At 56.7% G+C, this 115,343-nt stretch carries 91 protein-coding genes, 4 tRNA genes and 2 pseudogenes (1 of these 97 running past the window's edge); 34 read left to right on the forward strand and 63 right to left on the reverse strand.

Features of this window, described 5'->3' with window-relative positions; genetic code table 11:
- The first annotated feature begins 143 nt into the window (after nt 1–143).
- The 8 genes and pseudogenes from AC0B60_RS05510 (at nt 144) to AC0B60_RS05545 (ending at nt 2,998) form a co-directional block, all read left to right on the forward strand.
- Entirely contained in the window at nt 144–371 is a 228-nt protein-coding gene (locus AC0B60_RS05510; protein ID WP_465084711.1) for a hypothetical protein, read from the forward strand.
- Between the two features lie 89 nt (nt 372–460).
- Nucleotides 461–832, forward strand: a pseudogene (locus tag AC0B60_RS05515) (cupin domain-containing protein).
- An 82-nt stretch (nt 833–914) separates the two neighbouring features.
- Complete coding sequence (locus tag AC0B60_RS05520; RefSeq protein WP_465084713.1) at nt 915–1,307, forward strand: hypothetical protein; 393 nt, start codon at nt 915–917, stop codon at nt 1,305–1,307.
- 161 nt (nt 1,308–1,468) lie between these two features.
- Nucleotides 1,469–1,741 (forward strand): CopG family ribbon-helix-helix protein, encoded by a 273-nt coding sequence (locus tag AC0B60_RS05525; protein WP_465084715.1) that lies wholly within the window; start codon nt 1,469–1,471, stop codon nt 1,739–1,741.
- A complete protein-coding gene (locus tag AC0B60_RS05530) occupies nt 1,738–2,019 on the forward strand; it encodes a type II toxin-antitoxin system RelE/ParE family toxin (protein WP_465084717.1) in 282 nt (93 codons plus the stop codon). The genes AC0B60_RS05525 and AC0B60_RS05530 overlap by 4 nt, the downstream gene beginning before the upstream one ends.
- A gap of 126 nt (nt 2,020–2,145) precedes the next feature.
- Entirely contained in the window at nt 2,146–2,415 is a 270-nt protein-coding gene (locus AC0B60_RS05535; RefSeq protein WP_465084718.1) for a type II toxin-antitoxin system Phd/YefM family antitoxin, read from the forward strand.
- Complete coding sequence (locus tag AC0B60_RS05540) at nt 2,416–2,715, forward strand: type II toxin-antitoxin system RelE/ParE family toxin (protein WP_465084719.1); 300 nt, start codon at nt 2,416–2,418, stop codon at nt 2,713–2,715.
- A gap of 34 nt (nt 2,716–2,749) precedes the next feature.
- Nucleotides 2,750–2,998 (forward strand): GFA family protein, encoded by a 249-nt coding sequence (locus AC0B60_RS05545; protein ID WP_465085168.1) that lies wholly within the window; start codon nt 2,750–2,752, stop codon nt 2,996–2,998.
- 60 nt (nt 2,999–3,058) lie between these two features.
- On the opposite strand, the gene AC0B60_RS05550 is transcribed toward AC0B60_RS05545, so the two are convergent.
- From AC0B60_RS05550 to AC0B60_RS05620, 15 genes are all read right to left on the reverse strand, one after another.
- The gene (locus AC0B60_RS05550; protein WP_465084721.1) at nt 3,059–4,054 is read right to left on the reverse strand and encodes an AgmX/PglI C-terminal domain-containing protein; all 996 of its coding nucleotides are present in this window, start codon (nt 4,052–4,054) and stop codon (nt 3,059–3,061) included.
- Between the two features lie 2 nt (nt 4,055–4,056).
- Entirely contained in the window at nt 4,057–4,557 is a 501-nt protein-coding gene (locus AC0B60_RS05555) for an ExbD/TolR family protein (RefSeq protein ID WP_465084723.1), read from the reverse strand.
- Entirely contained in the window at nt 4,554–5,051 is a 498-nt protein-coding gene (locus AC0B60_RS05560) for an ExbD/TolR family protein (protein WP_085680171.1), read from the reverse strand. Before AC0B60_RS05560 ends, AC0B60_RS05555 begins: the two co-directional genes overlap by 4 nt.
- A 24-nt stretch (nt 5,052–5,075) precedes the next feature.
- Entirely contained in the window at nt 5,076–5,789 is a 714-nt protein-coding gene (locus tag AC0B60_RS05565) for a MotA/TolQ/ExbB proton channel family protein (protein WP_465084725.1), read from the reverse strand.
- Nucleotides 5,790–5,924: 135 nt separating this feature from the next.
- Nucleotides 5,925–6,239 (reverse strand): hypothetical protein, encoded by a 315-nt coding sequence (locus AC0B60_RS05570; protein WP_465084726.1) that lies wholly within the window; start codon nt 6,237–6,239, stop codon nt 5,925–5,927.
- A complete protein-coding gene (locus tag AC0B60_RS05575) occupies nt 6,236–6,835 on the reverse strand; it encodes a tetratricopeptide repeat protein (RefSeq protein ID WP_465084728.1) in 600 nt (199 codons plus the stop codon). The genes AC0B60_RS05570 and AC0B60_RS05575 overlap by 4 nt, the downstream gene beginning before the upstream one ends.
- Nucleotides 6,822–9,701, reverse strand: coding sequence for a tetratricopeptide repeat protein (locus AC0B60_RS05580; RefSeq protein ID WP_465084729.1), 2,880 nt, complete (start codon nt 9,699–9,701; stop codon nt 6,822–6,824). The genes AC0B60_RS05575 and AC0B60_RS05580 overlap by 14 nt, the downstream gene beginning before the upstream one ends.
- Nucleotides 9,694–11,733 (reverse strand): hypothetical protein, encoded by a 2,040-nt coding sequence (locus tag AC0B60_RS05585; protein WP_465084731.1) that lies wholly within the window; start codon nt 11,731–11,733, stop codon nt 9,694–9,696. The genes AC0B60_RS05580 and AC0B60_RS05585 overlap by 8 nt, the downstream gene beginning before the upstream one ends.
- Before the next feature lie 8 nt (nt 11,734–11,741).
- Nucleotides 11,742–12,293 carry an AraC family transcriptional regulator gene (locus AC0B60_RS05590; RefSeq protein ID WP_465084733.1) on the reverse strand — a complete coding sequence of 184 codons (552 nt, stop codon included), beginning with the start codon at nt 12,291–12,293 and terminating at the stop codon, nt 11,742–11,744.
- A gap of 19 nt (nt 12,294–12,312) precedes the next feature.
- A complete protein-coding gene (locus tag AC0B60_RS05595) occupies nt 12,313–13,476 on the reverse strand; it encodes a DUF3570 domain-containing protein (RefSeq protein WP_465084734.1) in 1,164 nt (387 codons plus the stop codon).
- A complete protein-coding gene (locus tag AC0B60_RS05600; RefSeq protein WP_465084735.1) occupies nt 13,463–13,702 on the reverse strand; it encodes a DUF4266 domain-containing protein in 240 nt (79 codons plus the stop codon). The genes AC0B60_RS05595 and AC0B60_RS05600 overlap by 14 nt, the downstream gene beginning before the upstream one ends.
- A gap of 18 nt (nt 13,703–13,720) precedes the next feature.
- Nucleotides 13,721–14,218, reverse strand: a complete 498-nt coding sequence (locus AC0B60_RS05605) for a TlpA family protein disulfide reductase (protein WP_449288066.1) — start codon at nt 14,216–14,218, stop codon at nt 13,721–13,723.
- A gap of 15 nt (nt 14,219–14,233) precedes the next feature.
- The gene (locus AC0B60_RS05610; RefSeq protein ID WP_465084737.1) at nt 14,234–14,881 is read right to left on the reverse strand and encodes an outer membrane beta-barrel domain-containing protein; all 648 of its coding nucleotides are present in this window, start codon (nt 14,879–14,881) and stop codon (nt 14,234–14,236) included.
- Nucleotides 14,851–15,603, reverse strand: a complete 753-nt coding sequence (locus AC0B60_RS05615) for an SH3 domain-containing protein (protein WP_465084738.1) — start codon at nt 15,601–15,603, stop codon at nt 14,851–14,853. Before AC0B60_RS05615 ends, AC0B60_RS05610 begins: the two co-directional genes overlap by 31 nt.
- A 20-nt stretch (nt 15,604–15,623) precedes the next feature.
- A complete protein-coding gene (locus tag AC0B60_RS05620) occupies nt 15,624–18,269 on the reverse strand; it encodes an HzsA-related protein (protein WP_465084740.1) in 2,646 nt (881 codons plus the stop codon).
- 397 nt (nt 18,270–18,666) lie between these two features.
- On the opposite strand from AC0B60_RS05620, the gene AC0B60_RS05625 reads away from it, so the two are divergent.
- Genes AC0B60_RS05625 through AC0B60_RS05635 form a run of 3 tightly spaced genes read left to right on the forward strand, consistent with a single transcriptional unit; the run spans nt 18,667 to nt 23,859 of the window.
- Nucleotides 18,667–19,746 (forward strand): hypothetical protein, encoded by a 1,080-nt coding sequence (locus AC0B60_RS05625; RefSeq protein WP_465084741.1) that lies wholly within the window; start codon nt 18,667–18,669, stop codon nt 19,744–19,746.
- Nucleotides 19,747–19,752: 6 nt separating this feature from the next.
- Nucleotides 19,753–22,287 carry a LamG domain-containing protein gene (locus AC0B60_RS05630; RefSeq protein ID WP_465084742.1) on the forward strand — a complete coding sequence of 845 codons (2,535 nt, stop codon included), beginning with the start codon at nt 19,753–19,755 and terminating at the stop codon, nt 22,285–22,287.
- A gap of 12 nt (nt 22,288–22,299) precedes the next feature.
- Nucleotides 22,300–23,859 carry a hypothetical protein gene (locus tag AC0B60_RS05635; protein WP_465084743.1) on the forward strand — a complete coding sequence of 520 codons (1,560 nt, stop codon included), beginning with the start codon at nt 22,300–22,302 and terminating at the stop codon, nt 23,857–23,859.
- A gap of 46 nt (nt 23,860–23,905) precedes the next feature.
- On the opposite strand, the gene AC0B60_RS05640 is transcribed toward AC0B60_RS05635, so the two are convergent.
- Complete coding sequence (locus tag AC0B60_RS05640; RefSeq protein WP_465084745.1) at nt 23,906–24,865, reverse strand: FAD:protein FMN transferase; 960 nt, start codon at nt 24,863–24,865, stop codon at nt 23,906–23,908.
- A gap of 278 nt (nt 24,866–25,143) precedes the next feature.
- On the opposite strand from AC0B60_RS05640, the gene AC0B60_RS05645 reads away from it, so the two are divergent.
- Entirely contained in the window at nt 25,144–26,757 is a 1,614-nt protein-coding gene (locus AC0B60_RS05645) for an alpha-glucosidase family protein (protein ID WP_465084746.1), read from the forward strand.
- A 36-nt stretch (nt 26,758–26,793) separates the two neighbouring features.
- A complete protein-coding gene (gene malK, locus AC0B60_RS05650; RefSeq protein ID WP_465084747.1) occupies nt 26,794–27,909 on the forward strand; it encodes a maltose/maltodextrin ABC transporter ATP-binding protein MalK in 1,116 nt (371 codons plus the stop codon).
- A 315-nt stretch (nt 27,910–28,224) separates the two neighbouring features.
- Here the strand turns inward: malK and malG are convergent, their stop codons facing one another.
- From malG to malE, 3 genes are all read right to left on the reverse strand, one after another.
- Entirely contained in the window at nt 28,225–29,115 is an 891-nt protein-coding gene (gene malG / locus AC0B60_RS05655; protein ID WP_041335489.1) for a maltose ABC transporter permease MalG, read from the reverse strand.
- Nucleotides 29,116–29,125: 10 nt separating this feature from the next.
- Nucleotides 29,126–30,619, reverse strand: coding sequence for a maltose ABC transporter permease MalF (gene malF, locus AC0B60_RS05660; RefSeq protein ID WP_465084749.1), 1,494 nt, complete (start codon nt 30,617–30,619; stop codon nt 29,126–29,128).
- A 110-nt stretch (nt 30,620–30,729) separates the two neighbouring features.
- Nucleotides 30,730–31,944 carry a maltose/maltodextrin ABC transporter substrate-binding protein MalE gene (malE, locus tag AC0B60_RS05665; protein WP_465084750.1) on the reverse strand — a complete coding sequence of 405 codons (1,215 nt, stop codon included), beginning with the start codon at nt 31,942–31,944 and terminating at the stop codon, nt 30,730–30,732.
- A gap of 262 nt (nt 31,945–32,206) precedes the next feature.
- On the opposite strand from malE, the gene AC0B60_RS05670 reads away from it, so the two are divergent.
- The 3 genes from AC0B60_RS05670 to AC0B60_RS05680 all read left to right on the forward strand — a co-directional run bounded on the left by AC0B60_RS05670 (nt 32,207) and on the right by AC0B60_RS05680 (nt 36,337).
- Nucleotides 32,207–34,030, forward strand: a complete 1,824-nt coding sequence (locus AC0B60_RS05670) for an alpha-amylase (RefSeq protein WP_465084752.1) — start codon at nt 32,207–32,209, stop codon at nt 34,028–34,030.
- Between the two features lie 2 nt (nt 34,031–34,032).
- On the forward strand, nt 34,033–34,920 hold the full coding sequence (locus AC0B60_RS05675; protein ID WP_465084754.1) for an aldo/keto reductase: 888 nt from the start codon (nt 34,033–34,035) through the stop codon (nt 34,918–34,920).
- 166 nt (nt 34,921–35,086) lie between these two features.
- Nucleotides 35,087–36,337: an ABC transporter substrate-binding protein gene (locus AC0B60_RS05680; RefSeq protein WP_465084756.1), complete on the forward strand. Its 1,251-nt coding sequence runs from the start codon at nt 35,087–35,089 to the stop codon at nt 36,335–36,337.
- Here the strand turns inward: AC0B60_RS05680 and tpiA are convergent, their stop codons facing one another.
- The 10 genes from tpiA to AC0B60_RS05730 form a co-directional block, all read right to left on the reverse strand.
- Nucleotides 36,338–37,126, reverse strand: a complete 789-nt coding sequence (gene tpiA, locus AC0B60_RS05685; RefSeq protein WP_465084757.1) for a triose-phosphate isomerase — start codon at nt 37,124–37,126, stop codon at nt 36,338–36,340.
- 32 nt (nt 37,127–37,158) lie between these two features.
- Nucleotides 37,159–38,460 (reverse strand): phosphopyruvate hydratase, encoded by a 1,302-nt coding sequence (eno, locus tag AC0B60_RS05690; RefSeq protein ID WP_465084758.1) that lies wholly within the window; start codon nt 38,458–38,460, stop codon nt 37,159–37,161.
- 173 nt (nt 38,461–38,633) lie between these two features.
- Complete coding sequence (locus tag AC0B60_RS05695; protein ID WP_465084760.1) at nt 38,634–39,827, reverse strand: methyl-accepting chemotaxis protein; 1,194 nt, start codon at nt 39,825–39,827, stop codon at nt 38,634–38,636.
- 138 nt (nt 39,828–39,965) lie between these two features.
- Nucleotides 39,966–40,640, reverse strand: coding sequence for a hypothetical protein (locus AC0B60_RS05700; RefSeq protein WP_465084762.1), 675 nt, complete (start codon nt 40,638–40,640; stop codon nt 39,966–39,968).
- A 269-nt stretch (nt 40,641–40,909) separates the two neighbouring features.
- Nucleotides 40,910–42,658, reverse strand: a complete 1,749-nt coding sequence (locus tag AC0B60_RS05705; protein WP_085680143.1) for an ABC transporter substrate-binding protein — start codon at nt 42,656–42,658, stop codon at nt 40,910–40,912.
- 258 nt (nt 42,659–42,916) lie between these two features.
- Complete coding sequence (locus AC0B60_RS05710; protein ID WP_007155504.1) at nt 42,917–43,192, reverse strand: DUF2160 domain-containing protein; 276 nt, start codon at nt 43,190–43,192, stop codon at nt 42,917–42,919.
- Between the two features lie 11 nt (nt 43,193–43,203).
- Nucleotides 43,204–44,010: a carbohydrate ABC transporter permease gene (locus tag AC0B60_RS05715; RefSeq protein WP_007155503.1), complete on the reverse strand. Its 807-nt coding sequence runs from the start codon at nt 44,008–44,010 to the stop codon at nt 43,204–43,206.
- Between the two features lie 10 nt (nt 44,011–44,020).
- On the reverse strand, nt 44,021–44,887 hold the full coding sequence (locus AC0B60_RS05720) for a carbohydrate ABC transporter permease (RefSeq protein WP_465084764.1): 867 nt from the start codon (nt 44,885–44,887) through the stop codon (nt 44,021–44,023).
- Complete coding sequence (locus AC0B60_RS05725) at nt 44,884–45,987, reverse strand: ABC transporter ATP-binding protein (RefSeq protein ID WP_465084766.1); 1,104 nt, start codon at nt 45,985–45,987, stop codon at nt 44,884–44,886. The genes AC0B60_RS05720 and AC0B60_RS05725 overlap by 4 nt, the downstream gene beginning before the upstream one ends.
- Nucleotides 45,987–47,081, reverse strand: coding sequence for an ABC transporter ATP-binding protein (locus AC0B60_RS05730; protein WP_465084767.1), 1,095 nt, complete (start codon nt 47,079–47,081; stop codon nt 45,987–45,989). Before AC0B60_RS05730 ends, AC0B60_RS05725 begins: the two co-directional genes overlap by 1 nt.
- A 340-nt stretch (nt 47,082–47,421) precedes the next feature.
- Here AC0B60_RS05730 and AC0B60_RS05735 point away from each other — a divergent pair, with 340 nt between their 5' ends.
- Nucleotides 47,422–49,320 (forward strand): sigma-54-dependent Fis family transcriptional regulator, encoded by a 1,899-nt coding sequence (locus AC0B60_RS05735; RefSeq protein ID WP_465084768.1) that lies wholly within the window; start codon nt 47,422–47,424, stop codon nt 49,318–49,320.
- Here the strand turns inward: AC0B60_RS05735 and glpK are convergent, their stop codons facing one another.
- Nucleotides 49,321–50,793 carry a glycerol kinase GlpK gene (gene glpK / locus AC0B60_RS05740; protein ID WP_465084769.1) on the reverse strand — a complete coding sequence of 491 codons (1,473 nt, stop codon included), beginning with the start codon at nt 50,791–50,793 and terminating at the stop codon, nt 49,321–49,323.
- A gap of 217 nt (nt 50,794–51,010) precedes the next feature.
- Between glpK and AC0B60_RS05745 the strand changes: the two genes are divergently transcribed.
- Together AC0B60_RS05745 and glpD are read left to right on the forward strand one after the other, a co-directional pair.
- On the forward strand, nt 51,011–51,769 hold the full coding sequence (locus AC0B60_RS05745; protein ID WP_465084770.1) for a DeoR/GlpR family transcriptional regulator: 759 nt from the start codon (nt 51,011–51,013) through the stop codon (nt 51,767–51,769).
- A 199-nt stretch (nt 51,770–51,968) separates the two neighbouring features.
- Entirely contained in the window at nt 51,969–53,498 is a 1,530-nt protein-coding gene (gene glpD / locus AC0B60_RS05750) for a glycerol-3-phosphate dehydrogenase (RefSeq protein WP_465084771.1), read from the forward strand.
- A gap of 178 nt (nt 53,499–53,676) precedes the next feature.
- On the opposite strand, the gene AC0B60_RS05755 is transcribed toward glpD, so the two are convergent.
- Complete coding sequence (locus tag AC0B60_RS05755) at nt 53,677–54,795, reverse strand: porin (RefSeq protein ID WP_465084772.1); 1,119 nt, start codon at nt 54,793–54,795, stop codon at nt 53,677–53,679.
- Between the two features lie 407 nt (nt 54,796–55,202).
- Between AC0B60_RS05755 and AC0B60_RS05760 the strand changes: the two are divergent.
- Nucleotides 55,203–56,952 (forward strand): annotated as a pseudogene (locus tag AC0B60_RS05760) (ABC transporter substrate-binding protein).
- Nucleotides 56,953–56,974: 22 nt separating this feature from the next.
- Here AC0B60_RS05760 and AC0B60_RS05765 read toward each other — a convergent pair.
- From AC0B60_RS05765 to edd, 3 genes are read right to left on the reverse strand one after another with little or no spacing between them, the layout of a single operon-like run.
- On the reverse strand, nt 56,975–57,574 hold the full coding sequence (locus AC0B60_RS05765) for a uracil-DNA glycosylase family protein (RefSeq protein WP_465084774.1): 600 nt from the start codon (nt 57,572–57,574) through the stop codon (nt 56,975–56,977).
- 10 nt (nt 57,575–57,584) lie between these two features.
- Nucleotides 57,585–58,550 (reverse strand): glucokinase, encoded by a 966-nt coding sequence (locus AC0B60_RS05770; protein ID WP_286810255.1) that lies wholly within the window; start codon nt 58,548–58,550, stop codon nt 57,585–57,587.
- A complete protein-coding gene (gene edd, locus AC0B60_RS05775; protein ID WP_465084776.1) occupies nt 58,547–60,367 on the reverse strand; it encodes a phosphogluconate dehydratase in 1,821 nt (606 codons plus the stop codon). The genes AC0B60_RS05770 and edd overlap by 4 nt, the downstream gene beginning before the upstream one ends.
- Before the next feature lie 168 nt (nt 60,368–60,535).
- Between edd and gap the strand changes: the two genes are divergently transcribed.
- Together gap and pyk are read left to right on the forward strand one after the other, a co-directional pair.
- Nucleotides 60,536–61,543 (forward strand): type I glyceraldehyde-3-phosphate dehydrogenase, encoded by a 1,008-nt coding sequence (gene gap, locus AC0B60_RS05780; RefSeq protein WP_465084779.1) that lies wholly within the window; start codon nt 60,536–60,538, stop codon nt 61,541–61,543.
- Nucleotides 61,544–61,613: 70 nt separating this feature from the next.
- Nucleotides 61,614–63,062: a pyruvate kinase gene (pyk, locus tag AC0B60_RS05785; protein WP_465084780.1), complete on the forward strand. Its 1,449-nt coding sequence runs from the start codon at nt 61,614–61,616 to the stop codon at nt 63,060–63,062.
- Between the two features lie 475 nt (nt 63,063–63,537).
- On the opposite strand, the gene AC0B60_RS05790 is transcribed toward pyk, so the two are convergent.
- From AC0B60_RS05790 to zwf, 3 genes are read right to left on the reverse strand one after another with little or no spacing between them, the layout of a single operon-like run.
- Nucleotides 63,538–64,185, reverse strand: a complete 648-nt coding sequence (locus AC0B60_RS05790; RefSeq protein ID WP_465084782.1) for a bifunctional 4-hydroxy-2-oxoglutarate aldolase/2-dehydro-3-deoxy-phosphogluconate aldolase — start codon at nt 64,183–64,185, stop codon at nt 63,538–63,540.
- A 37-nt stretch (nt 64,186–64,222) separates the two neighbouring features.
- Entirely contained in the window at nt 64,223–64,936 is a 714-nt protein-coding gene (pgl, locus tag AC0B60_RS05795) for a 6-phosphogluconolactonase (RefSeq protein WP_465085169.1), read from the reverse strand.
- The gene (gene zwf / locus AC0B60_RS05800) at nt 64,929–66,404 is read right to left on the reverse strand and encodes a glucose-6-phosphate dehydrogenase (protein ID WP_465084784.1); all 1,476 of its coding nucleotides are present in this window, start codon (nt 66,402–66,404) and stop codon (nt 64,929–64,931) included. The genes pgl and zwf overlap by 8 nt, the downstream gene beginning before the upstream one ends.
- A gap of 214 nt (nt 66,405–66,618) precedes the next feature.
- Here zwf and AC0B60_RS05805 point away from each other — a divergent pair, with 214 nt between their 5' ends.
- The 3 genes from AC0B60_RS05805 to pulA all read left to right on the forward strand — a co-directional run bounded on the left by AC0B60_RS05805 (nt 66,619) and on the right by pulA (nt 72,498).
- Nucleotides 66,619–67,491 carry a MurR/RpiR family transcriptional regulator gene (locus AC0B60_RS05805; RefSeq protein ID WP_465084785.1) on the forward strand — a complete coding sequence of 291 codons (873 nt, stop codon included), beginning with the start codon at nt 66,619–66,621 and terminating at the stop codon, nt 67,489–67,491.
- A 277-nt stretch (nt 67,492–67,768) separates the two neighbouring features.
- A complete protein-coding gene (locus AC0B60_RS05810) occupies nt 67,769–69,094 on the forward strand; it encodes a carbohydrate porin (RefSeq protein WP_465084787.1) in 1,326 nt (441 codons plus the stop codon).
- Between the two features lie 248 nt (nt 69,095–69,342).
- A complete protein-coding gene (gene pulA, locus AC0B60_RS05815; protein ID WP_465084789.1) occupies nt 69,343–72,498 on the forward strand; it encodes a pullulanase-type alpha-1,6-glucosidase in 3,156 nt (1,051 codons plus the stop codon).
- 574 nt (nt 72,499–73,072) lie between these two features.
- On the opposite strand, the gene AC0B60_RS05820 is transcribed toward pulA, so the two are convergent.
- The 10 genes from AC0B60_RS05820 to AC0B60_RS05865 form a co-directional block, all read right to left on the reverse strand.
- A complete protein-coding gene (locus AC0B60_RS05820) occupies nt 73,073–74,926 on the reverse strand; it encodes a SurA N-terminal domain-containing protein (protein WP_465084790.1) in 1,854 nt (617 codons plus the stop codon).
- A 173-nt stretch (nt 74,927–75,099) separates the two neighbouring features.
- Complete coding sequence (locus AC0B60_RS05825; protein WP_036205867.1) at nt 75,100–75,372, reverse strand: HU family DNA-binding protein; 273 nt, start codon at nt 75,370–75,372, stop codon at nt 75,100–75,102.
- Between the two features lie 238 nt (nt 75,373–75,610).
- Nucleotides 75,611–78,028: an endopeptidase La gene (gene lon / locus AC0B60_RS05830; protein WP_465084792.1), complete on the reverse strand. Its 2,418-nt coding sequence runs from the start codon at nt 78,026–78,028 to the stop codon at nt 75,611–75,613.
- Between the two features lie 160 nt (nt 78,029–78,188).
- Nucleotides 78,189–79,472 (reverse strand): ATP-dependent Clp protease ATP-binding subunit ClpX, encoded by a 1,284-nt coding sequence (clpX, locus tag AC0B60_RS05835; protein ID WP_465084793.1) that lies wholly within the window; start codon nt 79,470–79,472, stop codon nt 78,189–78,191.
- A 77-nt stretch (nt 79,473–79,549) separates the two neighbouring features.
- Nucleotides 79,550–80,185 carry an ATP-dependent Clp endopeptidase proteolytic subunit ClpP gene (gene clpP / locus AC0B60_RS05840; RefSeq protein ID WP_036205091.1) on the reverse strand — a complete coding sequence of 212 codons (636 nt, stop codon included), beginning with the start codon at nt 80,183–80,185 and terminating at the stop codon, nt 79,550–79,552.
- A 195-nt stretch (nt 80,186–80,380) separates the two neighbouring features.
- On the reverse strand, nt 80,381–81,685 hold the full coding sequence (tig, locus tag AC0B60_RS05845) for a trigger factor (RefSeq protein WP_465084795.1): 1,305 nt from the start codon (nt 81,683–81,685) through the stop codon (nt 80,381–80,383).
- Between the two features lie 314 nt (nt 81,686–81,999).
- Nucleotides 82,000–82,084, reverse strand: a tRNA-Leu gene (locus AC0B60_RS05850).
- Nucleotides 82,085–82,139: 55 nt separating this feature from the next.
- A tRNA-His gene (locus AC0B60_RS05855) sits at nt 82,140–82,215 on the reverse strand.
- 96 nt (nt 82,216–82,311) lie between these two features.
- Nucleotides 82,312–82,388 (reverse strand) — tRNA-Arg (locus tag AC0B60_RS05860).
- A 50-nt stretch (nt 82,389–82,438) separates the two neighbouring features.
- Nucleotides 82,439–82,515, reverse strand: a tRNA-Pro gene (locus tag AC0B60_RS05865).
- Between the two features lie 164 nt (nt 82,516–82,679).
- Between AC0B60_RS05865 and folD the strand changes: the two genes are divergently transcribed.
- Nucleotides 82,680–83,537, forward strand: a complete 858-nt coding sequence (folD, locus tag AC0B60_RS05870; protein WP_465084797.1) for a bifunctional methylenetetrahydrofolate dehydrogenase/methenyltetrahydrofolate cyclohydrolase FolD — start codon at nt 82,680–82,682, stop codon at nt 83,535–83,537.
- Between the two features lie 54 nt (nt 83,538–83,591).
- Here folD and AC0B60_RS05875 read toward each other — a convergent pair whose 3' ends face one another.
- The 3 genes from AC0B60_RS05875 to AC0B60_RS05885 form a co-directional block, all read right to left on the reverse strand.
- Nucleotides 83,592–85,772, reverse strand: coding sequence for a malate synthase G (locus AC0B60_RS05875; RefSeq protein WP_465084799.1), 2,181 nt, complete (start codon nt 85,770–85,772; stop codon nt 83,592–83,594).
- Between the two features lie 143 nt (nt 85,773–85,915).
- Nucleotides 85,916–87,298 (reverse strand): cysteine--tRNA ligase, encoded by a 1,383-nt coding sequence (cysS, locus tag AC0B60_RS05880; protein ID WP_465084801.1) that lies wholly within the window; start codon nt 87,296–87,298, stop codon nt 85,916–85,918.
- A 40-nt stretch (nt 87,299–87,338) separates the two neighbouring features.
- Nucleotides 87,339–89,015, reverse strand: a complete 1,677-nt coding sequence (locus AC0B60_RS05885) for a glutamine--tRNA ligase/YqeY domain fusion protein (RefSeq protein ID WP_465084803.1) — start codon at nt 89,013–89,015, stop codon at nt 87,339–87,341.
- 138 nt (nt 89,016–89,153) lie between these two features.
- On the opposite strand from AC0B60_RS05885, the gene AC0B60_RS05890 reads away from it, so the two are divergent.
- Both AC0B60_RS05890 and AC0B60_RS05895 read left to right on the forward strand, forming a co-directional pair.
- Nucleotides 89,154–89,663, forward strand: coding sequence for a peptidylprolyl isomerase (locus AC0B60_RS05890; RefSeq protein ID WP_465084804.1), 510 nt, complete (start codon nt 89,154–89,156; stop codon nt 89,661–89,663).
- Complete coding sequence (locus AC0B60_RS05895; RefSeq protein ID WP_465084806.1) at nt 89,660–90,385, forward strand: UDP-2,3-diacylglucosamine diphosphatase; 726 nt, start codon at nt 89,660–89,662, stop codon at nt 90,383–90,385. The genes AC0B60_RS05890 and AC0B60_RS05895 overlap by 4 nt, the downstream gene beginning before the upstream one ends.
- A gap of 29 nt (nt 90,386–90,414) precedes the next feature.
- On the opposite strand, the gene AC0B60_RS05900 is transcribed toward AC0B60_RS05895, so the two are convergent.
- The 5 genes from AC0B60_RS05900 to AC0B60_RS05920 form a co-directional block, all read right to left on the reverse strand.
- Nucleotides 90,415–91,125 (reverse strand): amino acid ABC transporter ATP-binding protein, encoded by a 711-nt coding sequence (locus tag AC0B60_RS05900; protein WP_199447520.1) that lies wholly within the window; start codon nt 91,123–91,125, stop codon nt 90,415–90,417.
- Between the two features lie 95 nt (nt 91,126–91,220).
- Nucleotides 91,221–92,306 (reverse strand): amino acid ABC transporter permease, encoded by a 1,086-nt coding sequence (locus AC0B60_RS05905; RefSeq protein WP_465084807.1) that lies wholly within the window; start codon nt 92,304–92,306, stop codon nt 91,221–91,223.
- Nucleotides 92,306–93,493, reverse strand: a complete 1,188-nt coding sequence (locus AC0B60_RS05910; protein WP_465084808.1) for an amino acid ABC transporter permease — start codon at nt 93,491–93,493, stop codon at nt 92,306–92,308. The genes AC0B60_RS05905 and AC0B60_RS05910 overlap by 1 nt, the downstream gene beginning before the upstream one ends.
- Before the next feature lie 93 nt (nt 93,494–93,586).
- On the reverse strand, nt 93,587–94,612 hold the full coding sequence (locus AC0B60_RS05915; RefSeq protein ID WP_465084810.1) for an amino acid ABC transporter substrate-binding protein: 1,026 nt from the start codon (nt 94,610–94,612) through the stop codon (nt 93,587–93,589).
- Between the two features lie 260 nt (nt 94,613–94,872).
- On the reverse strand, nt 94,873–95,754 hold the full coding sequence (locus AC0B60_RS05920) for a hypothetical protein (protein WP_465084812.1): 882 nt from the start codon (nt 95,752–95,754) through the stop codon (nt 94,873–94,875).
- Between the two features lie 99 nt (nt 95,755–95,853).
- Here AC0B60_RS05920 and AC0B60_RS05925 point away from each other — a divergent pair, with 99 nt between their 5' ends.
- Together AC0B60_RS05925 and AC0B60_RS05930 are read left to right on the forward strand one after the other, a co-directional pair.
- Nucleotides 95,854–97,719 (forward strand): LTA synthase family protein, encoded by a 1,866-nt coding sequence (locus AC0B60_RS05925; RefSeq protein WP_465084814.1) that lies wholly within the window; start codon nt 95,854–95,856, stop codon nt 97,717–97,719.
- 33 nt (nt 97,720–97,752) lie between these two features.
- Nucleotides 97,753–99,549 carry a glycerophosphodiester phosphodiesterase family protein gene (locus AC0B60_RS05930; RefSeq protein WP_465084816.1) on the forward strand — a complete coding sequence of 599 codons (1,797 nt, stop codon included), beginning with the start codon at nt 97,753–97,755 and terminating at the stop codon, nt 99,547–99,549.
- On the opposite strand, the gene AC0B60_RS05935 is transcribed toward AC0B60_RS05930, so the two are convergent.
- Nucleotides 99,524–101,497, reverse strand: coding sequence for a winged helix-turn-helix domain-containing protein (locus AC0B60_RS05935; RefSeq protein ID WP_465084817.1), 1,974 nt, complete (start codon nt 101,495–101,497; stop codon nt 99,524–99,526). The genes AC0B60_RS05930 and AC0B60_RS05935 overlap by 26 nt on opposite strands.
- 128 nt (nt 101,498–101,625) lie before the next feature.
- Between AC0B60_RS05935 and AC0B60_RS05940 the strand changes: the two genes are divergently transcribed.
- Both AC0B60_RS05940 and AC0B60_RS05945 read left to right on the forward strand, forming a co-directional pair.
- Entirely contained in the window at nt 101,626–102,231 is a 606-nt protein-coding gene (locus AC0B60_RS05940) for a DUF1326 domain-containing protein (RefSeq protein WP_465084818.1), read from the forward strand.
- A gap of 29 nt (nt 102,232–102,260) precedes the next feature.
- Entirely contained in the window at nt 102,261–102,983 is a 723-nt protein-coding gene (locus AC0B60_RS05945) for a DUF2182 domain-containing protein (RefSeq protein ID WP_465084819.1), read from the forward strand.
- On the opposite strand, the gene AC0B60_RS05950 is transcribed toward AC0B60_RS05945, so the two are convergent.
- The 3 genes from AC0B60_RS05950 to AC0B60_RS05960 form a co-directional block, all read right to left on the reverse strand.
- Nucleotides 102,977–104,086 (reverse strand): hypothetical protein, encoded by a 1,110-nt coding sequence (locus AC0B60_RS05950; protein WP_465084821.1) that lies wholly within the window; start codon nt 104,084–104,086, stop codon nt 102,977–102,979. The two genes, AC0B60_RS05945 and AC0B60_RS05950, sit on opposite strands and share 7 nt — an antisense overlap.
- A gap of 24 nt (nt 104,087–104,110) precedes the next feature.
- Nucleotides 104,111–104,440 (reverse strand): DMT family transporter, encoded by a 330-nt coding sequence (locus tag AC0B60_RS05955; protein ID WP_465084822.1) that lies wholly within the window; start codon nt 104,438–104,440, stop codon nt 104,111–104,113.
- 101 nt (nt 104,441–104,541) lie between these two features.
- A complete protein-coding gene (locus AC0B60_RS05960; protein WP_465084824.1) occupies nt 104,542–105,312 on the reverse strand; it encodes a ferredoxin--NADP reductase in 771 nt (256 codons plus the stop codon).
- A 119-nt stretch (nt 105,313–105,431) separates the two neighbouring features.
- Between AC0B60_RS05960 and AC0B60_RS05965 the strand changes: the two genes are divergently transcribed.
- The gene (locus AC0B60_RS05965) at nt 105,432–106,367 is read left to right on the forward strand and encodes a LysR family transcriptional regulator (protein WP_465084826.1); all 936 of its coding nucleotides are present in this window, start codon (nt 105,432–105,434) and stop codon (nt 106,365–106,367) included.
- A gap of 13 nt (nt 106,368–106,380) precedes the next feature.
- On the opposite strand, the gene AC0B60_RS05970 is transcribed toward AC0B60_RS05965, so the two are convergent.
- On the reverse strand, nt 106,381–106,983 hold the full coding sequence (locus AC0B60_RS05970) for a MiaE family protein (RefSeq protein WP_465084827.1): 603 nt from the start codon (nt 106,981–106,983) through the stop codon (nt 106,381–106,383).
- 194 nt (nt 106,984–107,177) lie between these two features.
- On the opposite strand from AC0B60_RS05970, the gene acnB reads away from it, so the two are divergent.
- Nucleotides 107,178–109,772 (forward strand): bifunctional aconitate hydratase 2/2-methylisocitrate dehydratase, encoded by a 2,595-nt coding sequence (gene acnB / locus AC0B60_RS05975; protein ID WP_465085170.1) that lies wholly within the window; start codon nt 107,178–107,180, stop codon nt 109,770–109,772.
- Between the two features lie 190 nt (nt 109,773–109,962).
- Here the strand turns inward: acnB and putP are convergent, their stop codons facing one another.
- The 3 genes from putP to AC0B60_RS05990 form a co-directional block, all read right to left on the reverse strand.
- Nucleotides 109,963–111,453 (reverse strand): sodium/proline symporter PutP, encoded by a 1,491-nt coding sequence (putP, locus tag AC0B60_RS05980; protein ID WP_465084829.1) that lies wholly within the window; start codon nt 111,451–111,453, stop codon nt 109,963–109,965.
- Nucleotides 111,454–111,666: 213 nt separating this feature from the next.
- The gene (gene putA, locus AC0B60_RS05985; RefSeq protein ID WP_465084831.1) at nt 111,667–114,846 is read right to left on the reverse strand and encodes a bifunctional proline dehydrogenase/L-glutamate gamma-semialdehyde dehydrogenase PutA; all 3,180 of its coding nucleotides are present in this window, start codon (nt 114,844–114,846) and stop codon (nt 111,667–111,669) included.
- A gap of 200 nt (nt 114,847–115,046) precedes the next feature.
- A protein-coding gene (locus AC0B60_RS05990; protein WP_465084833.1) for an AraC family transcriptional regulator crosses the window boundary here: on the reverse strand, nt 115,047–115,343 show its end. The gene runs 483 nt beyond the window's last position; the window shows 297 of its 780 coding nt (coding positions 484–780); its start codon lies beyond the right edge, outside the window; the stop codon is at nt 115,047–115,049.

Here is a 115,343-nt window from a genome sequence, read left to right on the forward strand (position 1 = left end):
TCAAAGGGCCGAAACTGATGGCTGAACACCGGAATCGTGCTAATCGGCCAGTTGGTGGCCGCGACAAAATTTACAGGAATCAGGCGGTGGGAACAGCTCGAAATCGGGTTTTTCTACAGCCTCGTTATGTGTAAATAAATACTATGGAAAAGCTTACTGAATTGGATGTGGTAGAAGTTGTGGAGCTCAACCCAAATATTCCTAGTGCTTGCATTGGGGATAAAGGTGCTGTGCTTTTAGTCTTTGGCGATCCGAAAGATCCAGAAGCTTATGAAGTAGAGTGTGTTTTAGATGATGGCTCAAATAAATGGGAAGGTACGTTTTCGCCTTTCCAGCTTAAACTTGTGACTAAATATGTTAAAAGCACATAACAAAAAGTTGGTGGTTCAGCCCCTGCGGGGCTTGGACGCTTTCAGCGCCCCACAACAAAAGCGTTATATGCGGCCAAAAAGGAGTTCTAATGAGCTATCAGGCGGTCAATTTCAAAGAAAAGCTCGGCCTATTTGATGAGCAATAGTCACCGAAGGTCATCGCCGAGATGAACGACTATCAATTCAAGGTAGTCAAAATACAGGGTGACTTTGTGTGGCACGACCACAAGGATACGGATGAAACGTTCATAGTGCTTGAGAGCTGTCTCCGAATCGACTTTAGAGATGGACATGTGAATCTTTCTGAGGGCGAGATGTACGTGATTCCCAAGGGCATTGAACACAAACCCTTTGCGGAAAAAGAAGCAAAGATTTTGATCATAGAGCCAAGGGGAGTCGTGAATACCGGCGACGAAGCTGGTAGTCGGACAGCGGAAGATGCTTGGATCTATAGCAGTTAACAATACGCGTCACACGGATGTCCTTTACGCCGCTCCGCTCTGTAAAGACCACGTCCCTGCCGCTAGGCGTTACGTGTAAATAATGAAATATCTAATAAAGGCGAAAACTGAAATTATCGGAAGCACTGATTTAGAGTATTCTGATGAATGCATGGGGATTCGACATGGGCTTTTTGTTCCGAGTGGTGCGTATAGTGATTTTCAACGCGTGTTCACTGAACTCTTTTCTGCAGAAATGAAATTAAGCGGAAACCCAGGAGAACAACGGATTCCTGAGCTTCATACTTTGTCTACAAAAATTGGAGATATGGAACTTAAACTGACTACTGAAACAGGTAATGAAATACCTGTTGAGAATATCCATATTGAAGACGGCTCTGCCATTGATGACTTGAAAGGCGAGCCCTTACATGTAACGGCTATAGTAAAAAATAGTGAAACCTATGCCCAGTACTTTAGTGGCAATAACACGTAACAAGGCAATGAACTTCGTGCGTAAACACCGCTACGCGGTACGCACTGGACTCAATCACGCTGGCGCGCAATTTCGCCAGTTATTTTGGCGTTAAATTTTTTGCCACACCCTCGCAGACTATGCTGTAATACGTTGTATTCGACAAGTCCGAGGGTATAGTCATGAGCGTCACTACAGTTCGCCTTCAAGCAGAAATTGAACAGCACCTGGAAGCAATCGCCAGCAGGCTGCACCGGAGCAAAGGCTGGGTAATCAACCAGGCTTTGTCGGAATACATAGAAAAGCAGCAGCTTGAGCAAGAGCGGTGGAAACAAACGTTAGAGGCGATGGAGTCCGCTGCCCAAGGCAAGGTTGTTGATGCCAGCGAGGTTCACAGTTGGCTTAATAGCTGGGGAACCGAAAACGAGCAGGATGCGCCGAGATCAGGTAAGTGAAACTGGTTTACACGGATGAAGCCATTGAAGATTTGAAGCGCCTCAGGGAGTTCATTGCGGTGCAAAACCCGACGGCGGCAGCCAGGATTGCCTCCGAGCTGGTTGGCAAAATCGAATTACTTCCAAACTTCCCTAAAATGGGCGCACCAGTTGAAATGGCACCGGTGCCTGACTCTGTTCGAGATATGGTTTTCGGAAAATACGTTGTTCGATATTCAGTCCATGCCAGTGCCATCATTATTCTCCGGGTTTGGCATGGCCTTGAGGGTGAGCGATAGCAATTTAACCAAGCGCGGCACTCGAACGCCCTAGTCGGGCGCCGTTTTTGCACAGCGCTATGCATCTTGACCGCACCTGTTAACTGGTGCTATTAATAGGACCAACTATTTGGCCGGGCAATCATCATGCAAGTAAAATTTTCCGAAGATGTCATTCCTCTTTCAGACCTGAAGATCAATCCCGGAAAGGTGGTTGGCCAGGCGCAGGATACGCATCGCCCGATCCTGCTTACCAGTCGCGGCCGAGGCATAGCGGTGGTTCAGGGGCTCGAGGATTATGAGAGAACTGCAGAGGAATTGCGGTTTGTAAAGGCGGTGGCGCAGGGACTTATGGATGTTCGCGAGGGCAACACCGTATCGTTGGAGGACGCCAAGAAAACGTTGGGCATCAAGTAAATGGAATTACGCATCGCACAGTCCGCTCTTGAGGACTTGCAGGCTATTCAGACGTATTACAGAGAGCAGGATGTGTCACATATCGGTGATGATCTCGTGTCTGCTATCCTGAAGCATTGCGGAATGCTTCAAACCCACCCCGATGCTGGCCGAGTTGTTCCTGAATTCAGTCTGGATCACATTCGCGAATTGATTCACGCGCCATTTCGGGTTGTCTACCTCAGGCAGGCTAAAGAGCTTGTGCTCATACGAGTCTGGCGGAGTGAGAGGCAACTCGACTTACCTGAAAGCAGAACATAGCCAGGCATGCCAAAACCTTCGCTGTGGCGCTGTGGTGACCTCGGTTCCTCTATCCGCTTTCAGGATTCTGCAGGGTGCAGAGAATTTGACGCTCTATCAATTCAATACCAAAACCGCTGAACACTACTTCTGCTCTACCTGCGGGATCTATACTCACCATAGACGGCGCTCAAACCCGAATCAATTTGGGGTGAACGTGGCATGCATCGAGGGGGTAAATCCCTTTGAGTTGGGCGATATTCCTACCACGGATGGCATCAACCACTCGTCCGATCGTCGCTAATGGCTGATTGTAGGTTAGTCCCGACCTGACGGCCGGGACTCTTTAGCCAATAACGTCCGCTCAACCAGACAGCAGTTCGATCGGATAGCGAATAGTTGTCCTGTCGACACCCGGGCGGGAACCGAAATCCACTAACCGCAGGCGATTACAGATTTTCTTTTCAAGCGCCGGCTCATTCAGGGTGGATTCCACCACCGAACAACTTGAGACCGCCCCACTCTCTTCAATCACCAGTTCCGGCGTTACGCTGCCCTGCAGTGAGGGTTTGCGGCGCAGTTCGCGGTTGTAGATGCTGTAGATGGCCGATTTGTTGGCGTCCATGGTGCGACGGAGCTCTTCGCGGCTGCGCTTGCTGGCAGCCGCTTTTTGTTCACGCTCGACGGCTTTCGCCTGGGCGACCACTTCTTCCGCTTCCTCTACCTGAGCCCGTTGCCGTTCCGCCAGCGCAACCTCACGGGTTTCGCGGGTCAGGCCGGATTCATCCACGCCAGAACTACGGCCGGTGTTGGCCTTCTGTGCCAGGGTATCGCCGGTCTTGCGGGCGATCGGCTCGGCGGTTGTGACCGTGGCCGGTGTATCCAGTTTGACGGATTTACCCAGGGCACTCAGCTTGGAGAGCTCATCGCCCATGGCGAGGATACCGGTGTTCTTTGCCTTTTCCCGGGCTTTTTCGACATCCTGCTGCGTAGGCTCCGGCTTTTCGGCTACTTGCGGCTCCGGCTCGGGTTCTGGCTCAGGTTCCGGCGCAGGTGGCTGGACCTGGGGCTCGGGCTCGGCGACGGGCTGCTCTTCCTGTTCCGGCTTTTCGGGTTCAGGCTCGGGTTCCGGCGTTTTCAGTTCCGGAGGTGGTGGCGGTTCCTGTTTCTCAACAATCAGCTTAGCCAGTTGCGGCGGCAGGGCTTCACGCTCTTTGCGGTCCTGTTCCGGCAACTCAACCCAGGTGATGTACGCGGCCGCCACAAGGAACAGCGGGACCACGAGGGTGGCAACCGCAAACAAGCGCTTGCGTTCTCCGGCCTCCTGATTCCAGGGTAATCCCTGACGATGCTCTGCCACGACTAGGCTCCCTGCTCTGTTTTCTGGTTTACAGCCAGTGAAATGCTGGCGTAGCCCGCATCCACGCAGGTGGACATGATTTTCTTCAACAGCTCATAGGGCAGTTCGCGGTCGGCAAGAATGGTGATGGGGCGCCCTGCATCCGGTGCTGGAGCACTGGATCGGCTGGCCTGGTAGTCCAGCTCTTCCTTCAACGCTGGCTCCACTTGGCCGCTAAATACTTGCAGCACTTCCCGCTTCATCACAACACGGCCGTTCACCAGGATATCGTTGTCCGTTACCGTCAGCGCGAGTACATCGCCCGGAGGTTGCTGGGCACTGGAATCCGGCAGTTTGATGGCATTGTCCTGGTTCAGCACCTGAACATCCGAAGACGAGTTCACCATCAGGAAGAACACCAGGATGGTGAAGATGTCCATCAACGACACCAGGTTCAGCTTGCTCTGTTGTTTGCCGCGCCGATGATGGCGCTTCAGGCGTTTGGCTTTCGCAGACTCTTTCATGACTGTTCAGCCCTCTTCGGTGCGTCGCCCAGCGAGATCTCGGGGAACAGCTCGGCCTCAACAACATCACCTGCAACAACCGCCTCGTAGGAGCGAACCTTGTCCATGACCGATACCAGGGTCTGATAGGAGGTGTCACTGGACGGCATAATGATGATATTGCGCTTGTCCGGCAGCCTGCCCTTGAGCTCCTTCATGACCTTACCGAGCATCTCGAAGTCGTGGGCCGCCTCGCGGTTGGCGATGGTCTTGATCACACCGCCCTGGTTGTCGGACACCACAAGCTGGTCTTCGAAAATGACGACCTGTAACTGGAGTTCTTTCTGTTCTTCAACGGAACTGCTATCCACATCCGGAAAATTCAGTTCCAGCACGCTGGTGTGTGCAAACACCATATTCAGCAGCAGGACCGGAACCAACACGATCATCAGGTTCATGAACGGTGTGATGTCCAGGTCCGCTTCGCTGCGAAGCCGACGATGCTTACGCCTCATGGCTTTAGCTCCCTGATTGAACCGTTACGCCACTGACCCGGCGGGGTTGGCCGCACGGGAAGCAGGCTCTGCTGGACGGGCAGCGGTGGAGGCCGGTGCCTGCGGCCGTGCGCCTGTTCCGTCAGTGATCAGGTTCAGCACCTTGATGCCTGCCATCTCGAAGCTGTCGATGATTTCGTTGGTCTTGGTCTGGAGTACGGAGTGGATCAGCAGCAGCGGGATCGCAGACATCAGGCCGAAGGCCGTTGTGTTCATCGCTACGGAGATACTCTGGGACAGCAAACTCGCCTTCTGCGAGGGGTCCGCTGAAGCCACCGCGGTAAAGGCGGCGATCAGGCCGATGATGGTGCCGAGCAGGCCCATCAGCGTGGAAATGTTGGCCAGGGTGGACAGATACTGGGTACGCTTCTCGAGGCGGGGCATGACTTCCAGAAGGCCCTCTTCCATAGCGTATTCGATTTCTTCCCGGGACTGGCGACGAGCCAGGCGCTGCAGGCCGAAACCGATCATGGAGGCCATGGCACTGCCGGATTCGGAGGCGTAGTTCAATGCGCCCTTGAGATCCTTACCACCAATCATGTGGTGCAACCGGTTGAAATCCCTGCGATTGGTGATCTTTTGGGTAGAGAGGTAGATATAACGTTCGGCGGCAACGATGAGTCCGATAATCAGCACGATGGCGATCGGATACATGAAAAAGCCACCTTCCTGGAAGAAGCGAACGGCAGTTTCAATCATTTTCAGGGCACTCCATAGTCCGTGTTTGCAGGCTAGTGTATGCGGCAACCGCCCCGGCGGGGGTAAGTTCACGCAAGTCTTTGTAGCGGTTTGTTTTTACATGCGTATGTGCACAGACAGTATGTGACACAAGTCTCATTCCGATGTTGGGTCGGAACGTCCGGAATCCGTCAAATCCGCCGTGGAGGCGCGGAAATACTGATGATAGGACACCAGTCGCTGGAATTCCTGGCGTTCAAGAGGCGCGAAGGGGCGCTGGAGCATTAACTGCTCGTCTGGCCGTTCCAGTGACTGCACGGCCGGGGCTTGCCAGGGCACCAGATAGAGTACCGTGGGCACTTCCTGGTCGCCCCGGATACGCGTGCCTTCGATGGTCACAACACCGTCCTGGGCGACGCAGGGGAATGCGATGATCAACAACAAGCTGAGTATTTGTTTTCTAGCGGTCATAAGCGGTTCCTGACATCGAAGATCCAGTCTTTAAGACGTGGGTTCGGCTCTTCTGCCAACGACTGATACTGTTCGTAGAGAGGCAGCGCCTCCTCCAACCGACCCAGGTAGATATCCAGCAGGATGGCCAGATTCAGCATGGCCGGAAGATGATCAGGGTCTGCCTCCAGAGCTTGTCGATAAAGCGTTTCAGCCTGATCGAACTCGCCCTGCTCCCGGGCCATAACCCCGAGATGTGTCAACGCTGCGCTGTGTTCCAGGTCGCGCTCTATCACCTGCCTGAAATACGCTTCAGCTTCTGCGGCATTGCCCTCTTGCAGAGCAATAATGCCGAGATTCGCCAGGGGGCCGGTTCGCTCGGGGTCGGACTGATGGATCTGTTCTAACAGATCCCGCGCGTTGTCGGCATCCCCTCCCCTGAGCAAGGCAACTGCCTCGCTGAACTCCTGCTTTAGCTCGGCCTCTTTCGCCAGGCGCTCTTCCTCCGCAACGTCTGCCGGGTCGGTTTTGGGAGAGGACGCACAACCAGCTATCAGCGACACCGCCATCAGCAGTGCCACTCGCCTCCAACCCTGGAATAACTTAGCCCAGCTCATCGACAACCTCTACGGTGATTTCAGGTTTGTTGTAGCGGCCCGGAAGCAGGGTCTTCAGGGCTTCGTAACTGCGCTGAACCCAATCGTCGAAAATGCCATTGCGAGCGCGGCTGGCGTTCTGTTCATGAATATCGATGGCGTTGTCCTCAAACGGGTAGGCCTGCTCTTCCAGCAGCAGCTCGTACTGGGACAGTTCCAACTCCGACAACCCTTCGGGCCGCTCGGAGTCCATCAGGTCGCGGCCGAGGCGCGCGTAGATGTGCGCAATCTGGTAGCCGGCTTCAGTGGAAAAGGACGACACGCCATAACTCGCGGTTTTCTGGTAGGCGGTGACAGCCTCTTCCAACGCCTTGGTTTTGGCTGCCATGCTCTGGTTAAGAGGCAAGGTCAGGCGAATGCTGTCGTAGTACGCCAGCGACTCTCGGGCCAGGATCGCCGAGGCTTCGGCCGCCAGGTAACGCATGCGGTCATCCGCCTCATCGGGATTGTTGTCCACGGTGTTCATCTGCTTCCGTAGCCAGAAACGGCGGCTGCTGTCGTCCCCGATCCCATGATAGAGGCCAGCCAGGCTGTTGGCAGCCTCCATGTAGACGTCCTGTGGTTCCGGATAGGTATTGGCGTACCGCCGCCAGGTGTCGATGGCCTTGCCAGTTTTGCCCGCGCGTTCGTACAGGTCCGCGGCGATAAGCAGGTTCTCGCGCTTCTCTTCGTCCGTGGTTGCCATGGCAATCAGGTTGTTCAGCTCGTCCCCGGCTTTCTCCCACTGTTCGGTTTCGCGGTAGGCCAGGGCCAGCCGTGCTGGCAGGGTGTCGATCTGTTCGTGTTCGGGATAGCGGGACCGGAACGCCACCATCACGTCGATGGCATCCTGCCAATGACTGAGTTCAATCAGTAGTGTCGCCGCGTCGTATTCAGCATTGGCTCGCAACGCCGAGGTGGGAGCGACCTCACCCACACGCAGGAACTCACTGACCGCGCCTGCGGTATCACCGGCATCCGCCAGCGCTTCCGCCTGACGGAAAACGGACGCCGCCAGGCTTTCAATAACATCCGGCCGCCGTTCGTCGGTCTCCGCCATGACTCTCAGGGTCTGTTGATAGGTGGTTTCCGCCTCGGCGTAGCGGCCCAGTTCAAACAGGCTGTGGGCTTTCAGCAACCCGGTTTCGGTCAGTATCTCCGCCCCGGGGGCGGGAACGCGGGCGATCATGCGGTTCGCCATTTCCACCACCTGCCCGTAACGGCCCCGCTCAAATTCATGTTGCATGGCGATGTAGAGCACTTCTTCCGAGCGTGGGTCGTCGGGATACGCATTCACGAATCGCTGACGATTCAACTGTTGGAATTCGGCGTAGTCGTTGTAGGTTTCGACGGGCTCCCGGGGCCAGGTCTTCTCATACTCCCGGAATGCCAGTACCGATGCATAGCCTGCCTCGGCCGCGCGTTCGGGTGGCTCTCCCTCCCAGGGGAAGTCATAGGCCACTCGTTCGAAGGCCTCAATGGCGTCCGGCCATTGGGCCAGCTCCACGTGTGTTTCGCCCAGCAGGAACAGCATCTCCGGCGTGCGGGGATGGGTCGGGAAGGTATCCGCAAAGGCCTCGTAGTAGACCGCCGCTTGGCGATAGTGCTCTTCCGATTCCAGGCCTTCGTTCTCGCCAGCCAGTACGTAGTGTCGATTGGCCAACTCCGGAATCAGCTCTTCCAGCTGTTGCCCAATATAGAAAGCTGTCTCGTCATCAGCCTGTTGCAGGTAGGCGCTGTGAATGCCGTAATCCCGAACAAAGGCTGCCTTACGGTCCGGTATATCGGCAGTGAAGCCGGCCTGCGCCAGGGTGTCGATGATGCGCATGTGGTAGCGGGGCGCCCACGGGCTCTGTGGCCGAGCATCAATGTAGCGCTCGAACACGTCGATAGCGTCGGTGTATTGCTCCCGTTCCAGCAATAGGTCGCTGTAGCGGTCATACACCAGGATTTCGTAGGACTTTTCGCCGGTCTCACGGAAGATCGCCTGCAGGGTGTCCGCGCCGTCCAGGTAGGAGAGAGACAGACCGAATACCCGGAACAGGTCTTCCATCATGGTGCGGTATTCCTGCCCGACGGATTCCACGTCCTGCTCTTCGGGCATTACCAGGTCCAGTACATCGATATAGCTGAACAGGGCTTCCTGGTAGTCGCCCTGCTTGAACTGGCTCCAGCCCAGCATGTAGTGAGCGTTGACCAGGAACGAGGCGTCGTCCCTTCTTGCCGGGTCAGCGTCGATCACCGTGCGGAAGGCGTGCTCCGCTTCGGCGTAACGGCGATTACTGAATAGCAGGTCACCGCGCCGGAACTGGGCCTCGACCCAGAATTGCGAATCGGGATGCTCGTTCACTAGCGTCGTCAGCGTGGCGAGGTGCTCTTCGTTCATGCCGCGCAAATCGTAGGCGCGGGCCAACTGGTAAAGTACCTGATCGTTACCGGGTCGCTCCGGGTACTCCGCCAGCAGTTGCTCGTAGGCCTCAATGGCCCCTGCCATCTCATCCTCGGCGGTTTCAACCATCTTGTTCTCCGCACGCTGGAATTCCAGGTCCGCCAGCCGGTGACGCACGGCAACCTGTTTGGCGGGGTCTTCCAACAGGGGCAACAAGGCTCGGTAACTGTCCATCACCTCACCCAGAGATACTTCACTGGTGCCGCCCCGGGTATCCGATGCTGGCTCGATGGTTTCCTCAATGGATTGAAGAGTCGCCAGAGTCCCCGGCTGGGGCCGTCTGTCATCACCTCCGCCAAACACGTCAGGCATTGAAAGCGATTGGCAACCCCCAAGGAGGCCGGCAAAAAGCACGGGAAGCAGCGCATCCAGGCGCCTGCGAACGACCGACTCAGTCACGGTCACCTCCCGCTTCGGTGGCCGGATTCGCCGCCGCGCCATTGCGACCAAGGAACAGCGTGTCCGCCAATCTTGCCGCTGCATGACGGGTTGCCCTGAGGTATCCCTGCACTTCCTGGCTCTGTTGCTGAAGTTCATTATCCACCAGCGTGAGCAGTTCCATGCGAGCTGCGGAGAGCGCCTTATTCACCTCGCCCTGCAATCGTTGCAGGTCGGCCTGGCGGGCCTCTATCCTGACTGCCAGGGCCTGGTTTTCGCCACCCGATGCCATTTCCTGCTCAATCAATGCCCGCTGATCGACAAACACGTCCATGGCCCGGTCCAGCTCTCGCAACTGCTTTTCAGCGGCCCAGCGATTGACCGCGTAATCATCGGCAATTCGCCAGTTGAAGTAAGCCTCCATCCGCTGGAATACCTCACGCTGTTCGCGGGTGGATTCGTCATCCGGTAGCTTCGACAGGGTCTGCTCCACTTGTGCCAGCCGGTCCGCCAGTTCGTGCTGTTCCTGTGTCATGAAGAACCGAAGGTCCTCCCTGGCCAATGCGGCTTCGATGGCGTTGCGATACTCGGCCTGGCGTGCCAGCCATTGATTCGCGTTGAGCGCCTCAAGCGCGTCGCGGGTCTCGCGGATACGTTGTTCACGCTGTTGGGCACGGGTTGCCAACATGATATCGAAGGATTCCAATTGCTTTTGCCATTGGCCAAGGGAATCCTGCAAACGGTAGAGTTCATGCAGATCACGCAGGGAAAGCTGAAAGCGCTCGGTTGCCAACAAACCAGCCAGGCTGAAATCCTTGGGCCTGACCTTCACACGCCCGTATGCATCGGTCAGTACGGTTGGTTCTCCCGGTTCGGGGCGCACCAGCGCCGGGTCCATCGAACCGGCCTGTCCCGAGCTATCACTCTCACGCACGAAGCGAAGGGCCTCGATCAATCGCCGTTCGGTTAGCTGCTCCCGCTCATTCGACAGGCGGGTGTTCAGCGACTGGTAATGGCTGGCAGCCTCGCGGTAGGCCTGCAGCGCCTGCTGTTGGCGGTCCATCTGCTCGAACAGGAAGCCGCGGGCATAGGGCACCTGCTGCAGCCAGGGGGTAAACAGGGGGCGTTGCTGGAGGGTATTCAACGCTTGCAACGCCAAACCGGCTTTGCCCTCTCGGGAGGCAGCGACCGCGTAGTCAAACAGCGCCTCGTCGGAAAACACGCCATCCAGTGCAATCTGCTTGAGGCTGTCCATCGCGCCCGCAAAGTCACCTCTACTGAGGTGTAGCCGCCCTATGGAGAGCTTTACCCGTTCGCGGAGCGCGGACATTTCATTGGCCAACGTTGGCTCGAGCTCAGGCAGCTCGTCGGTCAGTTCGTCAAGCAGATCATCAAGGCTGGCCAGATCGGCCATCGCTGCTTCCGTCTGGCCTTCCGCCAGCTGGCCAACCGCCTGGTTGTAATGCAGGTAGGCGCGCCAGGGTGAGCTCTCGGGCAGCGCTTCGATCAGCTCGTCAACGGTTTCCCCATTGGTCGCCGCTGTTCCGGCCAAGGCCAGTTGGCCACGAAGGTACAGCCACTCGTGGTAAAGCGCTTCGTTTTCGTCTTCCAGGATCTCGTCATCCACCCGCTCTAAGGCGTCTCGCGCCGCGACAGGGTCCTGCTCCAGGTAGAACACTTTGCCCAGATAGAACCAGGCCTGGTTGCGGGTGCCCGGCGCCACCGCTGCGTCTTGGTCCAGTAACTCCCGGAACAGGGCCCCGGCTTCGTGGGTCATGCCGTAGGACAGCATCAGGCCGCCTTCCACGAGGGCAGGATGGTCGCCGTGGCCATCGATACCACCTTCCGCTGCGGCCACGTTGAGGCGGGTCAGCGCCTCGAACGCGTTGCCCTGGTAATACTCATACAGAGCCACACCATAGGCGGGGTCGGCCGCGCGCTGTGGCAGCTCATCGCCCACAGCCACCGGGCTGTGGAGCAGCGCTGCAAGCGCACCGGCAAGCGCGAGTCCACCCGGGGTACCTGCCGTCGTTCGGTTCAGCCACTCAATCACGGGCCGCGTTACTCCCACTCGACAATAGCCACGTCGGGCTGGTAATCAGAGGAGCGGTCACGGATGCGGACCTCCAGGGCAACGGTATCCGTATCCTTCTGCAACTGATAGGTCGCGGCCTGCTTATAGGCTCGGTTATCCGGGCCAATACCCTCAACAAACACAGTCACCTCGTGTTCGCCCGTCTTGAGGTTGCCAATGTGCAGGCGCTGCATTCCACCACGTTGCAGGGCTTTGGCCTGGCGCTCGGTATACAGGTGCGCTGCAACGGTTTCGTCATTGATCTTGAGTTTCACCGAATCCAGCTTGAGGAATTCTCCGGTGTCGAGGCTGAGAAACACCGCAAACTGCGTGCTGGCGGGATACAGCAGATCCTCTTCCAGAATGAACAGGTCCCGGTTCAGCCGGATTACCTGCTTCTTCAGCTCGCCAACGCTCAGTGCGACAGCACCGTCGTCGGTCTCGGATTCGCCGTTGTCCTGGGCTGAGGCCGCTGGCAGCCAGAGTATCAGCACCAGGCTGGCAACGTGCAATGCAAATGGTTTCTTCAGGGTCATCATGATGAATCGTCCCGACCTGTCAGTATTCAAGAATCAGCGATGCCCGGGTTACAAAGGCATCGAACGAATAAAGGGGTTCCTGCCCAGGCAGGAAGTCACCGGACGCAGTGACATCCCGGAAGTTGTCATAGCTGAAATCAAGCCAGTCCACGAGCAGACTGGCCTGCAGGCGCTGGATGCCCGGTAGAGAGGTCTGTTTCCACTCGTAAACCACGCCGCCGCCGAAGGTGGTGCCGGAAAACGCACTCATTTCCTTGTCTCGCGCCAGGTGAGTCTGGGAATTTTCGAAGGCATAGAGGTCGCTGTAGAAATCCGCCTCGTCCTGGACGTAGTATCGGGCACGCCCCTCCAGCGTCCAGCGGGGATTCAGGGCGTGAACGTAAGCGAGCTCGAAGGTCTGGGCATCAATGCCCCAGCTGTCACTGAAATAGCGGAACTCACCGCGAATCGAGGCCCGGTAAGGCAGGTAATACAGCGCCCGGGTGGCCACGGAGAAGCTGGTGCGGGTTTCCGGGTAACGCTCGGGCTGGTACAGAAAATCCGTCGGGTCATTGGGGTCGATATAGCGATTCTGGCGGTACGGATTCTGTAGAAAACCCTCATCCGTCACCACTTCAAGATCCAGCCCCACAAGACTGTTACGGGTGACAACCTGGCTGAGCCCCAGTTGGTAGTTCTGACGGTCTGCCTCTTCACTGAACGAATCGTTCCCCGCCACACCGACCTCGTCCCAGCCTTGGGCGTAACCGAGGGTAACGGTCGACATACCGCCAAAAAATTCCTGGCTGGTGGAGAGGTAGATCGTGTTGGCCTCGTAGTCGTTCTCTGAACTGTTGGTGTAGCCGAGGCTGAGGATCGAGTCCTCGTGCAGGTAGTCCACCCCGAGGCTGTATTCAGTACGCTCTTCGGTATATTCACTGGCCGTGGCAAGAACATCCACCGATGCGGCAGACACCATGTCCACGTAATATTGGCCCGACACGGACACCTGTGGGCCCACGCTCTTGCGCACCAAAACAGACGGACCATCAATGACCATGCCGCCGCCTTCATAGCGGTGATACAGGACGTCCACGTTATCCAGCGGCAGGGTGGCCGCCGTGGCGAGTTGGCCGAGTAACAGCCAACACACCAGGCCCGTTGCCAGGGCGGAGAAAAACCCAGAGCGATCAGTTACAGCCACAACCACCTCCGGAGCCGCCTTCCGACCCCCTCGCTGATTCACGGGCCTGGTAGACGTGGTGCATATAGACGTCGGCCTTACCATGCCGACTCAGGCTCATCACCGGGTCCGCAAGCTTGTCCCGCTCATAGGGCTTCACCCAGGGCTTGATATCGCTGCAACCGGCAGCACCCAACGTCATGAAGATCACGGTTGCCGACGCCATCACTGCTTTGAAAGAGTTCATACACTCACCTGCCTCAGGCTATTCCCGCACCAGTTGCCGGATCTGCGCTTCGTATTCGTCTTCGTAGCCAGGCTGGTAGCCATGGTGGAGAAAACGGGCATTGCCGTCCCGGTCAATCATGACTGTGGTCGGCATGGCCTGAACTTCGTATTGTTCGCTGACGTCACTTTCCGGGTCATAGAGGATCGGATAGCTGACCGGCACTTTGTCCAGGAAGCGGTGCGCTTCGTCGCGGTTCTCATCCACGTTGACCGCCAGAATGGTGAACCCGAGGTCCTTATACTGGGCGTAAAGATCGTCCATCAATGGCATTTCCTGACGACAGGGGCCGCACCAGGACGCCCAGAAGTTGAGCATCACCACTTCCCCACGGAAATCCTGTAGCCGCAGGTTCTCGCCCTGACGGCTTTCCAGTGTAAAGTCCGGCGCCGGGATGTTCATTTCTTCCGCCTGAACGGACGAAACGCCTACCAGCGTGGCCAGGGTCAGGGCCAATCCCAAAAACCGTGTTGTCATCATTGACTCCTGTTATCAGAAAAAGACAGTGAGGCCACCACTGACCTCGGTGTTCATGGACGTTTTTTCTTCGCCCAGCACATCAATCCGGTAGAAGTGTTCACGAACCCTCAGATGAATCGACACGCTGTCCGTCAGCAATACCTGGTAACCAGCACCTACATTGACGGTAAACCGGGTGTCGCCGGCAAAGTCCGTGGCGCCGGCCCCACCGATCAGGTAGAAGTTGGTATTGAAGGCGTAGTTCTCGGTCAGAAAGGCCTCACCGGGCAGTACATTTACGCCGATATTGACGTTGTAGTAGCTGTAATCCCGATCCTCGTCTGACAGCACCTGGACATCGCCAGCCAGCTTTTCGAAACTGGTTTCACCACCCTTAGCAAAGCCCACGTTGGCTTCGAAGAAGAAGGTTTCACTGAGGTGGTAGGTCAGCTTTCCGCCCCAAAGGAACGACGATTCGAAATCCTCGATGTTGATGATGCCGGCAAAGACACCGATCTCGAAATTTTCCGTATCGATCAACGCCTCGTCGACCTTCTGGGGCCGCACATCAGGCTCGATCAATGGCCGGTCGTCGTCCTGGGCACTGACGGCAGGTGGTATCAGCATCAGGCCCGCAAACGGCAGGACGGTCAGAAGAATATGCTTAATCCGATTTTCCATTCTGTTGCTTCTTCGTTGGTTGCCCGGTTGGTGAAAATCTTGTAGTCCTTGACCTCGGCACGGACAAAATAGTTGTCCGTGACGTAGGCGCGCACGCCCAGACCGGCGTGCCCAATGCTGTTGTCCCGGTCACCGGGATCCGCCAGGGTGGCCTTGGGCTCGATGAAAATATGCCCCACGCCCAATGTAAAGAAGGGCGAAATACGCCAATGGGGAAACGGCTGGTGCACGATGTTGGCGTTCACCATACGAATCTCCGAGGCGCTTCCCAGCACCTGCGAGCCCCACAACTCTGCCGACAGATTGCGAGTCAGAAGATAGCCGCCGTAAACAGCGGTCACCGACGCCCCCTCGAACTCGCCCATCATCAGCCCGGCTTCCCAGTTGCGGCTGCTGAAATCGTCAAAACGCGGATTGCTGAGTGAGACCTGCTCACCCTCACCATCCAGTGTCAGTTGCACGTCATCCACATGCACCCAGCCTTCCCGCCCCTTACGGTCGGTGACTTTCAGCCAGGACGTCTTGCGCATGCGCAGCGTTAGCCACTCGCCCTTTTCACTGGTATGGAACACCGGATAGCCCACGGCCGGCCCGGTGCGCCATTCCACAAACGGCTCCGCCACCTGAACCTGGGGCATCGGCTCGTCGGCACCGCCCCACAGCCAGTCGGCGGTAGCGGACAGGGGCGCGGTTAAAAACAGCAGTATCAGGGCCAGTCTCATGGTTAACAGTTCAGGTCCTATCAGTCCGCCGGAGCATCAAAGGGGTTGTTGTAATACTGGCCACCAACATCAAGCCATTCGGCAAGGAGGCGCAGCTCGGCAGGGCTCATGAAGTCTTGGTGACTGCCACCGGCATGGAATCGATTGAAGAAGTTGCCGCTGGCACGGGCTCCATTAACGGACATAGTGGGAGGCACATTGACGTTTACAAAGACGGGAATCTGATTGCCGTCGTCGTCCAGAATAAATTCACCGTCTTCGTCCTGAAGGAATCCGTCCTGTACCTGAACATCATTGAGCTGGTCGCCAACCAGCTCCTGTTCATTGTCGTTAAACAGGAGCTCTCGGTAGGACTTGAAATGATCCGGCTCGTCTGTCGAGGGGCCATCGCTCAGGTCGAGTTGTGCGACCGGCAGTTGCGTCGCTTCGGCTGCGTCGGTGTCGGAATGGCAGCCGGTGCAAGTGAAATCCTCGATGTTGCCGTTCCCGTCATCAATGAGTCTCTCCAGCCCCCACAGCGGATGGATATGTTGCTCGTAATTGATGACAGTTCGACAGGCGGCGCGCCAGTCATCGGCGCATTCGGGACGAATCGGGGCAGGCGTTTCAAGGTCCGCGTAACTCAGAGAAAACGCAGTGCCTGGTGTAAGACTGGCATCATCGGGATCTGTCCACTGATCGACATAGACAGCGTCCGGCCCGAGGCGACGGATGTCGTTAACCCGGGCCCAGGTTTCCGCCATGGTTTCACCCATGTCTGCGAAGAGTGCGGGGTCGGTATTCGGGAATTCGATGCCGGTGGTCGGCGCACCTGCGTACACCGGAGCTGGCCCCGCATCCGGGCGACCATGGGGTACGGCACTTCCAGGATTATGGCAACCGTTGCATGCCAGGGTTTCTCCGGGCCTGACATTCAACCAGTTCTGGTGACGGGGGCCAATCCGTCGTCCTTCATCGTCCACCACGCTGATGGCAAACGCGACGTTGGCGGGCACAGCCACTCGAACCGATCCATCGGGCTCGACCGGCACGTAGCCGAGAATCTCCCGCATCGACTGCGCCTGGCTGCGGCCAAACGCGGTATTGTCGAAGTCCCTGACCTCTTCATCGGGAATTGAAACCGGCTTTTCGAGTCGGAGGAAGCGCCTGGGAAGGTTGTCCGGAGAAACAATCGCCGGATCGGCTGTCTGCCGAATACCCGCCGGAGAAGTATCAACGCCATCAATGTCGTAGACACTCTGGATCTGCAGTATGCCAAGACCATCCTCTGCAAGGGCCCCCGCATCGCCTGAGAACTGCGATTCGGGAATAAACGTTGGCAGGGACCTTTCGGTCATCAGTACCGCCTCGTCGAACTGCTGACCTTCCTCGGGCGATTGAATCGGGCGCTGAGTGCCGGAGGCCATATCAAGCAACCACAACCCGTAAACAGGGGCGGCGACCCGATAGGCGCCCGAGGCAATCCGCTCCTGAGTGCAGTTGAGGATGTCGCCGTTGCCACTGGCAAGCCTCAGCCGGCATGGGCTCCAGCTAACGAGGTAGCGGCGGGTGCCATCCAGAAACGGGGACACCGAACTGTAGTTTCCACGCAACGAAATCTCATCGCCAAGAGACAACCCGCTGACCAGCGGCGTCTGCGCCGAGCCGGAATCGCCGTTAACGCGAATGTTTGCCTCGACATAATTGTCGATATCTATCTCAACCGGAACAGCACCAAAATTGTCGGTTTCAGTGGGCCGAAGCTGCGCCAGCAGCCGACTGGAATCGGTGGCTTGCGGGCGCAGATATTCAATGTTTGCGTCATCGCTGACTGAGTCGTGGGAGTGGCGACCGTATAGATAACTCAGTCCGGTGCCGTCCGGATTGACCTTGTAAAGGTTAAACCCGTTGCCCTGGGTTTGGCCGGCGTTGTCCCAACGGCTAAACACGATGGTGCCTTCGTCCGTTACTAAGGGGTCCAAATCGTGGCTCTGGTTGAACGTGATCTGCTCGATGTTGTCGCCATCGGCATCCATAACGTGCAGGACGAAGGCGGGAACCTCACGCTCCTCGTCAAGCGCCGGATACTGAGGTTTGCCCTCGTCCAGCAGAATCGCGCGGGACACCCGTTGCCGCGTGGAGGAAAAGACAATACGGTCATCAGGCAGATAGACAGGGGCGATGTCCTGTCCCGCCTCAGCGGTGACGTCCGATTCGACAATACGTCGAAGATCACCGAAGGCTACGTCGTACTCCCAGATGTTCCACGTTGGCTGCTCGTCGTCATCGGCATCCTCAATCTCCGGTGCCCTCATGGCAAAGAGAACCCGGGTGCCATCGTAGGACACGGTGAGATCCTTGACGTCGTAACCAAGCGACCCCTGGAAAGCCGATGAGGTGATATCCCGCGACGGAGCGTCAGGAGATGCGCGATCCTTCAGGAACAAACGCGCGCCGGGGCGAAACTCTGCAGGCTCAGCCAGGTTGTCACCGATAAGCACCCCGTTGTTCTCGTCGAACAGCAAGGGGCGTTTTACAAAGGCGACGGGATTTTCAACAACCACAGGATCGCTGGACTGACTGTCTCCGCTCTGGAGGCACCCTGCAGCCAACGCGACGGGCCCAAGGGCCAATACCCGGCCGATCACAGCAAAATACGACCGTAACTCGCTGATGCAAAAGCACATTTTATTTTCGCAATGTTTAGTCACCACCAACGAACCCTGTTTGGCCTGAAAATCCATTTACATACGCTAAGTCGGGACAGGGCCTATGCTCCAAGGCTTTTACGTAACGCTATGTAATAACGTGGAGCAGCCCTCAAAACCGCCGTTAATAGCTCGCCTAGACTTTGAACAATTGTAAAATGGTACTAATGTGCGAATGCTAACGAAATCGAGGGAATCGATCATGACAGTCTTTTGTGCGACCCGGCAACTTATAAAGAGGACATTTTTATTCACTGTCCTGCTGGCTTTGGTCGGAACGCAGGCTACCATCGCAAACGCTGGTCCCCGGGACCAGGCGAAACGTATCCATGAACGCATCGCCGGTGTCCCTCCCTCACCAGAGGTGCTGGATCAGATGGCCGCGGATATAATCAACAACGGTCCGTCAGGCGCCGTCTCCGCAGCCTACACGGCCATGGAAGATCCAGCGTTTTACGATGTTACCCTCAAAAATTTCGTTGCACCATGGACAAATGAGGCGATGTCGCCCTTCGTTCCGCTGAACGATTACACGGCGACCGTCATCGGTATTGTGCGGGATAATCATGATTTCCGGCGCATACTATATGACGACATACTTTATGTCGGTAACTCGAGCTTGAATGGTATCTCGGCTTACTCAACGTCGAACAACGACAACTATGAAGATCTTGAACGCTCCGGCTTTACCCTCAGTGACGACAACGTGCTGGAACAAACCACGCAGTCCAGCCTTAACTCTGAACTGCCGACAGGCGCCACGGCCGGTGTAATCACCTCCCGCGCCGCAGCCAGGGCGTTTTTCAGCGCCGGAACCAACCGCGCCATGTTTCGCTTCACCCTGCTCAACCACATGTGCAACGACCTGGAACAGGTAGCGGATGTTTCGCTGCCACCGGATCGCATCCGCCAGGACGTGTCGCGCAGTCCGGGTGGCGACAGCCGGGTGTTCCTCAGCAACTGCGTTGGCTGTCACACCGGCATGGACCCGATGACCCAGGCCTTTGCGTACTACGACTACCAGTACAACGCCGATACGGACCCTGATGGCGAGCTTGGCAGGCTGATCTACAACTCTGTTAGCGATGTGGACCCGGAAACGGGTACCCGCGTTGTCGCCAAATACCACATCAATTCAACCACCTTTGAGCAGGGGTACGTGACGCCGGACGATGGCTGGGACAACTACTGGCGGTCCGGCACCAACCGGCGCCTGGGCTGGGATGGTGCCCTGCCCGGCTCCGGTAACGGCGCCAAGAGCCTGGGGCGGGAGTTCGCCAATTCCGACGCCTTTGCCCAGTGCCAGGTGAAAAAAGTATTCCGCAATGTCTGCCTTCGAGAGCCTTCAAACGATAGCGATCGCTCAAAGATTAGCGAAATCGTTACGAGTTTTCGCAGCGAGCACAACCTCAAAACTGCCTTTGCGGAATCTGCCGCGTATTGCCGGGGGGAGTAGGACACTATGAAAACTGTAATCAGGCAAGGAATCCGAACCCCCGTTGCGATGTTCTGCGTTTTTGCTGCCCTGCTCTTTCTTGCGGGCTGTAACAGTGGCGAGTCTACCGAATCGCTTCCAAACACCGGCGGCGGCTCCAATACCGTTAACTATAGCGGCCCGGCACCGGCTACCGACGATGTACTGAATTTCAAGCGCAGCGTCTGGGATGAACTTTCAGGCCAGAACAAGTGCGGTGCCTGCCACAACGCTGGCGGCCAATCCCCTCAGTTCGTGCATGAGGGCGACATCAATATTGCCTACGCCCAGGCCAACACCATCGTTAACCTGTCCGACCCGTCCCAATCTCAGATGGTCACCAAGGTTGCCGGTGGGCACAACTGCTGGACTACGTCCATTACCGCCTGTACCGATTTGCTGACGGTCTATATTTCAAACTGGGCGGGTGGATCGGAGGGATCGGTTAAAACGGTCGAACTTCGAGCTCCGAACATCCAGGACGTGAACAACACGCTCACCTTTCCGTCGGACGCCGACGATTTTGCAAACACCATCTACCCTGTATTGACCCAATACTGCAGCGACTGCCACACCAGCAACGGCCAGACACCGTACATCGCGAGCTCCGACGTCGACATTGCGTACGAACAGGCCAAAAGCCGCATTGACCTGAACGACGGGAAAGACCCGGTCACCGAGGAATGGATACTTCCTGACGAGGCCTCTTCAAGACTCGTAGAACGGCTGAGAGACGACCGTCATAACTGTTGGGATGCCGACTGCCTCGACTCTGCCACAGAGATGCTGGCTGCAATCCAGGCCTTTATTGGTCGCCTTGGGGACCCAGAACCAATTCCCTCCAACCTGGTGACCAGCAAGGCACTGAACCTAGCCAACGACGGTCTGCTGGCCAATGCCGGCGGCCGCTACGAAGACAACGTCATTGCGCTTTACGAATTCAAAGCAGGCGACGGCCCAACGGCCTTTGATACCAGCGGCATTTCCCCTCCCCTGGACCTGACGCTCAGCGGTAACGTCGGCTGGGTCGGTGGCTGGGGTATTGATATTGGCCCGGCCTTCGAAACCGAAGAAGGCGCGATGATCCGTGCCGGTAAGGCCCAGGGCTCGACTGCCGACAGCCGAAAACTGCACACCCTACTGACAGCCTCCGGCGAATACGCCATCGAAGCATGGGTTGTGCCCGGCAATATCACCCAGGAAGACTCTCGCATCGTGACCTACTCCGGCTCCTCAATAGCGCGAAACTTCACCCTGGGCCAGGACATGCAGAGCTACGAATTCCTGCACCGGAGCACTACGACAGAGCAGAACGATCCGCTGCTCACCGAAGCCAACCCCATGCTATTGCAGGCGACCCTGCAACACGTGGTAGTGAACTTCACACCTGACGGTGGCCGCGAGATCTTCGTCAACGGTGAACCCTCCGGTGATGTCGACCCTGATTCCGCCGGGCTGCTGACGGACTGGGACAACAGCTTTGCGCTGGTGCTAGGCAACGAGACAGACGGTGAATCCCCCTGGGAGGGCGCCGTAAGAATGCTCGCTATCCACAATCGGGCCCTCACTGCAGAGCAGGTTGCCGCCAACTACGACGTGGGCGTCGGACAGAAGTTCTTCCTGCTGTTCAGCGTGTCCCATCTGGTGGATATGCCGGAAAGCTTTATCGTGTTTGAGGCCAGCCAGTTCGACAACTACGGCTATTTGTTCTCAAATCCGTTCTTCATCAGTCTCGACGAAACCCAGACTCCATCGGGCATACCATTGAAGGGAATGCGAATAGGCATCAACGGCCGCGAAGTGGTGGTGGGCCAGTCGTTCGCCAATCTGGATATCACACTGAATGCCAGTGATTACGTGGCAGGTTCCGGCCAGCCGCTATCGAGGCTCGGCACGGTTCTCGCGCTGGAGGAAGGTCCTGAGAACGACCAGTTCTTCCTGACCTTTGAACAACTCGGCAGCAACACAGATGTTCGGGTGGAAGGCCCTGCCCCGACACAGCCACCGGAAACCGGCAGCACGGAATTCTCCGCCATAGGCCTGAAGACATTTGACGAAGTGAATGCCTCCATGTCGAAGGTGACGGGTATTCCGACCACCCAGCCGGGCGTCGCCGAAACATTCACAACGGTCAAGCAACAGCTGCCAACAGTAGAGGACCTTGAGGGTTTCCTGTCATCCCATCAGATGGCAATTACCCAGATGGCGATCCAGTACTGTGATGTGCTGGTGTCGGATACCACACGCCGCAACGCCTTCTTCCCGGGCTTTGACTTCGGTGAAGATGCCGGCACTGCGTTTGACGATGCTGGCCGGGCGCTCATCAAAACGCCGTTGATGGAAAACTTCGTCGGCACAAGCCTGAGCACGCAACCCTCCGATGCGGACATTGAAACTGAGCTGGATGCCCTGATGGGGCGCCTCACCACCTGTGGTGGTAGTTGCGAAGCCGGCCGTACCGAAACCGTTGTCAAAGCAAGCTGCGCCGCCGTACTGGGCAGCGCCGTGACACTGATCCAGTAGAGGACGTTGACCATGTATATCAAACCTTCTCGCAAACGTGCACTGGCGACGGATCAACCTCTCCTGCACAGTGATCACGCAAGACCGAAAACCCGGCGTGAGTTCATCGCCCAGGGTTTTATGACCGGTGCAGCCACGCTCTGCGGTGGATCGGTGTTCAGCCTGTTCGCCAATCCACGGCAGGCGTCCGCGGCGTTGTCGGATGACCTCGAGGACTGGAAGCAATCCTGCGGCATCGCCTCGGCGGGCGCGGGCAAGATTCCCTTCATCTGCTTCGATCTGGCCGGCGGCGCCAACATTGCCGGTTCGAACGTGTTGATGGGCAAATCCGGTGGCCAGTTCGACTTCCTGAGCACCGCCGGCTACAACAAGCTGGGCTTGCCGGGCACCATGCTGCCGAACGACCCTGCTTTCGTGAACCAGGAATTTGGCCTGGCATTCCATTCTGACAGTGGCTTTTTGAGGGGTATGCAGGACAGTACATCCGTTGCGGCCCGGGCCTTCATCAATGGCGCCATCATTGCCGCCCGCTCCGAGAACGACACCGGCAATAACCCTCATAACCCGATGTATGGTATCAGCAAGGCGGGCGCTGACGGCGAACTGCTCACGCTTGTGGGTTCACAGAGCTCAGAAAGTGGCGGCAACTCCATGGCGCCCATGAGCCTGATCAATCCCCAGGTACGCCCCACCAAGATTGACCGCCCCAGTGACGTCTCTGGCCTGGTAGACGTGGGTGATCTGACGGCCATTCTGGATCAGGACGATGCCGTCGCCGTGATGGAGTCCATCCAGCGCATCAGCCGCAAGAAACTGGACAACGTCGATACAAAAATGACGATCACGAGGGATGATGTGGTGAAAGACCTCGTCAACTGCGGCTATGTTAAAAGCGCAGATCTGACCGAGCGCTTTGCCGATCCGTCTTCTATCGATCCATCTCAGGATACGGACATCGTGGGTGGCATTTTCACCGAAGCCCAGTTCAACGAAAACTCGCGACTGGGCCGGGAAATCCGCAAGACCGCTGCGGTTATGAAGCTGGTCCAGAACGGTTACGCCGGCGCCGGTACCGTCACCCTGGGTGGTTACGACTACCACACAGGTGAACGCGGAACTGGCGAGGATCGGGATTACCTGGCAGGCCGCTGCATGGGTGCGTGCCTTGAATACGCACATCGCACGCAAACCCGGCTGATGCTGTACGTGTTCAGCGACGGTTCCGTGTCGAGTAATGGTCGGCTGGACGAATCCATGGCGGGACGCGGCAAAGGCGAGTGGACGGGTGACAACCAGCAAACGGCAGCGTCCTTCTTCCTGGTTTACAGCCCGGCGGGCAAACCCACTGCCCTCACCAACCAGATCGGCTTTATGCGCTCGGACGCCTCGGTGGAGACCGCCTCAAGCCCTGCAGCTAACAACGTAAACCAGTTGGTGCAAACGGTATTGCTCAACTACATGGCGCTGCACGGGGAACAAGGCATGTTTGAGAACTCGGACCGGTTCCCCAATCATGGCCTAGGAAATCAAAACAGCCGTGATCGGCTCATCGCCCTCGAACCGATTGTGTGACCCGGCGTGACCGGGCTTACGGGCCCGGTCGCACACCCTTTTTGCATCATTCCCTTTCCGGTGGCATCAGCCCGTCCGAATAATGCACCTGACGCTGTTCATCAATGATGACGGCGTCGATGCCCTTCAACCGATTGACCATTTCAAGGCCCCTGGCCGCCCCAAGCACGAAGACCGCCGTGGACAGGCCATCGGTTGTGATGCTGTCGTCGCCGAGGATGGTCACACTCTGCACGCCTTTTACCGGTTTGCCGGTCGCCGGCGAGAGGATGTGATGGATACGTTCATTGTTGTCGTCGAAAAAAAAGCGTTCGTAATCGCCAGACGTCGATACCGCCACGTTGGTCAGTGGCAGAACCATAGCGTTGCGTGATTCAGACCGGGGGTCCCGGATACCCACTATCCAGGGCTTGCCGCGCTTGTCACCTAACAGCCTCAGATCTCCCCCTGCACTCAAACGCGCGTTGCGAATGCCAAACGATTTAAGGATGTCGATACCACGGTCGACGGCATACCCCTTGGCAATGCCCCCCAGATCCAGCCGCACCCCTTCATTAAGAAACCGAACGGTACTGGTACTCGGATCCAGCACTACGGATCGGTAATTGACCTTTGCCAGGCTCTCCGCCAGCTCTTCGTCGGAGGGCTGTTGTCTGGCGCGGAAATCGTACAGGTAGCCGACGGAGCCGAAGCTGATGTCAAATGCACCGTTGCTCAACTCGGAGACACGCAACGCCTGCTGAAGAACCGTAAACAGGCTGTCGCTGACTTCCACCGGCCCATTGGCCGCCTCGCGATTGACCCGGGAAAGCTCAGAGTTCTCACGGTAGCGACTCATCTGGTGATCAATTCGATCGAATAATGCCAGTACCGCGTCGCCCGCCTGTTCCGCCACGGAGGGATCCTCAGACCAGAACTCCATTGCGATGGCAGTCGTCATCGCCGTACCGTTCACACGCACCCATTCGGCCTTCGCTGGCGTGGCCACCATCAACAGTATTGCCATACACCACGACAAACCCTGCACGACTTGCCGCTTATTCAACCATCCGTTGCTCACTGCCCGCCCTCGTCTCGATAACCTTGATTTAATCGCTGTCTTTAATACCACCCCGACTCATCCCCTCTACGCCCCCCTCATCCCCCCGGCTACGCCAATAAAAAGTGCGTCAGGAGGATGAATGGCCGGCACCGTCGTCGCACTATGCATGAAAGCTATTCCAGCGGATGCTCTCCGCTCTCACAATAACAATCTTTCACCGCCAGGGTGTTAAGCGAGGCAAGATGATGAAAAACCCGGACTGGTGGCGTGGCGCCGTCATTTATCAAGTTTATCCACGCAGCTTCTACGATTCCAATGGCGATGGCATTGGTGACCTGCCTGGCGTAACCGCCAAGCTCGATTACATCGCCAGCCTGAACGTGGATGCCATCTGGCTGTCGCCCTTCTTTACCTCGCCAATGAAAGACTTCGGCTACGATGTTTCTGACTATCGCGGAGTGGATCCGATTTTCGGCACCATCGAGGATTTCGATGAACTCATTGCCGCGGCCCATAAACGCGACCTAAAGATCATGATCGACCAGGTGTTGAGCCATTCTTCCGACCAGCATCGCTGGTTCGTTGAAAGCCGCGCCAGCCGTGACAACCCGAAAGCAGACTGGTACGTGTGGGCAGATCCAAAGGCCGATGGCACCCCACCCAACAACTGGCTGTCGGTGTTTGGCGGCTCCGCATGGGCCTGGGATACCCGCCGCAAGCAGTACTACCTGCACAATTTCCTGACCAGCCAACCGGACCTGAATTTCCACTGTCCGGACGTAGTTGAACAGGTGCTGTCGGACGTGAAATTCTGGCTTGACCGGGGTGTTGACGGTTTCCGTCTGGACGCCATCAATTTCTGCTTCCACGATCCCGAACTGCGGGACAACCCTCCCAGCGAAGCTGTTGCTGAGGGTTCCATTGGCGTACGCAAGGAGAACCCTTACGCCTACCAGTTCCACAAATACGACAAGACGCGCCCGGAAAACCTGGCCTTCCTGCAGCGCCTGCGTGCCCTGCTCGACCAATACCCCGGAACCACCACCGTCGGGGAAATCGGCGACGACAACTCGCTGCAAACAATGGCGGAATACACCAGTGGCGGTGACAAACTGCACATGGCTTACTCCTTCGATCTGCTGACGGAACAGCACGGGGCAGACTTCTTCCAGAAGACCGTCGACTCCATCGAGAAAAAACTGACCGACGGCTGGCCCTGCTGGGCCATCGGCAACCATGATGTTTCACGGGTTGCTACTCGCTGGCAGGCGCGCTCACCCCAGCAGTTGAAAGCCTACATGGCCATGCTGCTGACCCTCCGTGGCAGCGTCTGTATCTATCAGGGTGAAGAGCTAGGCCTGACCGAGGCAGAGCTGGAATACAAAGACCTGGTGGACCCTTACGGCATTAACTTCTGGCCCGAATACAAAGGCCGGGACGGTTGCCGTACCCCCATGGTGTGGCACAACAAAGAGGCCAATGGCGGCTTCTCCGATGCACGCCCTTGGCTGCCGGTTTATGATGAACACTACAACGCAGCGGTCGCCATCCAGCACGAACAGGAAAATTCCATCCTGCAGGCATACCGGGCATTCCTTGGCTGGCGCGCACAACAACCGGTGCTACTCAAGGGCGACATCGACTTTCTGGACAGCCCCGAAAACAGTCTGGTTTACACCCGGACCTATGAAGGCACCACCCTTCTGGTCGCTCTGAACCTGACGGATCAACCAGTTCGAATCACAGCTCCGGCCACGGGCCAGAGAGTCAGCGGTGCGCCTGATTTCGTCGGCGCCTCCTGGAATGACAACGAGCTCGAACTACAGCCCTGGGGTGTGGAGATTGCATCACTCTGACCCCGCTTTCACAGATCAAACAAGAAGACATACGTTATGGCCAGCGTCACACTACGAAATATCTGCAAGAGTTATGACGAAACCCAGGTCACCCGCAATGTGAACCTGGATATCGACGATGGGGAATTTGTGGTGTTTGTCGGCCCCTCCGGGTGCGGCAAATCCACCCTGTTGCGAATGATCGCCGGGCTGGAGGACATCACCTCCGGCGAGCTTTACATCGGCAACGACAAGGTCAACAACCTGCCCCCCAAGGAACGGGAAGTGGGCATGGTGTTCCAGTCCTACGCACTCTACCCTCACATGAACGTGGCGGAAAACATGGCCTTCGGGCTCAAACTCGCCAAAACCGACAAAGCCGAGATTGACCGGCGCGTTAACGACGCCGCCAAACTGCTGCAACTGAACAACCTACTGGAACGCAAACCCAAGGATCTGTCCGGTGGTCAGCGCCAGCGTGTTGCGATTGGCCGCACCATCGTGCGGGAGCCAACGGTTTTTCTGTTCGACGAGCCCCTGTCCAATCTCGACGCTTCCCTGCGGGTGCAGATGCGCATCGAGATTTCCCGGCTGCACAAGCGCCTGGACGCCACCATGGTGTATGTCACCCACGATCAGGTGGAAGCCATGACCATGGCTGACAAGATCGTCGCCCTGGACAGCGGCGCGATCGCCCAGGTTGGCAAGCCCATGGAGCTATACCACTACCCTGCCACGCGTTTTGTAGCCGGGTTTATCGGCTCACCGAAGATGAACTTCATCGACGGCACTGTGGAGTCCGCCAGCAGCCAGTCCGTGACCGTTACCATGCCCGGCAAACACTCCCTGGAACTGCCGATCAACGGCCACGAGCTCACTGCTGGTGAGTCGGTCACCGTGGGCATCCGTCCGGAGCACCTGAGCAACGACGACGAAGCAGATATGTATCTGGACGGCGAAGTGACCGTGGTGGAACGGCTGGGCTATCAGACTCTGGTGCATATGGACGTGAACGGCGTGGATGGTGTTATCACCATGCGCACCGACGGCAGCGATCCGGTCCAGGAAGGCTCGAAGGTCACCCTGGGCATCAAGGCCATCAAGTGCCACTTGTTCCGCGAAGACGGCGACGCCTGCCCCCGGCTTTACCGGGAACCCTGCATTGATTTTTGATCTGCTCTGACACCTTTTCAGGGGCCGGTTCCGTCAGGTACCGGCCCCTTTTTTTGTCCTGTTCCTGTCCGCCCGCCGATCAGGCTGGGGGATACTCCTGAAACACGCTGTGAATACATCCCTGTACGCTCGGCTCCGCCATCCATGGCTCCGCACGGTTTCGGGAGTACCTACCAGCCTGTTCAGCTATCAAGGTGGTAGCCGGATAACGGCCGAGAAAATAAAAAAAGCCCGGTCAGCAGGGGGGGATTAGCCTGACCGGGTCGCGAAGTGCGGAAAAAGGAAGACGCATTTCTCGCGGAAGGGGTGGTGGCATCAGCCTTTGACGCCACCAGCGGTTAACCCGCCAACAATCCATTTCTGGCAGTACAGGAAGATCAGTGTGATGGGCAGCCCGGATAACACCGCTGCGGCGGCGAAGTCACCCCACAGGTAGTTCTGCTCGTAAAGGTATTGCTGCGCGCCGACCGCCAGGGTCAGTTTGTCAGTATCCACCAGCAGCACTGAGGCCATCGGGTATTCCATGATGGTCATGATGAAGGCCAGGATGAACACCACCACCAGAATTGGAACTGACAGCGGCAGCAGGATGTAGCGGAACGCCTGCCAGGTGGTCGCGCCATCCACGATGGCGGCCTCTTCCAGGGAGCGGTCGATGGAATCGAAGTAGCCCTTGATGGTCCAGATATGCAAGGCCATGCCACCAAGGGACGCCACAATCACCGCACCGTGGGTGTTCAGCCCCAGCCAGCTCACATGGTTGCCTATCTGGTCAAACAGGGCATACAGCGCCACCAGGGACAGCACCGGCGGGAACATCTGGAAGATCAGCATCGACTTGAGCACAAAGCCTTTGCCTGCAAAACGCATGCGGGCGAAGGCGTAGGCACTGGTGGTCGAGAGGGCCAGGATCATCACCGAGGAGATCACTGCGATCTTGATGGAGTTCCACAGCCACAACAGCACCGGGAACGGCGGCTGGGTGACCGTGCCGTCCTCCCCGGTGTAGGGAATGCCCAGCGCCAGGTACCAGTGTTCCAGCGAAGGGTTCTCCGGCAGCAGGCTGCCGGCTGCAAAGTTGCCGCTGCGGAAGGAGATGGAGATGACCATCAGCAGCGGGAACAGGATGATCACGATAAAGCCCAGCATCCCGAGATGCGACGCCAGAACGCGATACTTGGTGGAGCGGGGTTGAACCATCGCCATGGGTAGCTCCTTATACTTTTATTTTGGACAGTTTCAGGTTGATCAGCGACAGGGCACCAACCACCAGGAAGATGGCGGTGGCTATAGCAGCCGCCAGGCCAAAGTTCTGTCCGGAGTCCTGGAACGCAATGCGGTAGGTGTAGCTCACCAGCAGGTCGGTAGTGCCCGCAGGTGTGCTTGCGCCGATAATATCGGGCGCACCGCCAGTCAACAGAGCAATCAGAACGAAGTTATTGAAGTTGAACGCAAAGCTGGCAATCAACAGCGGCATTAACGGCTTGATGATCAGCGGCAGGGTGACATTGAACAGGTTGTTCACCGGCCCTGCCCCGTCCATGGCGGAGGCCTCGTAGAGATCCCGAGGTATCGCCTGCAATAAGCCCATGCAGAGCAACATCATGTAGGGGTAGCCCAGCCAGGTATTGACGATCAGTATCATGGTTCGTGCCAGGGCCGGATCACTAAACCAATCAGGGCGCAGCCCGAACAGGCCTTCCAGCACCAGGTTGATCTCACCGAAATTCTGGTTGAACAGACCTTTGAACACCAGGATCGAAATAAACGCTGGCACCGCGTAGGGCAGGATTAGCATGGTGCGGTAGAAGCCCTTTCCGCGAATCTGGTCCCACTGCAGGAGGTTCGCAAGCAACAGCCCAAGTGCCAGGGTGAACACCACGGTTGCCACGGCAAAAGACAGCGTCCATACAAATATTTCGAAGAACGGCCCACGAATGCTTGGGTCGGACACCACCTTCAGATAGTTGTCCCATCCTATGTTTACGGTCCACCCCGGCGACAGCGTCTGGCCATCCGCACTTCGGTAGAAGCCGGTGTCGTGGTCCGGGAAGTAAGTCACGTCCGTCTGATTATTAGTGATGCTGCCGTTGTCGTGCACTGTGAACTGGGCGTTGATGGCCGCAAAGGCACGCAGGCTGGCCATGCTCAGTTCGCGGCCGTCTTCGGTCAACAGGTCCAGCTGCGACAGTTCGGATCGCAACTGGATGATGTCGCGAATGGCCAGCGGCTCGCCAGCTGGCTTACCCGAAGCAGGTAAGACCGGCGCGCTGGTGTCAGAGCCGTCCAACGCCAATGGGGCCGATACCAGGTCCTGGTGTTTGCCCTCTAGATAGATCACATAACCGGCATCGGTGTTGAAAAGCTCATAGTTATAGCGAATGGAATCGGACTGGTAGGTCCGGTCCATCAGATTGTCCTTAACCTGCTCAAAACTCAGTAGATTGCTGGCACTGTAGTTGGTAAAGCCAATACCAACCGTGTACATCAGCGGAAAAATAACAAACACTCCCATACCGGCTACCGCAGGGAAAATGTAGCGATGGGCGTAGAGTTTCTTGTTCACGAATACGAACACCGCCGATGCGGTCAGCACCAGGAACAGCATCGCGAACACGAACTCCTGCTGGGCATACAGTGCCAGTATCAGGTAGAGCGCCATGCCCACCAATGCGGCCAGGGCACCCCACTTTAAAATCATTCGAGTCATTGGAAGTCTGCTTTCGGTTCCGGGGGAGGACAGGGTTTCCGTTATCATTGTAGTCAGCCCGTTTAAAGCCGTCGCCGCGTCGGGCGACGGCAGAGTTACAACAACCGGTATTACCGGGTAATGCGCTGTGCTGCCGAATTCAGGGCGTCCTCAACGGGCTGTCGTCCAGAGGTGATGTTCTGCAGAGCCGGCCCCATGGAGGACCAGAAAGCGCCCATGGCAGGCACACTCGGCATAGGTTCACCCAACTGGGCATTTTCAAACGTCGCTGCAATATTCGGGTTCGACGACAGCTCGTCCATGAACGCCTTGTTGGCGACCGCACCCAGGGGCACGTCGTTGTTGACCATTTTCAGGCCTTTGACCGACAACGCGTAGTTCTCAAGGAATTCCACTGCCAGGTCCTTGTTGGGGCTGGCCGTATTGAGGGTAGCCGCCATCACGCCAACCATGGGTTTACTGGGCTGGCCATCGACGGTGGGCAACTTGGCAACCCCAAAGTTAATACCGCTTTTCTCCAGGTTGCCCCAGGCCCAGGGGCCGTTGATCATCATCGCGGTTTCGCCTTTGTTGAAGCTGGACTCCATGGCGCTGTAATCGGCACCGCGAGGCATAACGCCTTCTTCAATCAAGGTTGTGAGCATGTTGGCGCCTTTCATGGCACCCTCGTTGTTCACACCGGTGTCTTTGACGTCGTAGCTGCCGTCTTCGTTCTGGGCAAAGATGTAGCCGCCAGCCGCGGCGATCATTGGCCAGGTGAAATAGGTGTTGTTGTAGTCCCACAGAATGGCGCGTTTGCCATCTTCCGCCAGTTGTTTGTGGATGGCAGGGATGTCCTCAAAGGCGGTTGGCGGCTCGGGCACCAGATCCTTGTTGTAGATCAGCCCAATGGACTCTACAGCCATGGGATAACCGTACATCTTGCCGTCGACGGTCACGGCATCCCAGGTGAAATCGAAGTTTTCATCGATAACGCGCTGTGACGGCTTGACCTCTGAGATGATGCCGCTTTGTGCCCACTCGCCGAAACGGTCGTGGGCCCAGATAAAGATGTCCGGGCCGTTGCCCGTGGCGGCGGATTGCTGGAACTTGTCGGTGGCACTGTCGGGGTGAGCCACCTCAACGGGGATGCCGGTTTCCTCGGTAAACCAGTCGCCCACCTCCTGCAGGCCGTCATAGCCCTTGTCGCCGTTGATCCAGACCAGAAGCTTCCCTTCCTCGATCTCAGCGTGGGCGGGAGCAGACAGTCCAAACGTTGCTGCAACAATGGCAGCAGCCATTGTACTGCGGTTAAGGGAGATGCGGATAAAAGTTCGACGATTCATCAGGTGTTTCCTCTGCTTGTTCTTGCCTTATTCTTGTTGTCCGCCCTGACACGAGGTTGGCCGGGCGGGCTGAACGCAAATCTTTTTATTGCGAGTAACCGAACTGTGTTGCAATTTGCCGGTGCTGGCATCAGCCCTGATTTCATTCCCTGAGGCGTAGAATGGGGGAGTAGTGAGGCGTAGTGAATTCCGTCTACCACCCACCCTCCAGGTCTGGTTTGATTGAATAACCACAACAATAAATGGAACCGGAGCCCATTGCATGAGCCAGACCCCGAAAAACCTCAGGTTTACCGCCAGCCTTGTGACGTGCCTCTCGCTTGCAGGCTGCGCCGGTGGCCAGTTCGAGACCGCCGCCCCACCCTCAGATAACCGCGCTGTTTCGACCGGCGGACAGTGCATTGCCACCCAGGCAGAGATGGCCGTGACGGTCGGCGATACCTTCAAAAACGGCGACTGGGTGCGAGACTACTACAGTGGCAACAAAGCACAGGTAACAAATGGCAAAGTCACTCTGGCCCCTGCCCCGGACGCCGAAGGCCTGTTACTGCTGGAAGCCGTCGACGCTCCGGAGCAGAGCTTCACCTGGGCGGGCGCGACCGTCTACTTTGCCGTGACGGACCGCTTCGCCAATGGCCGCACCGACAATGACGAGAACTACGGCCGTAAGCCCGACGGCAAGGATGAGATCGGCACCTTTCATGGCGGGGATTTCGCGGGCCTGACAGAGAAACTGGACTATTTGGAGGATCTCGGCGTCAACGCCGTCTGGGTCACCCCGCCCTTCGAGCAAATTCACGGTTGGGTTGGCGGTGGGGACCGGGGGGACTTCCAACACTATGGATATCACGGTTATTACGCCCTGGACTTCACCCGCCCGGACGCCAACTTCGGCACCCGCGAGGAATTCCGCACCCTGGTGGAAGAGGCCCATGCCCGTGGCATTCGTGTGGTTATGGACGTGGTGATGAACCACCCGGGCTACGCCACCCTCCAGGACATGCAGACCTTCAACGTTGGTGGTCTACGCGAAGGCTTTGAGAAACACCTGCCCGAACAATGGGGTGACTGGCGACCGGAATCCTGGGAGGATTTCCACGCTTACCATGCCCTGATCGACTACGATCATCCGGGCTGGGCCAACTGGTGGGGCAAGGACTGGGTTCGCGCCGGCATCGGCGATTACGACACGCCGCCCAAAGCCTCCATCGATCCGGTACGGGGCTCCCTCGCCTTCCTGCCGGATTTCAAGACGGAATCCGATAAAACGGTGGACCTGCCCATTTTCCTGCAGAACAAGGAAAACACCCGCGCCACACAGCTTGAAGACGCCACCGTCCGGGATTATCTGGTCACCTGGCTGACCGATTGGGTGCGCGAGTTCGGTGTTGATGGTTTCCGGGTGGACACCGCCAAGCACGTGGAGCCGGAAGCCTGGAAACAACTGAAAGCCGAAGCTCAGAATGCACTGGACACCTATCGCGCCAATAATCCCGGCCAGCCGTTGCCAGCGGAAGAGTTCTGGATGGTCGCGGAGGTATTCCCCCATACAGTGACCCGAAGCAGCTACTTTGATGCCGGATTCGACGCCGTCATCAACTTTGACCTGCAGGAAGAAGCCCAGGCCGGGGCCGCCTGCCTGCCCGCCATGGAACCCATCTACAGCGAGTACTCCGCCAAGATGCACGGCGCCGAACCCTTCAACGTGATGAGCTATATCTCATCCCACGACACCCAGTTGTTCAGCCGCATTGCCGATAATGACCCGGCAATGCAGAAACGCGCTGCCAGTGCGCTGCTGTTTACACCGGGCACCACTCAGATATTCTACGGAGACGAATCCGGCCGTTCTTTCGGGCCAACGGGGTCCGACGGCCACCAGGGCACCCGTTCGGACATGAACTGGGCCGACATTGAGAACGGCACGGCCGAGCCGATCCTGTCCCACTGGAGAAAGCTGGGCCAGTTCCGGGCACATCACCCAGCGATTGGTGCTGGGGAACACAAACAACTCAGTTCCGAACCTTACGTTTTTTCAAGAACCCACGGCGACGACCGGGTGGTTATCGCCTTCGGCAAGGAGTAATCGTGGACAACACCCAAACAGCAGGATTTACACCGGAAACACCCCTTATACTGGGGATGATGCGGCTGCATGACCATCCCCGGCTCACGCAGCCAGCCCAGCTCGCAGACTGGGTTGCCGCAAGGCTTGATGAAGGCCTGAACGTGTTCGATCATGCCGATATCTACGGTGGTGGTGAGTGTGAACGGCTGTTCGGGGACGCGTTACGGGCACACCCGGCCCTGGCCCAAAAACTGCGAGTGATCACCAAAACCGGTATTGTGCCGGCGGACCGGGATACCTCTCAGTGGCGGGTAAAACACTACCGGGCCGAAGCGGATTACGTGGAAAACGCGATCAACAAGGCCCTCGCCTCACTGGCGGTAGAACAGATTGACACCTTCCTGATTCACCGTCCGGACCCGTTGATGCACGCCCAGGATGTTGCCCGGGTACTGGAAGCAGCGGTCTCCGCAGGCAAGATTCGCCAGATCGGCGTATCCAACTTCCTGCCAGAGCAGTGGCGATGGTTGGCCCGGAACACCGAGCTACCGCTGGTGTGCAATCAAAGCCAGTTATCACTGGCCCACACCAATCCGTTATTCGACGGCACGCTCGAAGCCCACCTTGCCGATGGGCTGCGTTGGCTGGCGTGGTCGCCGCTGGGCGGTGGTAGCCTGGCGGATCGCATCCCAGCAGAACTGATGGAAGAGGCTCGTGAAGAAACCGGTCTGGATGACACCGGCGTAGCTATCGCCTGGTTACGACAGATTCCCGGAACGCCTATACCCGTGCTGGGTTCCATGAACCCCGAGCGCATTCACTCAGCGCTCAATGGCGCTCGAAGCCCTATGCCACGGGCCCTCTGGTACCGGCTTCTGGAATCGGTTCGCAATACCGCGGTTGCCTGACCCGGGTATGCGTTGTGAAGTCCGTCAACGCCTGACAAATCGTTACACAACTTCCACCTTAGTCCGATTGTTGCTCTTGCAGACACCCGCGACACTGGTCCCGATTCACAAAAACAATATCAGGGCCCGCATTCCCGGCCCGGCGCGACCAAGGAGGCCTGTGCCAATGCTCTGCAAGAAGCTGCTTCTCTCTTTTCTACTGACTCTGGTCGCGGCAATGCCCGTTGCCGCTGAAGCCCTGAAAATCGGCCTCAACTACCCTCAGACCGGCCGCTACAAGGATCAGGGGCTGCAACAACGCCTGGGCGCTTTCCTGGCCGTTGATGAAATCAACAAAGCCGGCGGTATCATGGGGCGTGAGGTGGAATTGGTGATACGGAACACCTCCGGTGAACCTGAAAAGGGCGCGCAGAATACCGCCGAGCTGATCGACAGCGAAGGTGTTCAAATGCTGTTTGGTGGTGTTTCCAGCGCAGTGGCTATCGCATCCGGCAGGGCAGCGAGGGACCGGAACCGACTCTACTTCGGCACCCTGACCTACTCTAACGCCACCACCGGTTCCGCAGGCCACAGCCACATGTTTCGCGAACCCTACAACGCTTGGATGACGGCAAAGGTATTGAGCCAATACCTCAATACCCAGCATGCCGGCGACGAATACTTTTACATCACGGCAGACTATACCTGGGGCTGGTCGGTGGAGAAGTCGGTCCGGAAATTCACCAATACCGAAAACACCGAGGCTCACCAGGGCGTGAAGACGCCCTTCCCTCGTGCGTTGATTACGGATTTTCGCCAGGCATTGGAACAGGCAGAACAAAGTGGCGCGAAAGTCTTGATGATGGTGTTGTTCGGCGACGATATGGTGCGTGCGCTGAATGTGGCCTATGAAATGGGGCTGACGAAGAAGATGCAGGTGGTGGTTCCCAATCTTACCCTGGGAATGGCCCGCCAAGTGGGCCCCACCATTATGGAAGGCGTCGTCGGCGGATCGCCCTGGGTCTGGAGCGTTCCCTACCAGTACAACTATACGCGTGGCAAAGAGTTCGTGGAGGCCTTCTCAAGCCGGTACGAAATGCGCCCCTCCACGGCTGCCGCCTCCGCCTACAGCATTGTCTATCAATACAAGGACGCCGTGGAACGTACTGGCACTACGGATACAAGCCGGCTTATCCGCACCCTGGAAGGCCAGCGCTATACCTTCCTGAAGGACGAGCAGTACTGGCGGGACTTTGACCACCAGAACATCCAAACGGTCTACGTCGTGCGGGTAAAGCCCCGCAATCAGATCATGGAAGACGAATACTCGGCAGACTACTTCGAGATCATCGATTCCATGCCTGGCGACGAGGCCGCCCAGACCCGGGAGGAATGGGAAGCCAGACGCAAGGAAGCCGGACAGCCGCTCAACCTCTAGCTAGGTGAGCGTCGATGTCACAGGGTTAACCGTGTTTGCCAGCGCCGCGCCAATGTTCGAAAACTCGTCCGCCTGCAGGGACGCCCCGCCGATCAGGCCGCCATCCACTTCGGGTGACGAGAACAGAGCAGCCGCGTTGGCCGCTTTCACACTGCCACCATAAACAATGCGCACGGACTGCCCTGCGCCCGTCTCACAGTTCTCCAGATACTGGCGGATAGCCCGGTGGGTGTCCGCCACCTGCTCCGGGGTAGCGGTTCTGCCGGTGCCAATGGCCCAGACCGGCTCATAGGCAATAATGCTACTGGCCAAACCAGCCATGCTGCTCTGGTCGATTACCGCCTGCAGCTGTTTTTCAACCACCGACATAGTCTGGCCCTGTTCCCGCTCTTCCAGGGTTTCGCCAACACACATAACCGGTATCAGCCCCGCGGAGAGCACCTGCTGGAACCGGGTAGCGACATCATCGTCGGATTCGTGGTAAAGCGCGCGTCGTTCCGAGTGCCCGACCAGTACGTAACGACACCCCATTTCATGCAGCATGGTGGCGCTGACCTCGCCGGTGTGCGCTCCGGACGTCGCACGGCTGGCGTTCTGCGCCCCGAGAGCAATGCCGGTATAACCAAGTAGGTCCCTTAGCTGGAACAGATAGGGGGAAGGCGGGCAAATGGCCATGTCGATGGTTTTGCGAAAGGGACGGAGCTTGACCAGCATCCGCACAAGCAGTGCCTGGTTGGAATGCAGGCTACCGTTCATTTTCCAGTTCGCAATCAATATGGGTTTTCTCATGGTTGTCTCCTGTGATTCCTCGTATCGATGTGTCAGGTATCCAGGGCACAGCGAATGGCTCCAACACCGGGATAGAAAGCGTGCGCACCAAGGTCCTGTTCGATACGCAACAGCCGGTTATACTTGGCCACACGGTCAGAGCGGCAAAGGGAACCGGTCTTGATCTGACCGGCACGGGTTGCCACGGCCAGATCGGCAATGAAGGTATCCTCGGTTTCGCCGCTGCGATGAGATATAACTGCGGTGTAGCCAGAATCCTGTGCCACTCCAATGGCTTCAAAGGTTTCAGACAGCGTGCCGATCTGGTTGAACTTGATCAGAACCGAATTGGCGATGTCCTTCCGTACGCCATCCGCAATCAGTGACGCATTGGTCACGAACAGGTCGTCCCCTACCAGTTGCACCCGTTCCCCCAGCTTTTCGGTCAGCAGCTTCCAGCCGTCCCAGTCATCTTCATCCATGCCATCCTCAATGGAGGCAATGGGATACTGCCTGGCCAGCGACAGCAGGTAGTCGGCAAAGCCGGCGGAGTCAAAGCTCTCTCCAGCGCCAGACAGCTCGTAGCGACCATCGCGATAGAATTCAGACGCGGCGCAGTCCAGTGCCAGAACAATATCCGTGCCCGGGCAATACCCTGCCCTGACCACGGCTTCGAGGATGAGATCCAGCGCCTCTTCACTAGAGCGCAGATCCGGCGCGAAACCACCTTCATCACCAATGGCGGTGGAAAGGCCCTTCTCAGTGAGCAGTGATTTCAGCGCATGGAAGGTTTCGACGCCCATTCGCAATGCCTCGCTATAGCTGGGCGCCCCAACCGGCTGGATCATGAATTCCTGAAGATCGACAGTGTTGTCCGCATGGGCGCCACCATTGATGATGTTCATCATGGGCACCGGCAACACACAGGGGCCAGAGCAACCATAGAGTTCTGCCAGATAACGGTATAACGGTTGCTGACGGAAATTGGCGGCGGCATCGGCAACTGCCAGAGACACGGCGAGAATGCCATTTGCGCCAAAGCCGGACTTGTTATCGGTGCCGTCCAGGTGGCGCATGAGCCGATCAATCACCAACTGGTCAAACACCACCCGGCTTTCAATCGCTGGCGCGATGTTGCGGTTGACGGCTTCCACGGCACCCAGGACGCCCTTGCCGTTGTACCGATTGGGGTCGCCGTCCCTTTTCTCCAGGGCCTCCCTGGACCCCGTGGAGGCTCCCGACGGGGCGCGACCGCGTCCGACCACGCCGTTTCCCAATTCAACATCCACTTCCACTGTGGGAAAACCACGAGAATCCAGAATTTCCCGGGCGAATACGGACTGAATACGCTCCATAATCATTAACCTGCCTGATCGTGTTGTTTTTGTTTCCGCACACATTAGGTGCACTTTCGAACAGCTTCATCAATTCTAATATTCGTTTACGAACATTAACAAGCGAAAAAGAACAAAATTTCATATGATTTTGTTATATGGAAAACCCGAATAGGAACTTCCGCCAGTTTTGACTACACCCGGAACCTTCCGATCAACGCTTCGATATCACTCATCGATGCCTTGAGCTGATCGCTGGTCGCTACCAATTGCTCAATCTCGGCCAGGTTTTCCGATGACGACCCGCTGATCTCAGTGACATTTCGTGAAACCGAACGGCTCACATCTTCCTGCTCATCCATCCCGGTACGAACATGTTCCGCGCTATTGCGGATCTGGTCGACGGCTTCACGAATGGTTTCAACGCCTTTGGAGGCATCCCTAATCAGGGATTTGACCGATTCCAGGCGCTGGAAACTGTCGCCCATGGAACTCACAGCTTCCGCTGCATCCCCCTGGAGACGGTTGACCAGGCCACGGATGGTTTCCGTGCTGTTGGTGGTCTTCTGGGCAAGCTGCCGGACCTCATCGGCCACCACCGCGAAGCCTCGACCGAACTCCCCGGCCCTGGCGGATTCAATCGCCGCGTTAAGCGCCAGCAGGTTGGTCTGGTTGGCAATTTCATCGATGGACTCGGTGATGCGCCCGATATCATGAGACGCACTCTCCAGCTTCTTCAGCTTGCCAGAGGTCTGCTGGACCTGCTCTTCCAGCTCATTTACACATTTCATGTTGGCGTTTGCAGTCGCCTTGCTTTCATCCACCCTGCTGTTCACCGACTCTACCAGTTGGTGGGTATCCATGACGGATTCCGCAACATGATGGCAGGACGCCTCCATTTGCGTCATGGCAGTAGCGATTGAATTCAGGTCATCGGACTGTCCACGAATACGCTGGCTCAGGTCGTGGGAAAAATCCGCGTTGGACGCCGCCACACCGGTAATTTCACCACCGGCTTTCTGCAGGCTTCCCAACACCTCACGCATGGCCGCTGCGAGCTTATTGGCCGACTCTTTCAGTTCGATGAACTCGCCGTTGGCGCGGAACGTTAGCTCGCGGCTATAGTCACCCCCAGCCATCGCCGAGAGGTGATTGACGGTGGCGCGCAGAGGAATACTGATCAACCGCCCCAACCACACCGAGATCACAACGGCAATAAACAGAATTAGCGGTACTAGGTAATACACCAGCTGTTCCGAGAAACGCGCCGTGGCATCCAGGTTATCGACGGTCTGTACAGCGGCCTCTCCGGCTGCCGTGACCATCTGGTCAATATGGCTGTTGAGGTTATCAAGCCCGGTCTCTATCTCGACGACCGTGCTGTTCACCGCCAGCAGGTTGCTGCGGTAATCGTAATACTGGCTGACTATGCCGGCCTCACTGTTGACCGACTCAAAGAAATCGTTTGCGATAGGCGCAAGCGACTCCAGCGACGCAATCTCGCCAATGATGGCCTCAATATCCTGCTAAACCGTCACGGTGTTGAATCGCAGGTTTTCCACCACGGCTTTGAGCCGTTCGGCATCGTCGGTGCTGACCAATTGCATAATTAGCAGTTCAATATTGGACAGATTCCCCATGACCGTCATGAGCAGGTCTTTCAGATAAATGTCAGACCCTGCGGGCGCTGATGCTTCACGAAGCAACAACTGTTTCATTTCCGAGGCTTTGGCAAGAAAGTCGGATAAATCACGGTTCACTGATTCAGATACGCGAATAACGTCCGCCTGGTGTTCGCTAAGCCTGGCCGCTTGTTTTTGTAGCGCGCCAAGGGCCTCCCGGTACTGCTGAGCGGGTTCCTCGAATCCAGTAAGCAAGCGGATTTCGCCGGCTTCGGCAGCGAGTGACGCCACCTGCTTATCCAGCGCGGTCATTTTATCTATCAGCCTTCCATAGCGGGCTTTTAGTTCCTGGTTGTCCCTCACCCTGGCGAGCGAGATGACCGCCATGCCACTGCCACCTGTCGTTGCCTCGACAGCCTGGACAGCACGCTGAAACGGGAAGATTCTCTCCTTTACCGCAGACGTACCCTCGGAAATGGATGTCATCATATTGCCATTGAACAGCCCCCAGCTTGCGATGATCACACAAAGCAAACCGAAGCCCAGGTATAGACGATGGATAACTGAAATTTTTCTCATGCCCTATCAACCCCTACTGCCAGCCCTGGACAGGCCCGGAATTTGGAAAGGAAGGATCAGGTGCAGAAAGGCGGAAAAAGGGCCGGCAGGGTCAACCCGCTAAACACGGGGGAACACCTGAAATGCTAATAGGGGGGGAATGAAAGCAACCGGCCAAGACCCACCGACCTGACGGTGTTAGGTCTGCCGCTGCCCCGGGAAACTCGGGACAACGGCAGGGCACTACAGGTAAGTGATTTACTGAGTGACTACTCGAGCCGCCTCAGAAATCAGCTCTCGCGAGCTTCTTCCCAGGTTTTGAGCAGCTCTTCGTAGCGGACGGTTTTGCCTTTCGGCTTTTCGTTGTCCAGCTTCGGTTTGGGCGCGCCCGGCTGATCCAGCCAGTACTGGGGATCACGCGGCTCGTTCAGCTTCGGACCGCAGGTTTCCTGGACACTGGCACGTTCGAGACGCTCCATGACACGATCCTGTGCCTGCGCCAGTCCGTCCAGTGCTTTCTGTGGCGTTGCTTCGCCACTTGCAGCCTGAGCAATATACTGCCACCAGAGCTGAGCCAGCTTCGGATAATCCGGTACGTTGGTACCCGTCGGCGACCACTGAACGCGGGCCGGGCTACGGTAGAACTCCACAAGACCACCAAGTTTGGGCGCCATTTCGGTCATGGCATCCGATTCGATATCAGACTCGCGGATCGGCGTCAGGCCAGCGATGGTCTTTTCCAGAGAAACGGTTTTGGACACCGTGAACTGTGCATACAACCAGGCCGCAAGGCGACGCTTTTCAGGGGTGGACTTCATGAAGGTCCAGGAGCCCACGTCCTGATAACCCAGTTTCATGCCTTCTTCCCAGTAGGGCCCACGTGGTGAAGGGGCCATGCGCCACTTCGGGGTGCCGTCTTCGTTGACCACCGGCAAACCGTCTTCGATCATGCTGGCAGTGAAGGCGGTATACCAAAAGATTTGCTGGGCAACAGCGCCCTGAGCGGGTACGGGACCAGCTTCAGAGAATGTCATACCCGGCGCCTCCGGCGGCGCGTATTTTTCCAACCAGTCAACATACTTGGTGGTTGCATACACAGCGGCAGGCCCATTGGTTGCACCGCCGCGGCTGACGCTGGCGCCGACCGGATGACATTCGTCAACACGGATGCCCCACTCGTCGACCGGCAAACCATTTGGCAGGCCCTTGTCGCCGGCACCGGCCATGGAGAACCAGGCATCCGTGAAACGCCAGCCCAGTGACGGGTCTTTCTTGCCGTAATCCATGTGGCCGTAGACACGCTTACCATCAATTTCCTTCACGTGTACGGAGAAGAACTCGGCAATGTCTTCATAGGCGGACCAGTTCACCGGAACGCCCAGCTCATAGCCGTAGATGTCCATGAATTGCTTTTTCAGGTCTTCGCGCTCAAACCAGTCAGCACGGAACCAGTACAAGTTGGCGAACTGTTGGTCGGGCAGCTGGTAAAGCTTGCCATCCGGGCCCGTGGTGAAGTCAAGGCCGATGAAATCGTCCAGGTCCAGAGTCGGCAGGGTCAGGTCCTTGCCTTCTCCGTTCATGATGTCCTCAACGGGCATCACCTTACCGTAGCGGAAGTGAGTACCGATCAGGTCAGAATCGTTGACCCAGCCATCGTAGATGTTCCGGCCGGACTGCATCTGTGTCTGCAGCTTCTCGATAACATCGCCTTCCTGGATCAGCGTGTGAGTCAGATTGATGCCGGTGATCTCACTGAACGCTTCAGCCAGGACTTTGGATTCGTATTCATGAGTGGCAATGGTTTCCGAGACGACGTTGATATCCATACCCCGGAACTGCTTGGCGGCCTGGATGAACCACTCCATCTCCTTCATCTGCTCTTCTTTGCTCAGAGTCGACTTCTTGAAGGACTCGTTAACCCACTTCTTGGCGGCATCAGAATACTGATCTGCACTGGCCTGAAAACTGAGCCCCAATCCCACCGAGCCGATCGCAGCGCTCAGAAGGAGGGTTTTCGGATATTTATTGTTCTTGAACATATCCAACCTCATTCGTCTTGTTTTGGTGTGTTCGAAACGCGACAGCTTGCGCCAATACGTTTCGGCTTTCCCTATATAGCGTTCTGACCGCTATTCCTGGAAACGGAGCCGAATAGGGATGTTCGATTCCGATCATTAAAAAGAAAATAGTTCGTTATAGAAATTTTTACAACCGTTTTGAGCGATAAATCCTAAGATTCTTTCGGCCCTCCCTGACAAACGAAAATCAAAGGCGCCCTCCGATGGCACCATTCCCCATCACCCCCAGCGCAACAGCACCAGGAGCCACGCCACCGACACCGCCAGCGCTACCCAAAGAGTAATGTCGCTGACAGCCAGGAACGCAAGGTGAATATAGGCCGCCGATAGCAGGCCGATGAAAAGACGATCCCCCCGGGTTGTCGAGATCGGCAGGAACCCTTTTCGCTCAGTACACGGCGACACCACTTCGTAGACGGTCATCGTCAGCAAGATGCAGGCAATCACCGCAAAGAAAATCGCAACCGTTGGTGTCCAGTTCATCCATTCAATCATGATACGTCTCCTTATACCCGACCCAGTGCGAAGCCCTTGGCGATGTGGTTACGAACAAACCAGACCACCAGCACGCCGGGAATAATGGTGAGCACACCGGCAGCCGCCAGCACACCCCAGTCAATACCGCTTGCCCCGACCGTTCGGGTCATGATCGCGCCGATGGGCTGCGCATCCACGGAGGTCAATGTTCGCGCCAGCAACAGTTCCACCCACGAGAACATGAACGCAAAGAACGCCGCGACGCCAATGCCCGACCGAATCATCGGCAGGAAGATCTTCACGAAGAACTTGGGAAAACTGTAGCCATCAATATAGGCCATCTCGTCGTACTCGCGCGGCACTCCCGACATGAAACCTTCCAGGATCCAGACCGCCAGCGGCACGTTGAACAGACAATGCGCAAGCGCCACCGCAATGTGGGTATCGAACAGCCCTACTGACGAATAAAGCTGAAAAAAGGGCAGCAGGAAAACTGCCGGCGGTGCCATACGGTTACTCAACAGCCAAAAGAACAGGTGCTTGTCACCCACGAATTTGTAGCGGCTGAACGCGTAGGCGGCCGGCAAGGCCACCAGCAATGTGATCGTCATGTTCATGGACACGTAGATCATTGAGTTGATGTAACCCGAGTACCAGCTTGAATCCGAGAAAATCACAGCGTAGTTGGCCAGGGTGAAGTTCTGTGGCCATAACGTCAGGCCGCCGAGAATTTCCTGGTTGGTCTTGAACGACATGTTCAGGAGCCAGTAGATCGGGGTCAGCAGGAGCACGATAAACAGTGTCATCCCGAAGCCCTTTGAACGTGAATAATTCATCACTCTCTCCTTATTTTTCTTTGTCGAGGTGAGTTATGGCGGTAAAGAACACCCAGGACACCAGCAGCACGATCAGGAAGTAGATCAGCGAGAACGCCGCCGCACGGCCGATATCAAACTGGCCAATGGCCATGGTGGTGAGTGTCTGGCTCAGGAAGGTTGTTGAGCTGCCAGGCCCGCCACCGGTGAGAACAAAGGGCTCCGTGTAGATCATGAAGCTGTCCATGAACCGCAGCAGCACTGCGATCACCAGCACACTTTTCAGGCGCGGTAACTGGATATAGCGGAACACGGCCCACTTGGAGGCACGGTCGATCTCGGCAGCCTGATAGAAGGCTTCGGGAATCGCACGCAAGCCGGAGTAGCACAGTAGAGCCACCAGGGGTGTCCAATGCCATACGTCCATGAGCAGTACCGTCAGCCAGGCATCCACTGTGTCGCCGGTGTAGTTGTAGTCCAGACCCATCGCGTTCAGGCCCCAGCCAAACAGGCCGATGTCACCACGGCCGAAGATCTGCCAGATGGTCCCGACCACGTTCCAGGGAATCAGCAACGGAATGGCCAGGAGGATCAGACACAGAGAGGCCTTGATACCGGATTTCGGCATCATCAGCGCAACCCCGATTCCAAGGGGAATCTGTATCGCCAGCACAGCGCCGGAAAACAGGAACTGCCTGAGCAGGGATTCTCTCAGCCGCTCGTCAGCGAGCACTTCGCGGAACCACTCGGTTCCGACGTAATAGGCATTACCCGGGCCAAAGATATCCTGGACCGAATAGTTCACAACGGTCATTAGCGGTATTAAGGCCGAAAACGCCACAAGTATGAAAACTGGCAGTACGAGCCACCAGGCACGATTATTGGGAACCTTATTCATTGGTCCTTCTCCTCTACCAGAAACTCATCCACGTAAAGCTTCAGCCACTTTTCCGGAAAGCTGAGCTGAACCTGGCCGCCAACTGCAAAGTGCTGGTCTTCCGTCAACCGAACCTTCAACGTTTCGAAATCCAGCTTTACCGTCATGACCTTGTAAGTACCCAGGTCTTCGACATCCAGCACCTCGGCTTCAAACGTATCGTCCGCCGGCATGTCAGACGCCTGGATAAACTCCGGGCGGATACCGATCTTGAGGTTGTTGGACTGCAGGCGCTGCAACAACTCGACGTGTTGAACACTCAGCGGGACAACCGTGCTGCCGAAGCAGACGCCGCGAGGGCATCGCTGAACCTCAATCAGGTTCATGCCGGGGCTACCGATGAAATACCCCACAAACGTGTGGTTGGGCTGTTCAAAGAGCTCCGTTGGGGTGCCAAACTGAACAATCTGACCGCCGTACATCACCGCGATTTTGTCGGCGAAGGTGGACGCCTCGAGCTGGTCGTGGGTGACGTACACCATGGTGATGTCGAACTGTTCGTGAATCTGCTTGAGCTTGCGGCGCAGCTTCCACTTGAGCTGGGGATCGATAACCGTCAGCGGTTCATCGAACAGGATGGCGGACACATCGCCCCGAACCAGGCCTCTACCCATAGAAACCTTCTGCTTCTGGTCCGCGGACAGGTTCTTGGCCTTTTTCTGCAGCTCGCTTTCAATCTCCAGGATCTCCGCGATCTCATGCACCTTGGCCTTGATCTGGGAAGACGGCACGCCGGTGTTCTTGAGCGGGAACGCCAGGTTCTGGTACACCGTCATCGAGTCGTAGATCACGGGGAACTGGAAAACCTGGGCAATGTTCCGGTCACGGGGAGACAGTTCGTTGACTCGCCTGCCGTCGAACAGCACATCTCCCTCGGAAGGCTGGAGCAGGCCTGAAATAATGTTCAGCATCGTGCTCTTACCGCAGCCGGACGGGCCGAGCAACGCGTAGGCTCCCCCCTTCTCCCAGACATGGTCGAGTTGCCGGATCGCGTAGTCATCAGGCCCGGCCGGGGTTTCGCTGTAACTGTGAGCCAGGGACTTCAAATGAATTTCAGCCATCAGACCGACCCTCCTGTGACCTGTGCCGGTGTGTGCACCAGGCTTTCGTCTTTATCGAATACGAACAATTTGTCGATGGGCAGGTAGATCTTGATAGGCGAACCGGTGTGGTACTGGTGTACGCCCATCAATTGCATCACCATCTCGAAGTAGCGGTTGCGTACGTGCATGAAGGTCTCAGAGCCGCTGATTTCACTGAGCTCAACCTCCATCGACATCTCGAGATCATCCTCGTTGTTGGGAACAAGCCCGATGTGACTCGGGCGGATACCAAACCAGTAATCGCCGGGTTCGAGCCGTGCGAGTTCCTGAGTCAACGCATGATGGGAGTATTCGTCGAAGGTCACTTCCGTGTCGGTGACCCGGCCCTTGATCATATTCATGGGCGGCTCACTGAACAGTTGTGCCGCCAGGGTGTTCACCGGGTTGCGGTAAACGTCCATCACCGGGCCGGTCTGAACGATCCGCCCCTCGTTCAGGAGCGTGGTAACGCCTCCCAATGCCAGCGCTTCGTTGGCTTCGGTGGTGGCGTAAACTGCAATGCATTGGCGTTCGCGGAACAGTTCCCGCAACTCAGCGCGCAATTCTTCTCGCAGTTTGTAGTCCAGGTTTACCAGCGGCTCGTCAAACAGGATCAGGGTGGCATCCTTGACCAGTGCCCGGGCCATCGCTGTGCGCTGCTGCTGACCACCGGAAAGCTCCAGCGGATACCGCTTTAGCAAGGGGTCAATCTGCAGCATGTTCGCAGTCTCCTTGACCCGCCGATCGATCTCACCCTCCTTCATCTTGGCCAGGCGCAAGGGCGAGGCGATGTTTTCATAGACCGTGAGGTTGGGATAGTTGATGAACTGCTGATAGATCATGGAGACATTGCGTTGTTGAACGCTTTGCCCGGTCACATCGTTGCCGTTGTATATAAGGCGGCCGTCGTCGGGTTTGTCCAGCCCGGCCATCAGCCGCATCAACGAGGTTTTACCAGCCAATGTGCGCCCGAGCAGAACGTTGAACGAACCTGCCTCAAACGTAATGTTCGCGTCCCGGATGTAATCGACTCCATCCACGACACGGGAGAGGTTCTCCAGTGTTAAGGACATAGGCTTTCCTTTGTTGTTCTTGTGGCACGTTATCCGCCGGCACCCGCAAGTGAGCGGCGAGAATTCGATTTCGAATACATAGAGGCAATGAGCATACCAATATAGGTGAAAACCATTAGCAGATACGTATGCTGTTGTTTTTATTGATTTTAAATTACAGAAAAGTTTCTTTATTGAAAATAAAAATGTTCGTTATCAAACTTTTTGTTCAGTTTGAACATTGACCTGAACAACCGATGAGCACATTATTGAACACCGACGCGAACAGATTAGCGGTGTTGAACCACCCAGGCGGGGTGGCAAAAAACAAAACGAAACTTCAGGAACGCGGAGGATTCGCGTGAAAAGACAACAAGAGAGGGCGGAATATCGATCCATTATCGCGGATTCCTGGAACCGCTGTATTGGTTACGGGCTTCATCACGACTACGAGCCCGAACCGGCAAACCTCGACGACCATGCTCGGGAAACGCTGGAAAAGGACTATGAAGCGTTACTTAGCACGACAGAGACGGAAGTACTCCCCTACTACAACAACATCATGTCAAACAGCCGCTGCCTGATCCTGCTGGCCGACTCCCATGCCCAGGTCCTGAAGGGCTGGGGCGACAAACGCATTACCGAAAGCCATCTGCGGCCATGGTTCAGCGCAGGCGCCAGCTGGCACGAACGCTACGCTGGCACCAACGCCATTGGCACATCCATCGCCACCCGATCCCCCGTTCAGGTCCAGCGAAACGAACATTTCCTCAAACTCAATCGAAGCATCATCAGTTCCGCGGCGCCGATATTCGATACCGACAGAACCCTGGTGGGCGTTCTCAGTGCCTTCAGCGATGCCTACCTTCCGCAGGCTCATACGCTGGGGATGGTTCGCCTGCTCTCACAATCGGTTGAAAACCGTCTGATCGTCAGGCAGCTGGGCGCTGATCACTTTATCCTCACCCTCAACACCACGGCGGACAACATCGACAGCCCCTGGTCGGGACTGATCGCATTTGACCCCAACGGCCGAATAGTTGCCTCCAATCAGCGGGCAGACCAACTGCTCGGCGAGCCTTTGGCAGGGCGCAACCTGAGCTCACTGTTTATTGAAAACCGAAATCTGGTACTGAATCACTCCCACAACACCCCCATACAGCTCACAACCACGAAACGAGTGCGGCTGTCGGGACTTTTGAAACGCCCGGTCTCGCTCGACACGGTCACCACAAAGCCCGTGCGCGCAATACCCCGTGTCAGGGCCACGGAGCAAGGCATGGCTAGCGTTTCCATGGACGATATTGAACATGGGGATCCACTGGTTCGGCGCTGCGCCGACCAGGCAAGGAAGGTTCTGGAGAGAGGCGTTCCGATACTGATTTGTGGTGAAACCGGCGTGGGCAAGGAAGTGATGGTCAAAGCCTTGCATGGAACCAGCCAACGATGCGCTCAGCCTCTGGTTTCCGTTAACTGTGCGGCTATCCCACCGGAGCTTGTCGAATCCGAACTGTTTGGCTACGAGGCTGGCGCATTCACCGGCGCCCGCGCCCAGGGCTCTCTTGGCCTGATACGTAAGGCCGACAGGGGCATCCTGTTTCTGGACGAAATCGGGGAAATGCCCCTAGCAGCGCAGTCTCGGCTGTTGCGTGTGTTGCAGGAACGGGAAGTGACACCGGTGGGCTCCACGGAACGCATTCCCGTGGACATACTGCTGGTGTCTGCGACCAACCGCCCGCTCGCAGATCGAATCGACAACGGTGAGTTCAGAGCGGACCTCTACTACCGCATCAATGGCCTCAGCCTTGAGCTTCCAGCACTTAGGGATCGAATGGACCGGCGCGAGCTGATCCGCAGGATCTATCTGGAGCATCGTGACAGTGGCCAATCGGACACTCTGAACAACGAGGTAATGGCGGCGCTTGAGAATCATCCCTGGCCCGGCAATATTCGCCAGCTGGTGAACATCGTCCGCGTCGCCGTGGCCATTGCCGACGGCGACGACGTGCAACTCTGGCACCTGCCGGAGGATTTCCTGGCGGATTATGAAGGCCGAACGAAGCCCGAGCGCAAACCGGTATTCGATGCATCGCCCTATAGAGAGTCGCCTCAGGCCAACGACAACTCCCGCAGTGACTCCATGGATCAGACTCTGGTGGTCTACCGACAATGCATGGGCAACGTATCCCGCGCGGCCAGGGAGTTGGCTGTCAGCCGCAACACCTTGTACAAGCGACTTCGGGATCTGGGTGTAAGATAATCACAGCTTGCGGATAGCCTTGAGCCAGCCGTCGTAGAGTTTGTCACGCTGGGCTTTGGTCATCATTGCCTCAAAACTGCGGTCGCATCGCCACATACTGCTCAGATCCTCCAGGCTTTTGTAGACGCCCGCCTGCAGGCCAGCCAGGTAGGCAGCACCCAGCGCCGTAGTCTCTACCAATGCGGGCCGGTCAACCCGTGCCCCGAGGATATCCGCCAAAAACTGAAGTACCCAGTTATTGGCCACCATGCCACCGTCGACACGCAGGGTAATAGGCCTGATACCATCCTTCTCCATCGCCTTCTGCAGATCCTTGGTTTGGTAACAAACAGATTGCAGACCCGCGGTCACGATTTCCTTGATACCGGTGTCACGGGTCAGCCCGAAAATCGCTCCACGGGCATTGGGATCCCAGTAGGGTGCGCCCAAGCCCGTAAACGCCGGCACCAGATAGACCCCATGATCCACCGGAGTGCCTTCCGCCAGGGGCTCTGTCTCACAGGCGTCCCGAATCAATTGTAATCCGTCTCGCAGCCACTGGATTGCCGCGCCTGCAATAAAGATACTTCCCTCCAGGGCGTAGGCAGGTTTGCCGTTGAGCCGATAGGCCACCGTCGTGAGCAGTCGGTGCTCCGACGTCAGCGCCTTGTCGCCGGTATTCAGCATCAGGAAACAACCGGTACCGTAGGTGCTTTTCGCCATCCCGGTTTCAAAGCACGTCTGGCCGAACAAGGCGGCCTGCTGATCCCCCGCCATGCCCATAACGGACGTACCACCGAGTCGCCCGTTACCGACAATCTGGCCAAAGTCCGCTGCCGAATCCATCACCTGCGGCAACAGCGATTCGGGAATGCCGAACAAGTCGAGCAACTCCCGATCCCATTCCTGATGATGGATATTGAACAATAGAGTCCGACTTGCGTTGGTAGCGTCGGTCCTGTGCTCCCTGCCGCCTGTCAGCCGCCAAAGAAGAAAACTGTCAATCGTGCCAAACGCCAATTCTCCGCGTTCCGCCCGTTGCTCGGCGCCCGGTACATTGTCCAATACCCAGCGAATTTTCGTCGCCGAAAAATAGGGATCGATCAACAGTCCCGTTTTGTTGTTCACTGAAGGTTCAAGGCTTTGTTTCTTGAGCGATTCACACCAATCTGCAGTTCTCCTGTCCTGCCAGACGATCGCCGGGTAAACGGCTTCGCCCGTTGCGCGGTCCCACAGCACTGTAGTTTCACGCTGGTTGGTTATGCCGACAGCGACGACCTCATCGTTGTCGCCACATCCCTTGGCCATGACGTCATCGCAGGTTTCCTGAACGGTACGCCAGATGTCCTCGGGATCATGTTCGACCCAGCCGCTGGCGGGAAAGTGCTGGGGGAACTCCTGTTGGCTCGTCGCGTGAATGTTGCCGTCCAGGGTGAAGAGGATGGCTCGGGAACTGGTCGTCCCCTGATCGATCGACAGAATGTACTGAGTCATAGTTGTTTTGCCTCGGGGTGTTCTTATTTTTTCGTATTTTTACTTTTTTGAAAACAAAAGCCAACTATTTTTGCGGGCGAAAACTTACCCGGACCTCGCCGGCGCCACACAAGCCCCTAAAAATGCTGCACAAAGGTACAAAACACTCTAAACTGAGCTCAGGTTTGAAATCGCTATTTCGTTCGTTACAGAAAAACCGTGGACCGGAGGAAGTTGAATGGCACAACGACGCCGACAAGACCTGATCATGGAGCTCATCCAACAGAACGGCTTCGTGACAACCGAGCAACTGGTTGATCAGTTCAAGGTAACGCCGCAAACCATCCGCCGGGATTTAAACGACTTGGCCAGCCAGAAAAAACTGCGCCGGCATCACGGTGGCGCTGGAATCGACTCCAGCACCGTAAACACGGCCTACCAGGCTCGCAAAATCATGGACCTGGAAGCCAAAGAGCGCATCGCTGAAGCGCTCGTGGACATGATTCCCGACAATTCCTCCATGTTCATCAACATCGGTACCACCACGGAAACCATTGCCAAGGCCCTGCTCGAGAAAAACAACCTCCAGGTCGTCACCAATAACCTTCACGTCGCATCCATTCTTTCCGCCAAGGAAGACTTCCACATCATTATTGCTGGCGGCGAAGTGAGAAATCGCGACGGCGGTATCGTCGGGGAGGCCACCCGGGATTTCATCAATCAGTTCAAAATGGATTTCGGCATTATCGGCATCAGCGGTATCCACACCGACGGCTCTCTACTGGACTTCGACTACCGGGAAGTCCGTGTCGCCCAGTCCATCATCGAAAATTCGGGCCAGGTTCTGCTGGCCGCTGACCATTCCAAGTTCGGACGCAATGCCATGGTACGCCTCGGCAGCATTGCCCAGGCAGATCATGTGTTTACCGACGAACCACCTCCCGTCGAGATCCGCCAGCTCCTGCGTGAAAACAACGTGGAACTGCACCTGGTTTAACTCCCCCATCGACCTGACGATCCCGCAGTCACAATCTGACAAAGCGGCCCTCTAAACATTCGCCCACATTTTTTCGTTTTTTTTCTGTATTTTCCTTTACGAATATATTTTGCTTTCGCATAATGTATGTATACGTTTCTGTGAAAACCGGAAAGAGCGCCGGAAGCGTCCTTTCATTGGCGTCAGGAGATGACACAAGATGACCGAGGAGAACAATAATTTTGACGTGGTCGTTGTGGGCGGCGGCGTTAACGGCACAGGTATCGCAATGGATGCCGCGGGCCGCGGCCTGAAGGTGCTGTTATGCGAGATGAATGATCTCGCCTCAGCCACATCATCCAGTAGCAGCAAGCTGATTCATGGTGGGTTGCGATACCTCGAGCACTACGAGTTCCGCCTGGTGCGTGAAGCCCTCGCGGAAAGAGAGTCGCTGTTGCGGAATTCCCCACACATCATGTGGCCAATGCGTTTCCGACTGCCTCACCGCCCTCACCTTCGCCCCGCCTGGATGATCCGGACCGGGCTATTCCTCTATGACCATCTGGCCAAACGAGAGGTCCTTCCGGGGTCACGCTCGATCAAGTTCGATGAGAAGGATCCGCTCAAATCGGATATCACCAAAGGCTTTGAATACTCGGACGGTTGGGTGGATGATGCTCGCCTGGTGGTACTGACTGCCAAGAAAGCCCAGGAGTGCGGCGCCACCATCCTGACCAGAACCAAGTGCATTGACGCCGAGCGCGGCGCGGATTCCTGGAACGTATCGCTTCAGGACATGAATGACGACAGCATCCACCACGTATCTGCCAAAGTGATCGTGAATGCGTCAGGCCCTTGGGTCAGCCGCCTGTTCAGCGAAAGCCTCTCGATGAAAGCGCCGAAAACCATCCGCATGGTCAAGGGCAGTCATATTGTAGTGCCTCGCCTCAATCGGGAAACCGAAGCTTATATTCTGCAGAACGAAGACGAACGAATAGTGTTCGTCATCCCTTACGAGGACGAGTTCTCCCTGGTGGGCACCACCGACGTGGACTACGAGGGTGACCCCAGGAAGGCAAAGATATCACCGGAAGAAACCGACTATCTGCTGGATATCGTCAACTCGCACTTCAAGCGTCAGCTAACGGAAAGCGATGTAGTGTGGTCCTACTCAGGCGTCCGCCCGCTTATGGACGACGAAGAGGGAGATGCCAAGAAGGCTTCCCGCGACTATTCGTTTGAGGTCAGCCGGGAAAAGGGCAAAGCGCCGGTCATCTCCGTCTTCGGCGGCAAGATCACGACCTACCGCAAGCTCGCGGAAGCTGCAACGGATAAGCTCTGTCAGCTTTTCCCACATGCCCGCGGCCCGTGGACGAAAAAAGGCATCCTGCCGGGGGGCGACTTCGAGAACCATGACACCCTCGAGGCAAGTCTGTCAGCAGAATACCCGTGGCTTCCCGAAGCAGTGTATAGCCGCTATGTGCGTACTTACGGCACCAAGGCCTATGACTTTCTGGGCAGCGCAACATCCATTCAGGACCTGGGCCATCGATTTGCCGGCACACTTTACGAGCGGGAAGTCGAATACCTTATCAAGCACGAATGGGCGATGACATCGGAGGACATTCTCTGGCGCCGAACCAAACAGGGGCTCTATGCCACTGAGGAAGATGTCCGCGATTTGGACAAGTATCTGTCCGCCCAGGCAACCCCGCAACCGCAAACCGTTGCTCTCCACCACAGCGCCTGAACCACTCTCTCAGGCATTTCGCTCCGGCCGGCCTCCCCCGCCCGGAGCTTTTTTGTGCCCGATTACTGACAAGCACTCTCCAGCTATCACAAGACACGAAAAAGCCGGATGCCTTAGGGCACCCGGCTTTTCCTACCCTACCCTTCGTCCAGTAGGGTGTAAGGCACTGACACTTTTATCAGAACGTCAACTGTGAGCCAACGATGAACGCATCGTATTCACCCTGGCCACCCTCGGTGCCCAGCGTCGTGTACTCGGCCATCAGGGTCAGGGCGTCCGTAGCAGCGTAACGCGCAAACACCATGGTTAGATCCGTATCGTTCGCGCTCGAGTTGATGTCGTCTTCACCCTCGCCATAGCTGACACCCAATGTGGTGCGGTTGAAGCCATATGTTGTCTCAACGTACCACTGACTGGCGTCTTCCTCGTTCGGATCCAGGCGAGCGGCAAATACGCCGTTACCGGTACCGGACGTCATGGAATAGTTACCACGAACATTCAGGCTGCCGAGCGACACCGAACCGCCAAAATCGATACCAGACATGGTGTAGTCGTCAAAGGTGCCAGTCTTCGAGTCTACGTCCTGAGTAAAGGCACTTGACCACAACGAGAACATATCCGCGGTGTAGACCACGTTGCCCTCAATTCGGGGCGCGCTGTATTCCGCATCAGCTACGCCATCCACCTTGGAAGGGCTGAATACGCCCACCTTGAATTTCAGACCACCCAGGCTATTCGAGGTATACATCACACGCGGCGTGAAGTTGGCGTAGAAGTAACCATTACCGATACGCCCTGCCGTTGCAGCCACTTGGTCCGGGCCGCCGATCAGGCCGACACCCAAGGCACTGCCGTTGTCCCCGATGGCTGGAACACCGAAGACCCCGAAGCCCTTACCAATGTTGACCTGACCGAAATCACCGGCAACCGCGATTTCGGATACCCGGCTGCGGAAATTCGCATTGGCATCACCAGGCGCTATGTCCGCATTCATCTGGAAATGACCCGACACTTCCAGGCCGTTCTGTGTGGGAGCGTAGATGTTGGTTTGCAGCGTAGCCGGGTTGAAGCCTGTGGTGATGGTAAACGAATCCTCGTCCGTTGGATCGTCGTAGCTGCCGAGCACCGCAAAAATCGGAATGTGACCATTGAATCCCGCTTTCCAGCCGCTGTCGGATTCGAACGTCGTTTCAGCAGAAGCCGACGCAGCAAACGCTCCAGCAACCATCGCAACCCCGGCTGCCAGCGCAGACAATTTGAAAGACTTAACATTCGCGCAGTTTTTGTTTTCGATCATGATAGCTTCCTATTATTGTTTGAGATCTTCTGGCCTATCAGCACGCCCTCTCGTTGGAACCTGAAATAACCCTTTATATCAACAATTTGATGGACTACCTCTCGCTAATAGACACGGTCATCTCGAACATTCATTGCGGTTTTTGGCCGCTTTCTATTTTCGAGACAGAACAAATTTAGCGCGCTAAAGAAAAAATAGAAAGTTTTAGAACATATTTTATCTGAAATTTACGCCCTTATATGGCGCAAAAACGACGACATTGTCCATATCTCGTTGTTTTTATTGGTTTATTTTTAGATACAGGAATGTCGATAAATTTTCGTTGGCGAACCATAAAACGAACATTACTCTCAGTAATGTAGTAAAACCAACAAAACACGTGTAACTAACAACAAGAAAGGTGCTCCATGAGGAAATGGCCAATTGTCGCTGCGACCACCTGTCTGCTGTGCTTCAGCGCAGCCAGTCACGGTTCAGATACGTTTAGTGCGTTGCCGGAAGCACGCAAGCAGGCCATCAATCAGTGGATTTCAGAAAACTTTCAGGCGTCCACGCTATCTACGGAGCAACAGGCAGAAGAGCTTGCCTGGTTTGCACACACTGCCAAGCCGCTGGAAGGCCTTGAGATTTCAGTTCTTTCAGAGAACCTGGCAACGCACCGTTATGAATCTGAAGTACTCGCGAAAGCGTTTTCCGACATTACCGGCATAAAGGTAACTCACGACCTGAAACCGGAAGGCGAGGTTATCCGGCAGGTCAACCTGCAAAGAATCATGGCCGCCAAGGGCCGCTATGACGCCTTCGTTAATGACTCAGACCTGATCGGGACCCATGCTCGAACCGGTTGGGCGCTGGCACTGAGCGACTACATGGAGGGCGAAGGGCGTGAATACACACTACCAACACTGGATCTGGATGATTTTATTGGCCTGAGTTTCGTAACTGGCCCGGACGGCAAAATCTACCAACTGCCAGACCAGCAATTCGCCAACCTCTACTGGTTCCGTTACGACTGGTTCCAGCGCCCCGAGTTACGCGCAAAGTTCCTGGAGCGCTATGGGTATGAGCTTGGCGTGCCGTTGAATTGGTCCGCCTATGAGGATATTGCCGAATTCTTCACCGTCCATGTGAAGGAGATCGACGGCGAGCGCGTGTACGGCCATATGGACTATGGCAAACGAGACCCGTCACTCGGGTGGCGCTTCACCGATGCCTGGCTATCCATGGCGGGCACCGGCGACCCCGGGTTACCCAATGGCCTACCAGTGGATGAATGGGGAATTCGAATGGAGGAATGTCATCCTGTCGGCTCGTCCGTCGAAAGAGGCGGCGCTACCAATGGACCGGCCGCTGTTTATGCCCTGCAGAAGTACATAGACTGGCTCAGAAGCTACGCGCCTCCGGAAGCGCCAGAGATGAATTTTTCCGAGGCTGGCCCCGTTCCCGCTCAGGGCCAGATTGCCCAGCAGATCTTCTGGTATACCGCCTTCACGTCCGACATGACCAAACCCGGGCTCCCCGTGGTCAATGACGACGGCACGCCGAAATGGCGAATGGCCCCATCTCCGTATGGCGCCTATTGGTCGGAACGCATGAAACTCGGCTATCAAGACGTAGGCGCCTGGACCATTCCCAGAGTGATGAGTGATCGCAGCCAGAAAGCGGCCTGGCTCTATGCCCAGTTCACCGTCTCAAAATCGGTATCACTTCAAAAAACGCTCGTGGGCCTGACACCGATTCGCGAATCGGACCTGAACTCCCCGGAAATGCAGGCCAAAAGCGCAGAACTGGGCGGGCTGGTGGAATTCTACCGCAGCCCCGCACGTGAAACCTGGACCCCGACCGGCGTCAATATCGCCGACTATCCCAAACTGGCCAAACTCTGGTGGCCGAACATCGCCGATGCCATGTCGGGGGAGCGCACAGCCCAGCAAGCCATGGACAAACTCGCCGAAAGCCAGGACCATGGCGGTGATGGAACGCAACTACACGGTCAAGAACTGCTCACCCCGTATCACATCAGACGACGATGCAGAAGGTCGCGACTGGTGGCTCGCACAGCCAGGTGCTCCGAAGCCGAAGTTGAAGAATGAAAAGCCGCCGGGGCAGACTATCCGTTACGAGGACTTGCTCTCTCGCTGGGAAGAAGCTCGATAGGCAACAGGGAATTTTGACACACTCACTGCCCGAGGATATCGCGGACACGCTGTCGCAGTTCCGGAATAACCTCTTCTTCAAACCAGGGATTGCGACGCAACCACAGGTTGTTCCGGGGGCTGGGGTGCGGCAACGGAACCATATCGGGCCAAACCTCCCGCCAACCTTTCACGCGCTCGGTTACCGAAGCTTTGGGCCCGGGCAGATGCCAGGCATGAGCGTACTGGCCGATTACCAGAGTCAGCTGCACCCCTTCCAGGCGGTCGAGCAGAAGATCCCGCCAGGCCGGCGCGCACTCTGGTCGAGGCGGCAGATCGCCTGACTTTCCAGTGCCTGGGTAGCAGAATCCCATCGGCAGTATTGCCAACTGTTGGTCATCGTAGAAGGTGTCACGATCAACTCCCATCCATTCACGCAGGCGGTCACCGCTGGGATCGTTGAACGGCAGCCCAGTATCGTGGACGCGACGCCCTGGCGCCTGACCCACTACCAGCAACCGAGCGGATTGAGACACCTGAACCACCGGACGTGGTTCGAGAGGCAGGTGCGCCTCGCAGATCCGACACCGGCGCACGTGGGCCACCAACTCTTCGAACGGCATCCGGGAATAGCTATGGGTCATTACCCTCCCCCTAGACTTCCGGGTTAGCCAGCGCTTCGGCGGCACCGAGCAGGCCGGTGTACCCTTCCATCACCACGTAGACCGGTGTCGATTCCAGCAAGGGCCGCATCCGCCCCTTGTCTTCGAAACCTTTCTGGAACGGGCTTTCCAGGAAGAAATCGATGAACCTCGGGAGAATACCCCCGCACAGGTAAACGCCTCCGGTACCGCCGAGAGTCAGAACACCATTGCCGGCAACACGTCCAAGAATCTCGCAGAAGTGCCGCAGAGTCTGGCGAGCAAGCAGGTCGGACTGATCCAATGCGGCGGCGGTAATCTTCTCCGGCGCATCCAGAGGGGCGGCCACACCCTGTATCTCCGCGTGGGCCTGGTAAAGGTTCAGCAAACCCTGCCCACACAGGATACGCTCGACGGAAACGCGACCAAACCGGGCCTTCAGAATCCGCAGGATAGCCATCTCTGTGTCGTCTGTCGGGGCAAAGTCCACGTGACCGCCTTCGGTCATCAGCGGCACCCAGCCATGCTGCAATGGAACCAATCCTGACACCCCCAGGCCGGTCCCGGGGCCGATAACCAGCCGGGGGCGCGCCGCGTTGCCCGGGCCACCGCAAACGTGGACCAGCTTATCGGCACTGACATGGGGAACCCCGAGGGCCATGGCGGTAAAGTCATTGATCACCTTGAACGCGCCCCAACCAAACCGCCTGCGAACCTCCTCGCTGTCGAAACGCCAGTGGTTGTTGGTCATCCGCACCTGCGTACCCTGTACCGGAGAAGCCACCGCAAGGCAGACATCCTGCACCTCCCCTACGCCGCAGCGGGCAAGGTAGTCAACGATGGCAGCATCAAGATTGTCGTAGTCCCCGCAGGCAAGGACTTCAACAGCCTCAGGGGTAACGTCACCGGAGCGAACGAGAGCAAACCTGGCGTTGGTACCCCCAATGTCTCCTACCAGCGAGTAGTTGTCTTTGGTCATGCGTCGTGATTCCAGAAAAAGCTGGCACCCTCTTCCGGGTTGCTGGCGGCTTTGCGCATCCAGCCAAACAGCTCCCGGCCCAAGCCGTGATGATAACTGCTCAGGTCCGCTTTTTCTGCCTCGCGGCTGGCAAATTCCTCTGCCGACACCTCAATCTCCAGTGTTCCGGCTGCCGCGTCCAGGTTGATCACGTCACCATTGCGCACGCGGCAAAGCTGCCCACCATTCGCCGCTTCCGGATAGACGTGTATGGCTGCCGGCACCTTACCGGACGCTCCGGACATGCGACCATCGGTAACCAGCGCAACCTTGTAGCCACGGTCCTGAAGCACGCCAAGGTACGGAGTCAGCTTGTGCAACTCCGGCATTCCGTTGGCTTTCGGGCCCTGGAAGCGGACCACCACGATGCAGTCCCGGTTCAGGTCACCCGCATCAAAAGCCGCCTTGAGTTCATTCTGGTCATTGAACACCACGGCTGGCGCCTTCACGACCCGGTGCTCTTCCGCCACGGCCGATACCTTGATCACGCCACGGCCCAGATTGCCATCCAGAACCCGCAACCCGCCGTCCGGCGCAAAGGGCTCCGCCGCCGTGCTCAGTACATCCGGCTTGGCACTTTTCTCAGGCACCGGTTTCCACACCAGCTTGTCATTCTCCAGTTCCGGCATTCGTGCGTACTGTTCCAGCCCATGCCCCACAACCGTCTCAACGTCATTGTGAAGTAGGCCGGCACTCAGCAACTCACGGATCAGGAACGGTGTTCCGCCGGCTTCGTGGAAGGCATTCACGTCTTCCTGACCATTGGGGTAGATACGAGTCATGGACGGCACCGCCGACGACAACTCGGAGTAATCGTTCCAATCGATAATGATGCCAGCGGCGCGAGCGATGGCAATCCAGTGAATGGTGTGATTGGTGGAGCCACCGGTGACCAGCAGTGCCACCAACGCATTCACGATACTTTTTTCGTCCACCATATCGCCCAGGCCCAGCGTGCCGCCATGGGGCTTGGAAAGCCGTATAACCTGCTCGGTCGCCTCACGGGTCAGCTCTTCACGCAGAGGCGTGCCCGGATTCACGAAGGCCGACCCTGGCAAGTGCAGCCCCATCACTTCCACCAGGAGCTGGTTGCTGTTGGCGGTGCCATAAAAGGTACAGGTCCCGGGGCTGTGGTAGGACTGGGATTCCGCCTCGAGCAACTCATCCTTGCCGATCTTGCCCTCGGCGTAGAGTTGGCGAATGCGCTGCTTCTCTTTATTCGGAAGCCCCGACGGCATGGGACCGGCCGGCACCAGAATGGTCGGCAGGTAACCGAAGCTCAGCGACCCGATCAGCAAACCAGGAACGATCTTGTCGCAGATGCCGAGCAACATGGTGGCATCGAACATATTATGACTCAGAGCAACCGAGGTACTCATGGCGATGGTGTCGCGTGAAAACAGACTCAGCTCCATACCCGGCTGACCCTGGGTTACACCATCACACATGGCCGGCGTGCCACCCGCAAACTGCGCCACCGAGCCCATTCCATTGGCCGCCTTGCGGATCACGTCTGGAAAGTCCTGATAAGGCTGGTGGGCGGACAACATGTCGTTGTAGGCGGAGACAATCGCCACATTGGCCTTGTTCATGAATTTGAGAGTGTCTTTATCGGACTGGTTACAGGCGGCAAACCCGTGGGCCAGATTGCCGCAAGACAGCGTGCTGCGCTGGGGTGACTGGGCTTTGAGCTCGCCCATCCTGTCCAGATAATCCTGACGGGTGGCGCGACTGCGCTCGATAATCCGCTTGGTAACCGCGTCTACGGTCGGATGCATAGTGGGTCTCCTGAAATTTGTTATCTAATTACTTTTTTATTCCCGTAAGTTTACTTTCTTTTTTTACTACTTTCACCCGAAAGTCATTCATTTTTCCCTTATTTGTTGTTATATTTACTACATCAAGAATTGAAACGAACAATAAACAAACAAATCTGGAGCCAGAATATGACTATTCGTATCGCAATTAACGGCTTTGGTCGCATTGGCCGCAATGTTCTCCGCGCACTTTACGAAAATGACTACCGAAATCAGCTTCAGGTGGTTGCCATCAACGATTTGGGAGACGCGGAAACCAACGCTCACCTGCTCAAATACGACAGCGTGCACGGTCGCTTCAGCGGCATTGTGAACCACGATGCCGAGTCGCTCTCCGTCAACGGTGACCGCATCGCCATAACCGCCATCCGCAACCCTGAAGAACTTCCCTGGAAAGACTATCATGTGGACGTGGTCTTCGAGTGCACCGGCCTGTTTACCGCCCGTGACAAGGCAGAGGGCCACCTTAAGGCCGGCGCTCGCAAAGTGATCATCTCCGCCCCCTCTTCCGACGCCGACGCGATGGTTGTTTACGGAGTCAACGACCATGTATTGACCGCAGAACACAACATCATCTCCAACGCTTCTTGCACCACCAACTGCCTGGCGCCGGTTGTTGAAGCATTGCACAAGAAGATTGGCATCGAGAGCGGCCTGATGACGACCATCCACTCGTACACCAACGACCAGAAGTTGAGTGACGTTTACCACTCCGATCTTTACCGTGCGCGCTCCGCTACCCAGTCCATGATCCCCACCAAAACTGGCGCTGCCGCCGCCATCGGCAAGGTGATCCCGGAACTGTCGGGAAAACTTGACGGACTGGCCGTGCGAGTTCCTACTATTAACGTATCCTTGGTGGATTTCGGCTTTATTGCCAGCCGCGACACCACTGTGGAAGAAATTAACGAAGCCGTGAAGGCTGCGGCGGAAAACAACCCGGTACTCGGCTACAACGCAGAGAAACTGGTCAGCGTGGACTTCAACCACAATGCCCTATCCAGCATTTTCGACGCCAACCACACACGGGCCATGGGCCGTCACGCAAAAGTCATGGCCTGGTACGACAATGAATGGGGCTTCTCCAACCGGATGCTCGACAACGCTGTTGCATTGATGAAAAAGGCGAGCCAGTAACCCTGCTCACCCGCCATTTCGTCCCGCACAACCGGAAAGCTTCACTGAAAAACAAAAGGAAACTGGAACCATGCTAAGGCGTACCAAGATCGTCGCCACTCTCGGCCCCGCCACCGATTCACCCGAATCACTGTCAGCCATTATTGCTGCGGGTGTTGATGTTACGAGATTGAATTTTTCCCACGGCAGCGCGGAAGAGCACATCCAGCGCGCTCTGCGGGTGCGGGAATCTGCCGCCGCCAATGGCCGTTTTGTCGCCCTGCTCGCCGACCTCCAGGGGCCGAAACTTCGCATCGCGCGCTTCGCGGAAAACAAGGTAACCCTCAAGGCCGGCCAACAGTTCATCCTGGATGCCAGTATGGACAAGGAAGCCGGCAGCGAAGAGCGCGTCGGCATTGATTACGAGCAACTGATTGAAGACGTCACACCGGGTGACATTCTGGTACTGGACGACGGTCGAATCGAGATGGAAGTCGAATCCGTCGATGGCACCAGCATTTCCTCCCGCGTTCTTATTGGTGGCCCGCTGTCCAACAACAAGGGCCTGAACAAGCGCGGCGGCGGCCTGTCCGCCGAAGCACTGACCGAGAAAGACAAGCAGGACATCAAGACCGCCGCCCGCCTGGGTGCCGATTATGTCGCGGTGTCATTTGTACGCACCGCCGAAGACATGCACGTTGCCCGCCGCCTGCTGAAGAAAGCCGGCTCGGAAGCCCGCCTGGTTGCCAAAATTGAACGTGCGGAACTGGCCCACGACAACGCCGCCCTGGACGCGGTCATCGATGCGTCCGACGCGGTTATGGTAGCAAGGGGCGATCTGGCTGTTGAGATTGGCGATGCTGAGCTGGTGGGTGTGCAGAAACACATCATCAACCGTGCCCGCGCCCTCAACACGGTGGTGATTACCGCCACCCAGATGATGGAATCCATGATCGAGAACCCGATGCCGACACGGGCAGAAGTTTCCGACGTGGCGAACGCGGTGATGGATTACACCGATGCGGTGATGCTGTCTGCAGAAACGGCCGTTGGCGATTATCCCACGGAAGCCGTGGAAGCGATGGTGCGGATCTGCATGGGCGCAGAAAAGCACCCGTCGATGCATCAGTCCAAGCATCGCATCCATGAAAGCATGGAGCATGTTGATGAGGCGATCGCCCTGTCTGCCATGTACGCGGCCAATCACCTGGATGGTGTGACGTCGATTATTTGTATGTCGGAAACGGGTGCAACACCCCTGTTGATGTCTCGCATCAAGTCGAGCCTTCCGATTTTCACATTCTCTCGCAATCACTCTACCCAGCATCGGGTGACTATGTTCCGCGGCGTACAGACGGTACCATTTGATTCGGCGACGATTCCTCCCGAGCAAACAAACTCGCGCGCAGTGGCTGAGCTGGTTCGGATGGGAGCCGTCAAAGAAGGTGATCTGGTAGTGATTACCAAGGGCGATTACGTGAATGCCCAAGGCGGCACGAACACTATGAAGATTGTTCGTGTTGGTGCGGACATTCGCTAGACGGGAATTGGGAGGTGTCGTCTTTTGTAGCCTGATGGTTTTGGTGCCTTGAGGCTGCGGGGCGGGGCTTCCCAAAACCGCTACGAGCACATCCATGTGCGCTTGGAATTGGCCATCCTTGGCCAATTACATTTTGGGAAGCCCCGCCCCGCAGCCTCTTGTTTAGACCAATCGGATATCGCTGAACAACATTTTTGTTTACAGCGCGTTATTCGCCGGAATGGCCAAAGCTAGCCCCGCCTCCTCTTCACGCAAAACATTGACTCAAAGCACTTCAAGCAGCCAGGGAGATACCTCTGAGACCGGAACTGAGACCGGAACAAGCGGTTGGTGGTAGGGCCGTTTGGGAATGTAATTGGCCAAGGATGGCCAATTCCAAGCGCACATGGATGTGCTCGTAGCGTTTCCCGAACGGCCCTACCACCAACCGCGCGCCCCCAATATCTCAGGCTAGAGCGCGCAGATAACTCAAAGGTCAAAGGTCAGCAAGACTCCCGCGAACAATCTCCGAAATTTGCCCCCAGTCACCGGAAGCAACAGCCTCACCAGGCGTCAACCAGGTACCACCAACGGCCGAGACGTTCTTAAGGGCGAGATAGTCCTTGGCCGTGTTGCGGCGGATACCGCCGGTTGGGCAGAAGGTAACGTCCGGGAAAGGACCAGAGAACGCCTTCAGGGCGGGGATGCCGCCGGCAACTTCCGCCGGGAAGAATTTGAATTCGCGATAGCCCAGGTTGTAGCCAACCATCAGCTCAGAAATGGTCGAAATGCCCGGTAGCAACGGAGCCTCCGAAGTCACACCGAACTCCAGAATGGCCTCGGTGACACCCGGTGTGATCACGAACTGGGCGCCGGCGGCTTCAACCTGGCGGTACTGGGCAATGCTGGTGACCGTGCCCGCCCCTACCCAGGCTTCGGGGATGGCTTTTCTTACCTGCTCAATGGCCTTCACGCCATGGGGCGTGCGCAGGGTAATTTCTAGCACTCGAATGCCACCGTCAACCAGGGCTCGGCACAATGGCAGTGCCTCGTCCGGATGGTTGATGGTGATCACCGGAACAAGCGGTGAAGCGTTCAAGACCGCCTGGACGCGCTCGCGGTGGAAGTCAGACAATTGGTTCATAGATATCTCCGGTATAACAAATCTCGGGCGAATAGCCTTAAGCGCTCCAATAAACCTGCAGCCCCGGTTTCAGAAAGGCGCGGATGGGCATTTCGCGGATATTTCCGATTTCGCTGCAAGCGGCCTGCAAGGTTTTTAGCTTGTCATCCCCTTTCAGGTGCAGCACCGTGAAACCAGCGCGGCTCAAGGCCCGCAGTGTCAGTGTGATACGCTTCTGGGACTGTGAAGGCGGTGTCATCGGCGCCACGATGTCAGCGGAGTCCGTATCCAGGGCCCGGTCAAGTTCAGGCGCATCCGGAAACAGTGACGCGGTATGACCGTCGTTGCCCATGCCCAGGATCAGTACATCCAGCGGAAGGTGGAGTTCTTCAATGGCCGCTTCCACGGCCGCCAGACCATCCGCTGGCGTATCGCCGGGCTGCTTGAGGGACAGGTACCGGGCTTCTGAAGCTGGGCCCTGTAACAGATTTTCCCGCACCAGGCGGGTGTTGCTGTCTTTATCGTCTTCAGGCACCCAGCGCTCGTCCGCCAGCAGCACGTCAATTCGCGCCCAATCCAGCGGTTTTTCCCGCAAAGCCTCAAAAAACGGCAGCGGAGTTGAGCCACCCGAAACCACCAGACTGGCACGGGGGGCAATCAACAGCCGTTCCGCGAGGTGCTTTGCAACCGCATCCGCCAGCGCAACAGCCGTGTCATCAGGGGTATCGAAAAAATACGCATCCACCGATTCCGGCAGGTGCAGGTCATGCATCTTCATACCAGCTCCTTCCGTCACGGGTAATCAAAGCGATGGAGGCAACCGGGCCCCAGGTGCCTGCGGCGTAGCGTTTTGGCGGCACGCCACTGTCGTCCCAGTTGCGCATGATCTGGTCGACCCATTGCCAGGCGTGCTCCACTTCGTCACGACGGACGAACAGATACTGATTGCCCTTCATGACCTCCCAGAGCAGACGCTCGTATGCATCCGGTATGCGGTCGGTCTCGAAGGTTTCCGAGAACGTCAGTTCCAAAGGTCCCTGGCGCAAGCGCATGCCCTTATCCAACCCCTGGTCCTTGGTCAGAATTTGCAGGGACATACCCTCGTCCGGTTGCAAGCGGATGATGAGCTTGTTGTTGGCCAGGTGCTTCTGGTCCGGGTCAAAGATGTAGTGTGGCGCCGGCTTGAAGTGAATGATGATTTGCGACAGCTTCTCCGGCAGGCGCTTGCCCGTGCGGATGTAGAACGGCACGCCGGACCAGCGCCAGTTATCAATTTCAGCCTTCAGGGCCACAAAGGTTTCGGTCTTGCTGCCGCGGGCAGCGCCCTCTTCTTCCAGATACCCGGGCACGGGCTTCCCACCGCTGGTTCCAGCGGTGTACTGTCCACGAACCACATGGGTGTCCATCATGTCCGGAGTGATGCGGCGCATCGCCTTCAGCACTTTCACCTTCTCATTACGGATGCTGTCTGCAGACAGGTCCGAAGGTGGATCCATGGCGATCAGGCACAACAGCTGAAGCAGATGATTCTGCACCATGTCGCGAACCTGGCCGGCCTTGTCGAAATAGCCCCAGCGGCCTTCGATACCTACGCTCTCAGCCACCGAAATCTCGACGTGGGAAATATGGTTCTGATCCCACTGGGAGGCGAATAGGTTGTTAGCAAACCGTAGCGCGATGAGGTTCTGTACCGTTTCCTTACCCAGATAATGGTCGATACGGAACAACTGGTTCTCGTTATAGACCTCACCCAACTCGTCATTAATGACCTTGGACGACTCAAGGTCGTGGCCAATCGGCTTCTCTACAACCACCCGGGTGTTCTGGTCGCAACAGTTATTCCCCCGGAGGTTGCGTGAAATCTCACCGTACATGGCCGGAGGAGTAGCCATGTAGACGATCAGATTGCTGGGCTCCGTGCTGCGCCAGTCGTTTAGAGCGCTATAGCCTTCAGGATTGGTAAAATCGAGGAATTGGTAATCCACGCGCCGCAGGAACTGCTCGGCCACATCGGCATCAAATTCGTCTTTCTTGACGTGCTCTTTCAATTTACCAAGAAGAGTCTTGCGAACCTCGCTGCTGTCTGCCTTGTTTCTCGCGATTGCCAGAATACGACTACCCTTATGGAGCAGTCCGGCACGCTCAAGCTGATACAGCGCAGGAAACAGTTTGCGTTGCGCCAGGTCACCAAGCGCACCAAACATCATAAGATCACAGCGGGTATTTATCGGATCAGCCATCGGTTCCTTCTCTCTTTGTTTCCATGCAGCAGCGCACTACCGCACGACTCGAGGCATCAATGTAGTAATTTTATGCAAATAATGACACCCAAATTGACATTTTCCAAGAATATTTTCGAATTATTGACATATTTACTACCACAAACCTGGCAAAAACACGCTATAATCAGCCCGGATTTTCACAAGAACGCCGATGATTCAGGGAGTATCCCAAATGGCTGCGAACCAGGCGCAACGCGATGACAACCTGCTCGAAGATATCCAGTTAAGACTGGACACGCTCAATAAATCAGAGCGCAAGGTTGCCGAGGCGATTCTTCGCGACCCAAGTGCGGCCACCCGTTACAGCATAGCCGCACTGGCCAGGGCAGCGGACGTCAGTGAACCAACGGTCAACCGCTTCTGCCGTGGGTTTTCAGCCACCGGTTTTCCTGATTTCAAAATACGCCTGGCCCAGAGCATTGCCACTGGCACACCGTATATTGGTCAGAATGTGGAGCCCGACGACACTGTCGCAGAGTTCTCCGACAAGATCATGCTCAGCACCATTGCCAGCCTCGACAAGGCCCGCCAGGCCCTTGATCCAAAAGCACTGGCGTCAGCCATCGATTATCTGATCCAGGCCAAGCAGATCAACTTTTTCGGCATGGGCGGCTCCGCCCCCGTTGCGATGGACGCCCAGCACAAGTTCTTTCGCTTCAACATCCCGGTCATGTCTTATGATGACGCGCTGATGCAGCGCATGGTTGCCGCCGGTGCCGCCAAGGGCGATGTCATCGTGCTTATTTCCTATACCGGGCGCACTCGCGAAACCGTAGAGATTGCACAGCACGCGCGAACCAACGGCGCTACCGTTATCGGCATCACCATGCCGGGTTCGCCACTGGCAGACGTTTGCACGGTCGTCATTGAAGTAACGGCGCCGGAGGACACCGAGGTTTATATGCCGATGTCCTCCCGCATTATTCACCTGACGGTCATCGATATCCTCGCGACCGGCGTAACCCTCAAACGCGGGGCGGATTTCCTGGGCCACCTTAAAAAAATCAAGGAAAGCCTGAAACCAACCCGCTTCCCGACCACCTGAGCGCACCGCTTTTAAAGGTAGCAAAGTCACTGATTTAGTGTCTCATCCTTCTACGCCCCTCCTCCCCCTGAAAACTCACCCCCCTTTTTCTTCAGGGCGGAGGATGCACTACCCCTCCCGTTACAGGACTATGAAATCCGGTTTCCCAATGTCTGATTGGCAGAAGCTGCAATCAAGGGAACCGGAGGCCTGATCCGCAACTGACTGTCCACGACACGATGTCGGAACTTCCGCTTCCCTGACATTCAAAAAAGACAAAAAGCACAGGACACAGATGATGCAAAACAATAAGCGCTTTTTCCCGAACAAACTCCCGCTTGCGGCTGCGGTCACAGCTGCCATCATGGCTACGCCGGCCATCGCCGTTGATTTCCATGGCTACGCTCGCTCAGGCCTTTCCACCAACACCAGCAGTGGCGGAGAACAAACCTGTTTCGGTAGCGGTGCCAACGGCCACTTTGTTGGACGCCTTGCAGATGAATGCGACACTTATGCAGAGCTGGCCTTTGGCGACCAGCTCTTCAGTGAGGACGGTAAAACGTTCCGCTTCGACTCTATGGTTTCCTACGAAGCCATCAACCAGGGTAACGACTACCAGGCATTTGACGGCGCCGATGACGTCAACGGCGTCGATTTTGCGGGCCAGGAAACCACTCGCAACAACGGCAACCCGTATAGCGGCGGCGAAGTAGCGGTTCGTCAGCTTTACGTGTCAGGCACCAACGTCATCGAGTCGCTTCCTGGCGCTACGCTTTGGGCCGGCAAGCGTTTTTACAAGCGTCATGACGTGCACCAACTGGACCTGTTCTACATCAACAACTCCGGCTACGGTGCCGGCGTTGAAAACATCCAGGCCGGTGCTGGCCAGTTTTCCGCCGCATGGATCAACTTCGACAAACAGGAAAGCGACACCATCGTCCAGAACAATAAGCTGGACCTGCGCTACGCTTTTCCAGTTGGCGAAAGCACGCTCACACTGGCGGGCATCTATGGCATGGCTGACCTGACCGATGAACAGGAAGCCGCCGGCATCATGGACGAAGATGGCTTCTTCGGTACCATTGAGCTGGCATCAGGCTTCATGGGTGGCTTTAACAAATTCGTCCTGCAGTATGCGACCGACTCACTGGGCGAAGCCGCCTTTGCCAACCAGGGTGGTAACGCAAGCCTCAACGCCCCCTACTACGATGGCACGCTCGAAAAGAGCTGGCGCGTATTGAACCATGGTGTAATCAAACTCGGAGGCCCTTGGGAACTTGGCTACTCCGCCCTGTATTCCAAAGGTGAAACTTACGGTCCGATCAACGAAGAGGAACCCACCCGCCTGAGTGTTGTTGCTCGCCCGATCTACAACTGGAACTCCGTGACCAGCACAGCTCTGGAAATCGGCTATGAGGATGTGCACCAGCCCTACAACGACGAAGAAACCGACCTGCAGAAAGTTGCCATTGCGCAACAGTGGAGCGCAGGCCCCGGTTACTGGGCACGCCCGGTAATCCGTGCCTATGCGGCAGCGTTCTTCGGCGATCAGGCGGAAGCCGCTCGCAGTGAGGGCATCGATGGCGACATCCAGATTGGTGCCCAGATCGAAGCCTGGTGGTAAGGCTCTAAACACCACACACTCTCGTTGGACCTCCTTGGGCCGGCTTTTCAGCCGGCCCTTTTTTGTACGCGCCACTCCTCTATTCTCTACTCCCCATACGCCCCTCAGACTACGCCCGCAAAAGTCCGTTGCCGAAGGATGTGTGGCCGAGCTCTTCGCGCAACCATGATCCTGCAACGTTTGCGTACAGGTTCTGCCGGTTCGCAAGCAACATCCCAAACAACAACAATGGAAAAAGGATACGCGTTATGCCTGACCATAAACTGGTTGCAGGCGGCTGGGCCCTGGCTTTGTCCCTGGCTCTCGTCGGTTGCAACTCCGGTAGCAACAGCTCACCTTCCGACTCCGGCGACGGCGGAGGCGGGGACTCCACCGCCCTGCTGGAACCCGGCGACAACGAAGCCATCCTCTATTACAAACGCCCCGCCGGTGACTATGACGGCTGGGGACCTCACCTGTGGAATGACGCAGCAGCCGGTTGCGATGGGCTCGCCGAAGGCATTCCCACGGAATGGGCCAGCCCCCGTACTCCCAGCGGCGTGAATGATACCTACGGTGCCTACTACATCATCCCCATGCGCGAAGGCGGTGACTGCATGAACTTCATCATGCACAAGGGGGATGAAAAGGATCTGGGGGGTGACGACAAACGCTGGCACTTTGGCGCCCTGGGCAATCGCATTTTCACCGTCAGCGGCAGTCAATTGCTCTCTCCAGACCCCATTGAGGCTGAGGAACTCACCATTGATGGCGCCAAGGCACACTGGCTGGATGCCAACACTCTGGTGTTCGCGGACACCAGCAGCGCCGCCAGCGTGGAGCTCCGATACGATGCCGATGCTGGCATAACCGTCGATACCCCCAACAAAGCCCTTGCAGGCGGCAGCGTTATTGCGTTGAGCACTACTACCTTATCACCAGATCTGGAGGAGGCGTTTCCACACCTTGCGGGCTGGCCTGCCTACTCTGTCGATACCGACGCACAAACCAAAGCGGAAGCGCTTCGCGGCCAACTGGTTGCAGCCGCCTACAATAGCAGCGACGAATTGATATCCGCCACTCGCCTACAGATTCCGGGCGTTCTGGACGACCTACATGCCTATGATGGCACCCTTGGCGCCACCATTAATGGTTCCGATACTGAGTTCGCAGTTTGGGCACCAACGGCACAGAACATGCGTCTGCATGTGTTTAATGCCGACGGCAGCATAGTGAGTGGATATCCAGTCGACATGACGCGTGATAACAGCGTATGGAGGCATACCGGAAATACCGCCAATGTTGACCGCAAGTTCTATCAGTACGAAGTGACGGTCTACCATCCACGTACCGATGCCATCGAAACCACCATGACGTCGGACCCATACGCCCTGAGCCTTTCCGAAAACGGGGTGTATTCACAGGTCGTCGACCTGGATGACAGCGACCTGAAACCGGCCAACTGGGACAGCCTGACCCCACCGGCAGTGCAGGCTCCGGAAGACGTTGTCGTGTACGAGACTCATATTCGCGACTTCAGCGCCACCGACGAAACCGTTGCGGCTGCCAACCGGGGCAAGTACGCCGCCTTTACGGAATCCACCAGCGATGGCGTCGCTCACCTGGAAAGCCTGGCGAATGCCGGCATCACCCATCTCCACCTGCTGCCGTCTTTCGATATAGCAACGATCAACGAAGACCCGGCCGAGGTGGTCAATATCGACGACGACTTCAGCAAGCTGTGCGACCTTTCCGACGAAGCTGCAGCGAACTACGCGGACCTCTGCAGCAGTGGCGACACCATCCGCACGGTCCTGGCGTCCTTCGACCCTGCAACCGGCGATGCCCAGGCGCTGTATGGCACTTTTCGTGGCCTCGACAGCTTCAACTGGGGCTATGACCCGGTGCACTACACCGTTCCCGAGGGCAGCTATGCCTCCGATGCCAACGGCGTGACCCGGATACGGGAATTCCGTGAAATGGTGCAGTCCGCCACCAATCTGGGTCTGAACGCGGTCCTGGATGTGGTCTACAACCACACCAACGCCTCCGGGCTTGCCGACAAGTCGGTTCTCGACAAACTGGTCCCCGGCTACTACCACCGCCAGAATCCCGAAACCGGCGTTGTTGAGCAGTCAACCTGCTGTGAAAACACCGCGTCCGAGCACCGGATGATGGAAAAGCTGATGATCGACTCCCTGGTCACCTGGGCGTCGGCATACGGCATTTCCGGATTCCGATTCGACCTGATGGGACACCATATGCTGTCGAATATGGAGAAGGCGCTGGATGCCGTAACTGCGGTCGATCCAGACACTTACTTCTACGGCGAGGGCTGGAACTTCGGTGAAGTCGCCAATAATGCTCGTGGCGTCAACGCCATCCAGCCAAACATGCCCGGCACGGGCATCGGCTCCTTCAACGATCGCCTGCGTGACGCCGTACGTGGTGGTGGCCCCTTCGATGGCGGTGACGCACTGCGCGCCAACCAGGGCTTCAGCAATGGTCTGTTCAGCATCCCCAACGACCGCAACAGCGGCAGTGACGCTGAGAAAACCCGCCTACTGCAGATCAGCGACTGGATCCGCGTTGGCATTGCCGGCAGCCTGAGCGACTATTCGCTGGTCACCGCCGATGGTTCTACAAGGACCGGAGCGGAGATCGATTACAACGGCCAGAATGCCGGGTATACCAGCGACCCCCAGGAAATCATCAACTACGTTTCCAAGCACGACAACCAGACGCTCTGGGACAACAACCAGTACAAGGCGGATTTCGCCACCACGCTTCAGCAACGTGCCCAGATGCAGGTGGTGGGCCTTTCCGTCCCCATCCTCAGCCAGGGCATTCCCTTCATCCATATGGGCTCGGAATTGCTGCGTTCCAAATCCATGGAAAGGGACAGTTACGATTCCGGCGACTGGTTTAATGAAGTCGACTTCAGTTACCAGGAAACCGCCTGGAATCGTGGCCTGCCCCGTCAGGACAAGGACGGCGCGAACTGGGACCTGATCACCGAGATCATCGGCCAGTTCCAGGCCGGCCCAACGCCAAGCGAGATCGACTACACCCGCGAGCAGGTCGAGAAGTTGCTGATCGTTCGTAGCGAAAGCGAGCTTTTCCGTCTACGCACCGCCGAACAGGTCAGTGAACGACTGTCGTTCCACAACACCGGACCCAGCCAGGTACCCGGCGTAATTGCCTTCAGTCTGGACGATGGCCCCGACAACGGCCTGACCGATCTGGACAGCGACGTGGATCAGGTCGTCGTGGTGATCAACAGCACAGGGACCCAACAGGCACTGGACACCAGCCTTAATGAGGCCTTTTCCGTGATGGCGGACACCTCCCCGGAACAGACCGCTGCAGCAGCGAACGGCACCTTCACGGTTCCCGCCCTGTCAGTGGCTGTATTCAATCGATAAGGCCGCTGACAACGGCACCTGGCGGCCCCATGGAGGAACAGGTTCCATGGGGCCAGCAACCACAAAGGAGACAATCATGAACAGGAAACTCACAACATTGGCTCTGGCCTCGGTTATGGCCATCACTGCCGGCTGCGCCACCACCGGTGGTGAACGGGACTACAGCAAATCCTTGTATCTACGTGGGCAATTTGCCTGGTGGGATGCACTGCCGGAATACAAGGTCAAGAAAGTGGACAACGGGCTCTATCGCACAGAAGTGGAACTCAAGGCTGATGGGCAACCCTACGAGTTCAAATTTGGTGATGCCAACTGGACGTCGGGCACCAATTGCGGCTATCTGTCGGAAGAAGACAAGGATGTTCAGTTGAACAAACCGGTAAAGACTAATTGCTCCGCGGTCTTCGAAAACTTCCGCTTTACCCCGCCCGAGACCGGTACCTATGGGTTCTACTTCGATGTACGCGGGGAAACGCCCGAAATCTACATCGACGAGGCCAACGAAAAAAGCCCGGGGCGTTGCCCGGGCCTCTCGTGCAATGCAACAAGGCACCCGATACCGGGTGCCTTGTTGTTACGGCCGTTCTACTTCGGCGTTCTCCCTGAGGAACTGCTGATACGCCTGATACTCGCGCTGCCCCTCAAGCGATGCCAGGAAACCGCGAAGCTGCTGGAATTCACCACCATCACGGCTCACGTCACCCTCGTTAACTGCATCGAGAGCCACGATGGTCGCGCTGTCACCAGACACCACGGAACCGTATACATTGTTACCATCGCCAGGGCGCTGAAGTGAAAATACCTGGGACATTACGGCACCACCGAGCGCTGGGTTACTCCTGGGCTGATCTTCATAGGATTGCCACTCGTCAAGCCCCAGCTCTCCAACGTTCTTGCCGGATTGGAGGTCAGCGATGATAGCATCAGCACGCTCGCTGAGCGCTTCGCGAGTCTTCTGACTGGTCAGTGCCGCACGAATCTCGTCGGCCACTTCCTCAAGCGGCTGCTGTTGCGCCTCTTGGTACTCACCCACCCGCGCAACGACGGACATGTTGTCGCCGACGTCAATCAGCTCAGTGTTAAACCCTTCGGTCAATACGTCCTCGGAAAACAACTGGCGGATCAGGCCCGCGTGGTCAAAGGGCGCTTCACCTCCATCCCGGGTGATACCACTCTTTTCCCTCACTTCGAGACCCAGCTCCTCTGCAGGACCGACCAGATCGTCAGCCGCATAGGCCAGGTCAGCGAGCTCTGAACGAACTTCGGCAAAACGCTCGGTGGCCTCACGCTGGGCAAGCTCACGGCGGAGTTGGTCCTCCAGTTCCGCCAATGGGGGCGCTTCGGTTTTCTGCACGTCCTCAAGCTTGATGAGATGTACACCGAAGCTGGTGGACACCGGATCGGATACTTCCCCTTCTTCAAGTGCAAACAGGGCTTCTTCAAAGGCCGGATCGTAGACACCGCGCTCAGCAAAGCCCAGATCGCCCCCCTGCTCTGCGGAAACCGTGTCCACGGAAAATTCCTCAGCAAGGGTTGCAAACGATTCACCAGCTTCCAGACGCTCCTGAATCGTCGCCATGGTCTCTTCAGCGTTCTCTCCATCCTCAATCAGGATGTGTGAGGCGCGTCGTTCTTCGCGGGCCAGCTCAGAGGACCGCTGTTCATAATAGTCACGCAGTTGATCATCGCTGACATCGATGGATTCAGCGAGTGTCGTCAGTGACAAAACAATGTAACTGGCATCCACGCTCTCAGGCAGGTTGAAGGCGCCCTGGTTCTCATCGTAGTAAGCTTCTACATCGGACTCGGTCACGTCCACTTGATCGCTCACAGCACCTGCAGAGAGCGTTGTCACACGGAAGTCACGGGTCTGGTTCTGAATCCGCAGCAACTGAGCCACATTTTCATCCGTCACAACACCGCTCTGAGAGATACCGGCACGGATCTGGTTAACCACATACTGCTTGCGCATGGTTTCGCGGAACTCCGCAACGCCCATTCCCATATTCCTGACCGCAGACACAAACCGGTCGCGATTAAAGGTACCGTCGACCTGGAACTGGGGCATCTGGGTGATCAGGGAGTCAATATCGGCATCGGAGAGCTCGAGCCCCTGGTCTTCGGCGTTCAGGGTCATCACTTTTTGCTGGATCAGGGCATCGAGAACATTCTGACGCACCTGATCTTCATCCAGCAACGACGGATCTGGATTCTCCATTTCTGACAGGCGGCGTTGACTCTCGATCTGTACAACCCGGAGGAACTCCCTCTCGGTGATGTCTTCCCCATTAACCGTTGCCACTTCAGGCTCGCCGGAAAAACCACCGACAATCGCGTCCATTCCCCAGATAGAAAGTGAAACAATCAGAAGGCCAATGATGATTTTGGCAATGGTGCCCTGGGCATTTTCCCGAATATCTTGAAGCATGTCTCTCCCGGATCCCTGATCAAAGTCTGTGAGGGTCTCTTAACGTAAAAAGGCGCATTCTTTCAGGAATGCGCCTTGAATTCATCCGGAGCAGGCTGGCAGCGGTATCGCCACCGGGCCAACCGCTCCGACAATGACCGGGAACCCCGGACATTGCCAGATGAAAGAGTCCGTTACTTAACGGAGTCTTTCAGGGCCTTACCTGCCTTGAACCCAGGCACCTTGGAGGCCGGGATCTTGATCTCGGCACCCGTCTGCGGGTTACGGCCGGTACGAGCGGCACGCTCTTTAACAGAGAAAGTACCAAAACCAATCAGGGTTACCTGATCGCCTTTTTTAAGGGCACCGGTGATGGAGGTGGTCATGGCATCCAGAGCACGGCCAGCAGCGGCTTTGGAGATATCTGCGGATTCTGCAATTGCATCGATCAGTTCGGACTTGTTCACACTAAACCCCTTCGATTTCAGGTTGAAGATGTTATAGGTTGGTTTGTTGTTTCCTGGACGTTCCCGACTATCGCATAAGCTGTCAGAGAATTCCATTCTTCACTATTTTTATTCCTTTCGGTTACTAACCGGTATTCGGAATAGGCATTGACTGCGCGGGAGCCCTTGATATTGGCTGCTTCACGGCGAAACAGTTATACCAATGGGCTCTCTCGCATGTCAACAATACAACGCGTGTTTAATGTGTATTTATGCGCTCTGCAGCGTCGCCGTCTTCGTCACGGGGCTTACCTGTACCCGTTTCTGAGGACGAATCTTCGGTGCGGGGTTCCGGCGGATAGGCCAGTGCAATATCGAGCACCTCGTCAATCCATTTGACCGGCCGAATTTCCAGTGATTCCTTGATATTGTCCGGTATCTCTTTGAGATCACGGGCATTTTCATCAGGTATAATGACCGTCTTTATACCGCCTCTATGGGCCGCCAACAGCTTCTCCTTGAGCCCTCCGATGGGCAGAACCCGACCACGCAGGGTGATCTCACCCGTCATCGCTACGTCGGCCCGAACCGGAATCTGGGTCAATGAAGAAACCAGTGCCGTGCACATGCCGATACCGGCGCTAGGACCATCTTTTGGCGTCGCGCCCTCGGGAACATGGACGTGCAGATCGTGTTTCTCATGGAAATCGTCACTGATACCCAATCCCAGCGCACGACTTCTGACCACTGTCAGGGCGGCCTGGATTGACTCCTGCATTACATCGCCCAGGGAGCCGGTCTTGACCACCCGCCCCTTGCCTTTGGTCAGCGCGCATTCCAGGGTCAGCAACTCACCACCGACCTGGGTCCAGGCAAGGCCTGTCACCTGCCCGACCTGATTCTTCTCCTCGGCCAAACCATACTTGAACTTCTTGACGCCGGAATAGTCCTCAAGCATCTCCGGCGAGAGCGTCACAGAGGCCTTGTCACCGCTTTCAACATGATCACGCACCACTTTACGGCAGATCTTGGCGATCTCCCGCTCAAGACCGCGTACGCCGGCCTCACGGGTGTAGTAGCGAATCAGGTCACGAAGCGTTTGCTCCGGCATGTCCAATTCGTTTTTGCGAAGGCCGTTGGCCTTTACCTGCTTGGGCAACAGATACTTCAGCGCAATATTGACCTTTTCGTCCTCGGTGTACCCCGGAATACGGATTATTTCCATGCGGTCCAGGAGCGCCGGCGGAATGTCCATGGAGTTCGACGTGCACACGAACATCACATCGGAGAGATCGTAATCGACCTCCAGGTAATGGTCGTTGAAGGTGTGGTTCTGTTCCGGGTCGAGCACTTCCAGCAACGCTGACGCCGGGTCGCCACGATGATCCATGCCCATTTTGTCGATCTCATCGAACAGGAACAGCGGGTTCTTCACACCCACCTTGGACAGTTTCTGCAACAGCTTGCCCGGCAAAGCCCCGATATAGGTTTTGCGATGGCCGCGAATCTCCGCTTCATCACGAACGCCACCCAGTGCCATACGTGTGTACTTGCGATTTGTTGCGCGGGCGATCGATTGGCCAAGAGAGGTCTTACCAACACCGGGAGGACCTACCAGACAGAGAACTGGACCCTTCACTTTTTTCACCCGACTCTGGACAGCCAGATACTCCAGAATCCGCTTCTTAACTTCGTCCAGGCCGTAGTGATCCTCATCCAGGATGTCGCGGGCCTTTTCGATGTCGTGGCGAACACGACTGCGCTTTTTCCACGGAATAGCCAACATCCAGTCGATGTAACCGCGCACTACCGTTGCCTCTGCGGACATCGGCGACATCATTTTTAACTTGTTCAGTTCCGCTTCGGTTTTCTTGCGGGCCTCTTCAGGCAAGCCGGCTTCTTCAAGTTTCTGCTCGAGCTCTTCAAAATCGTTGTTGCCCTCACCGAGACTACCCATCTCTTTCTGGATGGCTTTCATCTGCTCGTTAAGGTAGTACTCACGCTGACTGCGCTCCATCTGTTTCTTGACGCGGCCGCGGATACGCTTCTCGACTTCAATCAGGTCAATTTCCCCGTCCAGCTTGCCCAACAGCAAATCAACGCGTTGACGAATCTCAAGCGCTTCCAGAAGCTCTTGCTTCTCGGGAATTTTCAATTCGAGGTGGGCCGCCATGGTATCTGCAAGGCGTTCAAGCTCATTAATCCCTGTCAGCGCGTTGGAGACTTCAGAGGGCACTTTCCTGGAGAGCTTCACATACTTCTCGAACTCGTCCATCAGGGTTTTGACCAGGACTTCTTCTTCCCTGGCCGGCAGGGAGTCCTCATCCATCAGCATGGCCGTGCCGGAGAGATATTCGCCATCGGCGATGCCGGTAATGGTTGCACGGGCGTTACCCTCCACCAAGACCTTAACGGTGCCATCCGGCAACCTGAGCATTTGCAATACCGTGGCAACGGTGCCCATGGCAAATACGTCATCCGGGCCTGGCTCGTCCGTTGACGCATCTCTCTGCGCCACCAGCAGGATTTCCTTGTTGCCCTCCATGGCCGCTTCCAGTGCCTGTATGGACTTTTCCCGGCCCACAAAAAGCGGCACCACCATGTGCGGGAACACCACCACATCTCTCAGTGGCAACAGCGGGTATTCTTGCACGGATTCTTCAGGTATCAGGGTCATAGAAAATCCTCTGACGATGTTTGATTCAGCATATCACCCTTCATTGGGGCGACAGCAAAAATTGCAATCTTTTTACGCCCTCACGCACCACTTCCGGGCCCGGTCCGGGCATAAAAAAAGGGCGTTTCCGCCCTTTTTTAAACGCCGACTCACCAGAGCATCAATCTTCTGGCACTGCCTTGGCGTGGTCGCTGCTCGCATAGATCTTGAAGGGCTCGGATTGACCGCTGATAACGCTCTCATCGATAACCACCTTGGAGACGTCATGCTCAGAAGGAATCTGATACATGGTATCCAGCAATGTGGCTTCCATGATGGAACGAAGACCACGAGCGCCGGTTTTACGCTCCATGGCCTTGCGGGCAACGGCCCGCAGCGCATCTTCGCGGAAGTCCAGCTCCACGCCTTCCATATCAAACAGCTTCTGATACTGCTTGGTCAGTGCGTTCTTGGGCTCAGTCAGGATCTGGACAAGCGCTTCTTCATCCAGTTCTGTGAGAGTCGCCACAACAGGCAGACGACCGACAAATTCCGGGATCAGGCCGTATTTGACCAGGTCCTCGGTTTCGACATCCTTAATGATATCGCCCGTATTCTTGGCGTCGTCCGGACTCTTCACCAGCGCAGAGAAACCAATACTGCTGCGCTCTGAGCGCTCCTGGATCACCTTATCCAGGCCAGCAAAGGCGCCGCCGCAGATAAACAGCATGTTGCCGGTGTCCACCTGCAGGAACTCCTGCTGCGGGTGTTTGCGGCCACCCTGGGGCGGAACCGATGCCACGGTGCCCTCGATCAGCTTGAGCAGAGCCTGCTGAACGCCTTCACCGGACACATCCCGGGTAATAGACGGGTTGTCAGACTTGCGGGAAATCTTGTCAATTTCGTCGATGTACACAATGCCTCGCTGGGCCTTGTCGACATCGTAATCGCATTTCTGCAGAAGCTTCTGGATGATGTTCTCCACGTCTTCACCGACGTAGCCTGCTTCGGTCAGCGTGGTCGCATCGGCAATGGTGAAGGGAACATTCAGCATCCGGGCCAGCGTCTCGGCAAGCAGGGTTTTACCACTACCCGTCGGGCCGATCAGCAGGATATTACTCTTGCCAAGCTCTACCTCAGCTTTGCCCTCACCGTAGCGAAGACGCTTGTAGTGGTTATAGACCGCTACGGATAGCACCACCTTGGCCCGGTCCTGGCCGATCACGTATTCATTCAGCGTGTCGCGGATTTCAGCGGGTGTCGGAAGACGATCACTGGCCTCTTCCTGTGCATTCTCCTGGATCTCCTCCCGGATAATATCGTTGCACAGGTCGACGCACTCGTCGCAGATGAACACCGAGGGCCCTGCAATGAGCTTACGGACTTCATGCTGGCTCTTTCCACAAAACGAGCAGTACAGCAACTTGCCGTTATCGTCGCCTCTGCCGTTTCTTTCATCTGCCATTGAAATACCTCTGAGCTTGGTTTGCTGGCGCACTCACCTCAATACGCCAGCAGGGAATGTTGCGATTACCTTCAGTATTATTTATTCGGTACACGCTTATCAAGTATAGAATCAATCAGCCCGTAGTCCTTCGCCTGCTGAGGATCCATGAAATTATCACGGTCCGTATCCTTGGCGATGGTGTCCAGCTTCTGGCCGGTGTGATGGGCCAGAATGGAATTCAGAGTGTGCCGGATCTTCAGGATCTCACGTGTGTGGATCTCAATATCCGTTGCCTGCCCCTGATAACCACCTAACGGTTGATGAATCATAACCCGCGAATTCGGCAGACAGGCACGCTTGCCCTCTGCACCACCCGCCAGCAGGAACGCGCCCATGCTGGCAGCTTGGCCAACACACAGCGTGGCCACATCGGGCTTGATGAACTGCATGGTGTCATAGATAGACATGCCCGCAGTAACGGAGCCGCCCGGGCTATTGATGTACAAATGAATATCTTTATCCGGGTTCTCGGACTCCAGGAACAGCAACTGAGCCACAATCAGGTTGGCCATATGGTCTTCAACCGGACCCACCAGGAAAATTACCCGCTCTTTTAACAGACGGGAAAAAATGTCAAAAGAACGTTCGCCTCGTGCGGTCTGCTCGATAACGATTGGTACCAGGCCGGAATTGGTAACCATTGCGGGACCATCAATTGGTGTCTGCGTCATGATGCGCGTGAACTCCTTCTGGACAATGGAGTGGCTTTTTTTATTCGCCACCGCTTATAAATCAGCTACGCCTCGTCTTCTTATCATGGCTAGCTATTACTGTGCCAGCACCAGGCCAAGATGAAAACAGCCGGACGTGCCGGCTGTTATACTTCCCAGGCATGCTGGGGCCAATCTGTAATGGCCCCGCCTTCTTTAACCCTGCTGCTGACCAGCCTGGATAGCCTCTTCGTACTTAAGCTTCTTCTCCTTGACCTTGGCCTGGTCAAGAATCAGATCAACAACCGTATCTTCAAGAACAGATGACTCGATCTGCTGCTTCTGCTCTGGGCTGCTGTTGAAATGCGCCACAACCTCTTCAGGTTGTTCATACGTTGACGCAATTTCCTGGATCTTTTCATCCACTTTAGCAGGATCTGCCTTCAGGTCATTTTGCTTGACCACTTCCTGGAACAGAAGGCCTGTTTTCACACGGCGACGAGCCTGCTCTTCGAAGATTTCCTTAGGCAACTGCTGGAAGTCAACCTGGCCGCCGAACCGCTGTACTGCGTCCTGGCGCAGGCGATCAATTTCCTGATCCACCAGGGCCGTAGGTACTTCAAGCTCGGTGCTTTCAAGAAGCCCCTCAACCACGTCATTCTTGACCTTGTTGGAGACCGCCTGCTTGAGCTCACGCTCCATGTTCTTTTGCACTTCTTCACGGAACGTGGCTTCGTCTTCGGCGTCGATACCAAATTTCTTGAAGAATTCTGCGTCCAGCTCCGGTAGCTGCGGCTCCTGAACATCGTGAATCTTGATTTCGAATTTAGCAGGCTTGCCTGCCAGATCTTCGTTCTGATAGTCCTCCGGGAAGGTCACTTCGATCTCAAGCTCTTCACCAGCTTTACCGCCGACAATGCCTTTCTCGAAACCGGGGATCATCTGGCCAGAACCGAGGGTCAGTTTGTGGTTCTCAGCAGCACCGCCTTCGAACTCTTCACCATCTACCGTGCCTTTGAAATCGATCAGTACAACATCCTTGTTCTTGGACTTGCGTTTGACCGACTTCATGGTGGCCTGCTGGCGACGCAGGTTGTCGATCATGGTGTCGACGTCTTTATCGCCAATTTCGGCTTTCGGCTTTTCCACGGAGATCTTGCTGAAATCACCCAGCTCCACTTCCGGCAATACTTCGAAAATGGCCACGAACTCGAGGTCCTTGCCCTCTTCCATGGTTTTTGGCTCAAACTTCGGCCATCCCGCTGGGTTGATGTCCTGCTCCTGCAGCGCCTTGATGTAGTTGTCGCGCATAACCTCGCCGACAATCTCCTGCCGGACGCTGTCACCAAAACGACGCTTCACCACACGCATGGGCACCTTGCCCGGGCGGAAACCGTTCATTTTTACGGTGCGAGCGGTTTCCTGCAGGCGTTTCTGAACCGCCTGGTCGATTTCCTGGGCGGGCACACCGATTGTCATCCGACGTTCGATGTTGGAGGTCGTTTCAACAGACACTTGCATGGAAGATCCTCAAATTACAGGTTCGGTATGTGAATGAAAGTAAAAGCTAAATTCGATTTCAGGACAAATCCCCTGAAAAGGACGAAAATTTAAAAGCGGGTAGTTTATCACGGTTTGCCGTGCCGAGAGAATCCACCTGTTACAGGCAACATCCGGGAATGCGGGCTCGCCGCTCTATCATCTGAAACGAGAGTTGGGGACTAAAACCAAAAAAGAAAGGGGGCTATACACATCAATGTGACAGGAATCACTCTCCAGCCACTTCTGTAACCCATAAAAAAACCCCCTCAGAATTTCTGAGAGGGTTTCTGATTTGGTACCTCGGGAGGGACTTGAACCCCCACGCCTTGCGGCAACAGGACCTAAACCTATCGTGTCTACCAATTCCACCACCGAGGCAAAAAAATCGGAATTCTCAACCTAAAAGAGCCATAGATCACTGCAAGCAGGAAAGTGGGGTGGACGAAGGGGTTCGAACCCTCGACCGCAGGAGTCACAATCCTGAGCTCTACCAACTGAGCTACGTCCACCACATCCAGACTACCGCCGGGCAGAGACCCCAACAGGCACTTCAGGTAAACTTTGCTGATTCGGTGTCTCCGGGACGGATCAAACCGTCTGCGGTATGGCGCGCCCGGCAGGACTCGAACCTGCGACCACCGGCTTAGAAGGCCGATGCTCTATCCAGCTGAGCTACGAGCGCATAAACCGTTCGCCCACCTGACTGTTCAATATCCTGGACTGACCAGAAAGTGGTCGGGGTAGAGAGATTCGAACTCCCGACATCCTGCTCCCAAAGCAGGCGCGCTACCAGACTGCGCTATACCCCGTCTCAACTGAACAACAGATACCTCAGCAAAGTTGGCGCGCATATTACCGGCGCCGAACCGGTCCGTCAACACGCATTTCGGGTTTTCGCCCTTCGATTGGCGACGGAGCCCAAGCATGAGACAATGCTGCGCCTTTATTTTCGCACAACTGACAAGACAAAGACATGAGCGCCAAACTGATCAACGGAAAAGACATCGCCGCTACTGTGCGACAACAGGTTGCGGCAGGAACTGAAGCCCGCAAGCAACAGGGGCTTCGCGCCCCCGGGCTGGCTGTGGTGCTGGTGGGCAACGACCCGGCCTCGCACGTATACGTAGGCAACAAGCGCAGGGCCTGTGACGAGGCGGGCATCATGTCGCTCTCCTACGACCTTCCGGAAGACACTTCACAGGAGGCCCTGGAGGCCCTGGTTGACGAGCTCAACGAGAACCCCGACGTGGACGGCATCCTGGTTCAGCTGCCCCTGCCTGACCATATGGACGCCGACCCCATTCTCGTAAAGATTCGCCCTGACAAGGACGTGGACGGCTTCCACCCCTACAACATCGGCCGCCTGATGCAGCGCAAACCTGCCCTGAGGCCTTGCACACCAGCAGGCGTCATTACCCTGCTGGACAGCGTAGACACCCCTTACAAGGGCCAGCACGCCGTTATCGTGGGCGCATCCAACATCGTCGGCCGCCCCATGACCATGGAGCTGCTGCTCAAAGGCGCCACAGTGACGATATGCCACCGGTTTACCGACGACCTTGAGAAGTTTGTGCGGGAAGCCGACATTCTGATTGCCGCAGTCGGAAAGCCGGGGCTGATCAAGGGTGAGTGGGTCAAACCCGGAGCAACCGTGATTGATGTGGGAATCAATCGGATGGAAGACGGCAAGCTGCGTGGAGATGTGGATTTCGCCGCAGCGTCAGAGCGGGCTGCGTACATCACCCCGGTGCCAGGTGGCGTAGGCCCCATGACAATTGCCACGCTACTGCAGAACACGCTCTATGCAGCGAACGAGTTACACAAGGATTAATCCGGCCCCACAAAAAACCCCGCATTCGCGGGGTTTTTTGATCGCCGGCCCTGATTACTGACCGTACTTCTCTTTCGCCTTCAGACGATAGGCGTGCAAAAGCGGCTCGGTATAGCCATTCGGTTGCTCACGACCCTTGAGAACCAGATCCATGGCAGCCTGAAAGGCAATGCTGCCCTCAAACTCCGGCGCCATGTCACGGTAGGACGGGTCGTTCGCGTTCTGGCGATCAACCACTGCCGCCATGCGCCTCATGGTTTCGTTGATCTGCTCTTCGGTGCAGATACCGTGGTAGAGCCAGTTGGTCAGCAACTGCGATGCGATACGCAAGGTAGCGCGGTCTTCCATCAGGCCCACATCGTTGATATCGGGAACCTTCGAGCAGCCGACACCGCTGTCGATCCAACGCACCACGTAACCGAGAATACCCTGGGCGTTGTTGTCCAACTCCTGCTGGACCTCTTCCGCCGACAGGGATTTCGGATCATCCATAACCGGCACAGTCAGAATGTCATCCAGGTTGGCGCGGGTGCGGCTTTCCAGCTCTTTCTGGATATCCGCAACGCTCACCTGATGGTAGTGGGTGGCGTGCAGCGTAGCCGCTGTTGGTGACGGAACCCATGCGGTATTGGCACCGGCTTTCGGGTGGCCGATCTTGGCTTCCAGCATACCCGCCATCAAGTCAGGCATGGCCCACATACCTTTACCGATCTGGGCAACACCACGGAAACCGGTTTCCAGGCCGATGTCCACGTTCCACTGCTCGTAGGCCTGAATCCAGGCAGCCTGTTTCATCGGCCCCTTACGGATAAACGGCCCCAATTCCATGGACGTGTGGATCTCGTCACCAGTGCGGTCAAGGAAGCCGGTATTGATGAATACGGCACGTTCCCTGGCAGCATGGATACAGGACTTGAGGTTAACGGTGGTGCGCCGCTCTTCGTCCATGATGCCAACTTTCAGGGTGAAGGCCGGCAGACCAAGCGCATCTTCAACACGACCGAAGAACTCATTGGTAAACGCCACTTCTTCCGGACCGTGCATCTTCGGCTTGACGATGTAGACCGAACCGGTGGTGCTGTTCTGCAACTTGCCAGTACCTTTGAGGTCGTGAATCGCGATCAGCGAGGTCATCAGACCATCCATCAGCCCCTCAGGCACTTCACTGCCGTCTTTCAGCAGGATGGCCGGGTTGGTCATCAGGTGACCCACGTTACGCACAAACATCAGGCTGCGGCCTTTCAACACCAGCTCTCCGCCTTCCGGCTTGGTGTAGGCTCGATCACCGTGCATCTTGCGGGTGGTTTGCTGACCGCCTTTCTCGAAGGTTTCTTCCAGATCGCCCTTCATCAGGCCCAACCAGTTGCGGTAGGCCAGAGCCTTATCATCCGCATCCACGGCAGCGACGGAATCTTCACAGTCCATGATGGTGGTCAGAGCTGACTCCATCAGTACATCTTTTACATGCGCCCCGTCATCCTTCCCGATCGGGTGGCTGGCATCGACCTGAATCTCGAAATGCATGCCATTCTTGACCAACAGCACGCCCGTAGGTGCATCGGCGGCGCCGGTGTAACCCACAAAGCCGGACTCGTCTTTCAAGCCGGTAGACTCACCGTTCTGCAACTTGACCACCAGCTTGCCACCCTCAACCAGATACTGGGCTGCGTCTTTATGGCTGCCAGAAGCCAGCGGAGCGGAACTGTCCAGAAGGTTGCGAGCGAATTCAATGACCTTGGCACCGCGCACCGGGTTGTAGCCACGGCCTTTTTCGGCACCGTTTTCCTCGGAAATCGCATCAGTGCCATACAGCGCGTCGTAAAGACTACCCCAACGGGCGTTGGCAGCATTCAGCGCGAAACGGGCGTTCATCACCGGAACCACAAGCTGCGGGCCAGCCATGGTGGCCACTTCCGGATCCACATTTGAGGTGGAGATCTTGAAGTCGCCGGGCTCGTCAACCAGGTAGCCGATATCCTTCAGGAACGACTTATACTCGGCCATGTCGAGCTTCTGGCCCTTGTGGTCACGATTCCAGGCGTCCATTTTCTCCTGGATGTCATCGCGCTTGGCAAGCAGCTCTTTGTTACGGGGAGCCAATTCGTGAACAATCTTGTCGAACTCGGCCCAGAATTTGTCAGCGTCGACACCCGTGCCCGGAATTGCTTCGTTATTAACGAAATCGAACAGGTTCTTTGCGACCTGAAGGTCGCCGACTTGTACGCGTTCTGTCATCGTTGTTTGCCTCAGTGGGTTACTGTATTCCCTGCCCTTTTTACGGGTTTACCCGTCAGGGCCGTTATAATTCGAGGGCGGTATTGTACGGGAATTTCCCTACAAGGTCATTCCCGCGCCAACAACACGACCTTTGGTTGACATCATCCCCTGCGCCAGCTGGTGCCTTCGCGACTGTCGTCCAGGATAATGCCTTTATCGGCCAACTCATCTCTGATACGGTCCGCCTCGGCGAAATCTTTCTGCTTACGCGCATCCGCACGGGCCTGAATCATCGCCTCGATGTCGTCTGCACTGAGCTCGCCGCCGGTGTCGGCCTGGAAGTAGGCCTCCGGGTCCTGCTGCAACAAACCCAGAACACCACCGAGCCTAACAAGCACCGCCGCTTGCTCGTTAGCCTTTTCGTCGCGCCCTTCCCTGCGGTGCAGGTTGATTTCATTAGCAACGGCGTGAAGAACTGCTGCGGCCCCGGCAGTGTTGAAGTCGTCATCCATGGCCTCGGCAAAGCGCTGGTCGTGTTCCGTTTCCGCCACGCTCTTGGCAGGCACCAGACCACGCAAGGCATGGTAGAGCCGGGTGAGCGTACGCCCTGCTTCCGCGAGATTTTCTTCCGAGTAATCCACCTGACTGCGGTAATGGCTGGACACCAGGAAGTAGCGCACCACCTCCGGCGCATACTTCTCGAAGATCTCACGGATGGTGAAGAAATTACCCAGGGACTTGGACATTTTTTCCTTGTTCACCCGAATCGCGCCGGCGTGCATCCAGGTGTTCACGAAGGTATGGCCATTGGCGCACTCGGATTGGGCAATTTCGTTCTCGTGGTGCGGGAATAGCAGATCCGGCCCGCCACCGTGGATATCAAAGGTCTCGCCCAGGCAGCGGTTAGACATGGCCGAGCATTCAATATGCCACCCGGGCCGGCCGTCGCCCCAGGGTGACTCCCAGCTCACTTCACCGGGCTTGGCAGCCTTCCACAGAACAAAGTCCGCCGGGCTTCGCTTGGCTTCCTGAACATCTACCCTTGCACCGGCCACCAGATCCTCCAGCTTTTTCTTGCTGAGCTTGCCGTAGCCGGGGTAGGACTCCACCGCAAAGTACACATCACCATTATCGGCAGCATAGGCGTGCCCGCTGCTGACCAGCTTGTGAATCATGGCAACAATGTCATTAATGTAGTCGGTCGCGCACGGCTCTTCTGTCGGCGACAAAACACCCAGCTTGGCCTCATCCTCGTGCATGGCCTTGATCATGCGCTGGGTGAGGTCGCTATAAACTTCGCCATTCTCGTCGGCCCGGCGCAGGATCTTGTCGTCGATGTCAGTGATGTTGCGCACGTAATGGACATCGTAGCCGCTGTGACGCAAGTACCGCGTGATCACATCAAACGCCACCAACACCCGCGCATGCCCCAAATGACAGTAGTCATACACCGTCATGCCGCAGACATACATGCGAACCTTTCCTGGCTCGATCGGCTGGAACTCTTCCTTTTGCTGACTAAGGGTGTTGTAGATTCTAATCACGCTACGCTCGTTAAAAAATTGAATGAATGTATCACCGAATTTACTTGCTCTTTCCCCAGGAATCCCGGAGCGTCACCGTGCGGTTAAACACCGGACGGCCTGCTGCCGCAGTCAGTTCCTGATCGCAGAAGAAATACCCCTCACGCTCGAACTGATATGGCAAATCAGTACGGGGCTGGACCAAGCTCTTCTCTACTCTGGCGCCTTTGAGGACCACCAGAGACTCCGGATTGATCGAGTCCACAAAGTCAGTCTCTTTATCACTGTCCGGCGACTCATGGTTAAACAGACGGTCGTATTGATTGATATCCGTCTCAACGCTGTCTGTCGCAGATACCCAGTGAACCACGCCGTTCGGTTTATAGCCTTCGGGGTTAACGCCCAGAGTGCTCGGATCATACTCACACTTCAGCTCAACAATCTCACCATTGTCGTCACGGATAACCTCGCGACAGGTCATCACATAGCCACCACGCAGACGCACCGCCTGATCCGGAGCAAGACGCTTCCATTTACGGGGCGGCTCTTGTGCAAAATCTTCATGATCGATGTACAGAGTCTGGCTCCATGTCACTTCCCGCTCGCCCATATCCGGGTTCTGGGGGTGAACCGGCAACACCAGGGTTTCAGTCTTGCCTTCCGGGTAATTGGTCAGTGTTACTTTCAGCGGACGCATCACGCACATGGCGCGGGGCGCACGGGTGTTCAGGTCTTCGCGGATGGCGTGCTCCAGCATCCCCATATCCACGGTGCCGCCGGCCTTGTTGACACCGATCATGTCGCAGAAGGTACGGATGGACTCCGGGGTATAACCACGGCGGCGCATGCCGGAGATCGTTGGCATGCGCGGATCGTTCCAGCTGTCCACAAAGCCTTCGTCCACCAGACGCTTCAGTTTGCGTTTGCTGGTGATGGTGTAATTGAGGTTCAGCCGGGCAAATTCGATCTGCCGTGGCTGGCAGGGAGCTGAGATGTTGTCCAACACCCAATCATAGAGTGGGCGATGATCCTCGAATTCCAGGGTGCACAGAGAGTGCGTAATCCCTTCCATGGCATCGGAAATCGGGTGAGTGAAGTCGTACATCGGATAGATGCACCATTTATCACCAGTCTGATGATGGTCGGCGTAACGAATCCGGTAAAGAATCGGGTCCCGAAGATTGATGTTCGGGGACGCCATATCGATTTTGGCGCGCAGCACCAGTTCACCGTTCTGATACTTACCGGCTCGCATATCGCGGAACAGCTGAAGGTTCTCTTCAACCGGACGATCACGGAAGGGGCTGTTCTGGCCTGGTTCTTTAAGCGTGCCCCGGTACTCGGCCATCTGATCCGCAGTCAGTTCGCACACATAGGCCTTGCCCTTCTCAATCAACTCAACGGCGAAGTCGTAAATGGCGTCGAAATAGTCCGAGGCGTAGCGAACCTCCCCGGTCCATTCACAACCCAGCCAGTGAACATCCTGCTTGATAGCGTCGATATACTCCTGGGATTCCTTTTCCGGGTTGGTGTCGTCAAACCGCAGGGTGCATTCGCCGCCAAAGGTTTCAGCAATGCCGAAATTCAGGCAAATTGATTTGGCGTGGCCGATGTGCAGGTAACCGTTCGGCTCGGGCGGGAAACGGGTCACCACCTTACCTGCGTGCTCGCCTTTGGTAATGGCGTCTTCAATCAGGCTCTGGATGAAGTTATGGGCTTTCTTGGACTCAGCGCTCATACAATCTCAATCGTAGGGTGTGTATCTGAAACCGCGTATTATACTCACAAATCATTGCCTAACTCATGCACGCGCACAAACTCTTCAGTACAATAACGGCAACGTTGCTTTTTATACCTACTTGAACAGGAAACCCTGATGATTCTGCTGAAAACCTCCCACGGTGACATCACACTGGAACTGGATTACGACAAGGCCCCTGAGACCGCCAAAAACTTTGAACAGTACGTTCGCGACGGCTTCTATGACGGCCTGATCTTTCACCGTGTGATCAGCAACTTTATGGTTCAGGGGGGCGGTTTCGAGCCAGGCATGACCCCGCGCAAAACCCGCGAGTCCATTCAGAACGAAGCCAACAACGGCCTGAGCAACATGCAGGGCACCGTTGCCATGGCTCGCACCATGGACCCACACTCCGCCACGGCGCAGTTCTTTATTAACGTCGAGAATAACGGCTTCCTCGACCACACAGCGGAAAACGCCGAAGGCTGGGGTTACTGCGTTTTCGGTAAGGTTGTGGAAGGCATGGACACGGTGAACGCCATTCGTGCGGTGCGTACCACCATGCGCTCAGGCCACCAGGATGTACCGGCTGAAGACGTAGTGATCGAGAAAGCCGAGATCACAGAGGATGGAGGCGCGGCGTGACCACGCTGTTCATCTCTGATTTACACCTGGAAGAGTCTCGCCCGGACATCACCAACGCGTTCCTGGCATTTCTTGAAGAGAAGGCCCGGGGGGTGGAGCAACTCTACATCCTCGGCGACTTCTTCGAAGCCTGGATCGGTGACGACGAACGAACGCCCCTGCAGGAGCAAATTGCGACGGCACTGCGCGCGGTCAGCGACGCGGGCACCAAATTGTTCCTGATGCACGGAAACCGAGACTTTCTGATCGGCGAAGATTACTGCAACCGGATCGGTGCGACCCTGCTGGACGACCCGACGGTGGTGGATCTTTACGGCACACCCACCTTGCTGATGCACGGTGACAGCCTGTGTACCGCGGATGTGGAGTACCAAAAGTTCCGCGCCAACATGCGTAACCCGCAATGGCAGCAGATGATCCTTCAGCGCCCCCTTGCCGAACGCCAGCAGATGGCCCGCCAGTTACGGGAAATCAGCATGGCCAAGAACCAGGGCAAGGAAGAGTTCATCATGGACGTCACCCCGGATGAGGTGGTGAGGGAAATGGAAACGCACGGCGTGCTGCGCCTGATCCACGGTCACACCCACCGTCCGGCGGTTCACGAGCTGGACCTCGGCGGCAAGCCAGCAAAGCGGATTGTGCTGGGAGACTGGGACGAGAACGTCTGGTGGCTGGAAGTGGAACCGGACAAAGAGCCCGTGCTCACCAAACAACCACTGTAGAAAAGCCGGGCATCGCCCGGCTTTTTTATTCAGTGCTGCAGGATCTGTTTCAGGAACTTTTGGGTTCTTGGCTCCTGCGGGTTGGTGAAGAAGTCATGGGGCGGTGCTTCTTCAACAATCTCACCACCGTCCATGAAAATTACCCGGTCGGCTACCGTCTTGGCGAAACCCATCTCGTGGGTGACGCACAACATGGTCATGCCGCTGCCCGCCAGTTCGATCATAACATCCAGCACTTCCTTGATCATCTCAGGGTCCAGCGCGGACGTCGGCTCGTCAAACAGCATGATTTTCGGCTTCATACACAGCGCCCTGGCGATAGCCACCCGCTGTTGCTGACCGCCGGACAGCTGGCCTGGGAATTTGTTGGCTTGATCCGGAATTTTCACCCGTTCCAGATATTCCATCGCAGTGGCTTCGGCTTCCTTCCTCGGTGTTTTCCGCACCCAGATCGGTGACAGGCAGCAGTTCTCGAGCACCGTCAGATGCGGGAACAGGTTGAAGTGCTGAAACACCATGCCAACCTCGCGCCGAACGCTGTCGATCTGGCGCACATCGTCCGTCAGTTCGACGTCATCGACAATAATCTTGCCCTGCTGGTGCTCTTCCAGTCGGTTAATGCAGCGAATGAACGTGGACTTACCCGAACCGGAAGGGCCACATATAACAATCCGTTCACCGTGGCGGACTGTCAGGTTAAGGTCCTGCAGCACGTGGAAATCGCCGTACCACTTGTGCATGCCCTCCACCCGAATAATATCGGACTTGCCAACGTCCGAGGACGGCGACGATTGTGTTTCAGGAGTTTGCGTTTGTTCTGTCATTGGTTTACCCATCAGGTTCTGTGACCGGTATCGAGTTTGCGCTCAAGGTTCTGGCTGTATCGGGAGATGCCGAAGCAAAACACCCAGAAACAGAACGCCACAAAGACATACCCCTCCACAGCCACGTTCTGCCATGCGGGGTCCGTAACCGTCGATTGAACGGTGCCGAGAATATCGAATAGCCCGATAATCAGCACCAGCGTTGTGTCCTTGAACAACGAGATAAACGTATTAACGATGCCGGGAATAACGAGCTTGAGCGCCTGGGGCAGGATGATCAGCCCCATTTTCTTCCAGTACCCAAGCCCCAGCGCACTTGCCGCTTCATATTGCCCGCGAGGAATGGCCTGCAGGCCGCCACGAATGACCTCCGCCATATAGGCCGATTGCCAGAGCGTGATACCGATAAGCGCCCGCGCCAGTTTCTCGAAGTTCATGCCTTCCGGGAGGAACAACGGCAGCATCACCGAGGCCATAAACAGCACCGTAATCAACGGGACTGCTCGCCACACTTCAATGAACACCACACAAAGCCCACGAATGATCGGCATCTCGGAGCGACGCCCCAGTGCCAGCAAGGTGCCAATCGGCAGCGAGGCAATGATGCCGATATACGCCAGAATCAGCGTCAGCATCAGCCCACCCCACTTCGAACTCTGAACCTCCTCCAGGCCAAATACGCCACCCGGAATCAGGAAGTAGCCGACAATCGGCAGCCCGGTCAGTCCGAACAATCCCAGCCATTTACGGCCAGGAAAGCGTTCAATGAACTGAGGTGCGAACGACAGTGCCAGCAGGCCGAACATGATGTCCACGCGCCACTGGAATTCCTCGGGGTAAAACCCGTAGATAAAGAAATTAAGCCGCTGGTTGATAAACAGCCAGCAGGCACCTGCCCCGGTGCAATCGCTCGGGTCATCGCCCTGGAAATTCGCATCCAGCAACACCCAATTGAGCAAGGGGCCGACACTGGTCACGATCAGGTAACCCACCAACAGGGTCAGAATCGTGTTGTGCCAACTGGAAAAGAGATTCTCCCGTGCCCACCGGACCGGATCAATGCGCTTTTTTGGCGCCTTCATGGTTGACTCAGCCATCATCGCTCCTTAATCGCTACAGCCCGGTTATAGATATTCATAAACAGGGAGATCAACAGGCTGATGGTGAGATAAACGGCCATGGTAATGGCCACAACTTCCACGGCCTGGCCGGTCTGGTTCAGCGTGGTTCCCATGAACACCGCGACCAGGTCGGGGTAACCGATGGCTGTGGCAAGCGAGGAGTTCTTCACCAGGTTGAGATATTGACTTGTCAGTGGCGGGATAATCACCCGCATCGCCTGGGGAATCACCACCAACCTGAGCGTAAGGCCATTTGGAAGGCCCAGTGCCTTCGATGCCTCAGTCTGGCCCTTACTCACCGACAGGATGCCAGATCGCACAATTTCCGCGATGAAGCTCGCGGTGTACAGGGACAAGGCAATCCATAGCGCCGCCAGCTCCGGAATGATGGAAATGCCACCACCGAAATTGAAGCCCTTCAACGCTGGCAAATCCCATCCCAGGGGCTGACCGGCAATGAAATACGCCATCAACGGAACCAGAACAAGAACTCCCACGCCCACCTTGAACGTTGGAAAAATCGCCCCGGTGGCCAGTTGACGCTTCTTGGCCCATATACGAATGCCGATGACAGCCGCAATGGCGGCGAGAATGCCTCCCCACACCAGGCCAAAACCATCCTGCGCCACCGGTCCCGGCACATACAGGCCACGGTTGTTGAGGAAAAAGGCGCCGCCAACGTCCACGCTTTGTCGCGGCGAAGGCAGGCTACTGAGCACGGCGAAGTACCAGAAGAAAATCTGCAGCAGCAGGGGGATGTTGCGGATAACTTCGATATACGCCAGCGAGACTTTGGCAACCAGCCAGTTGCTCGAAAGCCTGGCGACACCAATGATGAAGCCGAGGACAGTGGCAGTTACAACACCCATTGCTGACACCAGCAGGGTATTGGTCAGGCCAACCCAAAAGGTGCGGCCGTACGTCATGGTGGCATCGTAGGGCACCAGGCTCATGATGATGCCGAATCCGGCTGACTCCTCAAGGAATCCGAAACCGGTGCTTATACCACGGCTTTCCATGTTGGAAAGCGTATTGTCGATAAGAATCCAGCCACCCCAGAAGACGAGGGCAATGGCTACTACCTGGAAAAAAATAGCGCGAACCCGCGGGTCGTACCAGGGCTTTGGCCCCGCAGGTTTGGAATCAAAGGTTTGTTTTTTCATGCATGTTCCCGGAAAGCTAGCCCGCGACGAAACGAATCACAGATGACAGTGGGCGGCTCCGACAGGAGCACGCCCACCGGGTGCTTTCAGGTATTAACGAACCGGAGGTGCGTACATCACGCCGCCGTCAGTCCACAGGGCGTTTATGCCCCGATCGAGGCCGAGCGGAGTATCCGGGCCCACATTACGATCGTACATTTCGCCGTAGTTCCCGACCTGCTTGATGGCCTTGGCCCCAAAATCAGCAGGCAGACCAAGTTTGGCCCCCATGTCACCATCGGTGCCCAGCAAACGCTGGATGCTAGGGTTGTCGGATTTCATCATATCGCCGACATTGTCACTGGAAACACCCAGCTCTTCCGCGTTGATCTGTACCGACAATACCCACTTCACGATGTTGAACCACTGATCATCACCCTGACGCACCACCGGTCCAAGCGGTTCCTTGGAAATGGTGTTCGGCAGGATTTTGGCGGAATCAGGATCAGACAGTTTGGAGCGAAGTGCCGCAAGCTGTGAACGGTCTGACGTCAGCACGTCACAACGACCGGACGCGAAGCCCTGAACCGTCTGTTCAGAGGTATCAAATACAATGGGCTTGTATTCCATGCCCTTGGCCCGGAAGTAGTCCGACAGGTTGAGCTCGGTGGTTGTACCGGCCTGGATACAGACAGTCGCACCGTCCAGTTGGGTGGCATCATCCACGCCAATACCCTTGTTTATCAGAAAGCCCTGGCCGTCGTAGTAGTTGACACCGGCGAAGTTGAGACCCAGCGATGCATCCCGGGTAAGTGTCCACGTGGTATTACGGGACAGCATGTCTATTTCACCCGACTGGAGTGCGGTGAAACGCTCTTTGGCGGTCAATGGCGTGAACTCGACCGCCTGCGCGTCACCAAAAATCGCAGCGGCTACGGCACGACAGGTGTCGACGTCTATACCGGTCCAGTTACCTTTGTCGTCCGGCTGTGAAAACCCCGGAAGACCACTTGTTACACCACACTGCAAATGCCCTTTCTCCTTGACGCTTTCAAGCGTCGTAGCCGCACTAGCAACCGAAGCGGTAAAAACTCCACACAGCATGGCTGCGCCGACGGCAATCGACTTGGCGTTCTTCATTATCGTATCTCCAAAATTCCGTTGGTTAGAGGTGCACTGAATATGAGCAATTTACGAGCCAGATATACCAACGTGTTGATTTATAGTATTTGTTTTATCAAACAAGCAGCCTCGAATACCGCCTTCAACCTCTACGGGCCACAACTTTGTGCAGCGAATGCCTCACATCAGCACGCGCTGACAGACCATAGGGCAGGCAATTTCTCAACCACTTCCCTATAAAGTAGAAGGCGTTCGCGGATTGGACCAGTTTTCATGAATTATTTTGGTGCGACCAACGTATGATCCGGCTCCCGATAGCTTTCCAAACGACTGAGCCAGCCCGCCAGCCAGCGCTCTCGCTCGATCGGAGCGTCGGCGTTCCCGGCCCGACGGGTCAATACTTCAGCGGCTGCGCTTCGGAATCGGTCAAGGGTGGGCCGGTCATCGCCTTTCATGGCAAGAAGGACCTGTAACAACCCCCACCCTTCACCGTTGTATTGCTCCGTGGCGGACAGCCCCTCCCCCTTGAAGTTCACATAGTCAATGACGGCATAAACCCCGCCGGACGTGCTGACCAGTTCCTCAAGATGCCGCTTCACACGTGCTCGTTGGGCGTCAGGAGCTGCCTGTATGACGCGTAACAGGGAGCTACTTGCCCGCTGGACAATAAAGCCGGCCTGGAGATCCCGGGTCGCCAGCAGAAACTCCCTCAGTTCAGCAACACGGGCAGAATCTGCTACCTCGAGAAAAGCGGCTCTGTCGGGCCATGGCGCGTCAAATGGATCCAGCCGTGCAAGCCAGCGGGGCAATGGTGCATCACGCTCCGCCATGTATCGAATCAGTGCGGGAAAGCTTTCTACGAACCGCCCCTCCACTGCCGACGGATACCAGATAAAATGCCCGATACCAAGAGACGGAAAGGCTTCCCCTTTGTTCCAGTGCACAAGGCAGGCTTTCTTCGCAGAACATTCATTACGAAAAATCTGCTGCCCCACCCAGTCGAGTTCAGCGTCACTTAACGTAATCGTAGGTGCGCTTAGGTCCTGCACGCTTGTCGATTCTGCTCCTGCAGGCGGGGGATCTGTTTCATCGGAGCACCCTGACAGGGTAAAAATGATCAGCCATCCGATTACCAGTGATTCATAAACGTTCCGCGACATTGCCAGCCTCCAGCCGGTAGCGATAACCTGTTTGTTTGGCGCCCGGCCTTTCACCTCAATGCTGACGGCCTCAATCGCCTTTCGATACCGGACCACACTATGACATTTTTCTCTGGGCTCATGGCCAGACATTTCCGCCAGACACTGGTTTTGGCTTTCTGCTGGCTGGTTGTTGTCAGGGCGAGCTATGTGCTGCAAAGCGGTGTCGTTCCCGATCCTCTGGCAATGATTGCCGGCGACCTGGCCGGTGCGTTTGTTCTCGCTGTTTTGCTGTGCATCACCAGAGGCATTTCCAGGGTTATTCTGGTCGTGGTTCTGGGGTGCGCGACGTTTGTTGCCGGCATGCACCTTACCGTGCACGGAACCCTGTTCCAGCTGTCACTGATCGGCAAGGGCATTGATCCGACCTTTGTGACCGGCAGCCTGATCAACATTCACTCGCTTTGGCTTCCCGTCTACCTGTCGCTTGCCTGGTTCCTTCACTGGCGGCACCGCTGTCTCGACACCGAGGCACAGCCGGCAGGCCAAACCGGACAGGTGCTGGTCGCGGTGCTCGTCGCCGCTGTCTATGGCATATCGTTCCAGAGCCTTACGACACCGGCAAACAACGTTGTCGCCAGCTTTTTCGCTCAGATACCGGGAGCGGTTATCGGGCCACTCGCCCCGACACTGTCGACGGAAGACGAAGACCTCAACGGATCTGAAAAAGCCCTAAAGACCCTGCAAACGGCCAGCTTCTTTCGTCACCAGGTTGCGGCCCCCATCGTGAAAGACCACCCCAATGTGCTGCTGATCATGATTGAGGGCATGTCAGGTGGCTATTTTCCAAGCCTGAGCCGCTATCACGATCTGGACCCAACCGTTACCCTGGCCAGTCTCGAAGAAAGCCTGCGCCGTCATGGGTTTCGCATCTACCGGAATTCGCTGAGCATGGAGCGTCAGACAGATCGTGGCACTTTTGCCATCCTGTGCGGCGAATACCCGGACTTCCGCCGGCAATCAAGGAAAATGGTTGATGTGGCTGAGGGCCGCGTTGTGGTGGACTGCATGCCCAAACACCTAAAGGAACATGGCTACCATACGGCTTATTGGCAGGCCGCACCGCTGGCTTATATGCAAAAGGGCGAGTTCATGCCGCAGGCCGGATTTATAGACGTCACCGGTGCGAGGATCTTCAATGGTCCCGACGAAGAGATAGAGGGTTGGGGGCCACCCGATCCGATCTATTTCAGCAACGTTGCACAGCGGCTGCGACAGCTGGACGCGAAGCCTGGCCCCTGGATGGTTACCCTGCTGAACGTGGGCACCCATCACCCGTTTAAAATCGGAAAACCGGTGGAACCCCCACCCGATGATGAATTGACCGCAGAGGACATCACACCAGAGCCTCAGGAGGCGCGGAAAAAGGCCATGAAAACCATGGAGGATGCCTTAAATCAGTTTCTTGACGACCTGGCGTCCGACGGCATTCTTGACGACACGCTCGTCATCATCACGTCCGATGAGTCCGGAGGATTCATTCGCAAGGATCATGAATCCGTACCCCTGAACAGCAACGTTGGTGTCCTGGCGGTGCGTCCTCCTGACAGCGACTCGCTGGAGGACTACGCCAATCGTGACCAGATTGTGGCGCAGATCGATATTCCACCGACCATCCTGGACGCGACAGGGCTCGGGAAAAAGGCTGGCGACATGATTGGCCGGAGCCTGCTGGTCAAACAACCGAGACAGCAACGCGACCTGCTGTTGGCAGACACCTACACAGGGCTAAAGTACTTCCTGAGGGAGTCGGGACAGCTCCTGAGCTGCAGTGAACTGATGACCGATTGCACCACCTGGCGCTTTAATCCGAAACGACTGTTTGGCACGCTAGAGGCGACGAATGCTGAACCATTCCTGACATTCGATGAGCGTACTGCGCTGTTCAACCGGGCAGCCCTCATGAAGCCCGCAGAGGGCCTCTGAGCTAGAAACTTCAACACAGGGACGGCCGCCTGAATGAAAATTCTTGCACTCCACACCCTGGCATTCCTACACGTTCATCGCCGGGCGCTGTTGGTCTTTTACCTGTTTTTCACCGGCCTTGTTCTGGCCGCCGTTGCGCCACTCTTTTCCAGCGGCCTGGCGGCGCTTCGGCCGATAGCCGGACACGCCGCCATCAGCACCGGTGGGCTGGTGCAGTTTGTCGCGTCCCCTGGCGGTTTACTGTGGCTCAGCGCAACGGCAACCCTGACCGCCCTCCTGGTGATACTGCAACAGGCTGGCATGACCTGGATCGCCGCCTCCGGCGGAGGCCGCGAATACCGGATAGCGATTGCTACACTGTGGGCCCTTGCGAGACATTTCAAACAGCTACTCACCCTCACCCTGCTGCAAATGGGCGGCCATGCACTGATTGCAGTGCCTTTCCTGCTGGCCGTAGTGGTGAGTTACCAATGGTTGATCTCCCCCCACGACATCTACTACCTGAAACTGGAACGGCCACCCGAAGTTTGGTGGTTCCTGGGCATCTCTGCCGTCGCAGCGCTGGGAATCGCCGTATGTAACGGCTGGCTTTACCTGCGCTGGGTGCTGTCGGTCCCCCTGCTCCTGCTGGACCGCACGGGTGCGCGCGACGCCCTCAGACAGAGCAGCCGGTACGTCCACGGCCAGCGCCTGCCTGCAATGAGCGCACTCATCGCAGGTCTGATCGGCCTGGTCCTGATCCCCGTTGTGGTCACATGGCTATTCCAGGCAGTGGGAGGCGAGATAGTAACGAGCCTGCCTGAGCGGATGGAGGTGTTGATGCCCGTCACCCTGGGCCTGATCGCGCTCTACATCCTGTTCACCCTCACCGCCGCCTTTGCGGGCATAGCAGCCTACAGCATGCTGATATACAGCGTGTACAGGCAGGCCACCGGCCACCATCGTCACAGCACCGGCCAAAATCTGCCCCAGCGGGCCTCACCACTGGCCTGGACGGCCGAGATTTTGATTATTGTTCTGGCCGCCACCCAGGCCTGGTTTGTTCTGCAATCCTTCGACCATCGGGACAACGTTTCCATAACGGCCCACCGCGGCAGCGCATTCAAGGCGCCGGAAAACACCATGAGCGCCATAAGACAAGCCATTGAGGATGGTGCTGACTACGTTGAGGTGGATATTCGCATGACCGCGGACGGCGTGCCGGTGCTTTGGCACGACGCCGACATGAAACGTGTCTTCGGCCTCGACGCCAGGATCTCCGACATTACCCTGGAACAGGCCCGCGCCCGGGACGCTGGCTCGTGGTTCGGCCCGGAGTTCAGCGATGAGCGAATTGCCACCCTGGAACAGGTGATCAAAGCGACCAGAGGAAGAGCCCATTTATACCTCGATCTGAAGCCTGCCCCGGAGACGCCCGGCCTGACCAGGGCGGTCGTCCACATGCTGCAACGAATGGATGCCGTGGATAACACCGTGATCGCGGCCGCCGAATGGCGAGTCCTGGCCGAGGCGCGGCAATTGGAGCCTTCGCTGAGAACCAGCCTGCTGGCACAATTCATCGTTGGCCCACTGTGGGAGCAACACTTTGACATACTGGGGCTGCGACAGAACCGTGTCACTCCCGCCACAGTGGCTCGCACCCATCGCGCTGGCGACGAACTTCATGTCTGGACGGTCAATACACCACAGGCGATGTCACGCTTTATCGACATGGGGGTGGACAATATCATTACCGACCGGCCAGCTGTGCTGGCGCAACTGCTACAACGCCGGCGCGCACTGACGGACGCGGAACTCTTGGTGGTCAAACTCCGAAATTGGCTTCGCTAGACCGCAGCCGATACCCGACGCCAGACACGGTTTCAACCCGGTCAGCCTGATCACCCAGTTTCTTGCGCATGGTGCGCACTACCGCGTCGACCACATTGCTGCCGCCCTCGTATCGCGTCCCCCACACATCCCGCAACAGTTCGCTGCGCGACACGGCCTTGCCCTCACGGACACAGAGATACTGCATCACCCCGAATTCCAGTGGTGTCAGAGCCACCCTGCCCGTTTCAAGCACCAGCTCCCGAGCTTCCCGGTCCAGCAGTTCGTTCGCGCGCCGAACGCCAAGCTCCGCAGCAACGAGATCCGCCAGCCAGCCGTCCACCGAGGAGGGGCCAAAATCGAGCACCGCTGAATGATAGCGGCGCCCATCCAGCACAACGGCGTAATCTTCGAGCACTTCAAAACCCAACCGTCTGGCGACAGCAGCGTAGGCGCCCATATCCCGGACCGTCAGGTAAACACGGCGAAGTCTGGGCCTGAGCTCCATGTAGGCACGTTTCAGGTCCAGCCAGACCGCTGCCTGTACGTCACCCGGAGAGTCTCCGTCATCAATGCTCAACCAGCGGCGGCAAAACAGGGCAATGGCATCCCGGGGCATGGGATGTTGTTTGAGATGGGAATACCACTGGCCAGCTATCGGATCGTCCAGCAGCCAGGCCGGCTGGAGCTCGTCCGAACGGAGCTTGCCGTAGAAACCTACCATGCGGCCCTCTCCGTCCCGGACTGATGAGAATGCCTGGGGCAAACGTCGCCACCACGACAACAAAGCACCGGCAGCCTCGCTTCCCTCCCAGGCACGGGTAATTTCCTCCAGCGCGGGCCCATCATCCGCCTGGGCAGGCTCTACGGCCAACGTCGGGGAACCACTCGGGAAGAACGCTTCCCGCACCACTGGGTTTTCGATCATGAACAACATATCGGCGGTGTAGCGCCAGAGGTCGCCACCACCGGCAACGCCCGCCTCAGTCGCTAATTGCCGCCAGGCAGCGCGGCGGTATTCGAGATAGCGCGCCGGATCGCTGGCATGCAGGGAACGTGCAATGGCCTCCCGCACCGCGTCGTGGATCAACAGCCCATCGCTTGCACCAACCACAATGGGCAAGCGGCGCAACCTCTCCCAGGCATCCCGGGGCGGCACGTCCGGAAACAGCGCTTGCAGCAGGGACAGGGTTACCCGGCGGACAACGGCCGCCCCCTCAAGCACCCGCCGGGTAACCTCATCGCCGACATCCTCAAGAAAAATCTGTGTGAGTTCGTCCAGGGCTCGCTGCAAAGGAGCACCGGTGGGCCACTGATCCGGCGAGGCCTCCCGCACCGCTGCGGCAGCGAGCTTCAACGCCAACGGATGGCCATGAGTGCAGCGGGCAATCAGGGATGCATCCGCCTGTTCCAGGCCCTGACTCTGCAGGAAGCGCTCCGTTTCTGTGTCGGTCAACGATGAAACCGGGACAGCCCGCATTAACCAACCCCATCCTGGGCTCGCGTACCAGGCAGCGGTAGGCGGCTGACGCCCCACCAGAACCACCCTTACATTCTCAGGCAATAGAGGAATGAACACCTGCCTCAACCAAGTGTCCAGAAGCCGGAACACTTCAAAAGTATCGAAGGCCAGGACAACATCGCCGCCCAGCCCTCCCAGCCGATCAACGATGTGTCCGGCACCCAACCCTGGGTCACCAATCGCCTCCGCGAGAGCCCCGAGCACACCCTGCTCAGTGGGTTCAACATGGCGACAATCAAGTAGGATAACCGTTGCTCCCTCGGCCCGGGCGATCGTCGCGAAACGAGCCAGCAATGCGGACTTACCAATGCCGGCGATACCGTGAACGTGTATCACTCTCGGCCCCTTTGGCATCAACATGGTTCCCAGGGCGTCAAGTTCCGTATCGCGCCCTACAAACGTCTGGTGAGCCCGGGCCGCCAGTATGTCGGACATTCGTTGCGGCATGATCATCTCCCTCCGCTACATTCTCACGATATTCTCATCCCCTCATCACCTCAAAACACGTATTCAGGGCTATAACTGACAATAGCAGTAACCGCAAACCAACCCTCAATTTGAATAAGGAGGCGACAATGAGCACCGAATGGCAAATTCAGGGTGACTATCTTGAAAGTTGCACATGCAAAGGCGCTTGCCCTTGCATCTACTTGGAGCCACCGACAGAAGGCGACTGCTCGGCCCTGGTCGGCTGGCACATCAAGAAAGGAGCTTACGGCGAGGTGGTACTTGATAATCTGAATATTGCGCTTGCGCTCAACGCCCCGGGGCTCATGGCAGAAGGCAACTGGAAAGTTGTGTTGTACCTCGACCAACGCGCCGATGAGCACCAGCAGGAAGCGCTTGGCAATATCTTCGGCGGCAAGGCCGGCGGCCACCCGGAACTGCTGGCCTCCATGATCGGAGACGTTCTTGCTGTCGAGAGACAGCCCATCGGGTTTTCCGTTGATGATGGTGGGCGGCATCTAACCATCGGCTCGTCCTATGAAGCCGATGTCAAAGCGATCGAAGGCCAGAATGGACGCAAGGTCACGATCGACAACCACCCACTGGCCGTAGCTCCGGGCCACTCATTGGTCGTTGCGAAATCCCGGAGTTTGCGCCATCAGAATCACGGCATTGATCTGGATCTGAGCGCGCGGACAGCGCTCTACTCCCCGTTCGATTACGCCGGCCCCTGACACCGGAGGTGATTTCGATGGAAATGACAATGGCTAAGATTCACTCATGGGAGCGTGTCGCCATTGGTGCCTCCCTGGGAATCCTGACCTCATTGGCATGGATCTATATGGCCATGCCAATGAATACTGCGGCCGGTTCAGATCTGTCATTTCTCAGTCTCGGCACCGTCATGTGGATGGTGATGATGGTCGCCATGATGCTTCCGGGTGCGGCACCGATGATCATGACCTATATCCGGGTTCACCAGCGTCGGCGCCAGCTCCAGAAGGCCGCAGTACCAACCTGGCTTTTCATGGCCGGGTACCTTGCCGCCTGGGCCGCCTTCGGTGCAGTCGCAGCTGCGGCGCAATGGGTATTGCACGCCAACACCCTGATGACCTCGGCAATGGGGCATTTGGAACCACTTCTTGGCGGCTCGCTGCTGGTCGTCGCTGGGGCTTTCCAGTTCAGCTCTCTAAAACAAGCCTGCTTGAACAAATGCCAGTCACCCATAACCTTCCTGATGACGGAATGGCGCGACGGCGCAACCGGTGCCTTTACGATGGGCGCTCGCCACGGCGCCTTCTGCACCGGCTGCTGCTGGGCGCTGATGCTGCTCATGTTCGTCGGCGGAGTGATGAACCTGGCCTGGATGGTAGTGCTTGCGCTTTATTTCCTGGCGGAAAAACTGGTGCCTTGGCCGCAAACGTTTAGCCGGATAACCGGCGCCATTCTGATGGTCGGGGGGCTTTTAGTGGGGACCCTCTACTGAAGGCCGGAAAAATAACCGGGCCTACGGCCAGCAAGCCAGTAGAGAAGCGCCAGCAGACTCTTCAACAGCGCGATGGCAGGCCAAAGCAGCCAACTTGCCAGATAGAGCAGCGGTACAAGAATCAACAACCAGCCCGCAAGCTGGATCATCATCGGGGAGACACCCAGCACATCGGCCACCCCGGCAAAAAAGTCGTTGATGATGCTGGGGTGGGCGACCACCAGGTATCCCGCACCGAGAATCAGGGGCCACTTCGCGTAGCGGGCACTGCGGAGAATCAGGCGCCCACTACCGGTAATGCGGGCAGCCAGTGCCGCTGAGCGTGTTGAAAGCCTGGCGCCCTGGGTCGCCTTTGCAGCCGTGCGGCCAGCCCGAAGTACCTTTACTGCACTGGCGAACACCAGCACATCGACCGATGCCCAGCCAATGTCACTGGCGGAAATATCCTCTCCGGTTCGGTAGTCCGCCTCCAGCTGTCGCACACCGCTGGTGAAGAACTGGGCAAGTCCTTCTGTAATCCTCTCGGTCTGCACCCATTGGGTCTGGCCGTTCCCATCTACCACGAACTGTCCGAGAAAGTCGTACCCCTCGTTGCGGATGAAATTCACTGCATACCAGCCCCGCTGTTCGGGGGGCAAAGGCTCCGCTTTTTCCGGCTTTGGCTCACTCAGGTCTTTACCACGGAGTTCAGCGATATAACTCCGGGCGCGCTCATACTGGTGTGCAGCCTTGTTCATCCACTCAATGGAACTGACAGGCTGGCGAAGAAAGTAGTGAATCGGTGGCAGAGCGCTCTCTCCGTAGACACGCAATACCTCCTGAAATTCCGGCTCGGATGCATAAAGCGGGAAAACGGCGCGAGCCATTTCCGGATGGGCTATCAGCGCTGCCTGGGCCTTCAGGAGCAGAAGGGGATCGTCCCCCAGGTCCAGAATGGCGGCCTGAACCTCAACGGGCTCACCCCTGATATTGTCAAAACCGGGCAATGCCTCCCGGGCCTGGATCGAAATCAGTTTCTGCTCAATGGGTACCGGATCGGAGGCGATACTGGCCATTGCGGCTACCAGCAACGCGATACCCAGAATCACCATGGCCTTCTTCAATCATCCACCTCTGGCTCAATGCGTTCATCCTATACTGCCTGAGAATACGTTGATTACCATAACGCCGGCAACGATAAGCCCGATGCCGAGTATCGCAGGCAGGTCCAGCGTCTGCCCGAAGAACAGATACCCCGCCAGCGCAATCAAGGCTACGCCGGCACCGGCCCAAACTGCGTATGCCACGCCCACTGGCAGGGTTTTCAAAGTCAGCGCCAGGAAGTAGAACGCCAGGATGTAGGACACCACCACAATCAGCGACGGCCCCAAACGGGTAAAGCCCTCCGAACTTTTTAAAAAGGAGGTTCCGATGACCTCCGCAACGATAGCCACCGACAAATATACCCACTGAATCATTCCACAATTCACCTTTCTGACTGGCTCAAAACGCAAAAACCCCGAAGCTCTCACTTCGGGGTTTTACGGACGCTGGGATCAACCCTGATGACGCGGAGAGTTTACTGCTCCACAAACGCCCTCTCAATCACATAGTGACCAAGGTTACCATGGCGCGCTTCCTTGAACCCCATGTTATTGAGAATGGAACAGGTGTCCTTCAGCATGCTGGGGCTGCCACACACCATGAAACGGTCATTTTCCAGATCAAACTCCGGCAGCTCCAGATCCTTTGTCAGCTTGCCGTTTTCCATCGCATCGGTCAGACGCCCGGTGTTACGGAAATCCTCACGGGTGACCGTGGGGTAATAAAGCAGCTTGCCATCAACCATTTCACCGAAGAATTCGTTATTCGGCAGTTCCTCAATATCGGACTGATACGCCAACTCGGACTTGTAGCGAACGCCATGGGTCACGATCACTTTATCAAAGGCCTCGTAGACCTCCGGGTCCTTGATGATGCTGATAAAAGGTGCCAGGCCGGTGCCCGTGCTGATCAGCCAGAGATTTTTACCCGGCAGCAGGTTGTCCATAATCAGGGTACCGGTAGGCTTGCGGCTGACCATGATTTCGTCGCCAACCTCAATTTTTTGCAGGCGTGACGTCAGCGGGCCGTCCTGAACCTTGATCGAGAAAAACTCCAGCTCCTCTTCATAGTTGGCGCTGGCGATACTGTAGGCTCGCATCAGCGGCTTACCGTCGGTTTCCAGGCCAATCATGGTGAAATGGCCATTCTTGAACCGGAATCCCGGGTCACGGGTGGTGGTAAAGCTGAAGAGTGTGTCGTTCCAGTGACGAACACTTGTTACACGCTCTTTATTCAGGTTGCTCATGGTATCGCCCGTTCGTTAGCCGTTAGCAAATAAGTAAAAATCATTGTGTAAATAGTAACCCAAGGGTAACCTATCGACAAAATGGGATATTTTCATAACCTTATTCGGAATAATCGATTATGAAGTTCAGCTTCCGCCAACTCGAGGTTTTCCTGGCTGCGGCGCACTTCCAGAACATCACCCGTGCGGCGGACTCCCTGGCAATGTCTCAGTCCGCCGCCAGTAGCGCCCTGAAGGAACTGGAGAGCCAGTTCGATATCCAGCTCTTCGACCGGGTCGGAAAACGACTGCAGCTCAATGAGCTAGGCCGTCTCTATCGGCCAAAGGTCGAGGCTTTGCTGGCCCAGGCAGGGGAACTGGAACAGGCGTTCAGCAAGCATACTGAAGTCGGCGCCCTGAAAGTCGGCGCCACCCTCACTATTGGTAACTATCTGGCCGTAGGCGTTATGGCCCAATACATGAATACCCCTACCCACCCGAAAGTAGCGCTTGAAGTGGCCAATACCCGCACCATTGCCCAGCGCGTCAAGGATTTTGAGCTCGACATCGGGCTGATTGAAGGTGAACTGCAATCCTCAGAGCTGGAAGTTATACCCTGGCGGGGCGACGAGCTGGTGGTTTTCTGCTCCCCCGACCATCCCTTTGCCAGCAAGGGAATGCTCTCGGACGACGACCTTCGAGCGGCAACCTGGGTGATGCGTGAGCAGGGGTCCGGAACGCGGCAGACCTTTGAACGAGGCATGCACGGCCTGCTTCCAGACCTGGACATACTGCTGGAACTCGAGCATACCGAGGCGATCAAACGAGCGGTAGAGGCCAACCTTGGGATCGGCTGCCTGTCACGGGTGTGCCTTGCCGATGCGTTCAGGCGGGGCAGCCTCGTTCCGTTGAAGGTTCCGGAAGAACGCCCGTTTGACCGAACCTTCTATTTTATCCTGCACAAACAGAAGTATCGGAGCGCCGGCATCGACCGCTGGATCGACCTGTGCGAGCAACTTCAGGACCCACCGCTTCCAGAGGAGCGCGGCCTGTTGTACGACAGGAAATCCTCTTGATCTCGCTTATGGCTCAGACTGGCCCGCTGTGGAACCGGAACTCGGTGTCCGGTGACTCAATCAGTTGTTGCTCCAGCGACAGAAAGGTCGCCACTCGATCCTCCACCGGGTTCCCTGCGGCCTGCTCGGCCAATGTCAGGTAATCACGGTAGTGTCGGGCTTCGGATTTCAGGAGTCCGGTGTAGAAGCCTGACAGTGTCGCATCCAGATGCGGTGCCAGAGCGGCAAACCGCTCGCAGGAACGGGCCTCGATAATGGCACCCACGATCAACACATCTACCAGCCGATCCGGGTCCTCCGCCCTAACCTCTTTACGCAGGCCCGCTGCGTAACGCGCCGGTGTCAGGTGATCGTATCGAACACCACGCTTACTCATGATAGCCAGCACCTGCTCAAAATGGCGCAACTCTTCCCGCGCAAGACGGGACATTCTATTGAGCAGATCAGTGTTATCCACGTAGCGATACATCAAACTCAGGGCCGTGGAAGCTGCTTTTTTCTCACAATGAGCATGATCAATCAGCATCAGATCCTGATTGGCCAGGGCGTTTTCAATCCATCGCTGTGGCGTTCTGCAGGGAAGGAAATTGTGAATATCGTCGAGGGCATCGGTCATTGTTTACAGCAGGTCAGGTTCTTGGGCACGGCAGTATACCGCAACAAACCACACTATCCGACCACAGTCCAACTTAACTTTATAAGGGGTTTCCTATAGAATGCAGCGCCAACTTAACGCCTTTTCGCCATAAAACTCCCGCCTGGCAACGACGCCCACGGCGCGGGACATTCCAACTGATGAGGGTCCATATCGTGTTAGAAGCCTATCGTAAACACGTTGCAGAACGCGAGGCTCTGGGTATTCCCCCGAAGCCTCTGAATGCTGAGCAGGCCGCCGCTCTGGTCGATCTCCTTAAAAACCCGCCAGCCGGCGAAGAAGAGACGCTGGTCTATCTGCTTGAGAACCGCGTTCCGCCGGGTGTGGACGAAGCGGCTTATGTAAAAGCCGCCTTCCTGACCGCCATTGTTAAGGGTGAAGCGACATCTCCCCTGCTGGACAAGCCGAAAGCCGTTGACCTGCTGGGCATGATGCAGGGCGGCTATAACATCGCGACCCTGGTCGACCTGCTGGATGATTCTGAACTGGCCGAGCAGGCCGGCGAGAAGCTCAAGCGTACCCTGCTGATGTTCGATGCCTTCAACGACGTGAAGGAAAAGATGGACGCTGGCAATGCCGTCGCCAAAGCCGTGGTTGAATCCTGGGCCAACGCCGAGTGGTTCACCAACAAGAAGAAGGTACCGGAAAGCACCAAGATGGTGGTGTTCAAGGTGACCGGTGAAACGAACACTGATGACCTGTCTCCGGCCCCTGATGCCTGGTCCCGCCCGGACATCCCGCTGCACGCCCGCGCTGCCTATAAAATGGAGCGTGATGGCCTGAAGCCGGAAGAACCCGGTGTGACCGGCCCAATGAACCAGATTGACGAGATCAAGTCCAAAGGCCTGCCTGTTGCCTTCGTTGGCGACGTGGTCGGTACCGGCTCCTCACGTAAGTCTGCCACCAACTCCGTCCTGTGGTTCTTCGGCGACGATGTTCCAGGTGTACCGAACAAGCGCGCCGGCGGCGTGTGCATCGGTAACAAGGTTGCTCCGATTTTCTTCAACACCATGGAAGACGCTGGCGCTCTGGTTTTCGAAGCACCGGTTGACGATCTGAACATGGGCGATGTTATCGACATCCGCCCGTACGAAGGCAAGATTCTGAACGAAGCTGGCGACACCATCTCCGAATTTGGCTTCAAGTCCGATGTGATTCTGGACGAAGTTCAGGCCGGCGGCCGTATCCCGCTGATTATTGGACGTGGCCTGACCGCTAAAGCCCGCGCAGCACTGGGCATGGGCGCCACTGACATCTTCCGTCTGCCAAATGACCCGGAAGAAGGCACCAAGGGCTTTACCCTGGGCCAGAAGATGGTCGGCAAGGCCTGTGGCCTGGAAGAAGACAAAGGCGTTCGCCCGGGCACCTACTGCGAGCCGCACATGACGACCGTGGGCTCACAGGACACCACCGGCCCGATGACCCGTGACGAACTGAAAGACCTGGCGTGTCTGGGCTTCCAGGCGGACCTGGTGATGCAGTCGTTCTGTCACACCGCCGCCTATCCGAAGCCGGTTGACGTCGAAATGCAGCACACCATGCCGGACTTCATCCGCACCCGCGGTGGCGTTTCCCTGCGCCCGGGCGATGGCATCATTCACTCCTGGCTGAACCGCATGCTGTTACCGGACACTGTCGGTACCGGTGGTGACTCCCACACTCGCTTCCCAATGGGTATCTCCTTCCCGGCCGGTTCCGGTCTGGTGGCGTTTGCTGCTGCTACGGGTGTTATGCCGCTGGACATGCCGGAATCTGTTCTGGTTCGCTTTAAGGGCGAAATGCAGCCAGGCATTACCCTGCGCGATCTTGTACACGCAATCCCGCTGTACGGTATCAAGCAGGGCATGCTGACCGTTGAGAAGAAGGGCAAGATCAACGAGTTCTCCGGTCGCATCCTGGAAATCGAAGGCCTTGAGCATTTGACCGTCGAACAGGCATTCGAACTGTCCGACGCATCGGCGGAACGTTCCGCAGCCGGTTGTACCATCAACCTGTCTGAAGACTCCGTGGCCGAGTACTTGCGCTCCAACATCACCATGCTGCGCTGGATGATTGCAGAAGGTTATGGCGACCCGCGTACCCTGGAGCGTCGCGCCCAACAGATGGAAGAGTGGATTGCCGATCCCAAACTGATGCGTGCAGACAAAGACGCCGAGTACTCCCACGTTGTGGAAATCGACCTGGCGGACATCAAAGAGCCGATCGTGTGCTGCCCGAACGACCCGGACGACGCCAAGTTCCTGTCCGAAGTCGCTGGTGACAAGGTGGACGAAGTGTTCATCGGTTCCTGCATGACCAACATCGGCCACTTCCGCGCCGCCGGTAAGCTGCTGGAGATGAACAAAGAGCCGCTGAAGACCCGTCTGTGGATGTCTCCGCCGACCAAGATGGACCAGGCGCAGCTGATGGAGGAAGGCTACTTCAACACCTACGGCACCGCTGGTGTTCGCACCGAAATGCCAGGCTGCTCTCTGTGCATGGGTAACCAGGCGCGGGTAAACGCCAAGTCTACGGTGCTGTCCACATCCACCCGTAACTTCCCGAACCGCCTGGGCGATGGTGCCAACGTGTACCTGACCTCTGCGGAACTGGCAGCAGTTGGTGCGGTACTGGGCAAACTCCCGTCTCCGGCGGAGTACATGGAGTACGCCAAGGACCTGAACAGCATGTCGAAAGAGATCTACAAGTATCTCAACTTCGACCAGATGGAGAACTACACCAAGAAGGCATCTGAAGCGAACGTTGCTTAAGACCTGACCTTTACGGTTTAGCTCCATGAAAACGCCAGCCTCCGGGCTGGCGTTTTTTTGTGTATGAGATAAACCTTTGACGTTTGGTTCGGGCACGGTGTGGAGCCCCAGCCCACCACAAGCTCGCCCCACAAAAAAAGGGCTCCCGAAGGAGCCCCTTTTTAACCTAGAGCGTTATAAGCGCCCTGATTTACCGGGTAATGTGCTGATATTCACCAGCATCTTCTGTAGCCAGACTGACCGCCATGATGGCAATCCAGGCAACGATGAAGCCAGGAATGATCTCATAGACGCCAGGACCACCCATGAACTCGCCGTTCCAGCCCAACGAGATCCAGATCATCACCGTGGCGGCACCCCCAACCATACCCGCGATGGCACCAGCGCCGTTTGTGCGCGGCCACATCAGCGACAGAATGATCAGCGGACCAAATGCAGCGCCGAAGCCTGCCCAGGCGTTACTGACCAGTGCCAGAACCTGGGAGTTCGGATCCGAGGCGATGACAGCCGCTACCAGACCAACCAGCACAACACAGACCCGGCCAACATTCACGCATTCCTTGTCGGTAGCTTCTTTACGCAGGAACAGGCGATAGAAGTCTTCGGTCAGTGAAGAGGACGACACCAGCAACTGACTGGAGATGGTACTCATGACCGCAGCAAGCAGTGCCGCGTAGAGGAAGCCGGTGATCAGCGGATGGAACAGAAGATCAGACAGAATGATGAAGATGGTTTCCGGGTCTTCGATATTCATACCATTGCGAACGGCATACGCCCGGCCAAACACACCAAGGGAGACGGCGCCAATCAGGGAGATAAGCATCCAGGACATGCCGATGTTCCGAGCAGTTGGTACTTCGTCAAGCGTACGAATCGCCATGAAGCGCACGATGATGTGGGGCTGACCAAAGTAACCCAGGCCCCAGGTAACAGCCGACAACCAGCCGATAACGGTTAACCCCTCAGTCCAGGACAGCAACGTGGGATCGACTTCGTTCAGCGTTTGCGACGCCTGGGCCAAACCACCACCGCCTTCGCCGAAGAGGACAACCGCCGGCATAATGATCAATGCGAACATCATGATGCAGCCCTGTACGAAGTCCGTCATGCTCACGGCCAGGAACCCGCCAACCACGGTGTATGCAAGTACCACACCCAGCGTGATAACGATACCAACCGCATAGTCACTCAAGCCGCCGAAGTTGAAGATGCCGGAGAACGCACTTTCAAACAGCTTGCCGCCCGCGACCAGACCGGATGCTGTGTAGACCGCGAAGAAGATAACGATGACGATGGCGGACACGGTACGCAGGGACAGCGCCTGTGTCGGGAACCGGTTGGCCAGGAAGGACGGGATGGTGATCGCATTGCCATAGTGAACGGTCTGCTCACGAAGGCGTGGCGCTACCAGGGTCCAGTTAAAGAACGCACCCACAAGCAGGCCGATACCGATCCAGGCCGAGCCCAGGCCCGATGCAAATAGCGCCCCGGGCAACCCGAGAAGCAACCAGCCACTCATGTCTGAAGCACCAGCCGACAGGGCCGCCACCTTTGGACTGAGGGCTCGCCCACCCAACATGTAATCTTCGGATGAAGACGTAGCTCTGCGCATGGCATAAACGCCAATGGCGATCATGAGCGCAAAGTAAGCAAAAAGACTGATCCAAACACCAATAGCCATGAAACTCCTCCAGTTCAATTGGACGGAATCAATTCCGACCGTTTGGCGCGCTTACCATGGTGAACCCGGTAATCACACCCTTTGTTTTTTTAACTCCCTAACCTACTCACGTAATAAGGCGCTACGACTTACAACGCCAGCCTCCCCATCTCAATACTTACCTCCTATCGTTCAGGTTTTCGTTCCGCACTGCCTTATGAGCAAAGCGCCCTATCAAACCTTTTCAATACCAAGCGACAACAATGACGCGTTTCCACCCACCGCCGTAGTGTTGACGGTGCGGGTTCTCTCCGTGGCAAACCTTAGCAGGTAGTGCGGTCCGCCAGCTTTGGGACCGGTACCGGATAGCCCCCGCCCCCCGAAAGGCTGAACACCGACAACCGCGCCAATCTGATTTCGGTTAACGTAGGTATTGCCCACTTTTACCTGCCGCTCAATATAGGCCGCGGTTGACTCACTTCTGCTGTGAATGCCCAGGGTAAGCCCATAACCCGCCGCATTAATTTCATCAATCACATCATCCAGCTTCTCTGCAGTGTAGCGGACTATATGAAGAACAGGACCGAAGTGTTCGCCTTTCAACTCGTTGATACTTGAAATGGCGTAGGCGGACGGTGGAATAAAGTAGCCCCCGCGGCAGGCCTTCGGCAATGGCGACTGCGACACCAACCTGGCCTGTTTGCCCAGCTCCGTCAGGTGGGCTTTCAGACCATCCCGCGCCTCTTGGTCAATGACCGGCCCTATATCGGTGCTATAACGCTCAGGGTTGCCGACAGACAGCTCCTGCATGGCGCCCGCCAGGAGGCTTTCTGTGCGCTCAGCCACCTCTTTCTGGATATAGAGCACACGCAGTGCCGAGCAACGCTGCCCGGCACTGGCGAAAGCGGACTGGATGACATCCCTGACCACCTGCTCCGGCAGCGCACTGCTGTCCACAACCATGGCATTCTGCCCCCCGGTCTCGGCGATAAGGGGCACAATCGCCCCTTCACGTTGCGCCAGAGTGCGATTGAGGATGTGCGCTACCTGTGTAGAGCCGGTGAAGGCGACGCCGGCAATTCTGGGGTCCGGGGTCAGTTTGCCGCCGATTGTTGCGCCATCACCGGGTAAAAATTGAATTACATCGGGCGGGAAGCCCGCTTCCAGCATCAGCTCAAAAGCCCGTTGAGCAACCAGACTTGTCTGTTCCGCTGGCTTGGCGATAACAGCATTCCCTGCCACCAACGCCGCCATCACCTGGCCGGTAAAAATAGCCAGGGGGAAATTCCAGGGGCTGATGCAGAGGAATACGCCCCGCCCTTCCATGTAGAGCTCATTGCTCTCGCCGGTGGGGCCAGGCAGAGCCAAGGCCTTACCAAAACGTGATCGCCCCTGAAGGGCATAATAGCGGCAGAAATCGACGGCTTCGCGCACCTCGTCGATACCATCCTGCAGGGTTTTCCCGGCTTCACGGCAGCAGATCGCCATGAGCTCATGCAGGTTGTCCTCCATCAAGTCGGCGTATCGCTCGAGACAGCCGGCACGATCCTCCACCGGGCGCTCCCGCCAGGAAACGAAGCCTTCCGCTGCAACCGCCAGGGCTTCTTCCGCCATAGCTTCGGTTGCCCAGTACACCTGACCAACGCGCTGGGAATTATCGTAGGGCGCATGGACATCACTCCGGTCTCCGTCACGGCGCTTTTCACCACGAATGACTGGCGCCGCTTCCCAGCGTGTCGTTGCCCATTGCCCAAGATGATTCAGCAATGGGTCCAAATGGGCAGCCACATGGATATTCACCCCTTTGGAGTTGCGCCGCTCGTTGCCAAAGATGTCGACCGGCAGTGGAATACGGTCGTTGGGCAGTGCGTCGTATCCCTGCAGTTCCTGAACGGGGTTCTGCACCAAGGCTTCAATGGGCGTCGCCGCATCCACCAACCGGTGAACAAACGAGGAGTTTGCGCCATTCTCCAGGAGCCGTCGTACCAGATACGGCAACAGATCCTTATGAGCGCCAACTGGGGCGTAGATCCGAACCGAATGATTGCTGTCCTCAAGGATGCTGTTGTAGAGAGCGTCTCCCATACCGTGCAGGCGCTGGAATTCGATCTTACGTCCCTTGTTCTTTGCCATGGTCAGAACCGAGGAAACCGTGTGGGCGTTGTGGCTCGCAAGCTGCGGGTACAATGCTCCCTCGGTGTAATCACTCAGCAAATAACGCAAACACGCCAAATAGGACGTGTCGGTGGCCTCTTTGCGCGTGAATACGGGGTAGCCCTCCAGGCCCAATTGCTGGCAGGTTTTGATTTCGGTATCCCAGTAGGCCCCTTTGACCAGGCGAATGGGAATCTGGTCACCCTGCTGCTTCGCCAGCTTGGTCAACCAGCAAAGTACCGGCAAAGCACGCTTGGAATAGGCCTGAATAACCAGGCCAATGCCACCCCACCCCTTTGCAACCGGTGACGTAAATACCTTCTCAAACAGCTTTAGCGAAATTTCCAGCCGATCCATTTCCTCGGCATCAATGGTAATGGAGACCTTCTTTTCCCGCGCAAGGGTTAGCAGATCAGTGACCGTCGCGTAGAGTTCTTCCAGAACCCGCTCTTCCTGGGACGCCTCGTATCGAGGGTGCAGGGCTGATAGTTTGATGGAAATCGAGGGCGCCGGCGCTCGGCTGTCCGGGTATGCATCGCTTCCTACGGATTCAATGGCACCCAGGTAGTCCTTCAGGTAACGGTCGGCATCATCTTCCGTCATTGCCGCTTCGCCGAGCATGTCGAAGGAGTAGGTGTAGCCCAAATCCCGGTACTCGCGCGCATTCCTCAGAGCTTCGTCGATATCCCGTCCCAGCACGAACTGCTTGCCCATAATGGCCATGGCCTGGTACATCGCACTCCTGATGACCGGCTCGCCGCTGCGCTTGATGAGACGCTTCCAGATACTGGACGGGGAACCATCCAGCCGTCTATCCATCTTGACCACGCGTCCAGTCAACAGCAGCCCCCATGTGGAGGCGTTGACCAGGGTCGACTCACTGCGACCCGCGTGCTTTTTCCAATCGGCATCCGACAGCTTGTCCTGAATCAACGCATCGGCGGTGTATTTGTCGGGGATACGCATCAGCGCCTCGGCCAAACACATCAGCAGAATGCCTTCTTCGGTATCAAGGCTGTATTCCTGCAGCAGTGCGTCGACCATATGGACAGCGTCATCCTGCTCGCGGACCTTTCTGATCAGGCTCGTTGCCGTGTCAGTGACGTCTCGATGCTCCGAGGCGTCGCTTTGGGCAAGGGGAATGAGTTCGTTGAGGTAACGCGTTTCGTCGACGGCGTAGTTGGCAGTAATCGCTTGCCAGAAGAACGACTTTGGCTGTTCCTGAAATGCAGGCTCGAGCACCTTGCTTGCATTGAACATCTGAGCGCCTCGCCGACGGTTCCCACCAATAGCCGGGCCCTTCGAACTTTTATTATGGTTGAGTCAGACAACGCGCACGTACCGTACTGCGCTGTGACGTGATCAGCTACCTGTTAAGTTAGTATTACTACGGAGCTCAAGCTTACAAAATCCTACGATTCTTTTGTAAATTCGTCCGAAAATGAGATTTTCTTAACAAATCAGGCGACTTTGTCACTAAAACGCAACCTGGAGGGCGTCGTCCCCTTGTGTTTTCTGAGCGCGTTGGTGAGGGCACTTTGGGAGGAAAACCCAGTCCGGTAACTGACTTCCGATACCGAAAGAGATGTCATGGTCAGGAATTGCATGGCCTGGTCAAGCCGGGTCTGGAGCAGAAACTGGTGGGGGGTAGTGCCCGTCACGTCACGGAACATCTCGTGGAAGCGACTGACGCTAAGGCAAGCCACACCGGCGAGGTCACTCACCGTGATCTTGCGTTGAATATTCTCCATGATGTA

The organism is Marinobacter sp. V34, from assembly GCF_055524115.1.

What these genes read in the sequence shown, in the direction of transcription:
- AC0B60_RS05965 (WP_465084826.1), top strand. Translation starts at nt 105,432, where the DNA reads ATGAAGTTCAGCTTCCGCCAACTCGAGGTTTTCCTGGCTGCGGCGCAC.
- AC0B60_RS05615 (WP_465084738.1), bottom strand. Translation starts at nt 15,603, where the DNA reads ATGAGACTGGCCCTGATACTGCTGTTTTTAACCGCGCCCCTGTCCGCT.
- AC0B60_RS05945 (WP_465084819.1), top strand. Translation starts at nt 102,261, where the DNA reads ATGGCTAAGATTCACTCATGGGAGCGTGTCGCCATTGGTGCCTCCCTG.
- AC0B60_RS05745 (WP_465084770.1), top strand. Translation starts at nt 51,011, where the DNA reads ATGGCACAACGACGCCGACAAGACCTGATCATGGAGCTCATCCAACAG.
- AC0B60_RS05925 (WP_465084814.1), top strand. Translation starts at nt 95,854, where the DNA reads ATGACATTTTTCTCTGGGCTCATGGCCAGACATTTCCGCCAGACACTG.
- AC0B60_RS05705 (WP_085680143.1), bottom strand. Translation starts at nt 42,658, where the DNA reads ATGTTCAAGAACAATAAATATCCGAAAACCCTCCTTCTGAGCGCTGCG.
- putA (WP_465084831.1), bottom strand. Translation starts at nt 114,846, where the DNA reads ATGTTCAATGCAAGCAAGGTGCTCGAGCCTGCATTTCAGGAACAGCCA.
- AC0B60_RS05725 (WP_465084766.1), bottom strand. Translation starts at nt 45,987, where the DNA reads ATGGCTGAAATTCATTTGAAGTCCCTGGCTCACAGTTACAGCGAAACC.
- AC0B60_RS05820 (WP_465084790.1), bottom strand. Translation starts at nt 74,926, where the DNA reads ATGCTTCAAGATATTCGGGAAAATGCCCAGGGCACCATTGCCAAAATC.
- AC0B60_RS05875 (WP_465084799.1), bottom strand. Translation starts at nt 85,772, where the DNA reads ATGACAGAACGCGTACAAGTCGGCGACCTTCAGGTCGCAAAGAACCTG.
- AC0B60_RS05700 (WP_465084762.1), bottom strand. Translation starts at nt 40,640, where the DNA reads ATGAGAAAAATTTCAGTTATCCATCGTCTATACCTGGGCTTCGGTTTG.
- pulA (WP_465084789.1), top strand. Translation starts at nt 69,343, where the DNA reads ATGCCTGACCATAAACTGGTTGCAGGCGGCTGGGCCCTGGCTTTGTCC.
- AC0B60_RS05960 (WP_465084824.1), bottom strand. Translation starts at nt 105,312, where the DNA reads ATGAGCAACCTGAATAAAGAGCGTGTAACAAGTGTTCGTCACTGGAAC.
- lon (WP_465084792.1), bottom strand. Translation starts at nt 78,028, where the DNA reads ATGACCCTGATACCTGAAGAATCCGTGCAAGAATACCCGCTGTTGCCA.
- tpiA (WP_465084757.1), bottom strand. Translation starts at nt 37,126, where the DNA reads ATGAGAAAACCCATATTGATTGCGAACTGGAAAATGAACGGTAGCCTG.
- AC0B60_RS05790 (WP_465084782.1), bottom strand. Translation starts at nt 64,185, where the DNA reads ATGAACCAATTGTCTGACTTCCACCGCGAGCGCGTCCAGGCGGTCTTG.
- AC0B60_RS05720 (WP_465084764.1), bottom strand. Translation starts at nt 44,887, where the DNA reads ATGAATAAGGTTCCCAATAATCGTGCCTGGTGGCTCGTACTGCCAGTT.
- AC0B60_RS05680 (WP_465084756.1), top strand. Translation starts at nt 35,087, where the DNA reads ATGCTCTGCAAGAAGCTGCTTCTCTCTTTTCTACTGACTCTGGTCGCG.
- folD (WP_465084797.1), top strand. Translation starts at nt 82,680, where the DNA reads ATGAGCGCCAAACTGATCAACGGAAAAGACATCGCCGCTACTGTGCGA.
- edd (WP_465084776.1), bottom strand. Translation starts at nt 60,367, where the DNA reads ATGCATCCGACCGTAGACGCGGTTACCAAGCGGATTATCGAGCGCAGT.
- glpK (WP_465084769.1), bottom strand. Translation starts at nt 50,793, where the DNA reads ATGACTCAGTACATTCTGTCGATCGATCAGGGGACGACCAGTTCCCGA.
- AC0B60_RS05710 (WP_007155504.1), bottom strand. Translation starts at nt 43,192, where the DNA reads ATGATTGAATGGATGAACTGGACACCAACGGTTGCGATTTTCTTTGCG.
- malK (WP_465084747.1), top strand. Translation starts at nt 26,794, where the DNA reads ATGGCCAGCGTCACACTACGAAATATCTGCAAGAGTTATGACGAAACC.
- AC0B60_RS05535 (WP_465084718.1), top strand. Translation starts at nt 2,146, where the DNA reads ATGCAAGTAAAATTTTCCGAAGATGTCATTCCTCTTTCAGACCTGAAG.
- AC0B60_RS05910 (WP_465084808.1), bottom strand. Translation starts at nt 93,493, where the DNA reads ATGAAAAAACAAACCTTTGATTCCAAACCTGCGGGGCCAAAGCCCTGG.
- tig (WP_465084795.1), bottom strand. Translation starts at nt 81,685, where the DNA reads ATGCAAGTGTCTGTTGAAACGACCTCCAACATCGAACGTCGGATGACA.
- AC0B60_RS05810 (WP_465084787.1), top strand. Translation starts at nt 67,769, where the DNA reads ATGCAAAACAATAAGCGCTTTTTCCCGAACAAACTCCCGCTTGCGGCT.
- AC0B60_RS05620 (WP_465084740.1), bottom strand. Translation starts at nt 18,269, where the DNA reads ATGTGCTTTTGCATCAGCGAGTTACGGTCGTATTTTGCTGTGATCGGC.
- AC0B60_RS05630 (WP_465084742.1), top strand. Translation starts at nt 19,753, where the DNA reads ATGAAAACTGTAATCAGGCAAGGAATCCGAACCCCCGTTGCGATGTTC.
- AC0B60_RS05890 (WP_465084804.1), top strand. Translation starts at nt 89,154, where the DNA reads ATGATTCTGCTGAAAACCTCCCACGGTGACATCACACTGGAACTGGAT.
- zwf (WP_465084784.1), bottom strand. Translation starts at nt 66,404, where the DNA reads ATGGCTGATCCGATAAATACCCGCTGTGATCTTATGATGTTTGGTGCG.
- AC0B60_RS05605 (WP_449288066.1), bottom strand. Translation starts at nt 14,218, where the DNA reads ATGACAACACGGTTTTTGGGATTGGCCCTGACCCTGGCCACGCTGGTA.
- AC0B60_RS05555 (WP_465084723.1), bottom strand. Translation starts at nt 4,557, where the DNA reads ATGAAAGAGTCTGCGAAAGCCAAACGCCTGAAGCGCCATCATCGGCGC.
- AC0B60_RS05540 (WP_465084719.1), top strand. Translation starts at nt 2,416, where the DNA reads ATGGAATTACGCATCGCACAGTCCGCTCTTGAGGACTTGCAGGCTATT.
- pyk (WP_465084780.1), top strand. Translation starts at nt 61,614, where the DNA reads ATGCTAAGGCGTACCAAGATCGTCGCCACTCTCGGCCCCGCCACCGAT.
- gap (WP_465084779.1), top strand. Translation starts at nt 60,536, where the DNA reads ATGACTATTCGTATCGCAATTAACGGCTTTGGTCGCATTGGCCGCAAT.
- putP (WP_465084829.1), bottom strand. Translation starts at nt 111,453, where the DNA reads ATGGCTATTGGTGTTTGGATCAGTCTTTTTGCTTACTTTGCGCTCATG.
- AC0B60_RS05575 (WP_465084728.1), bottom strand. Translation starts at nt 6,835, where the DNA reads ATGAGCTGGGCTAAGTTATTCCAGGGTTGGAGGCGAGTGGCACTGCTG.
- AC0B60_RS05730 (WP_465084767.1), bottom strand. Translation starts at nt 47,081, where the DNA reads ATGTCCTTAACACTGGAGAACCTCTCCCGTGTCGTGGATGGAGTCGAT.
- AC0B60_RS05935 (WP_465084817.1), bottom strand. Translation starts at nt 101,497, where the DNA reads ATGCCGCAACGAATGTCCGACATACTGGCGGCCCGGGCTCACCAGACG.
- eno (WP_465084758.1), bottom strand. Translation starts at nt 38,460, where the DNA reads ATGGAGCGTATTCAGTCCGTATTCGCCCGGGAAATTCTGGATTCTCGT.
- AC0B60_RS05525 (WP_465084715.1), top strand. Translation starts at nt 1,469, where the DNA reads ATGAGCGTCACTACAGTTCGCCTTCAAGCAGAAATTGAACAGCACCTG.
- AC0B60_RS05905 (WP_465084807.1), bottom strand. Translation starts at nt 92,306, where the DNA reads ATGGCTGAGTCAACCATGAAGGCGCCAAAAAAGCGCATTGATCCGGTC.
- malF (WP_465084749.1), bottom strand. Translation starts at nt 30,619, where the DNA reads ATGACTCGAATGATTTTAAAGTGGGGTGCCCTGGCCGCATTGGTGGGC.
- AC0B60_RS05625 (WP_465084741.1), top strand. Translation starts at nt 18,667, where the DNA reads ATGGCCGCGGATATAATCAACAACGGTCCGTCAGGCGCCGTCTCCGCA.
- AC0B60_RS05565 (WP_465084725.1), bottom strand. Translation starts at nt 5,789, where the DNA reads ATGATTGAAACTGCCGTTCGCTTCTTCCAGGAAGGTGGCTTTTTCATG.
- AC0B60_RS05955 (WP_465084822.1), bottom strand. Translation starts at nt 104,440, where the DNA reads ATGATTCAGTGGGTATATTTGTCGGTGGCTATCGTTGCGGAGGTCATC.
- AC0B60_RS05590 (WP_465084733.1), bottom strand. Translation starts at nt 12,293, where the DNA reads ATGATGACCCTGAAGAAACCATTTGCATTGCACGTTGCCAGCCTGGTG.
- AC0B60_RS05510 (WP_465084711.1), top strand. Translation starts at nt 144, where the DNA reads ATGGAAAAGCTTACTGAATTGGATGTGGTAGAAGTTGTGGAGCTCAAC.
- AC0B60_RS05930 (WP_465084816.1), top strand. Translation starts at nt 97,753, where the DNA reads ATGAAAATTCTTGCACTCCACACCCTGGCATTCCTACACGTTCATCGC.
- AC0B60_RS05885 (WP_465084803.1), bottom strand. Translation starts at nt 89,015, where the DNA reads ATGAGCGCTGAGTCCAAGAAAGCCCATAACTTCATCCAGAGCCTGATT.
- clpX (WP_465084793.1), bottom strand. Translation starts at nt 79,472, where the DNA reads ATGGCAGATGAAAGAAACGGCAGAGGCGACGATAACGGCAAGTTGCTG.
- AC0B60_RS05770 (WP_286810255.1), bottom strand. Translation starts at nt 58,550, where the DNA reads ATGACCAAAGACAACTACTCGCTGGTAGGAGACATTGGGGGTACCAAC.
- AC0B60_RS05600 (WP_465084735.1), bottom strand. Translation starts at nt 13,702, where the DNA reads ATGAACTCTTTCAAAGCAGTGATGGCGTCGGCAACCGTGATCTTCATG.
- AC0B60_RS05715 (WP_007155503.1), bottom strand. Translation starts at nt 44,010, where the DNA reads ATGAATTATTCACGTTCAAAGGGCTTCGGGATGACACTGTTTATCGTG.
- glpD (WP_465084771.1), top strand. Translation starts at nt 51,969, where the DNA reads ATGACCGAGGAGAACAATAATTTTGACGTGGTCGTTGTGGGCGGCGGC.
- AC0B60_RS05970 (WP_465084827.1), bottom strand. Translation starts at nt 106,983, where the DNA reads ATGACCGATGCCCTCGACGATATTCACAATTTCCTTCCCTGCAGAACG.
- AC0B60_RS05570 (WP_465084726.1), bottom strand. Translation starts at nt 6,239, where the DNA reads ATGACCGCTAGAAAACAAATACTCAGCTTGTTGTTGATCATCGCATTC.
- AC0B60_RS05920 (WP_465084812.1), bottom strand. Translation starts at nt 95,754, where the DNA reads ATGTCGCGGAACGTTTATGAATCACTGGTAATCGGATGGCTGATCATT.
- AC0B60_RS05645 (WP_465084746.1), top strand. Translation starts at nt 25,144, where the DNA reads ATGATGAAAAACCCGGACTGGTGGCGTGGCGCCGTCATTTATCAAGTT.
- AC0B60_RS05670 (WP_465084752.1), top strand. Translation starts at nt 32,207, where the DNA reads ATGAGCCAGACCCCGAAAAACCTCAGGTTTACCGCCAGCCTTGTGACG.
- clpP (WP_036205091.1), bottom strand. Translation starts at nt 80,185, where the DNA reads ATGACGCAGACACCAATTGATGGTCCCGCAATGGTTACCAATTCCGGC.
- AC0B60_RS05900 (WP_199447520.1), bottom strand. Translation starts at nt 91,125, where the DNA reads ATGCACAAGTGGTACGGCGATTTCCACGTGCTGCAGGACCTTAACCTG.
- AC0B60_RS05640 (WP_465084745.1), bottom strand. Translation starts at nt 24,865, where the DNA reads ATGGCAATACTGTTGATGGTGGCCACGCCAGCGAAGGCCGAATGGGTG.
- AC0B60_RS05560 (WP_085680171.1), bottom strand. Translation starts at nt 5,051, where the DNA reads ATGAGGCGTAAGCATCGTCGGCTTCGCAGCGAAGCGGACCTGGACATC.
- AC0B60_RS05610 (WP_465084737.1), bottom strand. Translation starts at nt 14,881, where the DNA reads ATGGAAAATCGGATTAAGCATATTCTTCTGACCGTCCTGCCGTTTGCG.
- pgl (WP_465085169.1), bottom strand. Translation starts at nt 64,936, where the DNA reads ATGCATGACCTGCACCTGCCGGAATCGGTGGATGCGTATTTTTTCGAT.
- AC0B60_RS05635 (WP_465084743.1), top strand. Translation starts at nt 22,300, where the DNA reads ATGTATATCAAACCTTCTCGCAAACGTGCACTGGCGACGGATCAACCT.
- AC0B60_RS05755 (WP_465084772.1), bottom strand. Translation starts at nt 54,795, where the DNA reads ATGATCGAAAACAAAAACTGCGCGAATGTTAAGTCTTTCAAATTGTCT.
- AC0B60_RS05520 (WP_465084713.1), top strand. Translation starts at nt 915, where the DNA reads ATGAAATATCTAATAAAGGCGAAAACTGAAATTATCGGAAGCACTGAT.
- AC0B60_RS05765 (WP_465084774.1), bottom strand. Translation starts at nt 57,574, where the DNA reads ATGACCCATAGCTATTCCCGGATGCCGTTCGAAGAGTTGGTGGCCCAC.
- AC0B60_RS05805 (WP_465084785.1), top strand. Translation starts at nt 66,619, where the DNA reads ATGGCTGCGAACCAGGCGCAACGCGATGACAACCTGCTCGAAGATATC.
- AC0B60_RS05915 (WP_465084810.1), bottom strand. Translation starts at nt 94,612, where the DNA reads ATGAAGAACGCCAAGTCGATTGCCGTCGGCGCAGCCATGCTGTGTGGA.
- malE (WP_465084750.1), bottom strand. Translation starts at nt 31,944, where the DNA reads ATGAATCGTCGAACTTTTATCCGCATCTCCCTTAACCGCAGTACAATG.
- AC0B60_RS05940 (WP_465084818.1), top strand. Translation starts at nt 101,626, where the DNA reads ATGAGCACCGAATGGCAAATTCAGGGTGACTATCTTGAAAGTTGCACA.
- malG (WP_041335489.1), bottom strand. Translation starts at nt 29,115, where the DNA reads ATGGCGATGGTTCAACCCCGCTCCACCAAGTATCGCGTTCTGGCGTCG.